The sequence below is a fragment of the Paenibacillus sp. BK720 genome, assembly GCF_011761545.1.
GTDB lineage: Bacteria > Bacillota > Bacilli > Paenibacillales > Paenibacillaceae > Pristimantibacillus.
Map to the genome: position 1 here is coordinate 1 of NZ_JAASRQ010000001.1, position 115,343 is coordinate 115,343.

General features: G+C 51.9%; 110 protein-coding genes (1 of these 110 running past the window's edge). 80 read left to right on the forward strand and 30 right to left on the reverse strand.

Annotated elements, in window-relative coordinates; translation table 11 throughout:
- Window positions 1-234: 234 nt before the first annotated feature.
- From FHT67_RS00005 to FHT67_RS00015, 3 genes are all read left to right on the forward strand, one after another.
- The gene (locus tag FHT67_RS00005) at window positions 235-741 is read left to right on the forward strand and encodes a hypothetical protein (RefSeq protein WP_167194559.1); all 507 of its coding nucleotides are present in this window, start codon (window positions 235-237) and stop codon (window positions 739-741) included.
- 123 nt (window positions 742-864) lie between these two features.
- Window positions 865-1,869 (forward strand): phosphotransferase, encoded by a 1,005-nt coding sequence (locus FHT67_RS00010; protein ID WP_167194562.1) that lies wholly within the window; start codon window positions 865-867, stop codon window positions 1,867-1,869.
- 134 nt (window positions 1,870-2,003) lie between these two features.
- Entirely contained in the window at window positions 2,004-2,690 is a 687-nt protein-coding gene (locus FHT67_RS00015; RefSeq protein ID WP_167194565.1) for a DUF6199 family natural product biosynthesis protein, read from the forward strand.
- Window positions 2,691-2,844: 154 nt separating this feature from the next.
- On the opposite strand, the gene FHT67_RS00020 is transcribed toward FHT67_RS00015, so the two are convergent.
- Window positions 2,845-3,696, reverse strand: coding sequence for an SDR family NAD(P)-dependent oxidoreductase (locus tag FHT67_RS00020; protein WP_167194580.1), 852 nt, complete (start codon window positions 3,694-3,696; stop codon window positions 2,845-2,847).
- A 174-nt stretch (window positions 3,697-3,870) separates the two neighbouring features.
- On the opposite strand from FHT67_RS00020, the gene FHT67_RS00025 reads away from it, so the two are divergent.
- Window positions 3,871-4,359, forward strand: coding sequence for a MerR family transcriptional regulator (locus FHT67_RS00025; RefSeq protein WP_167194583.1), 489 nt, complete (start codon window positions 3,871-3,873; stop codon window positions 4,357-4,359).
- 311 nt (window positions 4,360-4,670) lie between these two features.
- Here FHT67_RS00025 and FHT67_RS00030 read toward each other — a convergent pair whose 3' ends face one another.
- Window positions 4,671-5,105 carry a MarR family winged helix-turn-helix transcriptional regulator gene (locus FHT67_RS00030; protein ID WP_132303003.1) on the reverse strand — a complete coding sequence of 145 codons (435 nt, stop codon included), beginning with the start codon at window positions 5,103-5,105 and terminating at the stop codon, window positions 4,671-4,673.
- Between the two features lie 108 nt (window positions 5,106-5,213).
- On the opposite strand from FHT67_RS00030, the gene FHT67_RS00035 reads away from it, so the two are divergent.
- From FHT67_RS00035 to FHT67_RS00070, 8 genes are all read left to right on the forward strand, one after another.
- On the forward strand, window positions 5,214-6,143 hold the full coding sequence (locus tag FHT67_RS00035; protein WP_208403059.1) for an alpha/beta hydrolase family protein: 930 nt from the start codon (window positions 5,214-5,216) through the stop codon (window positions 6,141-6,143).
- A 53-nt stretch (window positions 6,144-6,196) separates the two neighbouring features.
- The gene (locus FHT67_RS00040) at window positions 6,197-7,159 is read left to right on the forward strand and encodes an alpha/beta hydrolase family protein (RefSeq protein WP_167194586.1); all 963 of its coding nucleotides are present in this window, start codon (window positions 6,197-6,199) and stop codon (window positions 7,157-7,159) included.
- A 205-nt stretch (window positions 7,160-7,364) separates the two neighbouring features.
- On the forward strand, window positions 7,365-7,712 hold the full coding sequence (locus FHT67_RS00045) for a VOC family protein (protein WP_167194587.1): 348 nt from the start codon (window positions 7,365-7,367) through the stop codon (window positions 7,710-7,712).
- A 304-nt stretch (window positions 7,713-8,016) separates the two neighbouring features.
- The gene (locus tag FHT67_RS00050; RefSeq protein ID WP_167194590.1) at window positions 8,017-8,940 is read left to right on the forward strand and encodes an ABC transporter permease; all 924 of its coding nucleotides are present in this window, start codon (window positions 8,017-8,019) and stop codon (window positions 8,938-8,940) included.
- A gap of 17 nt (window positions 8,941-8,957) precedes the next feature.
- Window positions 8,958-9,842, forward strand: a complete 885-nt coding sequence (locus FHT67_RS00055; RefSeq protein ID WP_132303008.1) for a carbohydrate ABC transporter permease — start codon at window positions 8,958-8,960, stop codon at window positions 9,840-9,842.
- A 56-nt stretch (window positions 9,843-9,898) separates the two neighbouring features.
- Window positions 9,899-11,473, forward strand: a complete 1,575-nt coding sequence (locus FHT67_RS00060; protein WP_132303009.1) for an extracellular solute-binding protein — start codon at window positions 9,899-9,901, stop codon at window positions 11,471-11,473.
- Between the two features lie 134 nt (window positions 11,474-11,607).
- Window positions 11,608-17,535: an S-layer homology domain-containing protein gene (locus tag FHT67_RS00065; protein WP_167194593.1), complete on the forward strand. Its 5,928-nt coding sequence runs from the start codon at window positions 11,608-11,610 to the stop codon at window positions 17,533-17,535.
- A gap of 160 nt (window positions 17,536-17,695) precedes the next feature.
- The gene (locus FHT67_RS00070; protein ID WP_167194596.1) at window positions 17,696-18,664 is read left to right on the forward strand and encodes a Gfo/Idh/MocA family protein; all 969 of its coding nucleotides are present in this window, start codon (window positions 17,696-17,698) and stop codon (window positions 18,662-18,664) included.
- 203 nt (window positions 18,665-18,867) lie between these two features.
- Here the strand turns inward: FHT67_RS00070 and FHT67_RS30455 are convergent, their stop codons facing one another.
- The gene (locus FHT67_RS30455; RefSeq protein WP_347880048.1) at window positions 18,868-19,047 is read right to left on the reverse strand and encodes a fibronectin type III-like domain-contianing protein; all 180 of its coding nucleotides are present in this window, start codon (window positions 19,045-19,047) and stop codon (window positions 18,868-18,870) included.
- A gap of 112 nt (window positions 19,048-19,159) precedes the next feature.
- Here FHT67_RS30455 and FHT67_RS00075 point away from each other — a divergent pair, with 112 nt between their 5' ends.
- Together FHT67_RS00075 and FHT67_RS00080 are read left to right on the forward strand one after the other, a co-directional pair.
- Entirely contained in the window at window positions 19,160-20,383 is a 1,224-nt protein-coding gene (locus FHT67_RS00075) for an enolase C-terminal domain-like protein (RefSeq protein ID WP_132303013.1), read from the forward strand.
- Window positions 20,384-20,411: 28 nt separating this feature from the next.
- Entirely contained in the window at window positions 20,412-21,257 is an 846-nt protein-coding gene (locus tag FHT67_RS00080) for an NAD-dependent epimerase/dehydratase family protein (RefSeq protein ID WP_132303014.1), read from the forward strand.
- Between the two features lie 276 nt (window positions 21,258-21,533).
- On the opposite strand, the gene FHT67_RS00085 is transcribed toward FHT67_RS00080, so the two are convergent.
- Window positions 21,534-22,682, reverse strand: coding sequence for a family 8 glycosyl hydrolase (locus FHT67_RS00085; protein WP_167194599.1), 1,149 nt, complete (start codon window positions 22,680-22,682; stop codon window positions 21,534-21,536).
- Window positions 22,683-23,085: 403 nt separating this feature from the next.
- Here FHT67_RS00085 and FHT67_RS00090 point away from each other — a divergent pair, with 403 nt between their 5' ends.
- From FHT67_RS00090 to FHT67_RS00135, 10 genes are all read left to right on the forward strand, one after another.
- A complete protein-coding gene (locus tag FHT67_RS00090) occupies window positions 23,086-24,114 on the forward strand; it encodes a LacI family DNA-binding transcriptional regulator (RefSeq protein ID WP_347880076.1) in 1,029 nt (342 codons plus the stop codon).
- A gap of 53 nt (window positions 24,115-24,167) precedes the next feature.
- Complete coding sequence (locus tag FHT67_RS00095; RefSeq protein ID WP_132303017.1) at window positions 24,168-25,622, forward strand: extracellular solute-binding protein; 1,455 nt, start codon at window positions 24,168-24,170, stop codon at window positions 25,620-25,622.
- A 112-nt stretch (window positions 25,623-25,734) separates the two neighbouring features.
- Window positions 25,735-26,610, forward strand: coding sequence for an ABC transporter permease subunit (locus FHT67_RS00100; protein WP_167194602.1), 876 nt, complete (start codon window positions 25,735-25,737; stop codon window positions 26,608-26,610).
- Window positions 26,611-26,615: 5 nt separating this feature from the next.
- Window positions 26,616-27,485: a carbohydrate ABC transporter permease gene (locus FHT67_RS00105; protein WP_132303019.1), complete on the forward strand. Its 870-nt coding sequence runs from the start codon at window positions 26,616-26,618 to the stop codon at window positions 27,483-27,485.
- An 11-nt stretch (window positions 27,486-27,496) separates the two neighbouring features.
- Window positions 27,497-28,987, forward strand: a complete 1,491-nt coding sequence (locus FHT67_RS00110; protein WP_132303020.1) for a CehA/McbA family metallohydrolase — start codon at window positions 27,497-27,499, stop codon at window positions 28,985-28,987.
- Between the two features lie 110 nt (window positions 28,988-29,097).
- Window positions 29,098-29,343, forward strand: a complete 246-nt coding sequence (locus FHT67_RS00115) for a DUF7667 family protein (protein WP_207918076.1) — start codon at window positions 29,098-29,100, stop codon at window positions 29,341-29,343.
- A 308-nt stretch (window positions 29,344-29,651) separates the two neighbouring features.
- Complete coding sequence (locus FHT67_RS00120; RefSeq protein WP_165930538.1) at window positions 29,652-30,383, forward strand: hypothetical protein; 732 nt, start codon at window positions 29,652-29,654, stop codon at window positions 30,381-30,383.
- Window positions 30,384-30,395: 12 nt separating this feature from the next.
- Window positions 30,396-32,084, forward strand: coding sequence for a vWA domain-containing protein (locus FHT67_RS00125; RefSeq protein WP_167194605.1), 1,689 nt, complete (start codon window positions 30,396-30,398; stop codon window positions 32,082-32,084).
- A gap of 21 nt (window positions 32,085-32,105) precedes the next feature.
- The gene (locus tag FHT67_RS00130; RefSeq protein WP_132303023.1) at window positions 32,106-33,245 is read left to right on the forward strand and encodes a toxic anion resistance protein; all 1,140 of its coding nucleotides are present in this window, start codon (window positions 32,106-32,108) and stop codon (window positions 33,243-33,245) included.
- A 47-nt stretch (window positions 33,246-33,292) separates the two neighbouring features.
- Window positions 33,293-33,631, forward strand: a complete 339-nt coding sequence (locus tag FHT67_RS00135; protein WP_132305151.1) for a DUF1801 domain-containing protein — start codon at window positions 33,293-33,295, stop codon at window positions 33,629-33,631.
- Window positions 33,632-33,736: 105 nt separating this feature from the next.
- On the opposite strand, the gene FHT67_RS00140 is transcribed toward FHT67_RS00135, so the two are convergent.
- From FHT67_RS00140 to FHT67_RS00155, 4 genes are read right to left on the reverse strand one after another with little or no spacing between them, the layout of a single operon-like run.
- Window positions 33,737-34,120, reverse strand: coding sequence for a hypothetical protein (locus tag FHT67_RS00140; protein WP_167194608.1), 384 nt, complete (start codon window positions 34,118-34,120; stop codon window positions 33,737-33,739).
- A gap of 3 nt (window positions 34,121-34,123) precedes the next feature.
- Window positions 34,124-35,545, reverse strand: coding sequence for a hypothetical protein (locus tag FHT67_RS00145; protein WP_167194611.1), 1,422 nt, complete (start codon window positions 35,543-35,545; stop codon window positions 34,124-34,126).
- A 3-nt stretch (window positions 35,546-35,548) separates the two neighbouring features.
- The gene (locus FHT67_RS00150) at window positions 35,549-35,941 is read right to left on the reverse strand and encodes a hypothetical protein (RefSeq protein ID WP_132303026.1); all 393 of its coding nucleotides are present in this window, start codon (window positions 35,939-35,941) and stop codon (window positions 35,549-35,551) included.
- 30 nt (window positions 35,942-35,971) lie between these two features.
- A complete protein-coding gene (locus FHT67_RS00155) occupies window positions 35,972-36,535 on the reverse strand; it encodes a hypothetical protein (RefSeq protein WP_167194614.1) in 564 nt (187 codons plus the stop codon).
- A gap of 323 nt (window positions 36,536-36,858) precedes the next feature.
- Between FHT67_RS00155 and FHT67_RS00160 the strand changes: the two genes are divergently transcribed.
- The 4 genes from FHT67_RS00160 to FHT67_RS00175 all read left to right on the forward strand — a co-directional run bounded on the left by FHT67_RS00160 (window position 36,859) and on the right by FHT67_RS00175 (window position 43,189).
- Window positions 36,859-39,972 carry an S-layer homology domain-containing protein gene (locus tag FHT67_RS00160; protein WP_208403061.1) on the forward strand — a complete coding sequence of 1,038 codons (3,114 nt, stop codon included), beginning with the start codon at window positions 36,859-36,861 and terminating at the stop codon, window positions 39,970-39,972.
- Window positions 39,973-40,181: 209 nt separating this feature from the next.
- Complete coding sequence (locus FHT67_RS00165; RefSeq protein WP_167194619.1) at window positions 40,182-41,333, forward strand: HupE/UreJ family protein; 1,152 nt, start codon at window positions 40,182-40,184, stop codon at window positions 41,331-41,333.
- 21 nt (window positions 41,334-41,354) lie between these two features.
- The gene (locus FHT67_RS00170; protein WP_167194622.1) at window positions 41,355-42,644 is read left to right on the forward strand and encodes a tetratricopeptide repeat protein; all 1,290 of its coding nucleotides are present in this window, start codon (window positions 41,355-41,357) and stop codon (window positions 42,642-42,644) included.
- A complete protein-coding gene (locus tag FHT67_RS00175) occupies window positions 42,641-43,189 on the forward strand; it encodes a HupE/UreJ family protein (RefSeq protein ID WP_132303031.1) in 549 nt (182 codons plus the stop codon). The genes FHT67_RS00170 and FHT67_RS00175 overlap by 4 nt, the downstream gene beginning before the upstream one ends.
- On the opposite strand, the gene hxlB is transcribed toward FHT67_RS00175, so the two are convergent.
- The 3 genes from hxlB to FHT67_RS00190 form a co-directional block, all read right to left on the reverse strand.
- Window positions 43,190-43,744 (reverse strand): 6-phospho-3-hexuloisomerase, encoded by a 555-nt coding sequence (gene hxlB, locus FHT67_RS00180; RefSeq protein ID WP_167194625.1) that lies wholly within the window; start codon window positions 43,742-43,744, stop codon window positions 43,190-43,192.
- Window positions 43,745-43,750: 6 nt separating this feature from the next.
- Entirely contained in the window at window positions 43,751-44,380 is a 630-nt protein-coding gene (gene hxlA, locus FHT67_RS00185) for a 3-hexulose-6-phosphate synthase (protein WP_132303033.1), read from the reverse strand.
- 212 nt (window positions 44,381-44,592) lie between these two features.
- A complete protein-coding gene (locus FHT67_RS00190; protein WP_167194628.1) occupies window positions 44,593-45,006 on the reverse strand; it encodes a winged helix-turn-helix transcriptional regulator in 414 nt (137 codons plus the stop codon).
- A 128-nt stretch (window positions 45,007-45,134) separates the two neighbouring features.
- Between FHT67_RS00190 and FHT67_RS00195 the strand changes: the two genes are divergently transcribed.
- Window positions 45,135-46,631 (forward strand): methyl-accepting chemotaxis protein, encoded by a 1,497-nt coding sequence (locus FHT67_RS00195; RefSeq protein ID WP_167194631.1) that lies wholly within the window; start codon window positions 45,135-45,137, stop codon window positions 46,629-46,631.
- A gap of 32 nt (window positions 46,632-46,663) precedes the next feature.
- On the opposite strand, the gene FHT67_RS00200 is transcribed toward FHT67_RS00195, so the two are convergent.
- The 5 genes from FHT67_RS00200 to FHT67_RS30460 are packed head-to-tail and all read right to left on the reverse strand — an operon-like array spanning window position 46,664 to window position 50,683.
- Window positions 46,664-46,885 carry a hypothetical protein gene (locus tag FHT67_RS00200; RefSeq protein ID WP_167194634.1) on the reverse strand — a complete coding sequence of 74 codons (222 nt, stop codon included), beginning with the start codon at window positions 46,883-46,885 and terminating at the stop codon, window positions 46,664-46,666.
- Between the two features lies 1 nt (window position 46,886).
- Window positions 46,887-48,059 carry a Ger(x)C family spore germination protein gene (locus FHT67_RS00205; RefSeq protein WP_132303037.1) on the reverse strand — a complete coding sequence of 391 codons (1,173 nt, stop codon included), beginning with the start codon at window positions 48,057-48,059 and terminating at the stop codon, window positions 46,887-46,889.
- On the reverse strand, window positions 48,056-49,147 hold the full coding sequence (locus FHT67_RS00210) for a GerAB/ArcD/ProY family transporter (protein ID WP_167194637.1): 1,092 nt from the start codon (window positions 49,145-49,147) through the stop codon (window positions 48,056-48,058). The genes FHT67_RS00205 and FHT67_RS00210 overlap by 4 nt, the downstream gene beginning before the upstream one ends.
- 19 nt (window positions 49,148-49,166) lie before the next feature.
- On the reverse strand, window positions 49,167-50,570 hold the full coding sequence (locus FHT67_RS00215; RefSeq protein ID WP_167196771.1) for a spore germination protein: 1,404 nt from the start codon (window positions 50,568-50,570) through the stop codon (window positions 49,167-49,169).
- Window positions 50,468-50,683, reverse strand: coding sequence for a hypothetical protein (locus FHT67_RS30460; RefSeq protein WP_208403062.1), 216 nt, complete (start codon window positions 50,681-50,683; stop codon window positions 50,468-50,470). The genes FHT67_RS00215 and FHT67_RS30460 overlap by 103 nt, the downstream gene beginning before the upstream one ends.
- A gap of 192 nt (window positions 50,684-50,875) precedes the next feature.
- Here FHT67_RS30460 and FHT67_RS00220 point away from each other — a divergent pair, with 192 nt between their 5' ends.
- Genes FHT67_RS00220 through FHT67_RS00230 form a run of 3 tightly spaced genes read left to right on the forward strand, consistent with a single transcriptional unit; the run spans window position 50,876 to window position 52,526 of the window.
- The gene (locus FHT67_RS00220) at window positions 50,876-51,151 is read left to right on the forward strand and encodes a DUF6199 family natural product biosynthesis protein (protein ID WP_208403063.1); all 276 of its coding nucleotides are present in this window, start codon (window positions 50,876-50,878) and stop codon (window positions 51,149-51,151) included.
- A 19-nt stretch (window positions 51,152-51,170) separates the two neighbouring features.
- Window positions 51,171-51,773: a hypothetical protein gene (locus FHT67_RS00225; RefSeq protein ID WP_167194640.1), complete on the forward strand. Its 603-nt coding sequence runs from the start codon at window positions 51,171-51,173 to the stop codon at window positions 51,771-51,773.
- Between the two features lie 45 nt (window positions 51,774-51,818).
- Window positions 51,819-52,526 (forward strand): hypothetical protein, encoded by a 708-nt coding sequence (locus tag FHT67_RS00230; RefSeq protein WP_132303041.1) that lies wholly within the window; start codon window positions 51,819-51,821, stop codon window positions 52,524-52,526.
- 42 nt (window positions 52,527-52,568) lie between these two features.
- Here the strand turns inward: FHT67_RS00230 and FHT67_RS00235 are convergent, their stop codons facing one another.
- Both FHT67_RS00235 and manA read right to left on the reverse strand, forming a co-directional pair.
- On the reverse strand, window positions 52,569-53,450 hold the full coding sequence (locus FHT67_RS00235) for an ROK family protein (RefSeq protein WP_167194643.1): 882 nt from the start codon (window positions 53,448-53,450) through the stop codon (window positions 52,569-52,571).
- Window positions 53,451-53,524: 74 nt separating this feature from the next.
- On the reverse strand, window positions 53,525-54,472 hold the full coding sequence (gene manA / locus FHT67_RS00240; protein WP_167194646.1) for a mannose-6-phosphate isomerase, class I: 948 nt from the start codon (window positions 54,470-54,472) through the stop codon (window positions 53,525-53,527).
- Between the two features lie 102 nt (window positions 54,473-54,574).
- On the opposite strand from manA, the gene FHT67_RS00245 reads away from it, so the two are divergent.
- Window positions 54,575-55,612, forward strand: a complete 1,038-nt coding sequence (locus tag FHT67_RS00245) for a substrate-binding domain-containing protein (RefSeq protein ID WP_167194649.1) — start codon at window positions 54,575-54,577, stop codon at window positions 55,610-55,612.
- A gap of 10 nt (window positions 55,613-55,622) precedes the next feature.
- Here the strand turns inward: FHT67_RS00245 and FHT67_RS00250 are convergent, their stop codons facing one another.
- Complete coding sequence (locus FHT67_RS00250; protein WP_167194652.1) at window positions 55,623-56,018, reverse strand: DUF2500 domain-containing protein; 396 nt, start codon at window positions 56,016-56,018, stop codon at window positions 55,623-55,625.
- A gap of 190 nt (window positions 56,019-56,208) precedes the next feature.
- Here FHT67_RS00250 and FHT67_RS00255 point away from each other — a divergent pair, with 190 nt between their 5' ends.
- From FHT67_RS00255 to FHT67_RS00265, 3 genes are all read left to right on the forward strand, one after another.
- Window positions 56,209-56,799, forward strand: a complete 591-nt coding sequence (locus tag FHT67_RS00255; RefSeq protein ID WP_167194655.1) for a TetR/AcrR family transcriptional regulator — start codon at window positions 56,209-56,211, stop codon at window positions 56,797-56,799.
- A 99-nt stretch (window positions 56,800-56,898) separates the two neighbouring features.
- Window positions 56,899-58,989, forward strand: coding sequence for a YhgE/Pip domain-containing protein (locus FHT67_RS00260; RefSeq protein ID WP_167194658.1), 2,091 nt, complete (start codon window positions 56,899-56,901; stop codon window positions 58,987-58,989).
- A 203-nt stretch (window positions 58,990-59,192) separates the two neighbouring features.
- Complete coding sequence (locus FHT67_RS00265) at window positions 59,193-61,037, forward strand: LTA synthase family protein (protein ID WP_167196774.1); 1,845 nt, start codon at window positions 59,193-59,195, stop codon at window positions 61,035-61,037.
- A gap of 263 nt (window positions 61,038-61,300) precedes the next feature.
- On the opposite strand, the gene FHT67_RS00270 is transcribed toward FHT67_RS00265, so the two are convergent.
- Both FHT67_RS00270 and FHT67_RS00275 read right to left on the reverse strand, forming a co-directional pair.
- Window positions 61,301-61,504, reverse strand: coding sequence for a DUF6199 family natural product biosynthesis protein (locus FHT67_RS00270; protein ID WP_132303048.1), 204 nt, complete (start codon window positions 61,502-61,504; stop codon window positions 61,301-61,303).
- A gap of 348 nt (window positions 61,505-61,852) precedes the next feature.
- Window positions 61,853-62,338: a hypothetical protein gene (locus FHT67_RS00275; RefSeq protein ID WP_167194661.1), complete on the reverse strand. Its 486-nt coding sequence runs from the start codon at window positions 62,336-62,338 to the stop codon at window positions 61,853-61,855.
- 198 nt (window positions 62,339-62,536) lie between these two features.
- Here FHT67_RS00275 and FHT67_RS00280 point away from each other — a divergent pair, with 198 nt between their 5' ends.
- Both FHT67_RS00280 and yunB read left to right on the forward strand, forming a co-directional pair.
- Entirely contained in the window at window positions 62,537-63,016 is a 480-nt protein-coding gene (locus FHT67_RS00280; RefSeq protein WP_167194663.1) for a nucleoside deaminase, read from the forward strand.
- 370 nt (window positions 63,017-63,386) lie between these two features.
- Entirely contained in the window at window positions 63,387-64,520 is a 1,134-nt protein-coding gene (gene yunB / locus FHT67_RS00285) for a sporulation protein YunB (protein WP_347880049.1), read from the forward strand.
- 56 nt (window positions 64,521-64,576) lie between these two features.
- On the opposite strand, the gene FHT67_RS00290 is transcribed toward yunB, so the two are convergent.
- Window positions 64,577-65,602, reverse strand: coding sequence for a M23 family metallopeptidase (locus FHT67_RS00290; RefSeq protein WP_481856041.1), 1,026 nt, complete (start codon window positions 65,600-65,602; stop codon window positions 64,577-64,579).
- 176 nt (window positions 65,603-65,778) lie between these two features.
- Between FHT67_RS00290 and lipA the strand changes: the two genes are divergently transcribed.
- Complete coding sequence (gene lipA, locus FHT67_RS00295; RefSeq protein ID WP_167194666.1) at window positions 65,779-66,681, forward strand: lipoyl synthase; 903 nt, start codon at window positions 65,779-65,781, stop codon at window positions 66,679-66,681.
- 35 nt (window positions 66,682-66,716) lie between these two features.
- Window positions 66,717-67,448, forward strand: coding sequence for a YutD family protein (locus FHT67_RS00300; protein ID WP_167194668.1), 732 nt, complete (start codon window positions 66,717-66,719; stop codon window positions 67,446-67,448).
- A 59-nt stretch (window positions 67,449-67,507) separates the two neighbouring features.
- Here FHT67_RS00300 and FHT67_RS00305 read toward each other — a convergent pair whose 3' ends face one another.
- Entirely contained in the window at window positions 67,508-68,296 is a 789-nt protein-coding gene (locus FHT67_RS00305; protein ID WP_132303054.1) for an NAD kinase, read from the reverse strand.
- 84 nt (window positions 68,297-68,380) lie between these two features.
- Complete coding sequence (gene ylbJ, locus FHT67_RS00310; RefSeq protein ID WP_167194670.1) at window positions 68,381-69,439, reverse strand: sporulation integral membrane protein YlbJ; 1,059 nt, start codon at window positions 69,437-69,439, stop codon at window positions 68,381-68,383.
- 410 nt (window positions 69,440-69,849) lie between these two features.
- Here ylbJ and FHT67_RS00315 point away from each other — a divergent pair, with 410 nt between their 5' ends.
- Window positions 69,850-70,233 (forward strand): globin domain-containing protein, encoded by a 384-nt coding sequence (locus tag FHT67_RS00315; RefSeq protein ID WP_167194673.1) that lies wholly within the window; start codon window positions 69,850-69,852, stop codon window positions 70,231-70,233.
- A 14-nt stretch (window positions 70,234-70,247) separates the two neighbouring features.
- A complete protein-coding gene (locus tag FHT67_RS00320; RefSeq protein ID WP_167194676.1) occupies window positions 70,248-70,973 on the forward strand; it encodes a DUF2225 domain-containing protein in 726 nt (241 codons plus the stop codon).
- Between the two features lie 15 nt (window positions 70,974-70,988).
- Here FHT67_RS00320 and FHT67_RS00325 read toward each other — a convergent pair whose 3' ends face one another.
- Window positions 70,989-71,231: a hypothetical protein gene (locus FHT67_RS00325; protein WP_132303057.1), complete on the reverse strand. Its 243-nt coding sequence runs from the start codon at window positions 71,229-71,231 to the stop codon at window positions 70,989-70,991.
- Window positions 71,228-71,419 (reverse strand): YycC family protein, encoded by a 192-nt coding sequence (locus tag FHT67_RS00330; RefSeq protein WP_015842834.1) that lies wholly within the window; start codon window positions 71,417-71,419, stop codon window positions 71,228-71,230. Before FHT67_RS00330 ends, FHT67_RS00325 begins: the two co-directional genes overlap by 4 nt.
- A gap of 153 nt (window positions 71,420-71,572) precedes the next feature.
- Here FHT67_RS00330 and FHT67_RS00335 point away from each other — a divergent pair, with 153 nt between their 5' ends.
- The 25 genes from FHT67_RS00335 (at window position 71,573) to FHT67_RS00455 (ending at window position 99,385) form a co-directional block, all read left to right on the forward strand.
- Window positions 71,573-73,357, forward strand: a complete 1,785-nt coding sequence (locus FHT67_RS00335) for a M3 family oligoendopeptidase (RefSeq protein WP_167194679.1) — start codon at window positions 71,573-71,575, stop codon at window positions 73,355-73,357.
- Window positions 73,358-74,620: 1,263 nt separating this feature from the next.
- Window positions 74,621-75,238 (forward strand): CBS domain-containing protein, encoded by a 618-nt coding sequence (locus FHT67_RS00340; RefSeq protein ID WP_167194682.1) that lies wholly within the window; start codon window positions 74,621-74,623, stop codon window positions 75,236-75,238.
- 6 nt (window positions 75,239-75,244) lie between these two features.
- The gene (locus FHT67_RS00345) at window positions 75,245-76,042 is read left to right on the forward strand and encodes a pyruvate, water dikinase regulatory protein (protein ID WP_132303061.1); all 798 of its coding nucleotides are present in this window, start codon (window positions 75,245-75,247) and stop codon (window positions 76,040-76,042) included.
- A gap of 91 nt (window positions 76,043-76,133) precedes the next feature.
- Complete coding sequence (gene glpX, locus FHT67_RS00350) at window positions 76,134-77,102, forward strand: class II fructose-bisphosphatase (protein ID WP_132303062.1); 969 nt, start codon at window positions 76,134-76,136, stop codon at window positions 77,100-77,102.
- Window positions 77,103-77,122: 20 nt separating this feature from the next.
- Window positions 77,123-77,530, forward strand: coding sequence for a nucleoside-diphosphate kinase (gene ndk / locus FHT67_RS00355; RefSeq protein WP_132303063.1), 408 nt, complete (start codon window positions 77,123-77,125; stop codon window positions 77,528-77,530).
- The gene (gene fsa / locus FHT67_RS00360; RefSeq protein WP_132303064.1) at window positions 77,527-78,177 is read left to right on the forward strand and encodes a fructose-6-phosphate aldolase; all 651 of its coding nucleotides are present in this window, start codon (window positions 77,527-77,529) and stop codon (window positions 78,175-78,177) included. The genes ndk and fsa overlap by 4 nt, the downstream gene beginning before the upstream one ends.
- 213 nt (window positions 78,178-78,390) lie before the next feature.
- A complete protein-coding gene (locus FHT67_RS00365; protein WP_167194685.1) occupies window positions 78,391-79,146 on the forward strand; it encodes a Wzz/FepE/Etk N-terminal domain-containing protein in 756 nt (251 codons plus the stop codon).
- 102 nt (window positions 79,147-79,248) lie between these two features.
- Window positions 79,249-80,136 carry a UTP--glucose-1-phosphate uridylyltransferase GalU gene (gene galU / locus FHT67_RS00370; RefSeq protein ID WP_167194688.1) on the forward strand — a complete coding sequence of 296 codons (888 nt, stop codon included), beginning with the start codon at window positions 79,249-79,251 and terminating at the stop codon, window positions 80,134-80,136.
- Window positions 80,137-80,142: 6 nt separating this feature from the next.
- Window positions 80,143-80,838 (forward strand): sugar transferase, encoded by a 696-nt coding sequence (locus FHT67_RS00375; protein ID WP_481856659.1) that lies wholly within the window; start codon window positions 80,143-80,145, stop codon window positions 80,836-80,838.
- A 29-nt stretch (window positions 80,839-80,867) separates the two neighbouring features.
- A complete protein-coding gene (locus tag FHT67_RS00380) occupies window positions 80,868-82,244 on the forward strand; it encodes a sugar phosphate nucleotidyltransferase (RefSeq protein ID WP_132303068.1) in 1,377 nt (458 codons plus the stop codon).
- A gap of 158 nt (window positions 82,245-82,402) precedes the next feature.
- Complete coding sequence (locus tag FHT67_RS00385) at window positions 82,403-84,613, forward strand: glycosyl hydrolase family 28-related protein (protein WP_167194693.1); 2,211 nt, start codon at window positions 82,403-82,405, stop codon at window positions 84,611-84,613.
- A 149-nt stretch (window positions 84,614-84,762) separates the two neighbouring features.
- On the forward strand, window positions 84,763-85,527 hold the full coding sequence (locus FHT67_RS00390; protein ID WP_132303070.1) for a YveK family protein: 765 nt from the start codon (window positions 84,763-84,765) through the stop codon (window positions 85,525-85,527).
- A complete protein-coding gene (locus FHT67_RS00395; RefSeq protein WP_132303071.1) occupies window positions 85,502-86,191 on the forward strand; it encodes a CpsD/CapB family tyrosine-protein kinase in 690 nt (229 codons plus the stop codon). Before FHT67_RS00390 ends, FHT67_RS00395 begins: the two co-directional genes overlap by 26 nt.
- Window positions 86,192-86,224: 33 nt before the next feature.
- Window positions 86,225-87,151: a glycosyltransferase family 2 protein gene (locus FHT67_RS00400; protein ID WP_167194698.1), complete on the forward strand. Its 927-nt coding sequence runs from the start codon at window positions 86,225-86,227 to the stop codon at window positions 87,149-87,151.
- The gene (locus tag FHT67_RS30465) at window positions 87,136-88,554 is read left to right on the forward strand and encodes an O-antigen ligase family protein (RefSeq protein WP_208403065.1); all 1,419 of its coding nucleotides are present in this window, start codon (window positions 87,136-87,138) and stop codon (window positions 88,552-88,554) included. The genes FHT67_RS00400 and FHT67_RS30465 overlap by 16 nt, the downstream gene beginning before the upstream one ends.
- Window positions 88,529-89,680 carry a glycosyltransferase family 4 protein gene (locus FHT67_RS00410; RefSeq protein ID WP_167194704.1) on the forward strand — a complete coding sequence of 384 codons (1,152 nt, stop codon included), beginning with the start codon at window positions 88,529-88,531 and terminating at the stop codon, window positions 89,678-89,680. Before FHT67_RS30465 ends, FHT67_RS00410 begins: the two co-directional genes overlap by 26 nt.
- A gap of 58 nt (window positions 89,681-89,738) precedes the next feature.
- Entirely contained in the window at window positions 89,739-91,043 is a 1,305-nt protein-coding gene (locus FHT67_RS00415; RefSeq protein WP_167194707.1) for an oligosaccharide flippase family protein, read from the forward strand.
- 28 nt (window positions 91,044-91,071) lie between these two features.
- A complete protein-coding gene (locus tag FHT67_RS00420) occupies window positions 91,072-92,262 on the forward strand; it encodes a glycosyltransferase family 4 protein (protein ID WP_132305159.1) in 1,191 nt (396 codons plus the stop codon).
- Entirely contained in the window at window positions 92,259-93,452 is a 1,194-nt protein-coding gene (locus FHT67_RS00425; protein ID WP_167194710.1) for a glycosyltransferase family 4 protein, read from the forward strand. Before FHT67_RS00420 ends, FHT67_RS00425 begins: the two co-directional genes overlap by 4 nt.
- Window positions 93,449-94,597 carry a glycosyltransferase gene (locus FHT67_RS00430; protein WP_167194713.1) on the forward strand — a complete coding sequence of 383 codons (1,149 nt, stop codon included), beginning with the start codon at window positions 93,449-93,451 and terminating at the stop codon, window positions 94,595-94,597. The genes FHT67_RS00425 and FHT67_RS00430 overlap by 4 nt, the downstream gene beginning before the upstream one ends.
- 103 nt (window positions 94,598-94,700) lie before the next feature.
- A complete protein-coding gene (locus FHT67_RS00435) occupies window positions 94,701-95,612 on the forward strand; it encodes a phosphoenolpyruvate carboxykinase (ATP) (protein WP_167194716.1) in 912 nt (303 codons plus the stop codon).
- The gene (locus tag FHT67_RS00440) at window positions 95,609-95,902 is read left to right on the forward strand and encodes a lasso peptide biosynthesis PqqD family chaperone (protein WP_132303079.1); all 294 of its coding nucleotides are present in this window, start codon (window positions 95,609-95,611) and stop codon (window positions 95,900-95,902) included. Before FHT67_RS00435 ends, FHT67_RS00440 begins: the two co-directional genes overlap by 4 nt.
- Before the next feature lie 7 nt (window positions 95,903-95,909).
- Window positions 95,910-96,353, forward strand: coding sequence for a lasso peptide biosynthesis B2 protein (locus tag FHT67_RS00445; protein WP_132303080.1), 444 nt, complete (start codon window positions 95,910-95,912; stop codon window positions 96,351-96,353).
- Between the two features lie 108 nt (window positions 96,354-96,461).
- Complete coding sequence (locus FHT67_RS00450) at window positions 96,462-97,586, forward strand: nucleotidyltransferase domain-containing protein (RefSeq protein ID WP_208403066.1); 1,125 nt, start codon at window positions 96,462-96,464, stop codon at window positions 97,584-97,586.
- On the forward strand, window positions 97,583-99,385 hold the full coding sequence (locus FHT67_RS00455) for an ATP-binding cassette domain-containing protein (RefSeq protein ID WP_167194722.1): 1,803 nt from the start codon (window positions 97,583-97,585) through the stop codon (window positions 99,383-99,385). Before FHT67_RS00450 ends, FHT67_RS00455 begins: the two co-directional genes overlap by 4 nt.
- 93 nt (window positions 99,386-99,478) lie before the next feature.
- Here FHT67_RS00455 and FHT67_RS00460 read toward each other — a convergent pair whose 3' ends face one another.
- The gene (locus FHT67_RS00460; protein WP_015842861.1) at window positions 99,479-99,592 is read right to left on the reverse strand and encodes a paeninodin family lasso peptide; all 114 of its coding nucleotides are present in this window, start codon (window positions 99,590-99,592) and stop codon (window positions 99,479-99,481) included.
- A 285-nt stretch (window positions 99,593-99,877) separates the two neighbouring features.
- Here FHT67_RS00460 and FHT67_RS00465 point away from each other — a divergent pair, with 285 nt between their 5' ends.
- The 10 genes from FHT67_RS00465 to FHT67_RS00510 are packed head-to-tail and all read left to right on the forward strand — an operon-like array spanning window position 99,878 to window position 110,064.
- Complete coding sequence (locus FHT67_RS00465; protein ID WP_167194725.1) at window positions 99,878-100,990, forward strand: P-loop NTPase family protein; 1,113 nt, start codon at window positions 99,878-99,880, stop codon at window positions 100,988-100,990.
- Window positions 100,968-102,221, forward strand: coding sequence for an ATPase, T2SS/T4P/T4SS family (locus FHT67_RS00470; RefSeq protein WP_167194728.1), 1,254 nt, complete (start codon window positions 100,968-100,970; stop codon window positions 102,219-102,221). The genes FHT67_RS00465 and FHT67_RS00470 overlap by 23 nt, the downstream gene beginning before the upstream one ends.
- Window positions 102,212-103,075: a type II secretion system F family protein gene (locus tag FHT67_RS00475; protein WP_167194731.1), complete on the forward strand. Its 864-nt coding sequence runs from the start codon at window positions 102,212-102,214 to the stop codon at window positions 103,073-103,075. The genes FHT67_RS00470 and FHT67_RS00475 overlap by 10 nt, the downstream gene beginning before the upstream one ends.
- A 10-nt stretch (window positions 103,076-103,085) precedes the next feature.
- Window positions 103,086-103,934, forward strand: coding sequence for a type II secretion system F family protein (locus tag FHT67_RS00480; RefSeq protein WP_167194734.1), 849 nt, complete (start codon window positions 103,086-103,088; stop codon window positions 103,932-103,934).
- Window positions 103,935-103,968: 34 nt separating this feature from the next.
- On the forward strand, window positions 103,969-104,160 hold the full coding sequence (locus FHT67_RS00485; protein WP_127490866.1) for a Flp1 family type IVb pilin: 192 nt from the start codon (window positions 103,969-103,971) through the stop codon (window positions 104,158-104,160).
- Window positions 104,129-104,854, forward strand: a complete 726-nt coding sequence (locus FHT67_RS00490; protein ID WP_132303087.1) for a TadE/TadG family type IV pilus assembly protein — start codon at window positions 104,129-104,131, stop codon at window positions 104,852-104,854. The genes FHT67_RS00485 and FHT67_RS00490 overlap by 32 nt, the downstream gene beginning before the upstream one ends.
- Complete coding sequence (locus FHT67_RS00495) at window positions 104,851-107,064, forward strand: hypothetical protein (RefSeq protein WP_167194737.1); 2,214 nt, start codon at window positions 104,851-104,853, stop codon at window positions 107,062-107,064. The genes FHT67_RS00490 and FHT67_RS00495 overlap by 4 nt, the downstream gene beginning before the upstream one ends.
- Window positions 107,030-108,001, forward strand: coding sequence for a TadE/TadG family type IV pilus assembly protein (locus tag FHT67_RS00500; RefSeq protein ID WP_167194740.1), 972 nt, complete (start codon window positions 107,030-107,032; stop codon window positions 107,999-108,001). The genes FHT67_RS00495 and FHT67_RS00500 overlap by 35 nt, the downstream gene beginning before the upstream one ends.
- A complete protein-coding gene (locus tag FHT67_RS00505) occupies window positions 107,998-108,513 on the forward strand; it encodes an A24 family peptidase (protein WP_167194744.1) in 516 nt (171 codons plus the stop codon). The genes FHT67_RS00500 and FHT67_RS00505 overlap by 4 nt, the downstream gene beginning before the upstream one ends.
- A 48-nt stretch (window positions 108,514-108,561) precedes the next feature.
- Entirely contained in the window at window positions 108,562-110,064 is a 1,503-nt protein-coding gene (locus FHT67_RS00510; protein ID WP_208403067.1) for a DUF6382 domain-containing protein, read from the forward strand.
- A gap of 29 nt (window positions 110,065-110,093) precedes the next feature.
- On the opposite strand, the gene FHT67_RS00515 is transcribed toward FHT67_RS00510, so the two are convergent.
- The 3 genes from FHT67_RS00515 to FHT67_RS00525 form a co-directional block, all read right to left on the reverse strand.
- Window positions 110,094-110,996 carry a TIGR01777 family oxidoreductase gene (locus FHT67_RS00515; protein ID WP_167194750.1) on the reverse strand — a complete coding sequence of 301 codons (903 nt, stop codon included), beginning with the start codon at window positions 110,994-110,996 and terminating at the stop codon, window positions 110,094-110,096.
- Between the two features lie 17 nt (window positions 110,997-111,013).
- A complete protein-coding gene (locus FHT67_RS00520) occupies window positions 111,014-111,520 on the reverse strand; it encodes a hypothetical protein (RefSeq protein WP_132303093.1) in 507 nt (168 codons plus the stop codon).
- A 172-nt stretch (window positions 111,521-111,692) separates the two neighbouring features.
- Window positions 111,693-112,130 carry a DUF2621 domain-containing protein gene (locus tag FHT67_RS00525; protein ID WP_132303094.1) on the reverse strand — a complete coding sequence of 146 codons (438 nt, stop codon included), beginning with the start codon at window positions 112,128-112,130 and terminating at the stop codon, window positions 111,693-111,695.
- A 100-nt stretch (window positions 112,131-112,230) separates the two neighbouring features.
- On the opposite strand from FHT67_RS00525, the gene FHT67_RS00530 reads away from it, so the two are divergent.
- From FHT67_RS00530 to tkt, 3 genes are all read left to right on the forward strand, one after another.
- On the forward strand, window positions 112,231-113,361 hold the full coding sequence (locus tag FHT67_RS00530; RefSeq protein WP_132303095.1) for a deoxyribonuclease IV: 1,131 nt from the start codon (window positions 112,231-112,233) through the stop codon (window positions 113,359-113,361).
- Window positions 113,362-113,408: 47 nt separating this feature from the next.
- On the forward strand, window positions 113,409-114,287 hold the full coding sequence (gene purU, locus FHT67_RS00535) for a formyltetrahydrofolate deformylase (protein WP_132303096.1): 879 nt from the start codon (window positions 113,409-113,411) through the stop codon (window positions 114,285-114,287).
- A gap of 156 nt (window positions 114,288-114,443) precedes the next feature.
- On the forward strand, window positions 114,444-115,343 hold the 5' portion of the coding sequence (tkt, locus tag FHT67_RS00540; RefSeq protein WP_167194753.1) for a transketolase. Its footprint extends 1,119 nt past the window's final position; 900 of the gene's 2,019 nt are visible here — the first part of the coding sequence; the start codon lies at window positions 114,444-114,446; its stop codon lies off the right edge, out of view.

The window sequence follows — 115,343 nt, forward strand, 5'->3', positions numbered from 1 at the left end:
TCTGTCCTCCATCCTAAAATTGATCTAATCTAAGGTGTTGAAATCCTGCGAATGAGTGAGTATATGTGAGATAAACCCTTAAAACCGAGGGACGGGGAACGATAGCTCAATCAATAAGGCTGCAGCACATCGGAGGACCAGCTGCAGCTTTTTCTTTAGGCTTAATCATTCTCGTTAGTGGAGATGTTGGATTCAGAGCTTAATATGTGATGATTATGTCGAGAGGGGTAAGGGATGAAGGTTAAAAACGTTATTTTTTTACTGACAATTCTTATTTTTTTAGGATTAATCGGTTATATCGTACTGAAAAATAACCAACTTGAAAATTACCATTCTAACATAACACGTAATATACAAAATGATTTAGTTCAGTTAGAAAGCGCAATTGATTATGAGATTAAAAATAAATGGAAAAACGAAAATACCGTATTAGAAAAAGTTGAGGACATCAAAGAAGATATCGATTTGCTCATGGACTATGGTAAACGTACTGGAGAATTAACAAATCAGCAAGAACAAAATCTCTCGACTTTACGTCGAATATTTTCAGATCTTCCTGATTACTCAGGTTTCCCAAATACAGTTCTAACGGAAACAGAAAAGAAGGAATTTGAAAAATTAATAACTAATCTAAGAGCTGCTGGTGTGGGAATGAATATTACTTATGAAATAAGTTGGAATTACCTTTCAAAAGCAATAAATACATTAGCTAGCAATTATTACGCTAACGGGGAACTATAGCTCAATACAGATTGCAGCAGCCGGCCATGAGCAGCTGCTTTTTCATTGCGGGAGGATAACGTAATTGCTGCGTAGAAATTGTTATGACGAAATGGAAGAAGATGGTGGGAGAGTGAGTGTAGAATGGACCCTCGTCAAATTGAGTCTCTATGTAATGAATTAGAGCTTGGTGATATAGTAATTGGTCCTACTGCGATATCAGGCGGTTTATTACATCGGATGTATGCAGTACAAACCACCTTGGGGAGATACGTAGTCAAAGCTTTAAACCCTGAAATTATGGCCAGACCAACAGCCATGCAAAACTTCATCAAATCAGAACTTATTGCTAATCGTGCTGCAAACTATGTACCTTCTCTTCCGGCTAAGACGTTTAATGGTGCTTCGATTCAGCAAGTGGGTGAGCAATTCTGTCTCGTATTTGAATGGCTGGATGGAAAAAGCCTTAAGCCCAGTGAAATAAATTCAGGTCATTGCAAAATAATGGGCAGCATTCTTTCTTCTCTACATACGGGGGATTTCTCTGACCTTGGGATAGTTAATCATTCCTCAGAAGATCGGGGACTAACTGACTGGAACTTCTATTTGAAAAAAGGGCAAGAGAGTAATGCCGAATGGACGAATTTATTATATGAAAACAGCCAAATGCTTAACGATTGGAATATCGAAGCTATAAATTCAGCTAAGCAAATTTCAACGGATATGGTCATCAGCCATGGAGACCTAGACCCTAAGAATGTTTTATGGAATGATAAACCTGCACTGATTGATTGGGAATGTGCAGGTTATAGAAACCCTAAACTTGACTTAATTGAAACGGCTATTTATTGGTCTGAAAATGAGTCGGGCGAGATCGACCAGGAAAAGTTCTTATCTTTCATAGAAGGCTATAAAGGAATAACACAAAACCATATCCATGCAAACTGGAGAATGATTTTGGTAAGTGGCTTTTTAGGTAAGTTGGACTGGTTAGAATATTGTCTAAAGCGGTCTTTATGGATTGATTGCACAGATCAAGATGAACAGAAAGCCGGGACCGAACAGGTTGCTGGGACAATACTAAATATTAAGCGTTATGCAGAGAAAATTAATGAAATTGAAGAATGGCTGAATGGACGATTACGCTAACGGAGAACGATAGTTCAATGCATCTTGGAACAGCTTGCGTTGGCCATTAAAAGAGTACCTGTATCGTCGTTGGTAAAAGGATAAAGCAGAAAGGATGAGCGTATATTTCTACCCGAGCGGCTTTATACCGAACAATGAAAACGCCTAGTTTTATATTCTTCTTCTCCGTGATCCTTGTGTCGGTCTTGACGGGCGTCTTGTCGAGGCCCTATTTCACGGACCGCGTCTTCTACCTGTACGAGGATACATACAAACTCGCCGGCGAGCAGGACCGTCTCGTCACCTATCATAGCAGTACGGCCGGTCCCGTCCAAATACGTACCGACGACGAGTTGCACCGCACTTTGATCATCGGCGAGCAGTCCTATGCGATTGCGGACAAAAGCGTTCCTTACTCTACCAAGTTTCGGGTAACCTATCCGAACGGCCATGTTTACAGAGTCGAGGATAATAACGGGATTCTCTTGAGCTACGATGACAAAGGCAATATCGTTATGGTTGTTCAAGTGTACGCCAACGGCGAGCGGATTAAGCAGGAAGGGGAAGAAGATTTTTCTCCGTCGGCACTCGTGATGGCGGCTTACCCTGATTACCATGTCAAACGAGGCATGCCAGGGTTTCTGTTTCTTGCCCTCGGCCTTTTGATTTTTGGCTGGTGCAACTTCCGGTACCAAGCCTTCCAGGATTTAATGTTCCGCATATCTCCGCAGCGGCTTATGTACGAGAACCCCGAGCCGAGCGACTTCTATTATTTCATGAGCAAAGTCGGCGGCATTGTCGTGATGATCGGTTCGATTTTCATCGCTTTCAAAGCGTATTAGGGCGCATGAAGACACTATCTTTGCGATTCGGTTAAAGTAAGAACAATAGCTTAAAAGCCAAGGAGCAGATCGCCGTTGCGGTAACTGCTCCTTATATCGTTAAGCAGAAGAATAGGTTAGCGCAGTACCCCCGTTCAAGTTCAAGGTCTGGGCTTCAAGACACGAGAAATTCGTATTCGTAAATGGCTTGAATTCTCTCCAAAACGTTATGCGCCTGGTCTTTAAACTTTAATCCCGTAACCCGCCCTTTCAGCAAAAACACGCCGCTCTCATGACGGTGTTCCCCGAGAGCCCCTTCGTACAGCTTATTGGCGCCAAGGGTAGGAGGCGAGAAAAATAGCTTCATTAATATTTCAACCAAAACGGGCAGTCCGGATTGTTTCCCTTTTCTTAACGTATTGTTGCTACCCGGGTCAACGCTACGGATCTTGATGTCGTCCTTGGCGAGCTGCGATGCGATGGCCTGAGTCCATAGCGAAAGAGCTAACTTTGAGGCCGCGTAGGGACCAAGCAGCTTGCGAAAGGTTTTGGGATGCTCCAGGACTTCGATCGAAAACTCTTTTGTAAATTTTAGGGCTGAAGAAGAGGTATTAATGACCGTTTTTAAACGACTGTTTGTTAGGAGTTCCTTTAATTCCATCAGAATAATATAAGGAACGATCGTCATCAACTCATAATGCTTCTCGCGTCCTTGTTTCGAATAGCTCAGCTCGGGAAAGGACCCTCCGGCGTTATTGAATAATATATCGATCCGCCGCTCCTTGCTTTTGATCTCTTCCAAAGTAACCTTCAAGCTGGTAAAGTCGGCAAGATCATCCGTTTTATAAATGCGAAGCGATCCGCTCTTGACCGCATTGTGGATGCTCATATCATCGGCAGGAAAGTCAGAACGGTTTACAGCAACCACATCCCAGTTCTCCGACAGTAATTTCCGCGTTAGTTCCAACCCGATTCCGGCGCTTGCGCCTGTAATCAATGCGATATGTTCACCTTGGTACTTGTTCATCGTGCATCTCCTTTTATATGGGGATATTTGTTTCGATAGCGCACAGTTTATAACTTGAAGTCGACTCCAAGTCAAGACGCGAAAACAAAGCTTTTATCCAAGGAGAAGGGATTTGACTTGGAGCCAGCATCAAGATGTATAATGTACAAAAATCAATCTTAGGGAGGGAACAGGATGAAGGAAGAGCAATGCTTTACGATAAAGCAAACAGCCGAGCAAACCGGAATTAATGAGGATACAATCCGTTATTACGAAAAGATCGCGCTGCTGCCTCGCGTAGAACGGAAGGATAACGGGCACCGCATCTACCGGCAAGAGGACATCAATACGATTCGGTTGATAGCTTGCCTGAAAAAAACGGGGATGCCGTTAGAGGAAATTCGGCCTTTTTTGGCGGTCTCAGCCGATACCGATCCCGCGGAATATCCGGAGCTTGTGGAGCTCCTAAGAAATCATCGTGAAAATATTGTCAGCCAGATCGCTTCCCTGCAGCAAGTTGTTGATTTTATCGACATGAAGTTGGAGGAAGGGAGATATAGAAGGGACTGCTCGGATGAATATCTAGAAGGCGTGCCAGAGCAACCAAAGCCTGTCTCACCCGGCGAGATGAGGTATTTTTCCGTATCGGCCAAAGCGGGCAAGTCACAGACCTCGGTAAGATAAGATCGTCATAACAAGGAGGAGCACCTACTTCCCGCATAAACTGATGTAGTCCGTTGAGCTAGACCGAGTAGCTTAGCTTAATAAACTACGAAGACGCGGATGCGGATATGGATAGGCTGCCGCGTTATGCTCACGATTGAGCTGACTGGGAACTAAAGTTAATGTTGCGGTACATAGCGGGGGGGCTTTTGCTTTTGGACAGCAAAAGCCCCTCCATCGTTTTGATAGAGGGGGCCGGATTAACTCACGTTCAATATCTGCATAAAAATGCATAGTCATGGCGTGGGTCCAGTATAAGATGCTGCAGACTCTTATTTTGTTCTTTCCGCCAGCCTCGTAATCGACTCCACGTCTTGATCGGTTAATTGATCCAGAAAATGTTTGCGTATAGCCATGGAGACGATGGGACGGGCATCGTTTAAGGCTGATTTGCCAATGGGAGTAATGATGACCTGAACACCGCGATCGGTGTCTAACGGCTTCCTCATCACCAGCCTGCGTTTCTCCATCCGCGTCAGATGATGAGACAATCGGCTCTTATCCCAATCCATGGATTCGGCCAGCTCCTGTTGGCGAAGGCTGCCGTCCCCCAGAAGGTCTAACCGGTCCAGTACTCCATAATCGCCCTCTGATAGTCCGGTGTGATCGGACATCTCTTTGATTACGCGACCGAAGATGCTGTGAAAGGAGCCTTTCCACTTATACCATAATTGAATTTCTTCTTCGCTCAGTTCGCTCTTATTCATGAATTCATAATAACACGGTTGACATGTCAACTACAAGGTGCTACCCTTATTAAAGGTTGACATGTCAACCAAACTAATGCTGAGAAGTCCAAGAAAGGAACATCTATTATGCAAACCAACGTAAGTACGTCAACTCCAGTTATCTCGTTTAAGCCGGTCATACTATCGGCCCCAGGCCGAGGCCAGGATTTGCAAGTGCGGGTATCAGCGCCAGCGACGGGAAGCCAGTTGCCTATTATTATTTTCTCGCAAGGCTTTGGTTGGTCGATGGATAGCTACGGTCCGTTAGTCGACCACTGGGCTGCTCACGGCTTCGTGGTTATTCAACCCACCCATCTCGACTCGAGGACGCTGAATCTACCCCCTGACGATCCCCGTACACCAATGATCTGGCGCTTCCGCGTCGAAGACCTGAAGCTCATCCTTGACCAACTTGATCGTATTGAAGCTTCCGTTCCAGTCCTCGGCGGACGTCTCGACCGAAGCCGTATTGCCGCAGCGGGACACTCCTGGGGAGGCCAAACGGTCAGCATGCTGCTCGGTGCACGAGTCCTCGATGCCCATGGCGAACCGGGAGAGGACATGTCCGACTCGCGGATCAAGGCGGGCTTATTGCTTTCAACGACTGGCCTTGGCGGAGAGGACTTGACTCCGTTCGCGGCAGAGCACTTCCCATTCATGAACCCGAGCTTTTCCGATATGAGGACGCCGACTCTTGTGGTCGCGGGGGACCATGACCAATCCCACCTGTCCACTCGGGGGCCGGACTGGTTCACAGATCCCTACTTCCTGAGCCCGGGCACCAAGAGCCTGCTCACTCTCTTCGGGGCAGAACATATGCTTGGCGGAATCTCCGGGTACAACGTCGCGGAAACGACGGACGAGAACCCCGAACGAGTTGCTTTTCTTCGGCAGCTCACGTTGTCGTACCTTAGAGATGCGCTCGACCTCGACAACTCCAGCTGGCTGGAAGCCCGCAAAGCTCTGGAAGAGAGTCCCCACCCGTTAGGTCGAATTGAATCCAAGCAAGAGTATTGATCTGAAAAAGGAGAGTGTTATTCATGCAGGCTAATCTAAAGGGAGAGCGTACCATGAGCAAGCCGTTTACTGAAGCTGCCGGTATTCCTGTTAACGATCCCACCCCGGTTATAACCTTCAGCCCCGTTGTGCTGTCGGTCCCCGGCCGGATTGTGGATTTGCACATCAAGATCTCCGCGCCTTCGACGGGCAACGACCTGCCCGTGATTCTTCTGTCGCACGGCCATGGGCCTTCGAACTTCGTGTCATCCCTACACGGCTACGGGCCTCTCGCCAACTTCTGGGCAGCCCACGGCTTCGTCGTTATCCAGCCCACTCACTTGGACTCGAAGGCGCTGGGCTTGCGTGAATCGGATAACCCAGAGGCACCGTTGTATTGGCGGTCCCGAGCCGAGGACATGCGCTGCATTCTCGATCACCTCGACCAGATCGAGGCTGCTGTTCCGGGGCTCGGTGGGCGCCTAGACCGGAGCCGAATCGCCGCAGTCGGGCATTCAATGGGCGGGCATACGGTAGGCATGTTGTGTGGTCAGGGGGTTACTGACCCGGTCGACGGGACGGAAGTGAATCTAGCCGACCCTCGGATCAAGGTGGGCGTACTGTTGGCTGCGCCAGGCAAAGGTGAGGATCTCGCCGCGTTCGCAACCGAGCACTACCCCGTCTTGAGGACAACTAGCTTCGCCACAATGACAACGCCAGCCCTCATCGTTGTGGGGGATAACGACTGGAGCCCCGCGTTCTCCGATCGCAAGGATTGGCGCTCTGATGCGTACTTCCTGAGCCCCGGCCCCAAATGCCTGCTGACGCTGTTCAGAGCTGAGCATGGGTTAGGCGGGGTGGCCGCGTACGACGCGAAGGAAACGACCGACGAAAACCCCGATCGTGTGGCTGCGCTGCGAGCGCTCATCTGGTGCTATCTCCGTACCATGCTTTACCCTGAAGACCCGGCTTGGCCCGCAGCGTTTGCCGCGTTGACGGATACGCCTAATCCGCTGGGTATTATCGAATGTAAATGAAGCTCTTAAAGAGCCGCGCGACAGTAGTACACAAAGAGCAAAAAACACAACTGCGCATTGGGCGGACTGGTCTTCCCCACACCGCCTTACGCTTGGTTGCTTCGTGATTTGTCGAGGAACAAGGACATTCCATTAGAAGCCGAGAATATGGTTGTTATTATTGGGATAACATCCAGGTTGATTATAAATAAAAGGAGGATTCTCTATGGATATAAAAGAAACAGGAATTATCCTATTCTGTGAAAATTATGAAGCGGCGTTGGAGTTTTACTCTGGGAAACTGGGTTTGCCCGTACGCAAAATGGGGGATGCATTATCTGTATTAGACTTCGGAGGCAGCTATCTCATGTTGGAGGACAGCGGTGTTGCTTCACTAAAGGAGAAAACAAGGGCAGAGAACCCGACAGTTATTCGTTTTAACGTCAATAATTTTGGAGAGGCTGTCGCAGAATTAGAGCGCCGTGGAGTCTTTGTTGATGTCAAGAAATTAGATTGGGGAACGATTGGAGTTGTCATTGACCCTGAAGGTAATCGGATTGAATTGAAGGACTAAATTTAAGTTGTCGTGAAGCAAATAGGATATCTGGTTAAAGAGCGGGTTATCGAAAAGATAGCCTGCTCTTTCTTTATGCGAAAAAAGAAAATTCGGGATGTAAGGTGAACGATCATCCCGCATTCGGCGCAGCCGAAGGGGATACCCTACTCACCTAAATTGGCTACTACCCTCCCCTCAGCGCAAAAAACGACCCCAGTTCAGCTTTGTTTAAATCCAAACTATAAAGGATAAGATCCACTCATGGTTTTCGATTTCCCTCAAATCTACAATTAAACTATCACAAGAGAGAAGGGAAAACGCTATGAAAAATGGAGTCATTCGGGAATTGTTTAAAAATCGCACCTTACTGCTTATGTTCCTCCCTGTAGCGATACTCCTATTTTTGTTCAACTACCTGCCGCTGGCCGGACTTGTAATCGCCTTCAAAGATTTCGACTTTACCAAAGGCATCTTCGGCAGCGACTGGATGAATCCGCTATTTGATAACTTTGATTACCTGTTCTCCTCGGACACCGCGTTCCGGGCCGTAAGAAATACGATTCTGCTGAATGCGCTGTTTATTACCGTTGGCCTCATTTTCGAGGTCGGGTTCGCGCTATTGCTAAACGAGGTCAGGAACAAATATTTCAAGCGGGTATCGCAGTCCCTGACGTTCCTGCCGTTCTTTATCTCCTGGATCGTCGTTGGCGTATTCGCCTATAACCTGCTCGATTTCGAGAGCGGCGCGGTGAACCACTTCCTGACAAGCATCGGCCTCCAGCCAATCGACTTCTATAGCGAAGCGGGCTTATGGCCAATCATTCTCACCATCGCAATCCGGTGGAAGGCAACGGGCTACGGCACGATCATCTACCTGGCGGCATTAACCTCCATCGATAACTCTTATTACGAAGCGGCTTCGATCGACGGAGCGACAAGATGGCAGCAAATCCGGTACATCAGCCTTCCGATGCTGCGTCCAACGATCATTATACTAACGCTGCTCGCCGTGGGGAGAATTATGAATGCGGACTTCGGCATGTTTTACGCGATGGTTGGCGACGCTTCCCTGCTGTTCCCGACGACAGACGTTATCGATACGTTCGTGTACCGCAGCTTGCGCAAATCCGGCGATATCGGCATGGCGTCCGCGGCAGGCTTCCTGCAGTCGATGATTGCATTTGTTCTGGTAATCGCGAGCAACTACGCCGCACGCAAAATCGATAAAGATTCGGCCATCTTCTAGAACGGAGGAAACACGATATGCACGCAAATAGATTTTCAATCTCGCAGTCTCTCATCATTATCCTTATATCTTTGTTCAGCCTGTCCTGCTTATTTCCGTTCATCATGGTTATATCGGGCTCGCTAAGCACAGAAAAAGACATTATGGATTACGGCTATACGGTGTGGCCGCATCACATTACGCTAGACTCCTACAAGATTTTGCTCCTCGGTTCCAACCGGATAATCGATGCGTACGGCATCAGCATTCTCGTGACCGTGGCCGGTACCATTTTATCGGTGTTCGTCACCAGCATGGGCGCCTACGTAATGGCGAGGCGGTCGTTCAAGTATCGCAATATATTATCCGTCTACGTCATCATTACGATGCTGTTCAACGGCGGACTGGTGCCTTGGTATATCATTTGCGTGCATTATCTGAATTTGAAAGACACGCTCTGGGCACTCATTTTACCGATGCTCGCCAACGCTTTTAATATGTTCCTGATCCGCAACTTCATGAATTCGATTCCGGAAGAGATTAACGAGTCGGCGAAAATGGACGGAGCGGGAGAATTCAAAATTTTCTACAAGCTGATCATGCCGCTGTCGCTGCCCGTACTCGCAACCGTTGGATTATTCGTTGCCCTGAGTTACTGGAACGATTGGTTCCTCGGCCTGATGTTCGTCGACAAGCAGGAGCTTCAGCCTCTGCAGCTGCTGCTTCGAACATTGGTATCCAACGTTGAGTTTCTGAAGAGCTCGAGCAACGCTTCGGCGATGCAGCGCATATCGGCGCAAATTCCTTCGGAATCGATCAAGATGGCGCTTACGGTCGTTACGATCGGGCCAATTGTTTTCCTGTATCCGTTTTTGCAGCGTTATTTCGTAAAGGGCCTCATGGTAGGCGCGGTAAAAGGATGACTATATCGGTTAACGCCGTGTAGTATATAAATCACAAGCATAAGGGAGAGGTCAGGATGAAGAAGAAGATCCGCATCATGTCGTTAGCTCTCGCTGCTACGATGTCGCTTAGCTTAATGCTTTCGGCATGCAGCAGCTCCGGTAACGGCAACGGCAACAACACGCCTAGCAACAGCGGCGGGAACGCAAACGCTCCTAAGGAGAGCCCGGCAACCGAAAGCACGGAGCCGGAAAAAGAAGTCACGCTTAAATTTTATTTTGGCGGCGATAAAAAAGCGGCTACCGACGAAGTATGGTCCAAAGTCAGCGAATACGTGAAATCCAAAGGCCTTAATGTTAAATTCGATATCAACTTTATTCCGTTTGGCGATTTTAAAGACAAAATGCTCGTCATGGCCGCTTCCGGCGACAAATGGGATATGAACTTTGACGGCGACTGGCTGTCCTACAAGCAAATGGCGGCTAAAGGCTCCTACATGACGCTGAACGATCTGCTGCCGGAATACGCGCCTAACCTCTATAAGAAGTACCAGGAGCAAGGCACGCTTGGCGCAGCTACCGTTAACGGAAATATCGTAGGCCTGCCATGGACAATGAAGATGAATGAACGTAAGTTCATCGCCTGGCGTTCCGATTTAACTGAGAAAGCGGGAATCGATGTTCCGGAAGGCTCGATCAAAACGATTGAAGATCTCGATAAATTGCTTCGCGATATGAAAAAGGCTTATCCAAACGAAAAAATTAACCGCACAACGCCGCTGTCCATGTATATGGTACGCGACGAGTGGGTGGACCTGAACTTCCATGGACTTGGCTTCTACCTGAATGATCCAACTGTAAAAGTTCAGCCGGTCGAGCAGCAGCCATTTTATCTGGAAGCATCCAAGCTGGTCAAAACCTGGTACGACGAAAACCTGATTAACCGCGATGCCATGATTGACAAAACGGATGGAGCAGCCGAGTGGAGAAACGGCAAGATGCTCGTGACGCTTACCTCCCATGAATGGGTTAACGCGAACCCAGGCTTCTCCGATCCGACATATAAACTGGAATCTTCCGTGCTTTATCCGGACAAAAAGTTCGTGAACCGTACCGCGCTGGCTAACGTCGTTGCGATTAACCGCAACTCCAAAAACGCCGACCGCGTGCTCCGCTTCCTCGACATGATCGAGACGGACAAAACGTTGTACGACCTTGTGCAATACGGGATCGAAGGCAAAACGTATGTCCTGAACGGCGACACGGCCGAATATCCGGAGGGCATGGATACAACGACCAGCAACTATATGGAGTGGGGCGGCCAATGGGCGTTCTGGAAGCCGCAATTCATGCGTCCAACGATGACGTACGGACCGGGCTTCTGGGAGAACGAAGCGAAGTTCGCAAGCGAGCCTAACAACGTCAACTCGCCGATCGACGGTCTGTTCCTTGCGGAAGACACGATGAAGAACGAAGTGGCGAAACGCGACGCGGCAAGCGACGAACTGAGCCGGCCAATCGAATTCGGCGTCGTGAAAGATGTAGACAAAGCCGTTAACGACTACATCGAAGCGCAAAAGAAAAACGGTCTGGATACGATCATTACGGAGACTCAAAAACAAATCGACGCGTTCCTTGCAAACAAGAAGTAATCCTGCAGCCAGCTAATATATCGCACAAACAAACAAGAGAAGCCAGCCTGATGACACCTAAGGGGCTTCTCTTTTTTCTCGGCTTTGTAAGCGGATACAGCTCTCAAATACATGTGCAAACTGGAGGTTTGATTGTGGTTACGAACCGAAATTGGATAAAAGCACGTGCCGGAATGGCGAAAATGCTTGTGATGCTGATGATTTTTTCTTCCGTTGGTTTTATGGGTTTGCCTAGTGCTTATGCCGCGGACGATGCTTCCGATACAGCGTCGGTTACGCTTGGGGAAACGCCGGTGGAAAGCGGGATCTCCGGCAGAGCCGGCGATAACGGGGATGGTCTTCTAACCGGTACGGAAGCAGGTACGCCTTATTGGCAGACGAATAAAGCAGAAGGCACCACTTACCTGTATATGAACGTCAGTGACGATTATCTGTTCGACAGCGCGGATTACGATGTAGACGTAACCCTCCGCTATTTCGACGAAGGAAACGGAAGCTTCCTGCTGCAATACGATGCGCAGTCGGCTGCATTTAAAGACAGCGCTAAGTTTACGTATACGGATACGAAGACGTGGAAGGACTACACCTTTACTCTGAGCGACGCCAAATTCGCCAACCGCACGAACGGCTCCGACTTCCGGATCGCCATTGAAGGCGGCGGGATTAACGGCGAACAGAATCCGGATTTGAAGCTGGCGAGCGTTACGGTCAAGAAAACGCTGAAGGAAACGGCTACGCCGGAAGCCAGCATTACGCTTGGCCAAACTCCGGCATCCCATGGCATTACGGCCCATCCCGGCGATGGCGCTCCCGAGAATCTTTTGACCGGAGAGATTGACGGCAAGACGTATTGGAAAACCAACCAGACGATCAGCCCGACCGACCATGGCGCCAATATTCTTTATTTCTACTTTGACGTCTCGGACAGCTTTTTGTTCAATAACGCGGATCAGGACGTATTTGTAACGGTCGAGTATTACGACAGCGGCAATGGCAGTATGAAGCTTCAGTATGATGCGCAGTCCGCAGCCTTTAAGGATGCGCCTGAATTTACTTATACAAACACCAATACGTGGAAAAAACATACGTTTAAGCTTGGCGACGCGAAGTTCGCAAACGGCACAAACGGCGGCGATTTCCGCCTTCACGTATCCGGGCCGGGGGCGATTGGAGCTAATCCGGATCTCTATATCGCTTCGGTTTCGGTAAGAACCCAGCCGCGGCAAATTGTCTCGACGGAGACCAAAGTGTACGACACGGTCTATCCGACGGATGACGTTGTAATCGCCGATATGAGCGTGAAGGACTTCGGCGCGGCCGGCGACGGCGTGAAGGATGACACCAAAGCGTTCCAGGACGCGCTTGCCGCGGCAGGCAACCGCGGGGGCGGCGTTGTTTTTGCGCCGGCGGGCACGTATAAGCTGACCAGTCATCTGATTGTTCCGACAGGGGTCACGCTGCGCGGCGATTGGATTAGTCCCGACGCGGCCGGCGGCGAAGTAAAAGGTACCATCCTTGCCGTTTATGCCGATAAAGGCATCGAGAACGGCCCAAGCTTCCTGCAGCTGGCGCCGGTGAGCGGCGTAACGAACCTGTCCGTCTGGTATCCGGAGCAGTCGCTTGGCGCGCCGGTTGCTTATCCGTGGACGTTCGAGCAGCTGTCCGGCGACAGCATGACGGTTAAGAACGTAACGCTCGTCAACGCTTACAACGGCATCAAGATTGGTCCTAGCTGGAACGAACTGCATTATGTGCGCAATTTGTACGGTACGGCGCTGAAGACGGGGATTTTCCTCGACTACACAACGGATATCGGAAGACTGGAGCATATTCGTCTCGCGTCCTCCTATTGGGCAGGCTCCGGGCTGGCAGGCTCGCCGCAGCCGACGGAGCTGAAAGCTTATACGACCGCTAACACCGAGGGGATCGTGATGGGCCGCTCGGACTGGGAGTATATGTCCGATATCGACCTTGCCGATTTCAAGACGGGCATGCGGGTTACGACAAGAACGGGCAGCCTGGAGACGGCTAACGCCCAGCTCTACAAAATCAATGTACATGACAGCAACGTGGCGCTGAAGGTGGAGGGCGTTAACGATTTTGGACTATTAATTTCGGACAGCAGCTTTAAAGCTAACGTGGGCATTGACCCTAAAGCGGTCTATGCGACCGAAGGCTTCCACTCCATCGTTCAATTCAATCAAGTGACGTTTGGCGGTACCCCGCATCATGCGGTTGTCAATGAAGGCAGCGGCGTATTGTCGTTTGAGAACAGCACATTCGAGAACTGGGATGACCAAGGCGGCGGTTATGCCATCGACGCGAAGGGCGGCTCGCTTATTCTAGGTCAGTCCACTTTCGCTAAAGCTGCCAAGCATGTGCTCTTGGAAGGCAGCGTAGCAACGGTTAATTCGGTTAATTCCGGACTAAACGGCAGTCTGGCGGTAACCGATAACAGCGATGCGGCAGAGGTTAACGTTCATCGGGATGCGAAATACGTGCTGGAGCAGCTTCCTTCTGTTGCGGCGCTCGATTTAGCGAACCGTCCAAAACCGGCTAACAACAGCCTGTTTGATATTACGGCCGCCCCTTACGAGGCGGACAGCACAGGCGAGACGGATGTATCGGCGAAAATTCAGCAAGCGCTGGACGATGCCGATGCGGCGGGAGGCGGTACCGTGTATTTGCCGGCCGGCATTTACCGCGTCAATAATCCGCTGACCGTTCCAAGCGGCGTTGAGCTGCGCGGCTCATGGGATGTTCCGCATCATACGATTGGCGGCGGCACGGCATTGTTCACGGCTTATGGCGAGAATAACCCTGACGGCGCTGCGTTTATCTCGCTTGAACAGGATGCGGGCCTCAGAGGCTTGTCCGTTTATTACGACCGGCAGAGCTGGACGAACGTGAAGCCTTACGCTTGGACCGTTCAAGGCAAAGGCAGCGGCGTTTACCTGATCGATACCACCCTTATCAACCCTTACAAGGGCGTTGACTTTGGCACTTATGATACGAGCGGCCATTATATTGATTACGTTGCGGGCTCTCCTCTGATGGAAGGCATTTTCCTCGGCGGCGGCGCTGACGGCGGCTTGATGCGTAACGTTCAGTTCAACCCGCATTATTACGGGCGCAACAATTTCCCTAACCATCCTTCCACGGATCCGGACTTTGATGCGGTATGGAGCTACCAGAAGGAGAATCTGGACGCGTTCCGGATTGGCGACGTGAAGAGCGAGACGATCTTTAATACGTTTGTATACGGTTCGAAATACGGGATTCACTTTGAAGAGCAGAACGGTGTTGGACCTGAGGCGGTTGTCATCGGCCACGGTACGGACGGTAGCAAGAAAGGCGCCGTGCTGGACGCCGCGGGAGAAGCGGGTCTTAAGCTGATCAACACCGAGCTTGTCTCGATGAGCACCTCCGACAAAGTCTACGTTGTCGTAGGCGAGGATTTTGACTCCAAAGCCGTCTTCTTCAACTCTTCCATGTGGGGGGACACGACGCGTTCCTTTGATATTTTCGGAGGTGACGTGCGCATTCAGCAAAGCAACTTTACGAGAGTGGGACAACGCGGCATTAACGCGGTTGGCGGCGACATCACGCTGTATGATTCCTACTTCCAGCAGCCTAACACCAATCATGTGTATGCCGGTCCGGACATTGAGAAGCTGATTATCGCGAATAACCTGTTTAAAGGCGGCCTGCAGCTGACCAATGAAGCGGGGACTAAGGTGACGGGTTCCAACCTGGTTCCGGTTGCGCTGGATCTGGTGAAAGGCGAGTTTGACGAGAGCAACCCGGCTAACGCGAATTTTGCCCTGAAGCTGACCAACATGACGGAATCCGATCCGCTTGCGGGTAAGATCGAAGTTATTGCGCCGGACAGCTACAAGGACAAATTTATCCCGGTTCGCTTCAAGGGGATCGCCCTTGGTGAGAGCGTGCTCGTTAAGCTTCCTTATCTGTCAGGGGATACGCTGAAGTACAAGGTAACGCTGGATAATGGTTACTCCTATGTGACGCAAGTGAAAACCGCGCAGTCGTTTGCGACGCGCAAGGACGATAACAGCCAGGTTCAGCCTGCGATTGATATTTCGAGCTCCACGAATTACTCAAGCCTAGGCGGCATTTGGGGCGGCAAGGACGACCTGAGCGCACAGGCAAGCGTACGCTACGATAACGATAATTTGTACGTAACGGTCCGCGCGACGGACAATACGCATTACCAGACTTGGACGAACGGCGATATTTGGCAGGGCGACAGCTTGCAGCTTGGGATCGATTTATCGAGAAAAGACGGGTCCTCCAGTCAAAACGTCAACGAGCTAGGTTTTGCGCTGACGAACAGCGGAACCGTCTCCAAGTGGAGATGGCGTGCGCCGGCCGGCGTAGCGGCTGGAGCTTTTAACGATGCGGATGCCGTTATTACGCGGGATGAACCGACTCATCAGACGGTCTATGACATTACCATTCCGCTCTCGGCCCTGCATGGCGCGGGTTACACCTTCTCGCAGGAGGATCCGCTTGGTCTTACGATTTTGCTCAATGAACATGACGGCGCCGGCCGTTCGGGCTTTATCGAGTATAATCAGGGGATCGGAACAAGCAAGGACGCCACGCAATTTGGCGATCTGTACCTGCTGGGCTCGGATTATGAAAGTCTGCTTGAGCAATCGGCCGAAGCCGCGGTAGCGGCGGCTGAACAGTCGAAGGATGTTACAAGCATGGATGCGGCAGCCAACTTTGTCAGCTTGCTCCCGCAAGGAACGGTAAAAGCCGGATTGTTGGCAAGACTGTCGGCGCTTGGCGGAACAACAAATCCGGGTAACGGTTCCGGATCCGGTGCAGGGCAAACGGATCAGCCAAAGGTGACGGTTGGCGCGAATGGAGCGGTTAAGGTAGAAGGAACTCCAGTCGTTGACGCCGGTTCAAAACATGCAAAGCTTTCGCTGACTGCCTCATTGCTGGATCAAGCGTTCTCCAAAGCATCGGCTGGCCAGGACGGCAAGAAAAAAGTGACCGTGGTGCTCTCAAGTGCAGCCGGTGCAAACGGCTACTCCTTGGAGCTTCCTTCAAGCTTTGTAAACCAGCAGTCGCCGGATAAGCAAATCGAGCTGGTAACCCCGACGGGGACCATTCTGCTCTCGAGCGATATGCTGAAGCCGGATGCGGGTAAGCTTGGTCAGACGGTAACGATCAGCATTGGCAGCGCGAATACCAGTGGGTGGAGCGAGCAGCTGAAGAAGAAGCTCGGCGACCGTCCGGTTGTCGATTTGTCGATCCATTCTGCTGGTCAAACGATAGACTGGCATAACAGCGGGTCGCCGGTGACGGTCTCCATTCCGTATACGCCTTCGGCTGCCGAGAAATCCGATGCCAAGAAGCTGACCGTCTGGTATATCGACGGAAGCGGCAAGCCGTTCCCCGTGCCTAGCGGACGGTATAAGGAAGCAGCCGGAAGCATCGTATTTACGACGAAGCATTTCAGCCAATACGCGGTTGCTTTCGTGCAAAAATCGTTCAGCGACCTGAACGGCTACGCATGGGCGAAGGAAGCGATCGAGGTGCTTGCGGCAAAAGGAATCATTAACGGCGTATCGGGTACGTCTTATGCTCCTGGCGCATCGATTAAGCGAGCCGATTTCGTAAAGCTGCTCGTCGATACGTTTGGCTTTGCAACGGATACTCCGGGAAGCTTTGCCGACGTGAGCTCGAATCGTTATTATGCCGATGCGGTAGGCACGGCCAAGGCTCTTGGCATTACGAACGGTGCCGGAGGCAGCCGGTTTAATCCGGAGACTCCGATCACGAGAGAGGAAGCGGCAACGTTTATCGAGCGTGCTCTCACGGTTGCTAAAGCTGGTCTTCCGGCCGGCTCCGAGGATGCGCTTGCCGGGTTTGCGGATGCCGGTGAGATTTCGGCCTATGCCAAGAGCAGCATAAGCGCGCTTGTAAAAGCGGGGCTCTTGCAGGGCAATGATGGACTGCTCATGCCTAAAAGCCAATTGACGCGGGCGGAAGCAGCCGCACTGTTCTACCGGATTTATAATCAATAAATCGAAGGGAGCCGGATTCCATGCAGGAATCCGGTTCTTTTTTGGCGTATTATTAGCGTACTAAACATGCCTTTGCACCAATAAGCTAGGACAAGTAATGCTTTAATCTTTAATGTAATGCAGACACTGGAATGGCTAATCATGTTGGGAGGCTATATGGATGAGCAACATTCGGATCGGGTTTATCGGAACGGGAGGCATAGCCGGCTGGCATGCCAGACAGCTGCTGGAGCTCCCGGAGGTTCAGATTACCGCGCTGTCGGATACCAGCGAGGGCAACCGCGTTGCTTTTGCTGAAAAGTTTGGCTTGCGGGATGCCCGGCAGTTCTCAGCTTACGAGGATATGCTGGAGCAAAGCGAGCTTGATGCGGTAGTGATATGTTCTCCGCACACGCTGCATTTCAGGCAAGCCTGCGATGCGCTGGACAGAGGACTGCATGTGCTAATCGAGAAGCCGATGACTTGCTCGTCGGCGGAAGCCGAGCAGCTTATTCAGAAGGCGGAAGAGTCGGGGAAAGTGATGCAGGTATCGTATCAGCGGCATTTTCAACCGGAATTCCTGTACATTCGGGATGCGATTGCAAGCGGGGAGATCGGCAGGCTGACCTCTGTAACCGCTTCACTCAGCCAAGAGTGGTATCAGCTTACGGAAGGCACATGGAGGCAGGTTCCTTCGCTCTCCGGCGGCGGATTCCTGATGGACTCCGGCAGCCATATTATCGACGTGCTGCTATGGACGACCGGAATGACGCCGGTGGAAGTAAAGTCCCAGCTTCAGAATCATGGAGCGCCCGTTGAGATCGACAGCTTCACTTCCATCCGCTTTGCGGAAGGAGCTCTTGCGGGCTTGAGCTTTACGGGCTACGCCCCGGGTTGGAACGAGACATTTGCGTTCTGCGGGGACAATGGCGGCATCTACTACGATAACGGTAAAATCACGCTTCGCCGCATAAACGAGGAGCCGATCGTACCGGAGCTTCCGGAACAAACCACGAACCAGGATAAAAGCTTCGTAGACGCCATTCTCGGCCTCCACGAAGTGCTTGTCCCTGGCGAGTTCGCCCTCAAGGTCGTGCGCCTGAGCGAAATGATCTACCAAGCCGCGGGCTACGACCCGCTGAAAAGATAGCAGAAAGGGTTGCCTCCGTCTTGGGGGCAACCCTTTGTTTTTGTGTTTGCGGGGCTGGCTCTCCTTGCATCCGTGCGCCGTAAGGCTGAAAACCGCCTAGCAGCGGTCCCCGGTCCGAGGGGGAAGCCAGCCGAGAGAAGTTAGGGGCTGTTAATTCCGTTTAGCAGCCCTAACCGGCTCACTCTCGTTCGCTTTGCTTCACCTCAAACTCTGCCGCAAGGGCGATGTTGCCGGAGCTTGGGCCGATCAGAGCACGGAAGGTGCCGGGCTCGACGATCCACTGCAGGTCGTCGGCCGAGGACGCGGAGATCGCGAGGGGTCAGCGTAAACCCGACGGTTGCGGTTTTTCCGGCTTGCAGGCGGATTCGCTTGAAATGCCGCATAGCTCAAGCGAAAGAAGCCAAGAATGCGACAGAAAGTTTAAAGATGCCTCATTTTGAGCACGCCTAAACAGGACTAGAATGGGAGGGAGCACGACAAGAGGAGGGTAATCGAATGGCAAAAATAACGGGAATCACAGGTATTCGCACCCGCAAAAACGGGACCTGGACCATTGTGAAGGTGACGACGGACCAGGATGGGCTGTACGGGCTTGGCTCCGCATCCGATGTCTATAATCCGGAAGCGGTCGTGCAAATTATCGAGCAATTGCTTGCCCCTCTATTAATCGGCAAGGATGCCGCCAATATAGAAGATTTGTGGCAGACGATGTATATGAGCGGCTACTGGAGAAACGGCGCTTTGCTGCATACCGCAATCGGCGGGATCGACATGGCGCTGTGGGATATAAAAGGAAAGGAAGCGGGGCTTCCCGTCTACCAGCTGCTTGGCGGGGCTTGCCGAGCCGCGGTTCCTTGTTACGGTCATGCCGGCGGCAAGGATATCGCCGAGCTGAAAGAGGATGTGCACCGGTTTATGGAAGAAGGCTACACCGTCATCCGGGTTCAGATGGGCGGCTACGGAGGCGGAGGGTTTATTGACCGGGATAAGGCGAATATTCCGCAGCAGGCATGGGGCAGCGGCCCGGTGTTTGACGAGCAGTCATACTTGCATGCGATCCCGCATATGTTCGAACAGCTGCGGAATGAATTTGGCATGGGCGTCCAATTCACCCATGACGTGCATGAGCATCTCACGCCGGTGAATGCGATTCAGCTAGCGAAGCGGGTAGAGCCTTACAGCTTGTTTTTCCTCGAGGATGCCATCGCGCCGGAGCAGATCGGCTGGTACCGCCACTTGCGGCAGCAATGCGCTACCCCTCAGGCCGTTGGCGAGCTGTTCGCGAATCCGCAGGAGTGGACGCAGCTGATCAAGGAGCAGCTGATCGACTTTATCCGCGTGCGCGTATCCAAGGCGGGAGGCATAAGCGCCTGCCGCAAAATCGCCGCTTTAGCCGAAGCTTTTGGCGTCCGTACGGCCTGGCAGGAAGGCGGGGAGAACGATCCCGTCAATCAGGCGGCGGCCGTTCACCTCGATATGGCGATCTGGAACTTCGGCATTCAGGAAGTGAATCATTTCAAGCCGGAAGAAAAGGATGCCTTCGAGGGGCATATCGAGCGAAAAGGCGGCTATTTGTATCCGTCGCAAAAGCCAGGTCTCGGCATTGAGCTCGACGAACTGAAGGCCCAGCAGCTGCTGGGAGAAGGCTGGAGCAAATCGGTCTATTTCAATCCTTATCAACTGGACCGCAAGGCGGACGGTACGCTGGTGCGGCCATAACTTTCAAACAATAGGAGTGTTTGATCATATGAAAACAATTGCAGTAACGGGAGGCAGCGGCAAGCTGGGCTCGGCGCTGATCAAGGAGCTTCAGCAAGAAGGCTTCAATGTCACATCGCTGGATACACAGCGCTCCAATGAGCTTAGGTGCCGGCAAATCAAGGTGGACCTGAACGATTTCGGACAAGTCGTCTCCGCGCTCCATGGGGCCGATGCGGTCATTCATCTGGCGGCGATTCCGGCTCCGCTTGGTTACCCGTATCCGTATATTTTCTCTAATAATGTAGTGTCTTGCTACAATATACTGGAAGCGGCTTCGCTGCTTAACATCCGCAAGGTTGTTGTTGGCTCCAGCGAATCCTCCTACGGCTTTGCCTGGGCACCTATACCGTTCTCGCCGGATTATCTTCCGGTGGACGAGGAGCATCCGCAGCAGCCGCAGGAATGCTACGGCTTATCGAAGATCGTAAACGAGCTGACGGCCGCGATGTTCGACCGCCGCAGCGGCATGCAGGTCGTCTCGCTCCGCTTCTCCATGATTACGAAGCCCGAGGATTACAAGCATCTTGCCATTAGCAGGCCGGAGGCGTTTAAAAATATTTTCTGGAGCTACATCGACATCCGGGATGCCGTCAGCGCCTGCATCGCTTCGCTGAAAGTCGAAGACAGAGGGGCAATCTGCCTCAACATTACAAGCAGCGATACGCTGAGCGACCGGCCTACCGCGGAGTTAATCGAGCGGTTTTATCCCGATGTAAAAGATCTCCGCGATCCGTTCCCGGACCGGACGGCTATCGTCAGCAACAAGGAAGCCGAGAGAGTGCTCGGCTGGAAGCCGCGGCATTCCTGGGCGGACGAAGGTGCTGACGGATAAATGAGCATTTCATGAACGGGTCAAGGATAGGCAGACGGAGCATTTTATTTGTGAAGGGATTCCAGCCTTACCTTGTTGATTCAAAGGAATCCCTGAGCAATGGCGGTCGGAAGAGCATTTAAATGCGTAGTTTGCTGTTTAGCCCAGATAAAAAGGGGTATCCCACTGTCATTTTCATGACTTATGGGGTACCCCTTTCGCGCTAAAAATATGCTGTTAGAGAACAGAAGGGCGTAACGGCGAGCGAATCTCGTTGCAGCCGGGTGCCCCTGATTTTTATTTATAAATCCGGTAATTGCCGCTAAGCGCCAGCAAGCTGAAGAAATAAAGGCAGTTATCGTAATAACGGCGCACGCCGGTGCGAAGCGGGGTGTTCCAGAACTGCTCAACAAAATGCGCGGCATCCGGGCCATCCGCAGCCAGTGAAGCCATGGCATTGGTCGCAAGCAATCCGATAGGATGAAGCGCCGGTTCATCGAAAGGTTGTCCGTCAATGGTATAACGTCTGTAATCGGCAACTTCAATGGGACGGAAAAACGCCTGTATCCGGTTCGACTGCTCTACCTGCCAAGGATCCTGCCGGAACCATGCCCAATCGAGTCCGATATTGGCTGCTACGCGGTAAGCATCGCTGTAGAAATGACGGAAGTCTCCATGACGCTGTACCTCGGCCGGCGTCCCGTCATAGTTCGCGTATTCGGGCGACAAACCCGTTTCGGGATGACAGGCCGTATGCAGGTAAGTCCGGCTTGCGGCCGCGGCTTCTCTCCAGAAGGGTCTGTCCTCTTCGTCGGCCCATAAGGCGAACAATTCGTAGAAATGAGGGAGATGGTAGGACGGATCGCTAAACGGCGACTCCGGCACAAACTTGATCAGCTTGTTTGAAGGCTCCCACATCGGACTGCCGCCATTGCCGTCTTCACCCTGATGGACGCAAGCCCGCAGAATCCGTTTAGCCTGCTCCGAGTAATTGTAAGGCTCCGGTCCATCACCCCAGCGGTTGGCGGCAAAGAACAGCGCCAAGGCAAAAAACTCCTCGCCGTCGGGGGCAGGCCCTTGCGACAATCGTGTCCCGTCCGTTTTGCAGTGCCAGGCGAAATAGTCTTTGTAGCGCCCCTCTGTATGCTGCATATAAGTGACCGAGAAGTTCCAAAGCCGGTCGAACGTTTCCTTATCATTCATCTGGACGGCCATCATCATGCCGTAGGACATGCCCTCGGAACGGGCATCCTCATTGCCGGTATCGAGAAAATAGCCCTTGTCTTCCCCCATCGGATAATAGATTCGGACATCGGGGTCTCCGTTTAGCAGATCCGACCACGCGGTTTCCAGCTTCTCTTGTATAGCTGCCTCGGTATAGCCCAGTTCCTTGAACACATTCCGGTATTCCCCGTTATAATAAGCTCCTTTTTCCAAAGCCGTCATTGTAGCAAAACCTCCGTTTCGTGGTGTATAAACCCATCTTAGCACAGCTGGAACTATACAAATTAAAGCGTTTTCAATAAAAAATATAGATTACTGCTGATGGAAGAAGAAAAATTTCTGTAAATATATGGATGGACGTCTGTTGAGTTGCGTGAAACGAGGGTGCAGCTTGCTTAGGTCTAACGATGGTGAAACAAGGTTTATTAAACCGGTTTAATGCTGCTTTCTTCCTAAATTCCTGAAGTTCAGCCTGAATTTCTGCGAATAGATGTGACTTTGTGACGAAATATCGGTTTTTACAATAACTAATTATCACTTTGAAATAGATTTTACAAAACCGGTTTAAGCTTAACGAGGTGTCCGGTATCTCGGAAGAAAGTGAGGATGAACGATTCTGGCAACCATTGATGACGTTGCGAAGGCATCAGGAGTTTCCAAAGGGACGGTTTCAAGCGTCTTTAGCAAGAAGCGTCCAATCAGTAAAGAGGTCACCGAGCGTGTTCTTGCTGTGGCTAAATTACTGAACTACAAACCCAATTATTGGGCGAGAAGTCTCGTGAACCGCTCCACGCGGATACTCGGATTAAATATCAGGGGCGAATCGCTTGAATTCGGTCAGTTTCACCATTCTTTGCTAAACGGCGTTCTGCGTATCTGTTACGAGAATGGCTACCGCCTGCTGGTTAATGCGCTGCCGCCCGCCTACCTCAGTCAAGTGGAGAATATATCTTCGGATCCGGTGGACGGCGAAATCCTACTGGACCCTATCGAATCGGACGTTAGGATTGAGGAACGGCTTCGAAGCGGCATGCCCATTGTCATCATCGGGCGTCCGCCCCAGCCATTCGAGGCGCAGGTAAGCTATGTCGATAACGACAATGTCGGCATGGCCGCACAGGTCACTAGCTATTTGATCGGGCTGGGGCATAAGGAAATTTTGTTTCTGAATGCACCGGCTTCGAGAACCGTATCGGAGGATCGCAGCGCGGGATACAAGGATGCGTTCAAGCATGCCGGCCTGGCGTTCAAGCCTGGGCTGATCCTGCACAAGCCTCTTAAAGGAGAGTCCGCGCATGCTTTCGGCTACGAGGCTGCCATTGCCATGTTGACGGATTCGCCGGAAATTACGGCGGTCATCGCCGATACGGACATGATGGCGCTTGGCGTATATAAGGCCGCGGAGCAGCTCGGGCTGCGCATTCCGGAGCAGTTGTCGGTATTTGCCTTCAGTGACGATACCGTACTCTCGCCGGAACTCTCTCCGCCTCTTACTGGTGTTCGGCTCCATGCCGACCAGCTTGGCATTGAAGCGCTGCGACTCCTGCTCGAGCAGCTGAACGCAGAACAGAAGAACCCCAAAAGGGTGCTTGTTCCGACGGAACTCACGATTCGAGGCTCCTGCGCTGCGCCCGGAGCTCGCGAAAATGCTTAATCACTCGGATTCGGAAGACCATCTCGCTCGTCCATTTAGGAGGTAATCTACCCATGAAAAAAGTAATGTTAACCCTATCGACGGTTGCCGCTCTCGGAACGCTGCTGTTGTCCGGCTGCGGTTCGGAGAACGGAACGAACAACGCCGCCAATACAGAGGCCGCGAATGCACAAACCGGTAATGGCGCGAACGCCCAGGCCAATGCGCCGGCAGCGGACATGAAGCTGCGCATCCTCGACGGTAACGTCGGCGGCAAAACACCGGAGGAGACCGCGAAGTTCGCAGCGGAAATCACTCGACTGACAGGCATGGACACTACCATCGAGAAGCCGGCGAGCGATTACGATCAGAAGGTGCTGACGGCACTCGGCTCCGGCGAGAAATACGATCTCATCGAGCTCAGCGACCTCGGCAAGCTGGCTACCTTCGTAGACCAAGGCGTCGTCACGGACCTGACGGATTTCGTCACCGGATCCAAAGTTCTCTCCGATCCGACGGTCGTTCCTACTAGTGAATGGGAGCAGCTAAAGGACAAGGATGGCAGGATTGTCGCGGTGTTCAACAAATTCCAAGGCGGTACGATGCCGATCGTGCGCAAGGATTGGCTGGACAAGCTTGGGCTGAAGGAGCCAAAGACGCTGGATGATTATTACAACGTGCTCAAAGCGTTTAAAGAAAAGGATCCTGACGGCAATGGCAAAAATGATACGTACGGCCTTAGCACGGCTGACATTTACGATATACAACCCTTCATGAGCGCCGCCGGCGTTAAGGCGCATTACGTCATGAAGGACGGCAAGCGTACGATCCCGTACGCGACGGAAGCTGCCATTCCGATTTACGAATGGTTCGCCAAGCTTGTGAAGGAAGGCATTATGGATCCTAACTTCGTAACGAACGACACGGGCAAAATGCGCAATCTGTTCCTCACCGACCGCGTCGGCATGGTCACCTATTGGGATGCTTGGGTCGGCATGTTCAACAACACGCGCAAACAAGAGGATCCGAATACAACGTTTAACGCGGAAGGGCTAGCGAGCATCCCCGGTGCGGACGGCACCGTCCTGATGCGGCGCGGAGATCCGGATTTCTGGATTATTCCGGCTAATGCCGAGCATCCGGAGGCCGCGAAGAAGTTCCTGGAGTTCTGGCACACGGAGCCTGGCATTATGCTCGGAAGCCTAGGCATCGAGAACGAGGATTACACCAAGGATGGCAATGCCTATAAGCTGACGCCGACCGGCACCGAGCATAACATGGATCACGGGGTGCCGTTCTGGTACAACCAAAACGTGAAATATCCGTTCGGCAAGCTGCCGGGGGTGCAAGAAGCGCAAGATCTCGTGAACAAGGACGCGACGCTTGAATTGTCGCTTCCGGGCTGGCCCGACGCGGAAAAGATCGTTAAGAACTACGCGCTCAAAGCGATGAGCGGTCAAATGGACGCTGCGGAAGCCGTAAAGAAGATGCACGATGAACTGCTTGGGAAGAAACTCATCGACGAGTAAAGCCGATCCTTATGCATGGAATACAAGCAGGCAGGGGAGCATGGATCCCCTGCTTGCCTGCTTTTCATCCCGATAATGGTTTCCTTTACCAGACAAGGACGTGAATAAAAGGATGAGATTATTAAAGAAATACAGCGCTCTCTATGTCATGATGGTGCCGGTAATCGCCTATTTTCTTGTATTTGCCTATTATCCGCTCGTGAAAGGGCTTCAGACCAGCTTTCAGGATTATAAGCTGATGGGCTACAGACCTTACGTTGGTTTCGAGAACTACTCCGCGGTGCTGCATGACTCGTTGTTCTGGGAAGCGGTCGTCAACACGCTCGTTATTGGAGGAGGCATTCTCTGCTTCAGCTTCGCCGCGCCCCTCGTGATCGCTCTTTCGCTCAACGAAGTGCTCAGGACCTGGTTCAAGAAGGCAGCGCAAATGATTCTGTACGTGCCGCATCTGCTTTCGTGGGTCGTGGTCGGAGGGATCTGGATTTTCATGCTTTCGCCAGACAGCGGAATCATTAATATGATTCTTGTCCATGTATTCCACATGAAGCCGATTAATTTCATGGCGGACTCCGGATGGGCGCGTTGGATCTTGATCCTCCTTGCCACATGGAAGGAGATGGGCTACACCTGCATCCTGTTTCTGGCGGGGATCGTGTCGATCAATCCTTCGCTCTACGAAGCGGCGCGCATGGACGGCGCGACGCGCTGGAAGCAATTAATCTACGTTACGATTCCGCAGCTCAGCAATACGATGAAAGTCGTCTTCCTTCTGAATACGCTTGGCATCCTGCGGATCTTTGACGAAGTATTCATTCTGCGCAACCCTACGATCGCCGCGAAAGTGGACGTGCTGATGATGTACACGTTCCAGAAGGGCATTCTCGAAATCCAGCTTGGACCCGCGGCTGCTGCCAGCTTCTTCGTTCTGCTATTAACGCTCGCGATGACACTCGTCGTACGGCGAATCACGCGATTTGATGAGGTGTAATGACTATGTCCGATCGATTCGAACGGCTCGGGTGGAAGAATAAAGTGTTCGACATTCTAAACGTCTTGTTCCTATTCGCGCTGATGCTGACCATGATTATCCCGTTTATTAACGTACTGGCTTTGTCCTTCTCATCGGGCATTGCTTCCATGAAGCCGGAAATCGTGCTGTGGCCGCAGCCGTTCAGCGCGGAGGGCTACGCCATCGTATGGAAAAGCCTTGATATCTGGCGTCCTCTCATGAACAGCATCATCGTGACCCTGACCGGCACCGTGCTGCACGTGCTGCTGTCCAGCTTGGCCGGCTATGTGTTCATCTATCCGCGTCTTCCGGGCAGGAAAGCGATGCTGACGTTCATTCTGATTACGATGATGCTGCCCCAGGAAGCGATTATGATACCGCTCTATGTAGTGAACAAAGACCTGCATCTGATTAACACGCTGAGCTCGCTAGTGCTGTCGGGTCTCGTGTCCGGCTTCTCGATTCTGCTCATGCGGAGCTTCTTCCTGAACGTCCCTTACGAGATGTCGGAATCGGCCAAGATCGACGGCGCAGGCGAGTTCCGCATCTTTCTGACGATGTACATGCGCCTTGCGGCTGCGGGCCTCGCGACCGTGACGCTGTTCGAGTTCGTCGGACGGTGGAATATGTTTACCGCGCCGGTTATGTTCATTAACGATTCCATGAAGTACACGCTTCAGGTCGCGCTGAAGGCGATGATCATCGATACGAGCAGCAACTCCGGCACCTATATGGTTACGACAAACGTGCGGATGGCGGGTATCGTCATCAGCATCCTTCCGCTGCTCGCGGTGTATCCGTTCGTGCAGAAGTATTTCATGAAGGGTATCCTGCTCGGCGCAAGCAAAGAATAGGAGGAAGTAGGATGGAGATGAATAAACAGCGGCTCGTGCTGTACAGATGGATCGACAAAGCCGAGCAGCGTTCTTATTTGGAGGTTCCGTTCGCAGTGGAAGGAGCAGTGGAGCGTATGGATATCGCCTACCGCTACGAACGCGGAGAAGACGGCGGAGCGGTCGTCGATATCGGCCTGCGTTCGCCGAACCGCATCGTCGGCTGGAGCGGAGGAGCCCGCGAAGCGTTCTTCGTTGGCACGGAGAAGGCGACCCCGGGCTATCTGGCGGAGCCGATCGTCGAGGGCGGGTGGGCGGTGCTGCTCGGTGCTTACAAAGTTCCCGAAGGCGGCGTTGAGGTGATCATTGAAGTGGAGCTGACAAGACCCCACGGCCGCTGGATGAAAGGAGACCTCCATATGCACAGCGTGCATAGCGACGGGAGCTACACGATTGGGCAGGCGAAGGAATCTTGCAAGGCCGCCGGTCTGGAATTCATGGCGCTGACGGATCACAATACGTCCTCGCAGAATCATGAGGCGCGTGTTCCGGACGAAGAGCTGCTTCTCGTTCCCGGCGTAGAGCTGACGAGCTATTTTGGGCATGCGAACGTCCTGGGTGTGACGGACGCGCTGAAGGATTTTCGCGTAACGACACCGGAGCAGGCGGAAGAGGTACTCCGCGAAGCGCGTGAGCGGGGAGGCTTCGTTTCGCTTAATCATCCGTTCTGCCCATCTTGTCCATGGGAGCTTGGTTTTGACCTCCCGTATGATGCAATCGAGGTGTGGAATGGCCCGTGGCGGGGGCTGAACGAGCGCGCGCTTGCATGGTGGCAAGGACAGCTTGCCCAGGGTCGCCGCGTAATCGCCCTCGGAGGCAGCGACACCCATCGGCAGGAACGATTCGTGAAACACGGTCGTCCGACGGCATCTGTCTGGGCAGAAACCGATACGGTGAGCGGCTTGCTAGCGGGCATCCGTCAGGGCCGCGTCGTGTTGCAGTTCGACCCTGATGAAACCTGTCTGGATCTTACCGCCGGCGAGTACGGCATCGGAGAGATCATCCCGTGGAAGGATATTGATGGGAAGGACTCTCTTCCACTGGCCATTCATGTCTGCGGCGCCAAGGGTGACCGCTTGGCTTTATGGTCTGACCGTGGCATTGAAGCGGTATGGGACATAATAAACGATTTGCCGGCTTCCGTCGAAGATGCAAGGGAATGCGAATCCGGCGCGGCGGAAGTCGTCGGCTGGAACGCAGGGAGGGAAATGGCCGCAATTCTCGAATTCGATGCACCTGACAATGCGGCTTATGCTCCTTGGGAGCCGAATGCGGCTGTATTAGCAGGCGGCGCCGTGCCTGCAGTCGAAGCGGCGAACGGTCAGGTTCGTCTGGAATTCCAAGGCTCGACCGACCGGTTGTTTTACCGGCTGGAGGCACGACGTCACGTAGAGGGGCTGAAGCAGTCGGCAGTGACCTGTCTGACGAATCCGATATACATGGAACAAGCCAAGGGGTGCTAGCGGGCCTAAGCGTCCCTTGCGGCATTTATGTTACCAAGGCAAGGCTTTGAAGCTCTCTTTTTTGGTCATACTGACAATAAAGGTAAGGGACGATAGAGGAGGGGCAAAGTATGACCATTCTGCCGATACATGAGCGGCTTGCTGAGCTGTGGATCATTCGAGGGAGCAGGGATCTGACCAAGGAAGAACAAGCGGACTTCGAGCACTGCCTGTCGGTCAATGCTAAGCATATTAGACAAATCGCCCATTTGCATAATTTATCACTAGCCGCGTCCATGGCCGGAGATGCCGCATGGCAGCAAGAGATTAGCTTAAGACGGGAGAAGCTGATCGGCCAGCCGCCTCGTTCTTCGTAATGATCGCGTGGACGACAAAATATCCTTACAACGGAAGTCGCATAATCTGCGGCTTTTTATTTTTGCCAGAAGCCGTGATAGCAGGTCCTATTCTTCAGCGTATTTCTAAGGATCGTCTCGAAAAAGGAAACGTCAGCCGCCGCACGCCCGTATTGCCCCATAACGGATATTCATTAATTTGTAAACGTTAAGCGAACTTTCTAGATTTTATACTCCTATCCATAAATTTTTCGCCCCAGGATTTAACATTGTTGTACAATGATAAGGAGTCGAGAAAAATTTTCCTGCAGGGGAGTGTTCGATTAGGCGTGACTAAATACATAAAGCTGCTTGGTTTGACACTTGGTGTCATAGCGTTGAATATCGTCGTTTTCTCCCGCGGTTTTATTGGGATAGAGATTGGCCGCAATGCGCTTTCTTCGGCAATTGGCGTGACTTTTCTCGTCGCAAGCGCCATTACACTCACTTATGGGTGTTACCGATTCCTATTTAAAGCCCCGGCAGTTCTGCCGGTGAAGGAGATAAAGACGCATGACGATTATGTCGAGGCATTATCTCGCTTCCGGCGCATTAAAGTTTTAGAAGAGGATATCGGTTTGGCTTTGCGCCAATTGGAACGCCTGCAGAAGAAAAGGAGCACGCTGCTCGAGGTGTTGAAGCAGCGTTTCGATCCCGCCGAACTAAGCTATAAGAAGTTTGCTTCCGTCATCCACGAAGTGGAGAAGCTCTTCTACTTGAATGTCAGGAGCATCCTCAATCGGCTGCTTACGTTCGACGCGTCGGAGTTCGAAAGCGTTTCGGGCCGGAAACCGTCGCCATTGCCGCCGGAGCTATTGCAAGCCAGAAAAAACGTGTATGGCGAATACCTTTCCTTCACCAAGCAGTCGCTCGGCACAAACGAGGAAATCTTGTTGAAGCTGGATCAGCTCATGCTGGAGATCTCCCGTTTGGATAGTTTGGAGCCGGGCGACATCGACAGCATGCCTTGCATGCGGGAAATCGACACGTTGATCAAACAAACCCAATACTACAAGAATTAAGAGGTGGCCTGGATGCAAAAAAAGAGTTCGTTTTTATGGATATCCGCTGTTCTTCTGGTTGTCGTTTTCGGGCTTGTATATGCCGGGGTAACCTTGACCTCCAATCTCGGCAAATCGAAAGCGGAGGTGACGGCTGAGAATGCGGGGGATCGGCTGAACAAGCTGTACAAAGCGATATCTCCCGCTGCCGAAACGCCAGTGAAGGGCCAAATCGACCTGGATCCCGTCGATGTCGCTTCGTCCTTGCCGGACATCAGCAAGTTTCCCGTCACGGTGAACAATGCGAACGACAATTTCGTCGAAATTTTCTCGTCCACGGAAAAGTCGGGAACGGGCGTCGACGGATGGCTGACGGACGTCGCGACCGAATTTAACAAGGCGAATATAACCGTGAACGGAAAGCCCGTGTCGGTCAAAATTCGCAATATCGCATCGGGCACGGCCACGGACTATATCAAATCCGGCAAGTACGTCCCGGATGCATTCACTCCTTCCAATGAACTATGGGGCGAAATGGTTAAGGCAAGCGGGGTTAACACGCAGCTCGTGACCAAACGTTTAGTCGGCAATGTTCCCGGAATCGTCATCGCCAAAGCGAAGTACGATGCCATGATCGACAAGTACGGCTCCGTCAATATTCAATCCGTCACGGAAGCTATCTCCAATAACGAGCTCTCCATGGGGTATACCGATCCCTTCGCAAGCTCCACGGGCTTGAATTTTTTAGTAACAGCACTTCATACCTTCGATAGTACTGATTTGTTGAGCGATAAAGCGGTGCAAGAGTTCGAAAAGTTCCAGTCCAATGTGCCGTTTATCGCCTCCACGACCATTCAGATGCGTGATGCGGCCAAGTCAGGCGCCCTGGACGGATTCGTGCTTGAATACCAGACGTACGTCAATGCCGCGGAGCTGAAGAACGGTTACGTATTTACGCCGTTTGGCTTCAGACACGATAGTCCGCTCTACGCGTTGGGCGATCTGCCGCAGGAGAAGCTGGATATTCTCAAGAAGTTTGCCGAGTTCGTTACGCAAGACAAGTACATGAAGACCGCGCAGGAAAAAGGATTTAACGGACTTGAAACCTACAAGACGGAGCTTGCCCCCGTGGATGGCGACCTGCTTATATCGGCGCAAAAAGTATGGAAAGAGAAGAAGAACGGCAGCAAGCCGATCACTGCGGTTTTCGTCACCGACGTTTCCGGCAGTATGGACGGCGAGCCGCTCAATCGTTTGAAGGAGTCGCTTTTAAAGGGACAGAAATACCTGGGCAGGGACAACAGCATCGGTCTCGTCTCGTATTCGGACGGCGTCACCATCAAGCTGCCGATCGCCAAGTACGACACGAATCAGCAATCCTTATTCGTCGGAGCGGTCAATAGTCTGCAGTCCGGTGGCGGGACGGCTACCTTCGACGGCATCGTCGTAGCGCTGAAGCTGCTCGAGGATCAATTGGCGGTCGACCCCAACACCAAACCCGTCATCTTCGTCCTAAGCGACGGCGAGACGAACCAGGGCTATACGCTGAAGGATATTAAGGGATTAATCGAGACGTATAAGATTCCGATCTACACGATTGGCTACAACGCTAATATTCAAGCGCTTCAGAATATTTCCAGCATCAACGAAGCAGCCAGCATTAACGCGGATACGGACGATGTTGTCTACAAGATCGGCAATCTATTCAATGTGCAAATGTAACTCATTCGAGGAGGGATTTCAATGGCATTTTCGATGAACGTATCCAGTCCGGAGGAGCTGAAGGCGGAGATCGAGCCTACCATACGGCCATTACCGGAGGAAGAGGCAAAGCTGAAGGAAGAAGCGGATTCGAACGTCGAGATGATTATGGCGATGGATGTCGAGTCCCTGGAACAGCGCAAAGAGATTCTTCGATCAATCGACGCCTACGGTCTGAACACCATGCAACGCTCTTCCGACAAAAACACCCTGCTGCAGGTATCGGTTGGCAATCTTGCGAAATCGGGCGATGAGGGCGGCCCGGTTGCGAAGGGACTGGCCGAATTGCATACGCAGCTGAAGGATCTGGATCCAAGCATGATCGACTTCGCCAAGAAGGGATTTCTCGGAAAACTATTTAATCCGCTGCGTGCGTACTTCCTCAAGTTTGAGAAGGCCGATGCTGTGATTGCCGATATTGTGGTGTCGCTGGATAAAGGCGGTGCCATGCTCAGAAACGACAACACGACGCTGGAGCTCGAACAGCATGAAATCCGAAAGCTAACCAAAACGCTCAAGAAGGAAATTCAGCTTGGGATGCTTATGGACGAATCCATCGAAGCCCAAATCGAAGCAGCCAAAAGCCGCGGCGAAGACTCGGAGAGGATTCGGTTCATAACGGAGGAAATCCTGTTCCCGATGCGCCAGCGCGTCATGGATTTGCAGCAAATGCTGGTCGTTAACCAGCAGGGAATCTTGGCGTACGAGGTCGTCATCCGCAATAACAAGGAGCTCATTCGCGGCGTAGACCGGGCGAAGACGGTCACGATCTCTGCCTTGAAAATAGCCGTTACGGTGGCGAGCGCCTTGTATAATCAAGGCATCGTTCTCAAGAAAATCGAGCTGTTGAATCAAACCACGACGAACCTTATCGCCGGCACTTCCCGGATGCTTAAGGACCAAGGAGTCGCCATTCAACAGCAAGCCATTGAAGCCACGGTCTCGGTCGATACGTTGAAGCAAGCGTTTGCGGACGTGCTGTCCGCGTTTGATTCGATCAGCTCGTACAAACAGCAGGCGCTTCCGAAAATGAGGGAAACCATCAACCAGTTCAGGGCATTGGCCGACGATGGCGAGAAGCATATTTTGCGGCTTGAGAAGGGGAATGCATTGGGGCTGTAAGCAAAAGAATTGGATTCCATGAAAAAGTGAAAGGAGCGGCAAAAATGATGAATCAGGAAGTTTCCGCATTTATCGAGAATCTTAGTCAACCATGGCAAATCGAGTTCAGCAACCAATTACGCCAGATGGTACATCGGGTTATTCCGGAAGCCGAGGAACGTATTCAATACAAGAAGCCTCATTTCTTGAAAAATGGACATTATGCGGCAGTGATATCGCCTTCAAAAGATGCCATTGCGTTTATGATCATGAATGCTTCCGGCCTTGCATTTCCAATAGGATTCGAAGGACCGGACGAAAGGAAGTGGCTAAAAATCCGTAAAGAGGATACACCCGATTACGGTCTCCTGGCCAGCCTTCTGGAACAAGCCTCCAGAACATTGTAGCCCAATTTCAGATTTTACGTGAGGGTTGAACGAAAATAAAAGCTGTTGAGGGTTCTCAACAGCTTTTTTGCGTTATTCCGTTATTAGGTTGCAATTTTTCCGAACTTACCAACTAAGATGCCTTTTAGCGCCTAACGTGTCGGTCACATCAATCGTCAGATTGCGGATGCTCCACCGCCCGCGCTTGTAACTATGACCCTGATCGTCAAGAAAGCTTGCTAGCGGGACGCTTGATTTGCCGGCAGTCATCATCGGCGCGACATAAGTGAATTTGTGATCAATCGTGATTTTTGCATTAAACCATACGAATCCGGTTTCGTTTTGCACAATCAGATGGTTGTTCGTAAAGGTAATGTCGGCAATCGGAATCGAGCTTTTTGGAGCTTGGACACATCCTGTCAGCATCAAGACAAGTAAAACGATTACCATGCATGACGTAATGCCGCTCCTTGCTCGTTTTCTAATGCTGGTCTGCAGGTTTGTCCGCATGATCTAACGTTCCTCCCCCTTGGTTTCGACAGACAGGTCGAGGTCAAACAACAAATTGGGCGCCCCGGGATGGCCGCGGTGTACCTCTACGGCAATGACATTAGTCCCCTTTACAAGCTTGTTCAAATGGGCTTTTAGATCAATTCTGCGATAGAAAGTAAATTCATTCGCAATTGCGAGAGAGGAATCGGTTAGAACCCCGGTCAGAATGGCGTCCCGAGAGACTTCCTGGCCGTTGAGATAAACAACGTATCCGTCCTCATAGGCGATATGCAAAAATAACCCCGACAATGTCTTCGGATCATTTTTCAAATCAAACGACTTGCGGAAATAATAGGTAGGAGTCAAGCCGGCCACCAGACCGGTTTGAATATAAGACTGCCGCTCTTTGTTATTCGTGTAGCCCAAAGGAGCCCTGCCGGTCTTCCATCCGGAATCGTCGTATTCCGGACTGCGCCAATCGTATGCCGGCAAGGGAACCGGGTCCGTGTGGGAGGTCTCAATAATCGGACCTTCTCCCACCAAGTCCACTCCTTCCGGTAAAGCGGATTTGATTGAATCGTCACCCGCATGATAGTGCCACAAGGATTGAATGCCCACGAGGGAGATGTCCTGTTTCTCCTGTAAGGTCGAAAGATCCCACGAAGCCAGATTGTCGGCATTCAATTCAAGCTGATCCAGGACCTGTCCCTGTTCTTTCTCCGCTTTCACGGTCAGCGCGTTACCGTGCGCCTCCAGAACGGTAACGACAGGCGTATCCTTCAGCTTGGTCAAGTCCCATACTTTCCAGTTCTCGTATTCGGAAGATTGATATTGGGAAGGCGCTTGAGTGACGGCTAAATCAAGCACGTAGACGGAATTGCGGATGAATACCGCGCTTATTCCTGCTTCCCTGAACGTTTTCCAGACCTCGGGAAGCTTCGGATCTTCGCTCAGCCAGGCAAAAGCGAACGTTTGCTTGTTGCCATTGATCGTCTTGCGGATCCATTCCAATTGTCCGTCTCCCGCATCTTGTAAACGATCGGCATTGAGGAAGAAGAGTCTTGCGGTTCCTTGCGTAATCGAGTAGACCGATTTCCCATAACCCGAGAGCGTCTCTTTAGGCACATGCGGATAAGCCTGGCTAAAGCTCTGTTCCGTTGCGGAACCGTCATAGATCGGGTAAAGCTGAAACGACTGTGCTTCCGGATGCTTCTGCAGCAATTGATTCGACGCGGCAAAAAACGAAATGTCCCGGAATTGCTTGATCCACTCCCCGAAATCCCCTTCCTGCTGGCTGAAATACCCAAACCGGAACGAGGTTGGGGAAGCTGCGTTTGACTTGAAACCTTCCATTGGCACTTTTGTCCAAGAGAATGATCCCAACAGAATACCAATCAGCACAAGCAGCGATAATGACAGCTTAAATTTGTATAAGAAAGCCATAGTTTAACCCTCTCCCCCCGGCAATGTATTCGGCAGGGTGGGCCACCACAGGATCGTATGGTAAACGGTCGGCCAGAGAATAATCAGATTGGCAATAAAAGCAATCAGAAATCCGATTGTCCAAGGCTTTAGATTGACCTCTTTCCGTCCGAGCGTCCAATGCAGTATTGTCCATGTGCAGAGCCAGACGACGAGTCCCGCCGTTTCCTTGCCGGTGTAAGGGCCAATGGCCCACCAAGAAGGGATCCAGGAACCCATCTTGAGCAAAATGGGATTAGCCTGCAGCGGATTGTAATAGCTCCATAAGTGGCTGAGAGTTGTCGCTGCGATGCCAAGCCATACCGAAAGCAGAATGGCGGCGACCTCGCCCGTTTTTCGTTGCTTTGATTCTTTCACTTTTTCTCTCTCCTATCGACTGCGTTGAAATCACACCATTTTCAGTTTCGTCATGCCGATTCCGCACGCAAATCCGATTAATAAACAAATCCAGAATAAAGTGACCAGTAAAGCGATGATTCCGCTAAGCGCCGAGCCCGCCGTAAGCGTATGCCGGAACCGGCGCAATAAAAAGGCAGCCGCGATTCCTAAAGGGAGCGGGTATAGCGAGACGAATTCTTTATATTCCATCACGATTAGATGTACCTCGGGGCTATGGTACATTAACCACTGCTGGGGACCGTCCGGTCCCCGGTAAGGAATGTAGAGCCAGTTGCCTAGCGCGATTGTTACCAGAACCAATAGGCTCGTGAGCCAAAGCACCCATTCCAGATTGACCGCGGCTCCCTTCTTGCCCCGCAGCATGGGGTAGGTCAGGTGAAGGGCTTGACAGCTCATGATCACGGTGACGGTCGCTCCTAATCCGTGCAGGACGGCCTCCAGCTTATGGTTGCTGAGTCCGATGATATTAAACAAAGGTATCGATAAAAAAAGCAGTGCGGCTACGCTTGCTTGCGTAACCGCCAAATCTTTTGCACTGAACATGGATTTCATCGTCCGTTCATCTCTTTCATATTAGGGATGTCGATAATTGTAGAAAAGTAGTGTCAGAGGAATGTTAATGCTAGTTTACGAAATTGTAAAAGCGTGTGATTGAGAGGAAAATCCGATGGTTAAAAATGGTTTACTTTAAAATTAATATTATCTTAAATTTTATATCAATACTTTACTAGTATAATAATTTTGGCAGTTGGCTAACGGGAATATCTGTGATTTCCGCAATCCTTTTCGTGGTACGCAGGGAACGTCAGCATAATAGCAGTGGTGTGTCCGATATCAGCAAGGTAAGGAGGAAGATGATAGGTTTTGACTGGAATATGGAAAAGACCGAACAGGATTCTATCGTTCCGACTGCTAATGACAAAGAAGGGGATGACAAAGTGAAGGTGAAGTTAAAAGCCAAGTGGAAAGGTTTAACCTTGGCTCTATTCGTATGTACGGTTCTGTTTACGATCGGTGCTTACAACGTGTCGGCTGACAGCACGATTATCAAGGGGCCTTATTTATTGTTCGAGGGACAAAACAGCTCGATGAGCGTCATGTGGCAGACGAGCGATAACCAGCCGAATACGATCAAGTGGGGGACGGATACCTCTTATTCATTAGGAGAACAGTCCGTGGAAACGTACGGTAGCGATAACCAGCACAAGTTCACGATCACCGGGCTGCAGCCCGGTACCAAGTATTATTACGAGGTAGACGGTCAAGCAGGTTCGTTCGTTGCCGCTCCCGCGGATGACGCTACTTCCGTGAAGTTCCTCTCTTACGGGGACAGCCGTACACAACCGGCTTATCAGGATAAGGTAGCCGACCTGGCTCGGAAGGCGTATGCCGAAGACCCAGCCTATCAATCGATTCTCTTGAATAGCGGGGATATTGCTTCTAGCGACTCCGAAAGCAACTGGACCGCTCAATATTTCGTGCCTGAATCAACCTATCCGCAGATGCACGCACTTCAAACCGAAGTGCCAATGATGGGGGCAAGGGGCAATCATGAGGGCGTTGGTTCCGTTTATGAGAAGTACTACCCGTATCCGTACGTGGATGACTTCTACTGGTCCTTCGATTACGGTCCGGTCCATGTTTCGGTAATCGATGAATATGCGGACTTTAAGGAAGGCTCGGCGCAGTATAACTGGCTGATCAACGATCTTGCCACGACGGACAAGCCGTGGAAAATCGTAATGGGCCATCAGCCTGCCTGGGGTGCCGGTACGCACGAGAACAATACCGATGTCCAAAAATACATTCACCCTATCCTGAAGAAGTTCGGGGTGCCGTTGTATCTTAACGGACACAATCATAACTATGCCCGCGCCGAAGTTGACGGGATCGAATACCTGACTTCCGGCGGCGGCGGCGCTCCATCGTACGATGTAGACCCAAGCTGGCCGAATATCGTCAAGGCTGACAAGTCGTACTTCTTGACCTTGTTCGATGTTGAAGGGGATACCATGAAAGTAACCTCCAAGCGGATTGACGGCACGGAGATCGAGACCATCACGGTTCACAACACGCCGCAGGAAGCTCTGGATATCGCCAAGGCAACTCTTGCTGCGGATAAAGATACGCTGCAAACGGACGTTCCTGAAAGCAGCGTTAAGCTTGATTTGACGGCTGTTGACAGTAAGGATGCCGCTGTGGATCTGTCGAATGCCAATATGAGCTACAAAACGGATAAACCGGATTTGGTTTCCATTGCTTCGGACGGAACAGTGACCGTCAAGAAGAAGCCCGTGTTTAATGAATCGGTTCAGGTTTGGGCTGAGATCTATAACGCAGGCGAGATTGTGAAATCCAATACATTAACGATCAATGTCAAAAATCCGGATGGGCTGGCCGAAGTTACGTTAGCATCGGATCACGATACGTTGACCGGCGATGCGAATTCTTCCGCTAAGCTAAGCTTATCGGCGAAGGACAATTTGGGAGCGGCCATGGATCTTTCTTCGGCCGAGGTCAAATACACTTCCAGCGCCGATGATATCGTAGCGATCTCTGCTGACGGCGTCGTAACAGTGAAAAATAAACCTCTTCGCGCTACGTCCGTATCGATTGAGGCGGAAGTTACTGTCGAGGGCAAAACGGCTACTAGTAACAAAGTATCTATTGTTATAGGCGCATTGCCGAGTGGAGATTCCCACCTGCTTATAGCGCCAATCAAAACTCCATATGACGATATGGAAGAAAAAGCGGACGGATCTTTGGATATGGATAGTTCCGACTTGGAAATTGTACAGGAAGAAAGCGTGCAGCAGATCGGACTTCGGTTTGCGGGTCTGGGTCTTCCTAAAGGGGCAAAGATTGTTGACGCCTATGTTCAGTTTTCCGTTGATGAGCCGGACAAAAACCTTAATCCGTTTGACGTGAGCATTTATGCGGAGGCAGTTGCCAATTCGCTTCCGGATAAACCGGGCAATATTTCGTCACGTGTGAAGTCGGAAAATTTTGTAAGCTGGAAGGATATACCGGAATGGACGGTAGAACATGAATCCGGTCCAAATCAACAAACTCCTAACCTGGCGTCCTTGGTTCAGCAAATCGTAAATATGGACGACTGGAAAGAAGGAAATGCCATCACATTCCTTCTCACCGGTAAAGGTACAAGAACAGCTGAGTCTTTTGAAGGCGCAGGGGAAAATGCAGATCAAGTTGCACATCTCTATGTTGTTTATACAACAGATGATACGACAACTCCAGGCGACGGCGGCACACCAGGAGGCGGAACTCCAGGCGGCGGCACACCAGGAGGCGGAACTCCGGGTAACGGCACACCAGGAGGCGGCACACCGGGCGGCGGCACACCGGGCAACGGCACTCCAGCGAATCCGGGTAACGGCGGCGGAACGCCGGTCATTCCGGCTAATCCGTTCAAAGACGTCGACTCGCATTATGAGTGGGCAAAAGATGCCATTGCCGTGCTTGCCGACAAGGGCATTATTAACGGCACGACGTCCACAACTTTCGAGCCTGGCAAGCAAATTACGCGAGCCGATTTCATGGTAATGCTCGTTCGCATGCTGGACCTGAAGGCTGACGTAACGTCCAACTTCAGCGACGTGAAATCGAGCGACTATTATTATAATGCGCTTGGCGTCGTTAAGGCGCTTGGCATTGCCAACGGAATGGGCGACAACGAGTTCAATCCGCGCGCGTTCATCACGCGTCAGGACATGATGGTTCTGATGAGCCGTGCGATGGAAGTGACCGGCAAGCTTGCCTTGAGCGGCGATCCGGCAGAGCTGAATAGCTTTAAGGATAAATCGAAGATTTCGTCTTACGCGGTTGATGCGGCTGCCGACATGGTTAAAGCAGGCATCGTGCAAGGCAGCGCTTCAGCGCTGAATCCAACCGGTCAAGCTACACGTGCGGAAACGGCACAAATGATCTATCGTCTCTATCTGCTGCTGCAGCAGAACGGCAGCCTCTAAGCGGGCTGTAGTAAGTGAAAGCAGCAACATAACTAAAGGAAATGGCGGCGTCAGGGTTTCTATCCTTTCGCCGCCATTGCCTATTAGGAATTCGTTATCTCTTTTACAAGACTTTAATATGAAATTAACGTTCGGTACACATCTATATCATAGGATTAATAGGTACAAGTGGACGTACCCTAACATAAAGAAGAAATGAGTGCATCGTGATGTTTACAAGAGGATTCAGAAAACTAGCGGCTTTGATCCTGGGAATCGCCTTATTGCTTGCCGGAGTTACACCCGTTTTTGCACACGATATGTACCTCGGAGCATCGAAATGGGCTTTTGGCAAGGATCGAATATTGTCCACGATAGAGCTCGACCCCGCAGTTTTCCAACAATTGAAGGGGATTAAGGAGCTTGGATATGACCTTGAGAATCTGAACGATGACCAGCTTCGCGTTATAACAAACGACATTCTTCAACCGTATATCGACGAGAAGCTAGCTGTTTCCATCAATGACCGGGAATATCCGATAAAGGTAGACCATTTAAAGAGAGAAGGGACATTCTGGGTCATTTGGCTGAGAATCAATGACGTTGATTTTGATTGGACAGAAAACAAAGTAAAAATTAACTATCATCTATTATATGAAGAGACTAAAGGCCAGCACGTGAATATCGGCTATATCTATTTTACCGATGCGGATGACGATTCGGTTCAGGGAGTCTTCGATAAGACTCAGCCGGACTTGCAGTATATATTCGATTCCAACCATACCACATGGGAATTTTCCGACAAATCCGCCGCCTTTTTATCTGAAATCTCTACCTATTTCGTACTTGGAATCAAGCATATTTTAACCGGGTATGATCATATCGCCTTCTTGCTGGCTCTTATTGTGATTGGTCTAACGGCTAAAGAGGCTCTGAAAATTATTACGGCGTTTACGGTGGCGCACAGTATTACGTTGCTGCTGGCGGCCTTAGATATTATCAATCTCAACTCCAGGTTTGTCGAAAGTGTTATTGCCTTATCCATCTGTTATATCGCGATGGAAAACCTGTTCATCAAGCAGATCAATTATCGGTGGCTGGTTACCTTTATGTTCGGGCTGGTGCACGGCTTTGGCTTTGCCAGCGTTCTTCAGGAATATGTCGCGGACAAATCGAATCTTGTTCAATCCGTCGTTTCGTTTAACGTCGGCGTAGAGTTTGGACAGCTGATGATTCTGCTAATTACGCTTCCTCTTCTCTATGTGTTAAAGAAAAAGTTCTCTCTTCGAACCATTACCGTTGCAGCTTCCTCCGTCATTTTTATTGTTGGATTCCTTTGGTTCGTCGATCGGATATTCAACTTGCAACTTGTACCATTCTAAGAATAGGAAGAAGAGAACCTCATGAAGAAGCTACTTGCATCACTTCTGATGATTATTATGGCCTTCGTTACATTTTCCGGTGTCGGTATGGCTCAAGGCAGCTCCGAAGATGTCGTGCGGGACTACAGTAATAAATCGAACCAATATTTTGCGGCGAAGGATTATTTGCAGGCGGCGATAACGCTGGAAGAGCTGCTGGCAAAGGAACCTGACCTCAACAATGAAATGGTGTACAAGCAGTTAACTCATATTTACGACGATTACTTGTTTGATTTTGAGAAGGCGCTGCATGTTTACGAGCAGTATCTGAGCCATTTCCCGAGCGGGATTTTCTCTAGTGAATTTCAGGACAGAATAACGTATCTCAAGGAAAGACGATCCGAATGGCCGATCATGCAGCGCTTTAGAAGCATTCAGTTGGAAGACGATCATCGGTCTACGCAGGATAAATTGGAGGAAGTGGAGGCGATTCTATCGCAGCATGAGGATGCGGAGCTTGCACCCGACATGCATATCTACCTCGCGAACAAGTATTTCGAAGCCGCCAACTACCAGGAAGCAAGAGAGCATGTGGAACAATACATGGACTACTTCGGCAAGGCCAGCTCCAGCCTATCAAGTGAGGATCAGGCTTCAGCCCTGCAGTTGTATGCCGACATTCTCGTAAAGCAGCATCGTTACAGCAAGGCGATCTGGGCGGTTGATCAGGCAATTGCGCTTAATGACTCAGGTGAAGATTTTAATTATACGTTGAAAAAAAGCGGCATTATTAAACAGCGGAACATGCTGTATGCGTTTGTGGCTGCTCTTCTGTATGCTTTCGTTGTAGTAATATCGTTAATTTCGCTTCGATTTTGGCGGCATGTTCATTTGCACAGCCATGCAAGGCAGCTAGTCAGGCCGCTGCAGCTGCTTGCCGTCGTTACGCTTGGTCCTATGTTCACCTTGATTATTAAGCGGGAACCGCAAACGAACATTCAGTTTTTCTGCTGGCTGTTCGGCTTATCTGTTGTTTTCCTGATCGTAACAAAGCTGTTTGCCCCATACTTCGTAAAATCAGGCCGAGTAGCTTATATTGCCATGAGTGGGTTAAATATGGCGGCCGCGTCGTTTATGGCTTATTATTTCACGATTTACAGTGGAAGGCAGACCCGTATTAACGCGTTAATCGAAGTATATGCAGATCCGCTGACAAGGCTGTTCCTATGGTTGATGTGGGGCTCGGTTATTGCGGTTCTAATCATTAATGCCAGCTCTAGTTATGTTTTCTCCAAAAAAACTAATGGCTCATCAGGAGGGTCCATCAGATGATTTCGGCGTTCTTTTCGTTTTTGAGACTAGGCATGGAGCATATATTGACCGGCTATGATCATTTGTTATTTATCTTTTCGTTGTTAATTGCAAGGCAAACGATTAAACAATATGCGGCGGTTATTACGGCGTTTACCGTCGCACACTGCTTAACCTTGACTTTAACGGTGCTTGACATCATTAACGTACCGGCCATGATTGTCGAACCGGCGATTGCCCTTAGTATTTGCTATGTCGCGATTGAGAATATTTTCAAAAAGAATGTGAGAAATCGCTGGATGATTACTTTTGTTTTCGGGTTAATTCACGGAATGGGGTTTGCCGATTTATTAAAAGGGATGCATCTGGCGAAAAATGATTTAGCTTTTAATATATTTAGTTTCAATTTAGGAATAGAAATCGCTCAGCTGGGAATTCTGGCAGTCTTGTTGCCGCTTCTCCTCTTGATTCAGAAATGGAAATATTCTGTGAGAGTAGTCCATTTTTGTTCAGCGGTAGCTTTTTTATTAGGCGGCTTGTGGTTAACCGAAAGAATACTTTTCTAATTATTCCAGATTCGCGTGATTGCCGTACATGGCTGCGCCCTGCAGCTCCTGCAGCTCCATCAGGTTCAGCACGATGGTATCGAGCAGAAGCAACAGGCTTTGCTCGAACAGGGTTCCCATCGGCTGGCTGGAGCCTTCTCCCGCCGTGCTGTCTTTTGTTACCGCGGGGATTATGGCCTTGGTTGTGGCCAAGCTGCCTAAGGTTGATTCCGGAACAATGGTGACCACGCCTACGGCCGCGCCAATGCTTAGGGCTTTGGCGGTCATGCTTGTCAGCGTTTTGGTCTCGCCGGAGCCCGAGCCGATGAGCAGCAGATCCCCTTCCGCAATGCCCGGCGTAACGGTCTCGCCTACGACGAAAACGCGAAATCCCATATGCATCAAGCGCATGGCAAATGCCCGCATCATCAGCCCGGAGCGTCCGGCTCCGGCTACAAATATGTTATTCGCTTCCGTTATCCGCTTCGTTAACGCCTCGATCTCGCTTGGCTTAACGGCCTCAAGCGTACGCTCCAGCTCTTGAAGAATGGAGAATGCTGCACTTAGCGTACTCATCGTCCGTTATCCCTTGATCAGCTGCTGCATTTGAGCGGCAACGGCTTGCTTGTCCTCTGCGCCGGTAATACCGCCGCCAACGATAACCAGATCCGGCTGGGCGCTGATGACTGCAGGCAGGGTTTGAAGCTTGATCCCGCCCGCGATCGCGGTTTTAGCCTGCTTCACGACGCGTTTAATCGTAGCCAGATCCTCGAACGAATTTTTTCCGTCTGCCTGATGGTCGTAACCGGAATGAACGCAAATGTAATCCACGCCAAGATTATCGATTTCCGCTGCGCGTCCCGCAATGTCTTTTACGTTGATCATATCGACCATAATCTTTTTGCTTTGCTTGCGGGCTTCATCAACCGCTCCTTTGATCGTGGAATCGTCGGATACGCCAAGAACGGTGATGATGTCGGCGCCTGCTTCGGAAGCCTTCATCACTTCGTAACCGCCGGCATCCATAATTTTCAGATCGGCCAGCACTTTGAGCGACGGGAATTCGTCCTTGATTTCTTTGACGGCGCGGAGTCCTTCGTTAATGACAACGGGAGTTCCTATCTCAACGATATCGATATAAGGGGCAACCTCTTTTACGACTTCCTTTGCCTCCGGGATGTTAACCAAATCAAGTGCCAATTGCAGTTCCATAACATGAATCTCTCCTTTATTTTAGGTTTTGAAAGCGATGAGTTCATATTAGGGGGATACCGAATTTATTGGAAGTACGCACTTTCAAGTAAGTCCGTATCCTGCAGGAAACTACGAAATCAAAAAAAAGCAGACTCCATGCGGAGTCTGCCGGGTTTTACAACCAATGTTTCGATAACCTTTGAGAAAACCGAACTTCATGGAAATGCGGTTTAAATCTCCGCTGCTTGAAGGGGAATCGGCTCCGAATCGGAGATTCTGCCGAGTACCTCTTCCCCGTAATGCTTGCCCCAGCTGTACATCAGCTTCAGAATCGGCACCAGGCTTTCTCCATGCGGAGTCAGCTTGTATTCGACCTTCGGCGGAACAACCGGATAGACGGTCCGTTCGACAAGCTGATCCTCCTCCAGCTCGCGGAGCTGGTTCGTCAGAATCTTTTGCGTGATATGGGGAATGAGCTTTTGCAGCTCGCTGAACCGTTTCGTGCCGTCAATGCCCAGATGCCAGAGGATGATCAGCTTCCATTTGCCTCCGATTAACGCAAGGGTCAATTCTTTTTCGCAATTGATTTGATCAATCTCAATTCGGGAACGAATATCTTTCGCCAACGTTAAGCACCTCCGCATAGCTACTAGTGTCACAATAGATTACAAGATTATCGGGAACATGTCTATTAAAGATGATGTCGAATAATATCGGTTTATGGTATGATCGAAATTATTGCCTATATTATGGTAAAAAAGGTGGAGAACAAATGGATTATAGGGAGACCCTGCACCGAAGAAACAAGCTGCTGGTGAATATTATTTGGGTCATGCTGCTACTCGGCGTAGCCGTTGATTTTCTGACCGGAGCCGGGATGGACTCGATTATCGTCCTCGCTATCGTAGGCACGCTTACCTGCGGCGCAACCACGATTCTGGCCTATAAAGGCTGGTTGACGAACTATATCATGTATTTCATTTCAACGATTGTTACCGTGTTAACCTTGCTGTTATTGTTAACCGGACCGATTATTACGACTTATTTTCTTGTCTATGTCAATCTTGCGATCATGACGCTTTACGGCAATTCCAGGGCGATCGGCTACTCCGGGTTAATGGGTGTCCTGCTCACGGTTTATTGTTATGCAAGTCCCGACAAAACCGAGATTTTCGGCAATAACGCTCCTACAACGATGTTTATGTACTTCTTTATGGTAGCGGTTCCGCTATACGTATCGACCAAATTCAGCGAGCGGCTGCAGCGCAATATTATTGAGCAAGGCGAGCAGGCGATGCTGGAAAACAAACGGTCGCTCGAGCTTGTGAGACAAGTCTCCTCCTCGGCGGGTCAGCTGAATTCGTTCAGCGCGAACCTGAAAGCCAATATGACAACGGCCGGTACGATTTCCAAGGAAGTGACCTCGGCCTTCTCGGAAATGACGTCAAGCATGGAAGCTCAAACGTCCAGCATGAATGACATCAGCGAAGCGATCCGCCATATCGAAGCTTCCGTGACCTCGCTTGCGGATCGTTCCGCCGAAATGAAGGAGCTGTCGGCAAGCTCAGCACTCTTAACCAAAGCCGGAAGCGAAGGAACCTCCGATCTCGAGCACGAGATGAAGCGGGTTAACGAGACGATCGATTCCTCGGTGCAGCTCATGAATGAGCTTGGCGAGCAAAATGCGAGCATCAGCGAGATTGTCGCAACCATTAAGCATATTTCGACGCAGACGAACTTGCTGGCATTGAACGCGGCAATTGAAGCCGCGCGCGCGGGCGAGCATGGCAAAGGCTTTGCCGTTGTCTCTCACGAGATCCGCAAGCTGGCGGAGACATCGCAGCAATCAACGGAGCAGATTGAGCGCATTTTGGAGAGCATCCGCACGAAGACCGTTATGGCGGCAGAGCAGGTGCTGGAAGGACAGCAATCCGTCGCCCTCAGTACGGCGGCAGCCAGCAAGGTAGCCGATGTGATGCGAGCTTTGGCGTCTGACGCCGATAAGCTCGAGAGTCATTCGGGAGAGGCCGACAATTCGGCGGAGGAGCTGCAGGAGCAATATACGAGGATTACCGGCCAGATTGTATCGATTGCCGGCTCCACGGAGCAGAATATGGCGGCAGTCCAGGAGATGTCGGCCAGCATGACGACGCAGGACAGCCGCATTATTGAGATTGTGGAGAGCTTCCTGCAGCTGGACAAGCTGACCTCCGATCTGAACGAGATGACCGAACGAAAGAATGCGGGGATAGCCATTAAAAGCCAATGAAGCCCGCTTCATTGGCTTTTTCGCTGCGCACCTTACGGCTGAATAAGCCCTTTGAGCGGCTTGAACAGGAATTCATCCAATGTAGGAGTGCCGGGCGTATCGGGAACATCGAGAAACAGGAAGATCCAGATGACACCCAGGAGGATGAAGAACGCCGCTTTTTCCTTGACGCCCCATTTTTTTAACTTCGGCCATTCCAGCCATATGATCAGGGAAGTGCTCAAGGTGATAAATACAATAAACTGCAGCCTCATTTTATTGCACCTCTTCGTATGGCATTCCGCCGGGGGTAGTAATTAAACCCGGTTTTTTAATATCCGTTTTAATATCGTAGGTGACTCTGATTTTAGCGAATTGCTCGTCCCAATTCTCCTTTACCCGCTCCCACTCTTTTGGATATTTCTTGTGGTAAACAGTGGAGAAGCGAAGGGCGTCCGCCTTCAATTGTTGTAAATAGAGGACGGAAGCCTCAATCCGATGATGAATATCCTCGCGGAATGCGAGGTTCATTTTCTCCAGCTCCTCCGGCTTCATCGGATTCATCTTTGTACTGTTCTGGACAATGCTTCCCTCGGATTGAACTTTAACGTTCATCGACCAGTTATCCCCGTCGATATGGGGGACTAGTCTTACTTTTGTTTTTACAGGCTTTAAGGAAACCTGCTCCTCTCCGACTTCAAATGTAATGCTGTAATCCTTAACAACGTTATTGATCAGCAGGACTCCCCGCAGGAGCTTTTCTGTAATCTCGCCGGATTGCTTGCCCTTCTTCAGGATAGCGGCACCTTTCATGTAAGGGATTGTTTGAATGGGTTTGTCAGCAAGCTTGGATGGCGGCAGAATGTAGACCATGGGAAGGGTATTGACCCCGGCATCTTCTTTCAGCTCGATACTCATTTGTTCCAAGGTGACATGAAGCCCATCTTGCAGATTGGATATTTCCCGTAAAGCTTCCGACGAAGCGCGTTCGATGGGGGGAATCAGCTCAAGCGCTTCCGCCGCTTTCCCTTTGCTGATCATCATATAGGCGCGTTCCCGGGGCTGAGGATGCCGGACGAGAAAATCAAACTCCTCGCGGATACCGTTTCTCGCCAGCTCCTCGCTGAAAATAAATATTTTGCATTGTCCCCAAAACAACCTTCTTGGTATTTTGCGTTGAAGCTTGGAAAGGGCATCCGCTATATTGATTCCTTCTGCAGAACGTGTAGTTGCACGCGGACCACTCCCGCCGCTTCCGGCGGTTTGCTGTCCGCCACCCTGATTCTGAGGAATGATAACCTGCACCGTAGCCAGAATTCTATTTTTACTTCCCTTGTCAAAGGATGCTGCCGAAATCAGCGAGAGATCATTCAGTTCGGTACGGTCCCAGCATCCGGTTAAAAATAACATGGAAGTACTTATCATCATTGCGATTATCAACTTTATCATGTGATCAGCTTGCTCCATTGTTTTCTGCACAGGGCTATAATCAGCAGCAGGATAGGGATGACAAGCATGAAGGTCGACAAGTGAAACAATCCGGTCGAGTGGAGAAATCCGGAAAGCTTGAAGAAGCTTGGGAAATCCCAGAAGCAGTGAATCACAATCAGCATTCCGATTGGAAAAACAAATGGCTTGTAGTCCTTCAAGTTAAAGCAGGAGGTGAAGGACAAGACGGCAGCGTAATAAACAGCCGCGATTTTTATGAAGTTGCCAACGACCCACATAGCCAGCAGCAAAGCCTCCAGATTCTCGAAAAAATCAGCACGGGAAATATACCGGAAAGCCGTTAATACCGGATATACCTTATCCGCCGTATCGGAACCAAGCACGAACAATGAAACGAGACAAACATAGGTTAAGCTGGCAGAGACGGCCAAGAGGGAGAGGATGCTGTATTTGACCGTTTTGTTCTTATCAATAACGCTGGGAAGGAAGAAGGCGATAATCAAAAATTCGGAATACCACGAGATCGGTGCCAGCGAGCCCTGTATAACCGGAATCATTCCATGGCTCATAAACGGCAGGATGTTGCTGATCTCGAAATCCGGTATTAATAACAGCAAGAAAAATAACGGCAAAATAAAGAGCGGGGTTAACAATAACGTACTTCTGACCACCAGTTCAACACCGCCGCGTACGGCAAATGCAGCTAACAGAACCATTAAGATAACCAGGCAGAACATAGGCGTCTTGAATAAGAAATTGCCTGTCACAAATTCGGCGTATTCTCTGCAGACAATGCCGCCGGTAAATACGAAGAACTGACAATAGATAAGTCCAAGAATTTTTCCAGGCACTTTACCGATAATCCGTTCACTGTATTGAATCAGATTTTTATCCGGGTACAGACGATGCAGCTTAATCGAAATGGCAAGCACGATTCCCCCTGCCGCTATAGCCACAATAGGTGCCAGCCAGAAGTCGTTCATGGCGTAATGGGCAGAGATGCCGGGGATCGTAATAAAGCCGGTTGCCAATATAACGGAGTACATCAAAAGCGACACTTGAAAAGAAGTAATTTTTCCATGGTCCATTTCAGATCACCATACCCTTTCATTCGTCGTTTGTTCCCTGCGCCGAATTTGGCATTAGGCCCTGCGCCTGCCGGTATTTGTTGGTAACTTGGTTCAGCTCGGGCCTTTCGTCCATCATCCAGATTGGCGACCGGATAAGAATATCCTTGAGCTCGCTTTTCACCACTCCGGATAAATAAGGTACATTGAAGGATTTCAAACTGCACAAGTGGAGCACAAGGGCGATAAAGCCCGACATAATGCCGAGAAGGCCAAGCGAGCCTGCCAGCAGGATAAAAGGAAACCGAAGCAGCCGTATGGGCAGTCCGGTTATGTAACGCGGAATCATAAAGGATGAAATGCCCGTAATCGCAACAATGATAACCATTGGAGCCGATACCAGACCGGCTTGAACGGCTGCCTGCCCAATAACGAGCGCCCCCACGATACTGACGGCCGCACCGATTTGCTTCGGCAGTCTTACCCCGGCTTCGCGCAGGGCTTCGAACGTAACTTCCATCAGCAGCGCTTCCACGAGCGCGGGAAATGGCACGGCTTCGCGTGAGGTTGCCATACTGATCAACAACGAGCCAGGAACCATCTCCTGATGGAAAGTGAGCAAGGCAACATAAATAGATGGCAGCAGAAGGGAGATTGCGGCGAAAAAATAACGCAGCCATCTGATGGCCGTGCTGAACAGAAACCGCTGGTAATAATCCTCCGCCGACTGCATGAGCGAGAAGAAGGTAATAGGTACGATTAAGGCAAAAGGCGTTCCCTCGGTCAGTATCGCAACCCGGCCTTCAAGCAGGTTGCCGCACACGACGTCAGGTCTCTCGGTGCTTAAGATTTGCGGGAAGGGCGAGAGCGGGCTGTCTTCAATCAATTCTTCGATATAGCCGCTTTCGAGAATGCCGTCGATCTGAATGCGCCCGAGCCGCTCCTTGACTTCTCTCAGCAGCTCGGGTGCTGCCAAGCCTTCAATGTAGGTAATGATAATGCTTGTTTGCGTATATTCTCCGATGCAAATGGAGTCCATTTTGAGCAGGGGGCTTTTAATAACCCGGCGAATAAGGGCTCTATTGACCTGCAAGGTCTCCGTAAAGCCTTCCCGTGGCCCCCTAATGACAGATTCCGCGGTAGGCTCCTCAACGGCCCGGGCTTGCCAGTTGCTCAGGCCAATCGCAATGCCTTGGGGTTCGTCATTAAGGAATAGAAGAGGCTCCCCAATTGACAAATGTTTAATCGCCTCTTCGAAAGTCGCTACAAGCTTTGAGGAAGCGGAAGTGATCAGATGCTCGGCTACGTAGCCGATTGAAACGGTCTCGCCATTAAATCCCATCAGCGGTTCAATGACGGTCTGCTCGATTCTTGAAACATTGGCCAGTCCGTCGAAATAATAAATAACAGCCTGATTGCCGCCCCCGACGGGGAAGGAACGAATATTGAAATCGGAGCAGCCTGAATAAACCCCTTCATCTCCAGGTTAGGGTATAGCGGATGAGGCCTGTCCGGCTGGCTTTGATTTTTATGGATATTCGCTGTTTTTGAATTCATCAATCGCAAGAGTCTAGATTTTCTCATAAATTTACTTTTTGCAGAATGAGTATGTCCTATTCGCGCCATTTTCGACTTTTTATTGCCTATGAGCAAGCAGATGCTATAAAAATTAATATAAACAACAAAATATAGGTATTTTCAATTCTCGCAGAGTCCATTATATTGAGAATTATTCAGGCCTTCCCCGTCATGTCAAAGATCGGAGAAGGCCTTGTTGTGCCTGGCAAACGAACAAACGGAGATGATAACGTGGTAGTTTTCATTTCGCTAATTTTCATTATTGCAGGAGTTATGGGATGGCTATTCCCGTCTTTAAGCTGGCATATGAAACATGGCTGGGCCATGGACGGTAATTCGGGTCCAAGCGATAACTATATCTTCTTCAGCAGATTTGGAGCCGTAATTGTACTAGGCTGGGGGATTTATATGCTAATTACCGGAGATTTGGGCAAGCTCAGTTCATAGAAGAGGCGAGGGGATTAGGATGAGAAGAGTACCGATGGAGAGGCCAACGGATCACTACGATGCCCGTTTATTCAAGATCGACGAGCAGCTCTGCGCTTTGCTTGAGGAACGAAGAGAGGTGTCGAATCAGAATCCGGGTTTTCCGCCCTTTAAAAGCATTGAGAGCTGGGCGGACCGTTACCGTCTGTACCCGGATTTGTTGAAGTCTCTATTTAGCCTGCTTTTGAATGAAGAGGTTTATCTGCCGCTGGTCGAGCCAGCGGGCTTCCGCAAGCATCTGCCCGTTCTCCGTTGCGCGGAGAGCGGAGGCAAGGTCTATACCTTGTCCGGTATAAGACAATACGAGAACGCAAGCGTCGTAAATCTGAGCATACACGGGGACTACCGGGAACGCGAAAACGAGGCCATGCGGGCGCATACGTATATCGAGCTGGAGCTGGGCGAAGGTTACCGCTGTTACGTGGACCAAGGAACAAGCTCCGGGGGGAATTCTGCCTACGGCTTTGTTGTTGCTCCCGCTCTTCCGGACGATCTAGCCGGCGTTAGCTTTGTATTCAGCGAATACGAAAGACCGTTAAAAAGGAAGCCGACGGGCATGGAGATTGTTTTCCGCATGGAATAATAGACAATGGCCTTACTGGGGAAGTTAACCAGGGAGGTTAGGAATATGAAATGGATCATATCCTTGGTTATGGCTATGCTGCTCCTGGTCCCTGCCCATGGGGCGGTAGCTATGCCAAAGCAAGAAGCCGTTGATCAGATGATTAACGCGCTATTGAGACATAAATACGATCTGGCTCAGAGCTATCTTGCCAATGGCGCCAGAATGCCGGAAATAAGAGAAGACAGCCCGATCCTTCAAGTGGAAGGACTTCCATCGACGAAGATAGGCCATCGCATCCTGATTGGTTATTTCCGGGACGAAGCGTTTAATAGCAGCCGCATGGCATTCATTTGGGACCTAACGATAAAACAAGATCGAATTATCCGGCTTGATGCTCTATACGACGGGGCCAATCCGCTTGTCAATGAAAACAAAGTCGTAAGAGATTACAGGAATCGGTTCGACCGTCATGTGATGGTTCCCGGGCAGTTTCCTTTTGAAGTACACAAGGTGCGGGGCGAGATTAAGGGTCAGAGGATTGCATTGCAATACGTAGATGATGCGAATGACCGTTTTCTTCTTATTCAGGCTGAACCGGTTCAGCCCGGAATGCCGATCATGGACGGGCCCAAGCCATTGAAAGCAAAGGGAAGTCTTGAATCCCGGTTCCAAAAAGACGGGATGCAGTACATGGTGACTCTTGGGCATAAGAGATGGCTGAGTCATGTTAAGGCAGAGGGCTTAGGCGATGTTATTGCATCCATGAAATGAAAGAAGGCCTTACCGGACGAATTCCGGTAAGGCCTTCTTCTATTATTGCCGGCGCTCGAGCGCGTCGATTCCAAGCGCGATCGATCCGCAGAGACCGGCGTTATCGCCAAGCCCAGGCGGCACGATGTAAGAATCGATGCCTTCACGAAGCGCTTCGTGCGAAGCGTAACCGTTCAGGTTCTTCTGTACTTCCGCGCGGATCAGCGGGAACAGCTGCTCCTGATGCATAACGCCGCCGCCAAGGATAACCTTCTTCGGGGACAGCAGCAGAATCGCGCTGGAAATGGCTTGGCCCAGATAGAAAGCTTCCATCTGCCATGCCGGATGGTCCTTCGTCAGCTCGTCAGCCTTCACGCCCCAGCGTTGTCCGATAGCGGGACCGGCCGCCATGCCCTCCAGGCAGTCGCCATGGTAAGGGCAGAAGCCGGCAAACGTATCCTCCGGATGTCTGCGGGTAAGAACATGTCCGCCTTCCGGATGCAGCAGGCCATGAACAAGCTTGCCTTCCGTGTAGACGCCAACGCCAATACCGGTACCTACCGTATAATAAAGCGCGCTGTTAAGCCCTTTCGCCGCGCCCCATTTAGCTTCGCCAAACGCCGCAGCGTTTACGTCCGTATCCCAGCCGTAAGGAACCGGAAGCTCGCGCTTCATCGTGCCAAGGAAATCATACCCGGACCAGCCCGGCTTAGGTGTCGTTGTCACAAAGCCGTACGTCGGGCTGGAAGGATCGATATCAATAGGGCCGAAAGTGCCGATTCCGATCGCCTCAACCTGCTTGTCGCGGAAGTAGTTCAGGACCTCGCGCAGCGTGGAATCCGGATGCTCGGTCGGCAAGCTGATCCGTTCTTCGATTTCACCGCGTTCGTTGCCGATCCCGCATACAAACTTTGTTCCGCCTGCTTCAATTGCTCCAATACGCAAGTTCGTTGCCTCCTTAAAAGAACGGCCTGGTTCTGGCCGTTACGTGGTAAATCTTGCTCTGTAAGCTGCCGTTTTTATTCGTGCGAGATAATAAGCTCAAGCTGGCCGCGAAGCGTAAAGCTTCCGAAGCCCAGCGGTATAATGAAATGATCGCCTTTTTTCAGCGGATAGCTGCCCGTGGAATTCTCCAGCTCGCCAGCTCCGTCAAGGACGCTGCAAATCGTGAATTTAGCCGGCTCCGGGAATGCCGTTTCGCCGCTCACGTTCCATTTTTGAACCGTAAAGAAGCTGTTGGATACAAAGGTTGTCATCTCGGTACCGCCTGCGGTTTCCGTGGTAAAGGTTGTTTCGGCATCAACATGAGGCACCGTAGTGACTTCAATGCCCTTATCCAGATGCAGCTCGCGTTTTGCGCCTTTATCATCCGTCCGGTCGTAGTCATAGATCCGGTAAGTAGTGTCCGAGCTTTGCTGCGTTTCCAGTACTTGAATGCCTTTGCCAAGCGCATGGAGAGTGCCGCTGGGGACATAGAAGAAATCGCCCGGCTTCACCGTTACCTTCGTCAGAAGCTGATTCCACTCGCCTGCGTCGACCATTTGCTTGAACTGCTCTTTCGTAGCCGCGGAATGGCCGTAAATAATTTCAGCTCCCGGCTCGCAGCCAAGAATGTACCAGCACTCGGTTTTGCCCAGCTCGCCATTCTCGTTCACCTGCGCATAAGCGTCATCCGGATGCACCTGCACGGACAGATCGTCCGAGGCATCGAGAATTTTGGTCAGGAGCGGGAATTTAACCGCATTGGAGCCGAACAGCTGCGGCTGCTGATCCCATAGCTCGCCAAGCTTAAGCCCTTTGTAAGGTCCGTTCTGAACAACGCTTTGACCGTTTGGATGAGCGGAGACCGCCCAGCATTCCCCGGTGCGGTCAGACGGAATATCGTAATGAAATTGCTCTCTTAATTGCTTGCCGCCCCAAATTCGCTCTTGAAATACAGGTTCCAGGAAAATCGGTTGATTCGCCAATCTTGATCCCTCCAAGTCATCGATTACAGCTTTACTAAACTTGACAAAATAAATATCTGTAAAGTAAATTGATTATAACATAGGAACAGAGGAAGTTGAAGAATGCCGCGACCAAAAAAAATATCCATGCAAACGATCGCCGATAAGCTGGGCATATCCCGCAATGCGGTTTCATTGGCGCTTTCCAATAAGAAAGGAATCGGTGAAGAGCTGAGACAGCTGGTCGTCCAAACCGCGCAAGAGGTTGGATATCCGTTGAACGACGGTCAATCCTCCGTAAGCGCTCCTGTTCTCGTGCTCGTGCCGGAGAGAATTTTGAGCCATGAGGATAACGAGCATTTTTTGTTTTATCACGACTTGATCTGGGGACTGGACAGCCGGCTGCAGGAGGAAGGCTACAGCGCGGTTCTCGTGCGAATCAGCATAGCCCAGGAAGAGGAGCGTATCCTCCCCGAGCTGGTTCAGCATATCGACTATCAGGGGATTATCGCGTTTGGCATATTGGAGAAGGATTACATCTTAAAGGTACAGCAGACCCTTACAAAGCCGATGCTGCTGTTTGATTCGTATTACAGGGATATTGAGGCGTCCGCCGTTACGTCGGCTAATATTGAGGGGGCATGCTATGCGGTCCATTCTTTAATTGAAGCGGGTCACAAGCGGATCGGCTGCATTGCGCCGGTGAACCTGACGACCAGTCACGAGGAGCGTTGGTTTGGTTATACGAAGGCCATGCTGCAAAATAACCTGCAGCCCGACTTCTCCTTGAGCCTGCTCGAGTCGGAAGGCTTCGACCGGACGCAAGAGGAATTGTCGGCTTATTGCGACCGGTTCGGGGAGGGAGACTACCCGACGGCAGTTTTTTGCGGGAATGACCGGATTGCTCTCTTGCTCATGAAGGAGCTGGACAAACGGGGCGTGCCCGTACCCGGCCGCGTATCGGTTATCGGGTTTGACGGTCTTGCCATGTCCGCGGAGGCCGATCCTCCATTAACGACGATGGCGGTCAACAAAAAAGCGCTATGCACCGCAGCTGTAGAGGTGCTGGGTCAAATGCTCCGGCAGCCCGAAAGTCCCGTTGTCCGCTGCAGCGCCGCGCCCGTTCTGCGTATGGGAGGCTCCGTCAGAAGTCTGGCTTGAGCCTCTTTTTTTACATGTTTGCTCTGCTGTTGCGTTCGAAAGCGACAATCCACTCGCCTTGCGTTGCCGCGTAACCGGTATCGCCTTCCACAACAAGACCGTACAGGTTTTTTACATCCAGGAACTCCTGGCGCTCACCGTTAACGAATTCCAACGTGATGTAATAATAAGTGTGGGACGAATGGCTGACATGGCCGTCATGGTTATGGGAGCTCTGTCTCACGTCCATTCGTTTGGATACAACTTTCGCGTAAATCGACTCTTTGGGGGAAGTAGCATTTTGCACATACTTAGCGCCGCGGTAAACGACGGTTCCGATAACGATAAGGAATCCGATTGCGATAACGATGGGAATAATAGTGATCATGAGATCAAATCCCGCCGGTGATCCAAAGCCGTTGTTCATTTCTTGTTCCTCCGATGCTTCCACGATATGGATATGAAGTACGTTGATTGTACGCGTGGAAGAGAAGAAAAGTTGCACTTGAACTTGGGATATCGAATATGTTATAAATGATTTATGACTAAATGACCGAAATTGAATTATGGTCATTTCGGAAAGTTCATGATCGTAGAAGGAGAGGAGAAATTGGCTCATGTCCATTGACCGCAAAGCGTTAATATTGAAGGCAGCGACGCAGTCGTTTGCGCAATTCGGCTATAAAGCGACCACAATGGATTTGGTGTCCAAGATCGCAAGCGTGGGCAAAGGCACGATCTATACCTTTTTCAAGACGAAGGAAGAGTTGTTCGAGGCGATCCTGAACAAGGCAGAGATCGAGTTGAAGGAAGCTATGAACTGCGGATTTGATATGGAAGGCAGTGAGCGTTCATTCATTCATAGTGTGTTCAGCCTGCTTGATTCTATCCTTGAATTCCGTTCGGATCATGAGCTGTTCGTCAAGCTGGCGCAAGAGGTTCGGGATATCGGCACCGTGCAGGCGCTGGAGGGGATCCGGCGGATGGAACTGTTTGGTCTTGAGTTTCTGAAGCAGAAGCTGGACCTTGCGATTGAGAAAGGCGAAGTGAGGGAATGCGATACGACAATCACCTCCTATATGATCTTCCGCCTGTATCTGGGGCTTGCAACGGAATGGAACAAGTCGCATAGCGAGCCGCTCACCAAGGAGCAGATTAAGGAGAACATCGCATTGCTTATTACCAAAGGCATCATGAAGGAATCCTGATCTTAGAAAATTCCAGCCTGTTAAGGGCTGTTTTTTTGGTCTAAAATGACCAAAATACGGATTTAGTCATTTATTCAACCGAAAGAAGGATGTGTGACCATGAAGCCGATTCAAGTTTTCCTCAAGGACATGAAAACGCTGGCGACCAAAAGAATGCTGCTGCTTTCTTTTATAGGCGTCGCCCTGCTTCCCATGCTGTACAGCAGCATACTGATTGACGGCTCGATGGACCCTTACGGCCAGACGAGCAAGCTCCCCGTCGCCGTGGTTAACCTTGATAAAGGAGCGACTTACGAAGGGAAGACGATGAATGTCGGGGAAGACTTCGTTGACGAATTGAAGAAAAGCGATAATTTCAAATGGGATTTCGTAAGCGAAGAGCAGGCGAAGGATGGCATGGAGCATAACGATTATTACATGACCATTACCGTGCCTAGCAACTTCTCGGAAAATGCTGCGACCTTAACGCAGGAAAATCCGGTTCAGGCGGAGCTGATTTTCGAACCGAACAGTCAATATAACTTTGTAGCTGGTCAGATTGGCAACAGTGCCATGAAGGAATTGCGTTCGAAGCTTAACACGCAAATTACCGAAGCGTATACCCGCAGCATGTTCGAGCAGGTCGGAACCATCTCCGACGGACTGGGCAAAGCGGGAGAAGGCGCAACCGAATTGAAGGACGGGGCCGGCAGGCTGGAGGACGGCATCACAACGCTGAAGGATAACCTCAATAAGCTGGCCAGCGGCACCTCCGAGCTGAGCGGCGGCGTATCCAAGCTGTACGATGGCGCAGCAACCTTAAGTCAAGGCACCAGCCAATTGGCCTCCGGGGCATCAAGCTTGGCTGACGGTCTGGGGCAATTGTCCGCGGCCGGGCAGCAGCTCGTAGACGGAGCTTCGCAGTCCAAGGCTGGCGCAGCCCAATTGGCAGAAGGATTAAAGGCTTCCAAAGACGGCGCGGCTGAACTGAAGCAAGGACTAACCGCTTCTTCCGCGGCAAGCGGTCAGGTAGCCGACGGTGCGGACCAGGTTGCAAAAGGACTCGAGCAGCTGATGGCGGGATCGCCGGAGCTGCAGGATAACGAGGCGCTTAAGCAGCTGCTTGCGGCAAGCAAGAAGGTCGCAGCAGGCAGCGCACAGCTGAAGGAAGGGCAAGAGCAGCTTCTGGCTGGCAGCAGCAAGCTGGCGCAAGGCCAGGAGCAATTATATGCAGGCGCCAATTCGCTTAGCCAAGGCCAGGAAACACTGGCTTCCGGCCTTAAGACCTTTGGCGGGAAGCTGAAGGAAGCGGGAACCGGCGCTGAGCAGCTGGCTGCGGGAGCAAAAGCCGCAAACAGCGGCGCCGCCCAGCTAAAGGATGGACTCGGCAAGCTGTCAGGCGGTGTAGAAGGCATTGCCGACGGCTCGAAGCAGCTGGACCAAGGCGCAGGACAACTGAAGGACGGCTCGGCGCAGCTCGTGAACGGCTCGGGCGAGCTGGCAACGAAGCTGAATGATGCCGCTGCGGAGACCGGCAGCATCAAGGATGGCGACAATATCGTAAACATGTTTGCGGAGCCGGTTGTCGTAAAAGAAAATACGGACCATAAGCTCGACCGTTATGGACTTGGCATTGCCCCTTACTTCTTATCGCTGGCGTTGTTTATGGGCGCGCTTGTTTATACGACGGTATTCTCGGTGCGCGATTCGTACACTTTGGGCGCAACGCCGATGGGCCGTTTCATGAGCCGCACCTTGACGTATGTGACGATAAGCCTTATGCAGTCTTTGATTGCCGATGCCGTACTCCTGTACGGATTGAATATTGACGTAACAAGCGTACCGCTCTTTGTATTCTTTACCATTCTTACAAGTCTGGCGTATACGTTTATTATTCAAGCGCTTGTTACTTGGCTGGATAATCCGGGCCGCTTCCTGGTTGTTCTGCTGATGATCTTCCAGCTGACATCAAGCGCGGGCACCTTCCCGCTTGAGCTGCTGCCGGATTGGATGCAGAAGCTGAACCCTTGGCTGCCGATGACTCATGCGATTACCGGCTTCAAGACGATTATCGCAAGCGGCGATTATGCCCTGATGCGCGAGCAGATGCTTGTCCTTGGCGCTTTTGCCGTCGCGTTCCTGGCCCTTACCTTCCTGTACTTCAAACGTCAGTCGAAGAACCCTGCCGAGAACGTCACGACAGCTGCGTAAGCTTGGAGGCTGGATAGCCATCTATTAATTGACATGGAACATGCATCCACGTCCCCTTTTCTCTTACTAGTAAATCGGTTACTATAAATAGAATAAGCAGATGAACAAAGCGGCCGTCATTTGACGGCTTCTTTTCTTTTTTTTCGTATGGGAGAGTGAGTACATTGTTTTCGTTCCACAAAGACGATTACCGGCGTTCGCCGATGATCGCAATATGGCTTCTGCTGCTTGTGAAATCCGTCCTGTTCCGGTTATTCCTGTTCGGAGAGCTGAAATGGAATGGCCTTCTGGCCGATGCGGCGGCTTGGCTTGGGCTGCTCCTTATCGTGGAGCTCGTTACCGCAGCAAGATGGAGAGGGATTGCTTACTGGGCGGTAAATTTGATCGTGTCCGTCCTGCTTTTCGCTTCAACCGTTTACTTCGGCTATTACGGCTCCGTGCCGACGTATACGGCTCTCAAGGCATTAGATCAAGTCAGTCAAATTCAGGACAGCGTAGAATCTCTTATTAAGAGCATCTATTATCTTTATTTTGCGGACCTTGCGATTCTCGCAATCTTGTATATCGTTCGTTTGGTCAGAGGAACCCGGGTTTCGGGGAGAAAAAGAATCGGCCAGCTCCGGCTCGTCCTTGGGGGACTTCTGGTCTGTATCGTCGTATCGGGAAGCCTGGTTTATGCCGGGAACGATATTCCGAATGAACTGGAGCAAGCCGAAGGGCTGGGCTTTATCGGATATCAGGCGGCTGCAGCCTGGAATAACCAGAGCGAGAAGGCGATGGCGAGCAGCGGCGATATTGAACAGACCAAAGCGGACATTAACGAACTGATGTCTTCCTACTCTTATCAGGATCAACCGGGCCAGCCGGCTGTTCAGTTCGGAACCGCTCAGGGGAAAAATGTGATTGTGGTCCAGATGGAGGCTTTTCAGAACTTTCCGCTTCATCTGTCCGTCGGCGGAGTAGAGCTGACGCCCGTGCTGAACAAGCTGGCTGACGAGAGCTATTATTTCCCTCATATTTATCAGCAGATCGGACAGGGCAACACCTCGGATGCGGAGTTTATGTCGAACACCTCGATTTACCCGACGGGGGAGATCGCCATGTCGACGGGTTACGGCAACCGCGAGCTGCCAAGCATGCCGCGCATGCTGGAGAGCAAAGGGTATGAGGCCAGCACGTTTCACGTCAACGATGTGACGTTCTGGGACCGGAACAAGCTGTATCCGGCGCTGGGCTTCAACCATTACTATGATAAGCCGTTCTACACCAATGATCACTTTAACGCGTTTGGCGCATCGGATGAGGAGCTGTACAAGGTTGCGGTAGACAAGCTGCAGGCGCTGCACGAGCAGAAGAAGCCGTTTTACGCGCAGATGGTGACCGTCTCCAGCCACTTCCCGTTCGAGGTGCCGAAGGACCGGACGGATTTGACCCTTCCGGCCTCCATGGAAGGAACGCAGCTCGGCAACTATTTGCAGGCCGTTCATTACACGGACTATGCGCTTGGCACGCTCATTGACCGCCTGAAGGCGAACGGCATGTGGGACGATACGGTGCTTGTTGCGTATGGGGACCACTTCGGCCTGCAGCCGGAGAAAGCCAGCGCGGCGGAGATCAGCCAGCAGCTGGGCATTCATTACGATGACCGGCTCAGCCGGTTCAATATTCCGCTCATAATCCATGTTCCGGGCCAGAGCGGCGGCCATGTCGTGGAGCAGCCGGGCGGGCAGCTTGATATTATGCCGACCCTCGCGAACCTGCTGGGCGTAAAGCCTGCGGACGAAGGGGTGGTGCCGTTCGGGCATGACCTGCTGAACATTAACCATAACGTATTTGGCATGCGGTATTATCTGCCGACAGGATCCTTCTTCAACAACGATATCCTGTTCGTTCCGGGCAAAGGCTTTGACGACGGCACGGCCTACTCGCTCAAAACGATGGAGCCCGTCCGGGACTTCTCGAAGTACAAGAGCGATTACGACTACATCATGAAGCTGATGGGTCTGTCGGACCAGTATGTCCGCCAGCTGCCTAAGAGGACGCCATAAATTGCAGGGAGAACTGTTGTAGCTCCGTCATGACGCAAATGGGTCTCCTTACGGCCGCTATTGCTTTCACTTTGCTTTGAACTATGTTCTGGATGATGCAAAGTGAAAGCAAAGGCGAGCACTTCAAAGCTTTCTGAAAGAAAGCTGCTTCGTAAGCTTAAGCTTTCCTCCAGGAGATCCATTTCCTCCATTCCGTCCTGCAATTTTATTTTTATATAAACCGCAAAGGGCAGCCATTTATTTGGCTGCCCTTTGGTTTTTAGTTAGAGAAAAGGGAAAAATCCAGAGAACAGAAAAATGCCGATTGCGATACCAATGATGCCCGAGACTCTACCCATAACGAGCGCGGCATCGCTTGGCTCGGCATTCTTGAACCGCCAGCCGTATTGCATGTACCAGCCCGCCCTCGGATACAACAGATTGAGAATCCCCAAAACAATAAAGATCACGCCAACAAGCTGGAACATAGAAGCTCCTCCATTTCGTAACGGAACGGTAACTATCAGTAGTTGATTTAATCATAATGCAGTACGGATGTGATTGGAATAAATAGCCAGAACTATTTCTTTAGCTACCGCAGGAATCCGTACGGCGGTCTGCGGCACGGAAAACCGTCTTATTTGATCAATAGCCACTGGGAGTGGATAATTGAGCTGACACAATAAAAAGAGCAGCCCAGATGTCATGGGGCTGCTCTTTTCCGTTTACTCCAACCGTCGGAGTAGGAGGAGTAAAGGAAATGCATCTTCCAGCGACTGGAAGGAAATCCATTTCCGGAATGACGGGCGTAATCCGACCTTTCCGTCATACCTCGCTTAATTCTGCTCGCGGCGGAACCCTTCTTCTTTCATGTATTCCTCGACCTCGCCGTACGCTTCAAAGGCCATCTCTAGATTTAGTCCGGAATAAACGTACCACATATCATCTTCCCATTTTACGGTCAGGCTTTGATTTTCTCCGTTTGTCCATAGCTGGTCCTTCTTCTTGCGGTTGCGCGACGGCTTCGGAGCCGGTTCTTCCTCGCGTAAGGAGAGCGAATCGATCGATTGGCGGAGCAGCGTACGAAGCTGAAGCTCGTTGTAGTCGCGGATGTTGATCATCCCTTTATCGTCCTGGCTGAAATTGCGCAGCAGCCCGGCGTACACGAAGCCGTTGCCGTTCGGGTGCAGGTGGTACACCACATTTTTACGGTCATATAAGCTGTTCTCGAACTGGAAATTCACGCGTCCCAGCGATACATTCGTCCGCGTCAGCTCCGGGAACGATTCAATAATAGCCAGCTTTTCGTCAAAAGTTAACATAACATCCTCCATCATCTATCCAAAATGTGCTCCGGCTATTATAGCACAAGCGTCTGCCGTATACGAAGCGGCTTTCGACTGTGCGCAGCAACTAAAGAGGCAGGCCCGGATTAGTCAACGCCACAAAGTTGCCCCGGGCTCGTTTACTCCTCGCGGCGCTCTGACTATGATAAGGGGAAACGAAGGGAGCGAGAGAGCATGAAGCAGGATCATACGTATTATTTAAAATATTGCATAGAGGTGTCCCGCAGGTCGAGGGAGAACGGCAATACGCCGTTTGGCGCGATTCTTGTGAACGAGGAGGGCGAAATTGTCCTGGAGCAGGAGAACGTCGAGATTACGGAAAGACGGTGCACCGGCCATGCCGAAACCGCGTTGATGGAGAAAGCCTCCCGTCAATACGAGCATCATGATCTATGGAGCTACACCCTTTACACGACCTTTGAGCCATGCGCGATGTGCTCGGGATCTATCTATTGGGGCAATGTGGGAAAAGTGGTCTACGCCGCAACGGAGGAAGCGCTGCTGAAGCTGACGGGCGACCATGAGCAGAACCCGACGTTTAATTTGCCTTGCCGGGATATTTTCGCCAAAGGCCAGAAGCCGATCGAGGTAGTTGGACCTTTCCCCGAGCTTGAAGAAGAGGTTGTGGCCGTACACAAAGGCTATTGGGAATAAGGTTGAGCATAAGCTGCCGGCATGGTGCTCCTAACGGGAGGTCGTCTTTTTTGTCCTTGCCCTGCATAAGCATGTAGAGGTACGGGCTTACGTAGTAAGAATTTCCACCACTGGCCCTGAGTGAGACCGGTGGGGTGGCAATTCTTTGGTCGATGCTTACGTAGTAAGAATTTCCACCACTGGCTCTGAGTAAGGCCGGTGGGGTGGCAATTCTTTGGTCGATGCTTACGTAGTAAGAATTTCCACCACTGGCCCTGAGTGAGGCCGGTGGGGTGGCAATTCTTTGGTCGATGCTTACGTAGTAAGAATTTCCACCACTGGCCCTGAGTGAGGCCGGTGGGGTGGCAATTCTTTTTAGGAGGCGATGGAAGTGACGAAATGGGGACGAAGGGGCTGGATGCTTCGGTCACTTGGCCTGAGCCGGCAGCAATTATGGTCTAACCGCCCTTTCGCGAGGGTTAAGCGGGTCAGCTGGGGAAGCAAAGTTTCTGCTTCGGGCAGCGCGCCAAAGCCATGGGGAACAAGCAAATGGCGGTCGGCGCGAAAGCCAAAGCCGGCAGGTAATTGGGGCGGGATGTGGCAGCCCCGCAAACGCCCGGTCAGACCGCCCGGAAGAGGCATCAAAACGATGAGCATCAGCTCGGTGGGAAGCGGGGGCGGAGGAACGCGTCTGAAATCCGGTAAGCGGCGCACCAAGCTATGGATTATCGTCACCGTACTCATTCTTCTTATTGGAACTCTTCAATCCCTTGTTTACATTGAAAAGCATCTGCGCCCCCCTCTGATGAAGGTTGCTCAGCTGCGAATCAAGCAGGTTGCTACGCAAGCGATTAACAAGGCTACGACGAATGAGGTTGTCAGCAATGCCGATTTCGAGAAGCTGATCGATTGGAAAATGAACAGCGACGGCAAAGTATCCGGCTTTATGCTGAACTATGCCGAGCATACGAAGATCCGGTCGGAGACGATTAAGACGGTGCAGGCAACGCTTGACGAGCTGAAGGAAATTCCCGAGCATATTCCGGTCGGCAACGCGCTTGGCAGCGCGCTGATCTCGACGTACGGTCCAAGAATTCCGGTCAAGTTCGAGCCGGTGGGTGCCGTGAAGGTGGATCTGAACACGCGCCAGACGAATGCCGGCATCAATATGATTCTGATCGAAGTGTACATTCATATCGTATCCGAGGTCGCCATTATCGTGCCGTTCGAGACCGACCCGCAAATCGTGGAGACGGAAATACCGATCTCGTATCTGCTCGTGGTTGGCGACGTGCCTATGTATTACTACGACAATGAAGGCAAGCCGGTTGGCGAATCCGCGCCTGACGCTCCGAATATATCGCTGCCGATGTCGAAAGGCCAAGGTGTTACCCAGCCGTCCGACGGAAGCATGCTGAAGGAGCAGCTGGATTCGATCGAATCCCCGCTTCCTTCAAACGGAGACAGCAATACGGCCAACAACGCAGGCAATGCCAATGCAGCCAATGCGGGAGACGGCGGATAAAAAACAAAGGGGCATCCCAAAAGGTCCAAGCGAATCGGCCTTTGGGATTGCCCCTTTTATCGGTTTGCAGCTTTTAACCGGTTCCGTTCATCCTGTTCCCACCGTCTCAAGAGCGGATAAGGATCAAATGCCCATTCAATAAGACCGCGGTCTCGATAGACCCCGTAATGCAGATGCGGCGGAAATTTGCCTTGCGTTCCGGGCTTGCCGTAACCGGAGCTGCCGACCCAGCCGATCGTTTGGCCCGGTTTTACGATCGTGCCGATGCCAACGGTCTTATCGAAGCCGGACAAATGGGCGTAGTAGTGATAGTAGTTGTTCAAGTCCCGGATACCGATCCGCCAGCCTCCGTAAGGATTCCAGCCCTTTATCTCCACGACGCCGTAGCAGGTGCTGCGGACAGGAATGCCGTGATTGGCGAAAATATCGGTTCCTTCGTGCGTCCGCCGTCCTCCCCAGCCGCGGGCATTGCCCCAGGTGCTGCGGTACGAATAATTGGTTCCGACCGGGACGGGGAACGCATGCTCATACAAGTCCAGACGTCCGAAGGTAGCGTAAATATTGGAAAACTGCTGAATACGCTGCACCGCCCTGCTATTATGGTAGTACTCCCACAAGCCAATGGAGAAGTCGTCCTCCGTAGAACCGCCATACTGAAGCAGCCGGTTCGCAACGGAATACAGCAGGTCGAGATCGCTCGTGCGGTCGGCAAAGCCGTCCCCGTCCCCGTCGCGGCCAACGCCGTTGAACCATTGTATGGAAACCGGTACGTTATCGGCCGGGTCCGGGTTCAGCGGGCCGGCCCATTGCTCCTCGTCGATATAGATGCCAACGATTTTACCCAATTGGGGACGGGCTTTCGGACGGGCTTTGGACAAGGTTCGCTCGTATTGGTCAACGGCGGCGATCCGGTACCAAGGAATGCCGGTAACCGTGCTTAACCTGTCGTAAAGCTGTTGTCTGGTGGTTAAGGAGTCAGCCTCTCCTTGCGAAGATTGTGCCTGGGCAGGCTTTTCTTCACTGGCAATAGAGTTCGGATTTTGATTCGGATTCGCGTAGGCTGATTGCCCGGATATGAGCATGGAAGCGACAACGGCAGCCAAAGCAATAGAAAAAGTCTGTTTCAATCGTTCCACCCTTTCGAAAGCTCAAAGCAATATTCGTTATGTTTTGCAAATCATTGGATTTTATCCGAACTATGCTATAATAAACGATGAGATTCGACTGTCCAATTGAAAGTGAAAGCAGGGAATTCCATATGAAATCAAGCAAAGAAAAATTGAAAAAGCCGGACTGGCTTAAAATAAAGCTTACAACCGAGGGCAACTACACCGAAATCAAAGACATGATGCGCACCAAAACGCTGCATACGGTCTGCGAGGAAGCGCGTTGCCCGAATATTTACGAGTGCTGGGCCAACCGTACGGCAACCTTTATGATTTTGGGCGATATTTGCACCCGCGCCTGCCGCTTCTGCGCGGTAAAGACAGGCCTTCCTACGGAGCTTGACCTGCAGGAGCCGCAGCGCGTGGCTGAAGCTGCCGAGCAAATGGGTCTCCGCCACTGCGTAGTGACATCCGTTGCCCGCGACGATTTGGCCGATGGCGGCGCCTCGATTTTTGCCGGTACCATCAAGGCTATTCGCGAGCGGATGCCGTTCACCCGCGTAGAAGTGCTGATTCCGGATTTTATGGGCAATGAAGATTCGCTGAAAATCGTTATGGATGCGAAGCCGGACATTCTGAACCATAACATCGAGACGGTTGAGCGGATGTCGAACCGCGTACGCGCGAAAGCGAAATACAGAAGATCGCTGGAACTTTTGAGACGCGCCAAGGAAATGAATCCGAAGATTCCAACGAAATCAAGCATTATGCTTGGCGTTGGCGAGACCTACGAAGAGGTATTGCAGGCGATGGATGATCTTCGTGCCGTAGACTGCAACATTTTGACGCTGGGTCAATACTTGCAGCCTACTCCTAATCACATGCCGATTGAACGCTACGTGCACCCCGATGAATTCAAAAGCTTGAAGGAAGAAGGCTACAAACGCGGATTCCGTCATGTCGAGTCGGGACCGCTCGTACGGAGCTCCTATCATGCGCATGAGCAGACCGATTCGGCTGCCGAAGCAGAGGAACGCGAGCTCAGCAACGCATAGCTTCTATTGGGGAATTCGAAAGAGGGGAAACGGAATTGATCCAAATTGGCGGCAAAATATATGAACTTATTCATGAAAATCGCAACGGCTGGAACGCGGATGCGTTCAAGGATCGCTACAGCGAGGTTTTGGAACGCTACGATTTTATTATCGGCGACTGGGGCTATAGCCAGCTGCGCCTGAAGGGCTTTTTCCGCGATAATCATATGAAAGCAACGAAGGACAGCGCGTATTCCGGAATGTCCGACTATATTAACGAATATTGCAATTTCGGCTGCGCTTATTTTGTTTTGGAGAAAACCGGTACGGCTGCAAAATCTCCGGATGAAGAAGCGGGAGACGAGCAGGAGGCTCCTTCGAAACAGGATGCCAATGGGCAGGAGAAAACGGATGCGGAGGATGAGCACGAGGTTGGCGCTTCCTCGCTTGCCGATGCCGTACTGGCGGGTGCCGCTGCAGCCGCGAGAGAAAGCGCGGCCGGGGGCAGAGGCGGCGGACGCAACGCCGAGGATTCTCAGCAGCAACAGCAGCCGTCCCGGCAGCATGGCCAGCCGCATCATCAGCAGCGCGGCGGGAAAGATCAGCATCGGAGAAGCTATCGCCCTAACGGCAAGAAGCCGATCAGACCGGCAGCGAATAAGGATGTTGCCGCAGCATCCGAGCAAGCAACCGTTCACTCCCATTCCGGCCCTAAGCGGGAGCGGGGAGAACGCGGAGAGCGGGACAGGAATAAGGAGAACAGCAAAGAGCAAGGAAACCGCCCTTAAACATAACGAAAGGGCTGTCCGCAGGTCATCGAGACCAACGGACAGCCCTTTTTGTATACTCACATATCGACAAACGCATCGCGGACGCGGTTCCAGAACGGGAACGGACGGTACCGCGCAAAGCTGACTTTGCGGGTAGAAACGCTGCAGCGGATAGATCGGATATCGGTCCGTTGAAGGCTCAGATGGTCGATCGTAAGCAGCAGGCGTTGTTCCTTTTTCGATATAATATCGCAGTGATGATGCTGCGGCAGCAGGAACGACGACCCAAGCGTACGGTACACCCGGTTGTTGATCGACGCGATCTCCGCAATCTGCAGCGATTCAATGGACGGGTGGACGATAGCGCCGCCGACACTTTTGTTGTAAGCCGTGCTTCCTGACGGAGTAGAGATGACGATCCCGTCGCCCCGGAACATTTCGAACGACTCGTCGTTAACGCTGAGCTGCACGACGAGGGTAGCGTCAACGCCCTTTAACGTAAATTCGTTTAGCGCCAGGTAGTAATAATTTTGCTCATCGGTTTCCACCGCGATTTCCGCAAGCGGATAACGGACGAGATGGGGCGTTTCTTCCGCCATCAAGGTGACAAGCGTCTCTAATTCATCGGCTTTCCAGTCGGCGTAAAAGCCCAGATGGCCCGTATGAATGCCAACAAAGGATACATCGGTTACCCGGTCGGTATATTTGTGGAAAGCCTGGAGCAGCGTTCCGTCTCCGCCAATGGACACAATGATGTCCGGCGTTTCGTCATGACGCGTAAGCCCGCGTTCTGCCGCCAGCTGATGGAATCGCTCCGCTAATGATTTCGATAATTGATCGCCACGATCGATGACTGCATATTTCAAGAAATTTAAACCCCTTCCGGCCAATTCAAAGATACTAATGATGATATAGGAATATGGCTTCAAATTCAACGCCGATACAAAAGTTTAAGGTGCGAGCCATCCCCACAGCAGATAGACGAGGGCAGCGGAGATAAAAGCATGAGCCAGACGGGCAAGCATAAGGGGCATATACCGCAGATCGGTGCGGCTTAGCAGGCTAACCACCTGCGCATGCACGGACAGCCCTCCCCAAGACAGAATCCAAGCAGCAATAGCGGTCTGGTGCAGCAATCCTGTTCCTGCTTCCCCCGCAGCCCGCGCGCCAAGCGTAACCTCGAATAAGCCAAATACGATGGCGTCGGCAAGCTTCGCCGGAAGACCAACGGCGCCGAACAATAAGCGCAGCCCCTCGGCCAATGCCTCAACGACGCCGGCATGAGTGAGAAGCTCCATCACAACGGAGAAAAAAACGACAAGTCCGCCTACAACCATCATCAGGCGAAGCGCGGATTGAATGCTGTCCTGCAGCAGCTTGCCAAGGCTTCGCCCATCCATAAGCCGCGCTTCATGCATCGCTTTCGTTGCTTCCACCAGGCGCGAGGCGCGGCGCGAGGGCATCCGCCTTACGGATTCGGTAACCGGCTCATGGCGGTCATGAAACCGCATGAGAAGCCCGATAATAAAGGCGCCGCCGTAGTGGGCGGCTGCGAGCAGCGGTGCTAGAGCGGCGTTATGGAAAAAGCCGACCGATACGGCGCCGATCAGGAAGATCGGATCCGAGGTAGTTGTGAAAGCGACAAGCCGCTCGCCTTCCGCGCGTTTGACAAGGCCCTGCTCCCACAGCTGGGCGGTAAGCCTTGCTCCAACCGGATAGCCCGATACATATCCCATCGTAACGACAAAGCTTCCGATGCCCGGAAGGCGGAATAAGGGCCTCATCAGCGGATCCAGCAGCTTTCCGAAGAAGTGGACAATCCCGAAGCCGAGCAATAGCTCGGAAATGACGAAGAAAGGGAAGAGAGCCGGGAACAAAACCTGCCACCATATCGACAATCCCCGCAGCGCCGACTCCAGCGTTTGGGAGGGGAACACCGCCATCAGCAGGACGATGAGCAGGGCGATGAGGCCGGTTATCGAGGCCGGCCGGGTGAGCGTTCGGAGCATGGATGCGTCCTCCTTTGGACATTTGGACATGCGAAAAAACATAATGTACAACCCCTACATGATGTTTATGAAGAAAGGTGGACATCCATCACTAAAGGCGTCTGTTTTGTGAGGGAAAATATTTTTCATAATTCTAAGAAAACGCTTGCAAAAGGGGCTGGACGGTCCGTTTTTTTATGTTACAATGAAGGTACCTTTGAAGGCTTGGAGTGATGATAATGAGTATAATCGCTGGCATTCTGGTCTGTGCGTTCGTGTATGTCATCCGAGAATCACTGACGGCACCGGGAGAAGAGGACTACGAAGGTTAATCGTTGCAGCTAATCAATAATAATCCCGCATTGGCGACGATGCGGGGTTTTTTTTGTGTTATAATACTAAATACCTACATGATGGAGATGAAATTGACGATGAATAGGAATATAAGCCTTTATGAAGCAATTGGTGGAGCTGAGACTTTAAGACGAATCGTTGAGTCTTTTTACCCTAAAGTGCAGGCGCATGAGTTGATCGGTCCATTATTTCCTGAGAACATCATCCCCGTTATGGAAAAGCAGATTATGTTTTTGACGCAGTTTTTTGGAGGACCTGCGCTGTTTTCGAACGAATACGGCCATCCGATGATGCGGGCGCGGCATATGCCTTTTCCGATCACGCCGAAGCATGCGGAAGCCTGGCTTGATTGCATGAAGCGGGCCCTGCAGGAGGCTTCCGGCCTTGATGAAGAGCTGCAAGCGTATATTATCGAGAGATTGTCAGGTCCGGCCTACCATTTTGTGAACACACCCGAATAGGAGATGGATTTGGTATGGAGCCGCTCTATCAGTCAAAGATGAATTGCATTTGCTGTGAGACCATCTTTATGACATCAAGAGTTCGCCCAAGCTTTAAAAAAGCGGTGGCTATCGATTCTGATTTTTGCGGTTATTACCGGGCGGAAGCAAATCCGGATTTTTATGTCGTCCGGGTCTGTCCGACTTGCGGATTTGCAACAACGGAGAATGGTACGCAAAGACTTACCGAGCGGCAGCGCAAAGATTATTTGGAGCAGATCGGCTCGCGCTGGACTCCGTATGATTATGGCGGCGAACGCGATGCGGCGCAGGCGATGAAGGTGTACAAGCTCGCTTTATTGTCGGCGCAGGCGGTTGAGGAAAAGCCTAGAGTAATAGCGGGTATTTTGCATCATATCGCATGGCTGTACCGTTACGAGGGAAACCGGCAGGAGGAGCTGCGCTTTATGCGCTTCGCTCTTCAGGCATATATCAAGGTCTACGAGGAAGAAGGCTCGCAATTAAACAATGCGAAGCTGATGTACATTATCGGGGAACTCAACCGGCGAACGGGCGAGCTGTCGGAAGCGGTCAAATGGTTCTCGCGCATTGTCAGCGACAAGCGCATTATGGATGAGGCCATGATCCGGCGGAGCCGCGAGCAATGGCAGCTTATCCGGGAACAGCTGGAGCAGGGACATCCGGTATCGCCGACCGCTGCGACGGGAGAGACTGAGACTCCCGTGCAGACGACGGCATAAAGGGCTTGTCCTGCATTAATGGCTCAGCTTGCGGAGACTTTGATCCGTCAAAATATAGTCTTGGTCCATATCGAGGACCGTAACTTTGTTGTGGCAGCACGGGAAAACAAGCAGTTTTTTCTTGCCATGCTGAATGTCCTCGATCTCCCGAACGCGAAGCGGGATGAGAACGTTCTCGCTGCGGCAGAAGGGGCAGCTGGGAACGTAAACGTCCTTCATCACAATGTCGTAGGGCCAAGTCCTCTCGAACGGAATCATGAGGACGACTCCTCCGTGCCCGGAGCGGATTCAGACGGCTTGCCGGCCTCTGCTTCCGCTTTTGCCAGTTCGGTGAGCTTCTGCAGTAATATATGTTTAGGCATATGCATTAAATGCTCGAGCGGCACGCCAAGCTGCTTGGACAACTTGATTGCGGTTTCGGGTGAAATTTGCAAGGGTTGTGACATGGTGTTATTCCTCCAATCTGGATATAATTAAGTTATACACCGCTGAAGCAAGATTGCGCAAATTTATTTGTCGATCTTTTTGTGGCGGTGTTTTTCTGTTGAAGGCTTTACATACCAGATGCCAATACAAACGCGAAGGAGAGGAACGGTTGAATGACGACAAGCAATTATCCAATGAAATGGGATTTGGAGACGTTTTATGAAGGAGGCTCGGGTTCGGCCGCTTTCGCCAGTGAATTGGCCGGCATCGAGAAGGATGTAGCCGAGCTGGACCGGCTGCTGTCTGACAACTCCCTGGAGATCAAGAATAAGATTGAGGACGCGACGGCTATTCTGCAGTCCGTGCTGATCCGTCTGCGTCAATCGGAATCGTTCGTCGAATGCCTGCAGGCGCAAAATATGAAAGACACCGCGGCGAGCGGCCTGAGCGACCGCGTAAAAACGATCAGCGCCAAGCTGCTTGGCGCGTTAACGCGTTACGATAACGAGCTTCGCCAGATTGGCGATGAGGAATGGACCGGTATCGTCAGCGACGGCTCGCTTGGCGAGGTCGCGTTCAGCTTGACCGAACGCCGGGAGCTGGCTAAGGAAAAGCTTGCGCCGGAGCTTGAAGCGCTGGCCGGCGACCTCGCGGTTGACGGCTATCACGGCTGGGGCGCCTTGTACGACTTGATCGTATCCCGCGCGAAATTTACGGATATCGGCGAGAACGGGGAGGAGAAGGTGCTCTCCGCTGGACAAATGTTCAACCGATTGTCGGATGGCGACCGTTCGGTTCGTATCCGTGCTTTTGCCGAGTGGGAGCGCGAGTGGGGGGATGCCGCGGAGCTGTGCGCGGACGCGCTGAACCGCCTCGCTGGCTTCAGGCTGAAGCTGTACGGCAAACGCGGCTGGGACTCGGTGCTGAAGGAGCCGCTGCAAATTAACCGGATGTCCGAAGCTACCTTTAACGCGATGTGGTCGGCAATCAATGAAGGCAAGCCGAAGCTTGTCCGTTACCTGGAACGGAAAGCGAAGCTGCTGGGGCTTGAGAAGCTGGACTGGCATGATGTCAGCGCGCCGCTTGGCTCCTCGGCACGCACAATCGGTTTCGACGAAGGCGCGAGGTTTATCGTGGAGCAGTTCCGCAAGTTCAGCCCGGATATGGCGGATTTCTCGGAAATGGCTTTCCGTGACGCCTGGATTGAAGCGGAAGACCGGGCGGGCAAACGCCCTGGAGGCTTCTGCACTTCCTTCCCTAAGAGCCGTCAGACACGGATTTTCATGACCTACTCGGGAACTGCGGATAACGTTTCGACGCTGGCCCATGAGCTTGGACACGCGTACCATCAATATGTCATGGATGATCTGCCGGCGCTGTCGCAGGAGTACGCGATGAACGTAGCGGAGACGGCTTCGACTTTTGCCGAGCTGATCGTATCGGATTCGGCGATGAAGACGGCCGTTGACCGCGAAGAAAAGCTAGGCCTCCTGGAGGACAAAATCCAGAACGCCGTAGCGTTCTTTATGAACATTCATGCGCGGGTATTGTTCGAGACGCGGTTCTATGAGGAGCGCAAGCAAGGTATTGTACCGGTTGAGAAGCTGAACAGCCTGATGGAGGAAGCGCAGCGCGAAGCGTTCAGCGGGGCGCTAGGCGAGCTGCATCCGCATTTCTGGGCCTCCAAGCTCCACTTCTATATTACAAGCGTACCGTTTTACAACTTCCCGTACACGTTTGGCTACCTGTTCAGTGCTGGGATCTATGCGCGCGCCCTGCAGGAAGGACCGGCGTTCGCGGAACGTTACGTGCAGCTTCTGCGCGACACAGGCCGCATGACGGTAGAGGAGCTGGCGAAGAAGCATTTGGGCGTCAACCTCGAGGAAGCGGATTTCTGGCGAGATGCGGTTGAGCTAACGACGAAAGACATTGACCTGTTCCTGGAGTTGACGGAATAGGTTATCGGGGAAAGCGTATCATCCATGGGATGATGCGCTTTTTTTGTATCTCACAGCAGTTATTTCTGTTAGCGGATGATTCGCTCATCCAAGTTTTCGCGGTTGGCCACAAAGGTATGAAAACGTAGAGTTCCAGCCCCTCCGGGTAGTAATATGTTCTCCTTTACCATTTTCCGCAGAAGACGCCGGGCAGTATCGATATGAATGGACAAGAGGCAGCTTACATCGCTAGATCGGATTGGTTTTTCTGAACGAAGAGCAAGCTGCAAGAATTCCCGTTGTATGATACTTTTCGAAGAATGCTCACTGTGATACTGATTCAACCAAGTACCCATAAACTGCTGTACAATCTGTTCACACATGCGGGGTCTCTCAATAACATCTTCGCAGGAAAAACGTAGAACCCGTCAGCCGTCAATCATTAGGTGATTTTGGCGTATCCTATCGTCCGAGAATTGACTGCGGCTGGACTGGGAATGATGAGGGCCATAACCGTCAATCTCGAAATTAAGTTTCAACGGATATTTGAGATATGCAAAATCCAGGTATCTGTTTCCTTCACGGAAGTCTGCTACCTCATATTCGGGATACAGATGCTCTAAGGAACGGAAAGCCGGGTACCATGCATTTGGCAGAAACAGAGTCTCCGCATGAGCATGCTCTTGAACAAGTCTTTCTTTTTTTCCTTTACGTTTTTGAGGTGCATGTTGAACCATTTTTGATGGACGGATTGAAATGACACGTTACCTTGGCTCCGTTCTAAAAATAAAAAAACACGCCGCGGTTCCAAACGTTAACGTTTGGAAAGCGGCGTGTTCTTCACGGCCGAAATCCGATTTGTGTAGATAATACCATTTTGTTGGTAGTGCATCAAGGGAGAGTTATTTCGTGAGGAATTAGTAGTCGATTAGCAGGCAAAAGGCTTGCTGCAGGCGGTCGGGCGAGATGTGGAAGGATGTATGTAGTCGATTACCAGGCATAAAGCCAGCTGCACACGGTCGGGCAGACGATGGATGGGAGCGAGTAGTTGATTAGACATCGGGAGCAGACGAGTAAGTACTAGTAACAAAGCGCGGCCCCCCGCCCCACTGACCATTCACACAGCATAAATAGAGCGCAATTTGAGGGTAATCAAACATATATTGTGTATTAAATATATATGTGCTATATTATATCTGATTAATGATGGTTATATAGGTAAATGTGCGTATTAAAAAGAGGAGAGGGTGAACCGTTATCCAGCTATCGAATCGCCAGCTAGAATTGCTAGAGCTAGTTAAAAAGCATGCGCCGATCACGGGGGAGCAGCTTGCGGAGTATATGGGCGTCAGCCGCCCCACGCTGCGCTCGGACCTGTCGCTTCTCGTGATGCTGAACCTGCTTGACGCGAAACCGAAGGTTGGCTATTTTCTCGGCGAAACCTACCGGTCTACCGATGACACGGCAGCGCGCCAGCGCTTTGACAATATCAAGGTTCACGAGATTCAAGGCGTTCCGGTCAATATTCCGGAGACGTTATCCGTCCAGGATGCGGTTATTACCTTGTTTACGGAGAACGCCAACACGCTGCTCATCGTGAACGAGAACAAGAATCTCGCGGGGATTGTTACACCCAAGGATTTGCTCAAGATCACGCTCGGAAACCCGGGTGCCGGCGCTATACCGGTCAGTATGGTCATGACGCGTTATCCGAATATCGTCACGCTTGTTCCTGATGAATCCGTTTCGGATGCGATTCGAAAGATGATGCTCCATCAAGTAGACTGCCTGCCGGTTATCATTCCCGGCGAGGGCGGACCGGAAATTAGCGGATGGGTATCGAAATCGAACATTATCCGGCTAATGTCGGATATTGCGACAGCTGCGGAACTGGGGGATTAGGAGCATATGTCAGAGCAAATTATCTATGTTTGTTCGGATGCGGTAGGGGAGACCGCGGAGGCCGTCGCCAAAGCGACCTTGCGGCAGTTCGCGTCCGATCACGTCAAAATTAAACGGTTCGGCCATATCAAAACCGAAGAGGAAGTTATCCAGATCGTCGCGGAGGCTGCCCGGACGGGCGGATTTATCAGCTATACGCTGGTTCAGCCGGAACTGCGTGAGTTAATGAAGGAAGAGTCGTTCCGGTGGGGAGTACGGGCGGTAGACGTGATGGGGCCGATGATGCAGGCTTTCGTCGACACCTTCGGCAGCTCGCCAAAGCGCAAGCCGGGACTTCTCCATTCCATCGACGACGATTATTACCGCAGGATGGAAGCGATCGAATTCGCCGTTAAATACGACGACGGCAAGGATGCGCGCGGCCTAATGCAAGCTCAAGTGGTGCTCATCGGCGTGTCGCGGACGTCCAAGACGCCGCTGAGCATCTTCCTATCCCATAAAGGAATCAAAACGGCGAATCTGCCGCTAATGCCGGAGGTCAGACCGCCGGCAGAGCTTACGCCGGCACCGGGCCGGCTGATTGTGGGACTTACGATGAAGCCCGAGCAGTTGCTGCATATCCGCACTGAGCGCCTCAAGACGCTAGGGCTTCCGGAGTCCGCGCAATACGCTTCCATGGAGCGCATTATGGAGGAGCTCGCTTACGCTTCCAGCGTGATGGAGGCATTCCGATGCCCGGTTATCGACGTTACGAATCGAGCGATTGAAGAGACTGCGGGACTTATTATTGAACATTTATCTTGAATTTCGGATAGCACAAAATCTTTTCGCAAAAAAACGCCGCCAACGTATTTATCGCATAAAAATGGCAATACGTATGAGAGGATGCCCAAAAATGTTAGAACGCGAATTGTCTTTAGAGCTGGTTCGAGTCACGGAGCTTGCGGCGCTTGCTGCTTCCCCTTGGATGGGCCGGGGAGACAAGAACGGCGCCGACGGTGCAGCAACCGAAGCGATGCGAAGCATGTTTGATACGGTATCGATCCGTGGTACGGTTGTTATAGGAGAAGGCGAAATGGATGAAGCGCCGATGCTCTACATCGGCGAGCAGGTCGGCAGCATGCTGGGACCCGAGGTGGATGTTGCGGTTGATCCGCTTGAAGGGACGGAGATCGTAGCGCGGGGACTCAATAACGCAATGGCCGTATTGGCCGTAGCCGGCAAAGGCCAGCTCCTTCACGCGCCCGACATGTATATGGAGAAGCTTGCGGTTGGACCGGCGCTTGCCGGAAAGCTGTCGCTGAAGGACCCGATCCGCATTACGCTGGAGAAGGCCGCGCTTGCGCTGGATAAGCCAATCACGGATCTGACCGTGATGATTCTGGACCGTGAGCGCCATGCGGAAATGACCCGCGACTTGAGGGAAGCGGGCGTCCGGATCAAGTTTTTATCGGACGGGGACGTCGCGGGAGCGCTTGCGCCGTCTTTTCCGGAAGCGGGCATCGATCTTTACGTCGGCTCGGGCGGTGCGCCGGAAGGCGTGCTTGCGGCGGCCGCTCTCAAAAGCCTGGGCGGGGAAATTCAAGGCAGGCTGATTCCCGAAAGCGAGGAGCAGTACGATCGCTGCGTCTCCATGGGATTGACGGACCCTCGCAAAATATTAACGATCAACGATATGGTTGGAACGGGGGACGTTATTTTCGCGGCAACGGGCGTAACGCCCGGCGAGTTTCTCGGTGGAGTACGCTATATGCCGGATCAGCGCGCGGAGACGCATTCCATGGTGATGCGGGCGCAGACGCGCACCGTGCGGTATGTAAAGTCGCTTCATTATTTACCGAACAAACCTCTATTGCGCAAATAAACTTGAAAGAAGGAATGGAAATGGAACGAACCTTTGTCATGGTGAAGCCCGATGGCGTGAAGCGTGGATTAATCGGCAGCATAATAGCAAGATTCGAGCACAAAGGCTTTAAGCTCATACAGGCGAAATTGATCGAGATCGATACGCCTCTGGCGGAGCGCCATTACAGCGAGCACGCGGAGAAGCCTTTCTTTGGCGAACTCGTCGAGTTCATTACTTCAGGTCCTTCTTTCGCCATGGTCTGGGAAGGCCCCGGTGCCGTTAAAAACGCGCGTACTTTAATCGGCCGCACGAATCCCACGGATGCGGATGCCGGTACGATTCGCGGCGATTATGCATTAAGCGTGGAGAGCAATATTGTTCACGGCTCCGATTCCGTCGAGAGCGCGGAACGCGAAATCGAAATGTTTTTTGGCGGACAGCTATGAAGTTTTTCCTGGATACGGCTAACGTAGAGGAAATTAAAAGAATTGCAAGGCTTGGCCTCGTTGACGGGGTAACGACGAACCCGTCCCTCATTGCGAAGGCAGGCCGTGATTTCAAGGAGGTCATCCAGGAAATTGCAGGCTTCGTCCATGGTCCGATCAGTGCGGAAGTAATCGGAACGACGTCCGAAGAGATGCTGATGGAGGCTTTCGATATCGCGGATTGGGCGCCAAATATCGTCATTAAGCTCCCTATGACCGAGGACGGTCTGTACGCAACGCGAGCCTTGTCGGAAAAAGGCATTAAGACCAATGTGACGCTGATCTTTACGGCCGCGCAAGGCCTGATGGCTGCCAAAGCAGGAGCAACCTACGTCAGTCCTTTTGTCGGGCGCCTGGATGATATTGGTACGGATGGCATGGGACTTATTAGGGATCTTCGGACGATCCTTCACAACTACGGGATGCATGCGGAGATCATCGCGGCAAGCATCCGCCATATCGGGCATGTCGAGCAGGCTGCGCTGGCCGGAGCCCATATTGCGACGATCCCCGGCACTCTCCTGCCGTCTCTATGGAAGCATCCGCTTACGGATGCCGGCATCGCGAAATTCCTAAGCGATTGGGACGGCAGGAAGCCGAACGCATAGACTAGAAACGCACCAAAACCCCTATTCAAACGGGTAACCGTTTGCATGGGGGTTTTCTTTGTGCCGAAAGGTTTCACTGCAACGATATGTCGCAAAATTATGAAAATCGATGAAAAAACTATTGACATGATACGATTTGTATCTTAAAGTAAGGTATACAAATGTTGATACGAATTGTATCTAAAGTCCTACAAGGCTGCAGGAGGGAAGCGAGTGGAACTTAAGCAGTATGCGCAGATCCTATTGAAGAAATGGTGGCTGATTGCCGCCATCGTTATGGTTGCCGTCGTGGCAACAGGCGTTAAAAGCTACTTTTTCACAACCCCGATCTATCAAGCCAAGGCTACTCTTATCGTCAATCAATCTCCCCAGCAAGCCGGCGTGGAAGCATTGAATCTTGGTCTGCTGCAATCCAATGTCATGCTTATTAATTCCTATAAAAAAATTGTAGAATCGGCCTACATCATGGAAAAGGTCGTCGAGAAAAATCCGAATCTTGCCATTACCGCTGATCAATTGTCGAAGAAGGTAAAGGTGGAATCGGCCGATGAATCGCAGGTGATGGACATCATCTATACCGGTGCCTCGTACAAACAGGCTGCGCAAATCGTAAACACGGTATCGGAAATATTCAAGGATCAAATCCCTCATATCATGCAGGTCGACAATGTGACCATTCTCGATAAAGCGGATGACAAGGATATTCCTAGCCCGATCAATAACAGTCCGATTCTCAATATGCTGATCAGCTTTATCGTCTCTTGCATGCTGGCGGTCGGCATCATCTTCCTGCTCGATTATCTTGACGATACGATCAAGAACGAAGCGGAGATGCTGCAAACTCTGGATCTGCCGGTTCTTGCCCTGATCAACAAGATCAACAAGCAGGACATGGGGCTTAAGAACAAACCGAACGTCAAGATGAAGAAAGAGCTTAACGAACCTACATACGCGACGCTGAACCAATAAGGAATAATCGAAATAACGGATTCGGTTTGGCAGCCCTAGACCATAAGTCAGGGCTTGTATTTTATAGAGAAACGATATCGGATAGGTGAGGGTGAGAGTGTAATGAATAAGGTGAAAAAGGCTATTATTCCTGCTGCCGGACTCGGAACCCGGTTCCTTCCGGCAACGAAAGCGATGCCGAAAGAAATGCTGCCCATCGTCGATAAACCTACGATCCAGTACATTGTGGAAGAAGCGATTGCATCCGGCATTGAAGACATCATTATCGTAACGGGCAAAGGAAAAAGAGCGATCGAGGACCATTTCGACCATGCCTTCGAGCTGGAGCATAATTTGTTCAGCAAAGGCAAGTTCGATCTGCTGGACGAGGTTCGGCGTTCCTCTAACGTGGATATTCATTATATCCGCCAAAAAGAGGCGCGCGGGCTTGGCCACGCGGTATGGTGCGCACGCAATTTTATCGGGGATGAACCGTTTGCCGTGCTGCTTGGGGATGATATTGTGCAGTCCCAAGTGCCTTGCGTGAAGCAGCTGATCGAGCAGTACGAACGGACGGAGCGCTCCGTCATCGGGGTTCAGACCGTCCAGGAGGACCAGACGCACCGGTATGGCATTGTGGACCCGATCGAAAGCTTTGACCGGCTGTATCAGGTAAAGCGTTTTGTCGAGAAGCCGGCCAAGGGACAGGCGCCTTCCAATCTTGCGATTATGGGGCGGTATATTCTGACCCCTGAAATATTCGACTGCCTGAAAGACCAGGAGGAGGGCGCCGGGGGAGAGATCCAGCTGACCGACGCGATCCAGAAGTTGAATGAATCGCAAGGCGTTTACGCGTATGATTTCGAGGGAACCCGCTATGACGTGGGCGAGAAGCTAGGCTTTATTACAACCACGATCGATTTCGCGCTCAGAAATGAAGAACTCCGTATTCCCCTGCTCGCTGCCATGGAAGAAATCATGCTGCGGGAGCAGTCCAATAAGATTAATTAGAGGTGAATGTTGATGGCTCCGACTCCTCAGCAAAAGGATCTCGAAGCAGTTTTTGATGCAGCGACCATATATACCGCCTACGAGCGTCGGCCTCTTCGTATCTATATCATGGTCAAGCGTGGCTTTGACCTCATTGCCGCCAGCCTGGGTTTAATTCTGCTTTCCCCGTTATTCCTCCTTGTTGCCGTATTCATTAAGCTAGAAAGTCCAAAAGGCTCGGTGTTCTTCTATCAAACACGGGTTGGCCGGAATGAGCAGACATTCAGAATGTTCAAATTCCGTTCCATGGTAGCTAATGCCGAGGAGATGCTGGAAACCCTGCTGAGCAAGAACGAGATTGAAGGCGCCATGTTCAAGATGAAGGAAGATCCCCGCATTACAAAGGTAGGCAAATTCATCCGGAAAACAAGCATTGACGAGCTTCCTCAGCTGTGGAACGTCATCCGCGGGGACATGTCGCTGGTAGGTCCGCGTCCAGCCCTGCCGCGCGAAGTAAACGAGTATACAAGCTATGATAAGCTCCGCCTCAAGGTATTGCCCGGCTGTACGGGTTTATGGCAGGTGAGCGGGCGCAACGAGCTCAGCTTTAAGGAAATGGTCGAGCTTGACCTGAAATATATTGAGGAGCGGGGATTCCTGCTTGATCTGAAGCTGATGCTGCTTACGGTAAGGGTCATGTTCGGCTCCAAGAACGCTTACTAGAGACATCGGCGAAACGGAGGGGGTTCGGAATGAAGCTTGTCCTGTTATCGGGCGGATCCGGAAAAAGGCTCTGGCCGCTTTCCAATGATGCGCGCTCCAAGCAGTTCCTGAAGGTGCTCGAGGATGAACGGCATCAGCTCGTGTCGATGGTGCAGCGGGTATGGGGTCAAATTACGGAGCGGGGTCTAGGGGAAAGCAGCTATATAGCTACCGGCAAATCCCAGATGGAAATGATGCACAATCAGATCGGACGCCATGTGCCGCTTATTATCGAGCCGGAACGAAGGGATACCTTTGCGGCGATTGCTTTAACGGCAGCATACCTCTACTCCGAGCAAGAAGTCGGACTAGACGAAGTGATTGCAATTCTGCCGGTTGATCCCTATGTAGAGGGCCGTTTCTTTGACGAGGTCAAGCAGCTGGAGGCTGTTCTGAATGAATCCGGGGCTAACCTCGCCTTGATCGGCGTCAAACCAACCTATCCTTCCTCGAAATACGGTTATATCGTGCCCTCTGCCTCTGACAGGCAGAGGGAGGCCGGTTACCGCCAGGTGAACCGGTTCGAAGAAAAGCCGGATGAAGAACGTGCGGCGCGCCTAATCGAGGAGTACGATGCGCTCTGGAATTGCGGCGTATTTGCTTTTAAGCTTGGCTTCCTGATCGGACTGCTGGAGCAAAGGGGGCTGCCTCTTCATTATAAGGAGCTGGTGCGGCAGTATCATACCCTGCCAAAGGTCAGCTTTGACTATGAGGTGGTTGAGCGGACAGAACGGATCGTCGTTACTCCGTATGAAGGGTACTGGAAGGATCTTGGCACCTGGAATACGTTAACGGAAGAGATGGGGAACAAGCTGATCGGCAAAGGGATGATTAGCGAGGATAGCGTAAACACTCATCTGATTAATGAAATCGATATACCGGTCTCCATTCTTGGCTTGTCCAACGTGGTGGTGGCGGTCAGCCCGGACGGCATTCTCGTGGCGGACAAAAGCGCCAGCCCAAGAGTGAAGGACTTCATTAATTATAATCAGGGGCCGATGTTCGAGGAGCGAAGCTGGGGCTGGGCAAGAATTTTGGATGACCAGCGCTATGACGACGGCCGCCTGGTGGTCACGAAACGGGTAGGGATCCTGCAGGGGCGCAACATCAGCTACCAGCTGCATATAAACCGGGAAGAAGTATGGACCATCGTGAAGGGCGAAGGCGAATTCATTCAGAACGGCAATTACATGCGGGTGAAGGCGGGTAACGTGCTTCATATTCCGATGAAGACGCTGCATAGCATCCGCGCCGTATCCGAGCTCGAGATTATCATTGTGCAATCCGGCAACGGAGATGAGGACAGCCGGATTGTCGAGCTGTACAATACCTGGGAAGAAGTCGAAGAGCATTGTACGAATATGTAAGAAGCACGCAGGCCAGCGGGCTAAGCGCATTCTACTCCTTTAGGAGGAGAATGCGCTTTTCTATTAGATAAATCTAATCTATCGGGAAGGGCTGATTGCGGTTGCAGCTGCTAGATTGGCTGCATATATGGAAGGAGGAGAAGAAAGGAGGAGGATGTATGGCGACAGGCAAAACTAGCAACATGGGCATGAACAGCTGGGGAACTTCCGAAACGGTCAAACCATCCGAATTAAACGCAAACTTTGCTGCACTCGACAACGAGCTTGGTGCGAGAGGATTAGACATTCGTTGGAAGGGGGCTGATGCCAGCGGCGCTGCCGGCAGCTACAACGCTCTCCTCGCGGCAGTCAACGACACGGCAGCAACAGGGATCTTTGTCCCGCCCGGCGTATATCTGATAGAAAAGAGCATTGCGATACCTGCGAACAAACGGCTGGAGTTCGCCCGCGGCGCCCGGCTGAAGCCGGCAAAAGGAATTACGATAACTGTAAACGGAACCATTGCGGCAAGTCTTTACGATTGGATCTTCGATATTTCCGCCGGAGGAGTCATCGCGGGTACGCCAAAGGTAGGCGATATTTATCCGACATGGTTTGGTGCGGCGGGCGACGGGGTTACGGACGACACCGCGGCCTTTCAAGCCGCAATGGCACTCTGCAACAAGAAGTTCCGGATCTTTATCCCGGTGGGCAAATACCGGATTCGGCAGACGATTACGAATAATTCCCGCGGGATGTACGGAGCGGCGACCTTTTTGGACGACGGCCAATCCGGCTCGCTTCTGCTCTGGGATCCGATTGATACGAAGACCGACCTGCTTCCGTGTATTCGTATCGAGAACGCGGGAATCGACGCGAATTTCGAAGACTTCGGCATCTATGGCCAGGTGGCGTACAATACCGCAAATCTCGCGACGTGGGTAAACAAAAGCTTGTACGACCAAAGCCAATATACGATGTTTGCCGCAGGAACGGCAGCGATCGAGGTTGCGGGCGGAGCAAGACCGATTTTCCGCTGCGTGGCAACCCGTCAGGTAAAGGTAGGTCTGCTGCTCAACAGCACGGACGGCCATGTGACATCCTATGACTGCTCCTGGAATGGACTTATCGGCATGTATTGCATGCGCAACAGCGAGGATTATTTCATTCAGGGCGGCATGGTGTCCGGCGCGTTTTGCGGTTTGATGATTGGCGTCAAGGAGCATGCGGGGCATTATGGCGGCATGGCGGTTACGCTGCAGCGCGTTCACATGGGTTATTCGCCGTATGGCATTTATCAGGTGATCGATGCCGCTTCCGTACCTGATGTCGTTAACGGAATTTACGGCACTTTAGAATCGGTCCGGTTCGAATATGTCGGCGAAGCGGCGATAAAGCTGCTGCCAGCCTCTTTGTCGGCGGGACTATCGATCTCAGGCTTCGGAATGTCCTGGTCAACCCTCAATTCGTCGGCTACGGAGTTTGCTCTGCCGGATGCTTTGAAAGCGCGCAATACGAAGCAAAGCTTTGCCGTTTATTTCGGTACCGTCGCCAACTGCGATTTCAAGGATATCGAAGGAACGGTAATGCTGTCGGGTGCGCCCGGGCAACTGGGTACGGCGTATATCGAATATTTGGGCGACGATGTCATTCTGTCGGGCCTGCAGCCGGACTATTGCGTTATTGCGGAAAGGTATATCGATACGTCGCTTCAATATTCGACTCCGCTGCTTGTCGGGCAATCGATCCGCGCCAAGGCCAACAATCCGCTTGGCCATGGCAACCTCATTCAGAATCCGGAGCTGCTGAAGAGCTGGACGGCAACGGGTGCCGCGTTATCCATGGTGACTAACCTGGCCACGCTTCCCGTCCCTTTTTCCGCCGAAATGAAAACCTACGTGGATAAAAGCATGACGGCGGTCCTGAAAATAAGTCCAAACGGCAACAGTCCGTATGTCGCGATTCCGTTTAACCCGGTCCCGCTCCCCGTTGATACGAATCGTTACATTGCCTTCGAATACTTTATCCTCTCCCCGCAAGCGCGCTGCCGAAGCCGGTTGGAATTCGGCAGCTCGATGACGCTGTATGATTTCACCTTCGACGTGACGGTGAACCAATGGACGAAGATCACCTGCAATGAGCAATATGCGCCTAACGCCAACGCCTACTCGGCATCGTTCTTCGACCTTTCTCCTAGCGCGCCGACTTATATCGCTGCCGTAATGGTTTCTTACGATTACAACGCAGCCTATTCTCCTTACGGTCATGCTTATTCAAAGGCCGCCATTGAGAGCGGAGACGCCTTTATTCTGACTGACAAAACGACGGGGGCAAGAGGCCGTATCGAGCTTGTAAACGGAAAACTGCAAGTGACGATGCTGCCTGGATAAGCGTCTGAATGATCTTGGAAATGACGAAGCCAGCTATTCCGCATAAGCCGGGATAACTGGCTTTTCATGTAGAATAAGCTTGACATGCTACTAATTGTATCATAAAGTTATATACATAATGTATCAAGAAGCCTTGGCGGAGGTGCAAAGTGGAGATTAAACAATACATGAGAATTGTGCTGAAAAAGTGGTGGCTTATCCTTATACTCGTTCTGCTTGCCAGTGTGATTTCGGGGGTAAAAAGCTCCTTTTATACGACGCCGATCTATGAAGCCACGGCTAAATTGATCGTCAATCAATCCTCGGGCACGTATCAGCAAGGATATCCCGACGTTGGGCTGCTTCAGAGCAACCTGATGCTGATGGACTCCTACAAAGAGATTATCAGCTCCGCTGCCATACTCGATAAAGTAGTGGAGAAAAACCCTAACCTCACAGACTCCTCATACGAGATGTCCAAAATTCTTCAAGTTTACTCTTACGAGAACTCCCAGGTGCTTAACCTGACTTATCAGGCCACTTCTTATGAAAGCGCGGCGGAGACCGTAAACGCGATCTCGCTGGTGTTCAAGGAAGAAATCCCGAAAATTATGAATGTAGACAACATCACGATTCTAAACGAAGCGAAAGTAAATGATATCCGGCCTCATAATCCGGTTAATATCAACCTTGTAACCAGTATTCTCGTAGCTTTTGTGCTGTCGCTGCTTGCTTCCGTGGCGCTGGTCCTTATTCTTCATTTCTTGGACGACACCTTGAAGAACGAAGAGGAATTGAAAGAGGTGCTCGGCATTCCGCTTCTTGCGGCAATGGGCAAGATGAAGAAGGAAGATATGCGCGGACGGCGCGGAGAGCAAGTTTTAATTCGCAAGGAAGCGGGTGGTGACAATGTCTATGCGTCGATCAACCAGTGACAGCCGGTTAGTTGTCCTGCTAAATCCAAGCTCGCCGGTAGCGGAAGCTTACCGGACGCTTAGAACCAATATTCAATACTCCTCGGTAGATGCGCCGATCCAACTGTTGATGGCCGCCTCGGCCCAATCGGGTGAAGGCAAGTCCACCGTGATTTCGAATCTGGCGGTTGCTTACGCTTTGGAAGGAAAGCGGGTGCTGCTCATTGACACCGACCTTCGCAAGCCAACGATCCACCGAATCTTTGCGCAGACGAACAGGCAGGGCCTTACCAATCTGCTGACCGCGGAAAGCTCCCTGCAAGAAGTTATCAAGGATGGCGGAATCGATAATCTCGATATCATCACGTCCGGACCTACGCCTCCCAATCCGGCGGAGCTGCTGGGATCCCACCGGATGAAGCTCATTCTTGAAGAGCTCAAGGAGCGATACGATCTGATTCTGTTTGATACCCCGCCCGTCCTGCCCGTAACGGACAGTCTCATTATGAGCTCTTATTGCGACGGCGTGCTGCTGGTTATTCATGCCGGAAAAGTGAAGAAGGCTTATGTCCGCAAGGCAAAGGAAAAGCTGGATTTTGTACAGTCCCGCATTATTGGAGCGGTATTTAACCAGATGAAACGGCAAGACATCGCTTTCGTGAAATATTACGGAACCTCGAAGTAACAAATTTTCGCAGGAAGGATAAGTGAATGGCCCATGAGGATCAGTGTCGTCATCCCGTCCTATAAGCGCGTAAGCAGCTTGAAGAATGGCCTGGAAGGACTGTTCAATCAGCAGAGGCTGCCGGATGAAATCATTGTTGTCGCGAGAGATTCGGATCAGGAAACGATTGATTTCCTATCCCGACATCCTTCGGAGCTGCTGAGGCAGGCCATTGTGCGTAAGCCGGGAGCGGTAGCGGCTTTGAACGAGGGCTTCGGGCAAGCGACCGGCGACATCATAGTCATGACGGACGACGATACGGTTGCTTATCCGGACTGGCTGGAACGAATCGAAAAGCATTACAGCATGGATCCCCGGCTTGGGGCTCTTGGGGGAAAGGACTGGGTCTATCATTCCGGCAAGCTGGAATACGGCCGCTCCGAGGATGTCGGAAAGCTGTATTGGTTTGGGAGAATGTCCGGCAACCATCATATTGGAATCGGAAAGGCCAGAGAGGTCGATATTTTGAAAGGGGCCAATATGAGCTTCCGCAAGGAGGCGATTCGTTCGATCGCATTTGACGACCGGCTCAAAGGCAGCGGCGCCCAGGTTCATTTGGAGATCGGCATATGCCTGCGCGTGAAACAGGGAGGCTGGCGCGTCCTTTACGATCCAAGCGTATGCGTCAACCATTATCCGGCGGAACGATTCGATGAGGACAAGCGGAACACCTTTAACGAAACCGCATGCATCAATATGGCACATAATGAAACCTACATCATCCTGAAGCATTCCGGCGCATTCCGAAGAGCCGTCTATCTTCTATACAGCATGCTCGTCGGCAGCAGCCCTTCTCCCGGGTTGTTACAAATGATTCGAATGGTTCCGCGCGAAGGCATTTCCGCCTTTCGGAAGTTGCGCACGACATACACGGGCAGATGGGATGGTTGGAAAACGTGGAAAATGTGGTCAAACTCTTAGATAGCACCCGGGTCATCCTGCTCAAGGGCATCAGCATAATCGCCGTATTGCTTATGGTGCTGATCATTGGTTACTTAGCCGCCATGCACGATTATTTCGCGGGACTGTGGCAGCTTTCGATCGTTATGGCCCTCACGTTGATCGGATGGTTCCTCCAACAGGTAAAACCCGTCCTATATCTGCCCTATCTGCTTGCGGTATGGGCGATCTATCCCGAACTGAGGCGTCTGCTCGATTGGAGCTTTGGAGCTTACAGTGAGACACCGATTTTATCTACTGCCCCCTTGTTTGTAAGCCTCGTTATGCTGATCCCGATTGTCAATAACTTCAGGAAGCTGTCGAAAACGGTACTCCGGATCGAAATGATCGCCCTCTCCGTTCTTCTTTACGGATTTTTGATCGGCATCATTCAATACGGCGGAATCGCAGCCAGCTTCGACCTAATCAACTATGCCACTCCGCTCCTCATTATTGCTTACGTTAATGTCAGCCCGTTCCAAAGCCACACCAGGGACTGGCTGCTTAAAGGCTTTGCTTATATAGCCGTTCTCGTGGCCGTGTACGGCATCTATCAATATTTTCTTATTCCGCCCTGGGATAAGTTCTGGATGATACATTCGGAGATGCTGTCGATCGGAAAGCCGGAGCCGCTAAAGGTAAGGGTGTTTTCGACGCTTAACTCTCCGGGCCCTGCGGGCGTGTTTTTCGGATTTGCCCTAGCGGTTATGACCATGAACAAAAAATGGCGGGCATTAGGCCTAATCGGTATGGTTATCGTCGCTTTCGGATTTCTGCTCACGCTTGTTCGAAGCAGCTGGATCGCGCTTGCGGCGATGATTCTGGTCTATTTCCTGCAAGCCAAGTCCGCCCATAAATTCAAGCTGATCACAATTCTCGTCGTGCTGTTCCTATGCTATCAATTTATACTTCCGGGATTGCCAGGGGCGGAGACGATTACGAATCGGTTCGATACCTTTGGCAATCTGAATGAGGATGTCTCCTATAACGACCGTCTTGCATTCTCGACATTCATTCTGGATTCGATATCGGTTAACCCGATGGGCAACGGCCTGGGCAGCACGGGCCTTAGCGCGAAGCTGAACGAAAATGCGATGCAGGTGTTTGATAACGGCTTTCTCAACATCTTTTATACCTTCGGTTTGCCGGGAGGGCTGGCATTTCTCGGTTTCCTGATCTATCTCACCGTTCTGGCTCTAAAAAGAGAGAAGCAGTCCAGCCAATATTACCATCTCGCCTTTGCTTCGATGGCAGGCGCCGCAGTATTGCTTATGAGCAACAATTTCCTGCCGGGCAGCGGCGGGGCGTGCTTATGGTTTCTCGTATCTATGATTTTCTTGAGGGGGGAGAAGGAGAATCATGAAAATCTGCTTCGTCACCCATAAGGTGAGAAAAGGCGATGGACAAGGCCGGGTCAATTACGAGGTTATACTCGAAGCTCTGAGACAGGGACACGAAGTAATGATCATCGCTTCCGAGCTGTCGGAGGACCTCGCGCGGCATCCTCGGGTGGAATGGAGAAGGGTGTCCGCAGGCCGGGTGCCAACCGAGCTGCTTCGCAACCAGCTGTTCGCCATCCGTACGACCTTCGAGCTGTTAGCAAGAAAGAGGCAGCTCGATCTCATCGTCGTGAATGGCTTTGTAACTTACGCGAGATCGGATATCAATTGCATTCATTTCGTTCACAGCGCATGGCTGGCGTCGCGTTATCATCCTTTCCGGGAACGCAAAAGCCTATCCTCCTTGTATCAATGGGTTTATACAGGCTTGAACCGCTATCTGGAGCAGCATGCGATGAAGCGGACCTCCGTTGTTGTTGCCGTGTCGGAGCGGATCAGGCAGGAGCTGATCCGGGATGCGGGTATTGGCGGGGAGCGGATTGCGGTTATATGGAACGGCGTTGACCTGCAGGAATTTTATCCGGAGCGGGCAACGCGCGCAGAGCTTCAGCTTGAAGACGATAAGCTTTATGCCCTGTTTGCCGGAGACATCAAGTCATCGCGCAAAAACCTGGATACCGTCTTGAAAGCTCTTAGCAATATTCAGGATGTTCACCTGCTGGTTGTTGGCGGTACTGAGGGAAGCCCGTATCCGAAAATGGCTGCCGAACTCGGAATAGGGAGCAGGGTGCGGTTCTTGGGCTACAGGACCAATATGGCCGATTGGATGTCGGTTTCGGATATGTTTGTTTATCCTTCCCGTTACGAGCCCTTTGCGCTTGTCCTGCTGGAAGCGTTGGCGGCGGGCACTCCGGTTATAGCAAGCCGGATATGCGGGGCAGCCGATCTGTTTGCCGATGAATTCGCCGTTGGAATCGATGACCCGGATGATACGGAAGCCTTGACGGAAGCGATTCGGAACCTGGCGGCAGACCGGGAGCGATTGAGGCGGATGGGCACCGATGCAAGGAATGCGGCTCTCCAGCATTCCTGGTCGGGGATGGCTGCGCTTTACGTAAGTTTGATGGAGCAAGCAGCCGTCCGCAAGTCCGTGCCTCTCGTAGAATCGTGAAAGGAATCCGCACATGGCCCTATTAAATGTACTTAAACGGAAAGATAGCTTCGGCTATATGGCGCAAATTTTTGCCTCCAATGTGTTTATTCTCGTGCTAAATATGCTGACGGGTATTATAGTTGCCAGATACCTGGGACCGGAAGGACGCGGAGAGCAGGCTGCCATGATCATGTGGCCGCAGCTGTTGTCTTACATTGTGACGCTTGGACTCCCTTCCTCGATCGTGTACTACATGAAGCAAAAAGGCAGCAAGCAGGGCTCCTTGTACGTCGCTTCCTTGTGGATGTGCTTCACGCTCGGCATCTTCTCGATGATAGGCGGACTATTTTTTCTTCCCGAATGGATGAAGGGTTATTCCCCGGGAAAAGTTGAGTTTGCCTGCTGGGCGTTAATTCTGATTCCGTTCAGCCTTCTTGGCGTGATTAACAATGCCGCTCTGCAGGCGAGAGAGGAATACCGTCTGTACAATAGGATCCGTTATCTGCCTAATATCATTACGCTTGTCCTGCTCGGTGTAATGGTTGTCTCCGGACACGTCAATTCCTTTTATTCTTCGGCTGCTTATCTAGCTCCTACGCTGCCGATAACGCTGTGGACCATGATCAGGCTGCTCCGCATTTATTCGATTAAGCAGAAGGATATTATCGGCTCTTCCAAACAGCTTGTTCAATACGGTATCCGCTCTTACGGTACGGACCTGGCAGGCACGTTATCGTTTTATATCGACCAGGTGCTTGTCGTAGGCCTGCTGTCCCCGGCTAGTCTGGGGATTTACCTGGTAGCGCTCAGTCTCGCGAAAATGCTGGACGTTATCCAATCCTCGGTCGTATCCGTCTTGTTCCCGCAGGCGTCGGGACTCGAGCGGGAGGAAGCGATCCGGCTGACGCTTAAAGTGTACCGAATCAGTACGGTGATTACGCTGGTTTTCGTTGCCTCGGTTATTCTTCTTGCCCCTTATGCCTTGCTCATCCTGTATGGCCGCTCCTACGAGGGGGCAATTCCGGTGTTTCGGGTGCTTGTCCTGAGCACGGCCGTCGCAAGCGCGACATGGACGCTTGCACAGGGCTATATGGCAACGGATAAGCCTGGAAGGGCGACGCTTCTGAAGGTATTGTCCCTATTTATGAACGCTTTGTTTATTAATATCTTTACTCCTCATTTAGGCATTATCGGAGCAGCGTACTCCTTGCTGCTATCCGCATTCGTCAACTTCCTGCTTATCTTGTTCCTGTATTCCTACGAGATGAAGCTGAAGTGGTCCTCTTTCTTCTATGACAAGGAAGACTGGATATGGATGAAGGAGATGCTGAGGAACAGGGGCAGAAGACCGAAGGAAAGCAGCGAGGCGATTAGCGGATAAATAAGGATGACAGAAAAGAGTGATACCAATGAAAGTGCTGACGACCGGATTAGGATGGAACGAACTGCAGCCCGGAGGGCTAAACCGTTATTTCGTTGATTATAACCGGGCTCTCCGGGAGCACGGTCATGCGGAGCTTGGACTGGTAGTCGCGGATCCGGGCATGAAGCTGGAGACGAGCCTGAACGTGGCCAACACGGTTGATTACGGGCAAGGAAGTCTTCTGGCCCGGATCCGATCCGTGCGCAAGTTTACGCTAGAGGCGCTGGAGTCCTTCCGTCCCGATGTGTTTAATCCTCATTTCGCCCTTTACGCATCGATGATATCCCGGCAGGCGCTGCCGGAGCATATTCCGATCGTAACTCATTTTCACGGACCGTGGGCGATGGAATCCAAGATCGAGGAAGGCGGACGCTCCCCCTTGTTCCGGGAAGCCCGCTATTTGTTGAAGAAGCAGGTCGAGCAGGTCACTTACCGGCGTTCGGACAGCTTTATCGTGCTCAGCGAATATTTCCGCGATATCTTAACGGACCATTACGGCGTAGACCGCCGGAAAATACATATTATCCCCGGCGCCGTGGAGCATGATCGGTTCAAGCCGCATTCGGACCGGGACGGGCTGAGGACTAGGCTTGGAATCCGGACGGATCAGAGACTTTTATTCTGTGCGCGCAGAATCGTAAAGCGTATGGGAATAGACCGTCTGATCGAGGCAATGAGAATGGTCGCAGACCATTATCCGGAAGCGCTGCTGTTTATCGCGGGAGACGGTCCGATGCGAAGCGAATACGAGAGACGGATCGATATTCTTGGTTTGTCCGGCCAAGTGAAAATGCTTGGCAGAGTATCCAACGAAGAGCTTGTCGAGTGGTACCAGGCCGCGGATTACAGCATTGTCCCAACGATTACGCTTGAAGGCTTTGGGCTTGTCACGATCGAATCATTGGCATGCGGAACGCCGGTATTCGGAACGCCTTACGGCGGAACCAAAGAGATACTAAGCCGGTTCACCCCGGAACTTCTCTTCGAGGAAGGAACATCGGAAGCCATCGGCCGCAAGCTGATCGACGCGTTGGGAGGAAAGATCGCATTGCCGACGCGGGAAGCGTGCCGGGAGCATGTGCTTGGGCGTTATACCTGGGGCAGCGTAACCTCAGCGGTGACGGATGTGTTCAAGGAGGCGCAGGAGAAACGGAGAAGGGAGGCCGTACATAGATGAGAATCGCCTATTATAACCATACCAGCTCCGTCAGCGGGGCGGAGATTAATCTGCTTGTGACTGCTGCGCATTACAAACGGGCAGAGGTAACGATTATGGCTCCGGAAGGGGATTTGCTCGAGCGTGCGCGCGAGGCGGGGCTTCTCGTTGTTGCTTTGCCGAGCTATAACGCCAGATTATCCCGCAACCCGTTAAGGCTCGCAGCCGGGATTCTCGGCATGATTAGGGCCGGGAAGCAATTATCGGACGCGGTCATGGCGGGCGGGGCGGAGGTTATCCATGCCAATTCGCTTCGTGCAGGCATGATGGCTTCCCTTTTCTACTGGCGTCACCGTATTCCGGTTGTCTGGCATCTCCACGATAATCCTCCGAAAGGACTTGTCGGCAAGTTAATCCGGATGTACGCCGCGAAAGCAGCTCAAGCGTTTATCGCGATTTCCGAGCCTGTCATGAAGGGATTCGGAAGCTCTTCCGGGACCGTTCATCTGATTCATAACGGAGCCGTACTCAGCCCTTTCTCCGAGCTGGAGAAAAAGCGTTACCGGATTGACCTCCGGCGGCAACTGGATACGCCCGCAGGCGGCAGGGTTATGGTTATAATCGGACAAATTGCGCCGTGGAAGCGGCAGGAGGACGCGATTCGGGCATTGCATTCCTTAATCCAGCAGGGAGAGGAGAATTATTTATGGATAGTCGGCGAGCCGAAGTTCCGCGAGGAAAACCTTCATTATCTTAAGGAGCTGCAGCGTCTGGCCGACGAATTGAACGTTACCCGTCATATCCGTTTTACCGGCTTCCGAAATGACGTGGATCAGCTCTGCTGCGCCGCGGACCTTCTGCTCCTATGCTCCGAGAATGAACCGTTTGGGAGGGTCATTATTGAAGCCATGGCGCAAGGAACGCCGGTCATTGCGACGAGCGGCGGCGGAGTCGGGGAAATCATCGAGCATGGAAAGAGCGGCTTATTGTACGAGACCGGCAATATCCCTCAGCTAGTGGATCATATCCGGTCGTTGCAAAGCAATGACAGGCTGCGCAAGCAGATTAGCGTAAACTGCGTTGAACGGGTCGGCGGATATTTTTCCATTGAGCAGGCGGCTGCCAAGACAGAGCACGTATACGCGCAGCTGGTAAGGGAGAGTGCGGGGAGAAATAATAGGCTTGAGCAAACCAAGGGGGTGGCAAAATGAATTACCGGATTGCCATTGTACACGACTATTTGAATCAAATGGGCGGGGCGGAGCGGGTTGTTGGCGTCATGCACAAGCTGTTTCCGGACGCTCCGATTTATACGACAATCGTAGATCGCGAGAAGCTGCTTCCCGAGCTGCGCGCGGCGGACATCCGCGCAACCTGGATGCAGCGCATCCCGAATATTTTACGGGACTACAAGCTGTACTTCTGGCTGTATCCGTTTGCGGTCAGGTCTATCGATCTCAAGGGATACGATATCATAGTGAGCTCCAGCAGCGCTTATGCGAAAGGCATACGGAAGCCGGGCAACGCCGTACATTTATGCTACTGCCACTCCCCTATGCGGTTTGCCTGGAACTTTGACGGGTATATCGAGAACGTTAATGTATCGAAGACGCGCCGAACGATTGCCAAGTGGCTTACTTATCCGCTCCGGCTGTGGGATAAAGCGAATTCGAAGGAGGTGGATCGGCTGATCGCCAATTCAAGCGTGGTAAAAGGACGAATTTCGAAGTTCTACGGTCTTGATTCCACCGTCATCTATCCTCCGGTAGAGATCGACCGATTCTCCGTTAGCGAGGACGGGCCTGACGATTATTTCCTTATTGTATCCAGGCTTGTCTCGTACAAAAAGATCGATATCGCCGTTGAAGCCTGTACGCGTCTTGGACTCAAACTTCTTATTGTCGGAGACGGGGATGACCGGAAGCGGCTCGAGGGACTAGCGGGACCAAACGTGCAGCTTCTTGGAAGACGGAGCGACGAAGAAGTAACCAGCTATATGCGGCATTGCCGGGCTTTGTTGTTTCCGGGGCTGGAGGATTTCGGAATTACCCCTCTGGAAGCGAATGCATGCGGAAGGCCGGTGATCGCTTTCCAGGCCGGCGGCGCGCTTGATACGATCAAGGCCGGCGTAAACGGCATGTTTTTTAAGGAACAAACGACGGAATCATTGATGGGAGCCTTGCGTGAGTTTGAGACTAGAGAGTGGGATCCCGGTATAATCCGGAAGCATGCGGAGTCCTTTAACGAGCGTTACTTTATTGAACGGCTGTTATCCAGCCTGCAAAGCGCCATTGACCCTTTGGGCAGCAGTCTTAAGCATTACGGCGTGGAAGCCGGCGCGCACGCAAGTTCTTAGCCTCCCCTATTTTGCTACATTTTGTTGATTTGTCAGGTCTATATTGATACAATTAGTATCAAATAGAGAGCAGGTGAGATCCAATATGGAGCATAACATACGAATGTATACAGCCTACGGTTTACGGCTCGCAAGCGAAATCGAACTGCCGGAGCTGCTTGCGGGAGCACATGACGGATCCGAGCCCGATGCTTGGATTGCCTATGCCGACCTAAGCGAATATGTTGCGAAATGGGAACCCGATAGACGCAATTGGGCCGATGGCGAGCAGGTTCTGATCTACGTGCCCGGCGTAGCCTATTACCGCGTGTTGGATAACCTCATTCAGGTGATGCCTCTGCAAGACGCGGATCCGAGACAATTCCGACTTTATATCGTTGGGGCATGCTGCAGCGTGCTGCTCGTCCGCAGGGGAATTGTGCCGATGCATGCCGGAGGCGTCGTGATCGACGGCAAGGCTTACGCCATTCTTGGCGACTGCGGGGCGGGAAAGTCTACGCTGGGAGCCGCTTTTATGGAAGCGGGCTACAAGCTGCTAAGCGACGACATTGTTGCGATAGAGATGAACGGGAAGACAAACGAACTGACGGCTTATCCCGGATATCCGCAGCAGAAGCTTTGGCGTCAAAGCCTGGAATATTTCCGGCGGGATGCCTCGGACTACCGATCCATCCTGCAAGATTACGATAAATTTGCAGTCCCCGTTACGGACTTGTTCCACAAGGAGCCGGTACCGTTGGCCGGCATATTCGAACTGGAGAAAGCGGATGTCCCGCAGGTTCGAATTCAACCGTTAACGCCGTTGCAGCGGGTGCAGCTGTTCCGCTATCATTCCTTTCTTGACCGCGTGTTAAAGGAAATGAAGCTGGAGCAATGGCTGTTTACCTTCGGAACCAAGGTGGCGCTGGCCATTCCGTTCTATCAACTAAAAAGACCGTCTGCCGGCTATACGGCACCGGAGCTGGTCAATCAAATTCTGCATACCGTGAGAGAAAGGGAGATGATTTCATTATGAGTTCATCCAGTGTGCTGATTCATGAACGCATCGTTCAGGCGGAAGGTTTTCTTGTAAGCGATATGGGCGGCGAAAAAGTGATGATGAGTATTCAAAGCGGCAAATATTTCAATCTCGGACGTTCGGGCGGAGAGATATGGGAGCTGCTTGCAGCACCTACAACGCTGGATGAAATCGTAAACCGGCTTTGCCGGGAATACGAGATTGAGAGAGAGGCCTGCATGAATCAAGTAGCTTCTTTCCTGAAGCAGCTGGCGGAGCAGGGCCTTATTGTCAACGCGGGGGCGTAACAACCTTATGGGACGGCTGCGAAAATTTATGGCTGCCGACAGAGCGTTTAAGCTGCTGCTGCTGGAGGCCTATGTGAATCTCGGAAGGGCCCGCATTATGAAGGCGATTCCTTTTGCAAGAACGGCTCCGAGGCTTGGCGTTGCGATGAAAGAAACCTCCTATTCGGATTCGGGGGAAGAGACGGAGCTCATCCAGAACATTGCCCGGGCCGTACGGATTATGAGCCGCTATACCTTGTGGGAGAGCAAATGTCTCGTCATGGCGATTGCCTGCATGAACATGCTGGAGAAGCGCCGGATCGAGAGCACGTTGTATCTAGGAACAATGAAAAACAATGAAGGAACCATGAGCGCTCATGCCTGGCTTCGGACGGGGCCGCATGTCGTGACCGGTGCGGAAATTATGGATCGTTACACCGTCGTTGGCATTTTTGGCAAAATGCTGGGGTGATAAATAGGCAAAGGGAGAATCGAGATGAGCCAACCTAGGGTTCTAGATATTAGCTCTTTTTCTAACGAACTGCGTTTCTTGCTGCGATTGCTGCGCAGTGACAATAAATTGGAAGCAGAAGAGGCTGCACAGCTCGCCCATGAACTGGATTGGCCGTTGTTCCTCCGGTTTGCCGTTTATCACGAGACCTATCCGGTTCTTTATCCTTTGCTTGTTCAACTGAATGCCAATCGGCAGTGGACGCCGGATTTAGTCATGAGCAGACTGCGGTCCCTTTATACGCGAAATACGATAATGATGCTGCAGCTTCGCGGGGAGATGGAACGCGTTAACGGACTGCTGGAAGAACGGGGGGTAAGGTCTTTATTTCTGAAAGGTCCCGTTCTTGCGGCCATGCTGTACGGCGATGTCTCCGGTCGTACCTCCGGCGATCTTGACATTCTGGTCGCCAAGCAGGATTGGGACGCCAGCGTGCAGCAGCTGCTGTCAGCCGGTTACGTGCTTGCGGAGCAGTATGACGAGGAAGAGGTATTAAACAATACAGAGCGAAAAACGCATCATGTTTCCTACATCCACCGGGAGAAAAATATCGAAGTGGAGCTGCATTGGAGCCTCAATCCCGATACCGTGACTGAGCCATCCTTCGAAGAGCTGTGGTCACGCCGGCAGGCGAGCTCCCTGCACAGATCGGTATTTACGCTGGGCAATGAAGACTTGCTGGTGTATCTGATTTTGCATGGAACGCGGCATGGGTGGTCATCCCTGAAATGGCTGCTTGATATCGACCGGATGATGGTCCAATTCCTGAATTGGAACAGAACGAACATGTTGTTCGACGAGAGCGGAAACCGAGTGCTCGGCGGAGAGGCGTTCTTGCTGGCTACGCAGCTTCTTGGAACCCTGCTTCCGGAGGAGGCTCATGCACTGACTTTCGAGCCAAAGGCAATGAGGCTTGCCCGAATGGTGCTACCTTTCATCCGGGAGGAGTTGATCTTGTATCCCAAACCCGAGCGCAAGGACATTGCGGTGCTGTTCAACCGTTATTTGCTGGCAACGATGAATCCGCGGCAAAGGCTGCTTTATCTGACCAACAAGCTGTATCCAAGCTCGAAGGATAGAAGCGTCCTGCCTTTGCCCCGGTCGCTGCACTTTTTGTACTTTCCCCTTCGTCCGTTCCTATGGTTCTGGCGGCAAGTGAAGCGGCAGGCGCCTAAAGAGGAGGCCTCCTCGTGAAAGAGATACTCCTTTTGGTTCAAAAGCTTCGCTCCTCCTCCGGCAGCAAGCTGTATCTCCATCTGGTGCTCATGCTGCTTGTCAGCTGCCTTGAGGGAATCGGCATCTTCCTAATCATTCCGCTGCTCAGCCTGATTGGCGCGTTTGATATGGATGTTGGCGCGATTCCCTTTATTTCGGCCGCGATGGATAAGCTGCAGCAGTCTCGCATTCCGCTTAATTTGCCAATCATTCTTCTGCTGTACGTAGCGCTTGTCGGAGGGCAGGCGCTGCTTCAGCGGAATCAAACCATTTTAGGCATACAAATCGAACAGCGTTATATTAAAAAGTTAAGAATCGAGACGCACGAATCTTTATTGAAAGCCAAGTGGGAATTTTTCATGAAACGCCGGAATTCCGACTTCAATCAGGTTCTGTCCACGGAGCTTAACCGGGTAAGCAGCGGCATTAACATGCTGCTGTCGTTAGTCTCGGCTGCTGCCTTCACCCTGATCCAGGTTGGCTTTGCCATGTGGCTGTCCCCTACGCTTACTTCGATTATTATTGCAAGCGGGTTGCTGCTGTCACTTATTTCCCGGAAGTTTGTGCGGAAATCCGCCAAGCTTGGGAAGGAATCCACCGCGCTGTTTCGCAGCTATTTTGCCGGTCTGAGCGATCATTTCAACGGGATCAAGGATTTGAAGAGCAACCTGCTTGAGTTTTCGCATATCCGAAAGTTTACGGAGCTGTGCGGAAAGATTGAAGCGAACTACGTAAGAGCCTACCGGGTGTATGCCAATTCCCAGTTTCTATACCGGGCTTCCTCCGTTGTTCTGATAGCCTTATTTGCTTATGCTTCGATCAAGCTTATGAAGGTCGCTCCGGAGCAGCTTCTGCTGGTTGTCCTGATTTTTACCCGTTTGTGGCCGAGGTTTATTACGATCCAGTCTTCGCTGGAGCGGATGATGTCGCAGCTTCCCGCCATGCAGGTGCTAACCGATCTGCAGAAGGAGAGCCGGGAAGCACGGGAGTCGATCCTGCTGAAGGAAGACGGGCTGACCGAGTCCCTACGGATAAAAGACGGCATTACTTGCGACAATGTAAGCTATCGCTACGATAAGTCGTCTCCGCGTCTTGCCTTGCGCAAAATTAACGTTTCGATACCGGTCAATCAAATGACTGCGATCGTCGGGAAATCCGGAGCGGGCAAAAGCACTTTCGTGGATATGCTCATGGGATTAATCGAGCCGGAAGAGGGAGAAGTGCTCGTGGACGGCAAGCCGCTAACCGAAGAAAGGCTATTGGCATACCGGCAATCGATCGGATACGTCGCGCAGGAGCCTTTCCTGTTCCATGGCACATTGCGCGAAAATCTGCAGCTTGTTGTTCCGGATGCCACCGAAGAGCAGATGTGGGAGTCGCTCCGATTCTCGTCTTCCGATGAGTTCGTCCGGAGGCTTCCGGACGGGCTTGATACGATTATCGGGGATCGCGGAGTTCGGTTATCCGGCGGAGAAAGGCAGCGGATCGTGCTGGCAAGGGCGGTCTTAAGGAAGCCTTCCGTCTTGGTTCTGGACGAGGCGACCAGCGCGCTCGACAGCGAAAACGAGGTTCGGATCAAGGAAGCGCTGGATAGGCTGAGGGGGAAGATGACCATTATTGTTATTGCGCACCGGCTGTCTACCATCCGGCATGCCGATAAGGTCATCGTGCTGGATAACGGTGAAATCGTGCAGCAAGGCGGTTATATGCAGCTGTCACAGGAGACGAGAGGAACCTTCAGAAAGCTGTTAAGCTATCAGACCGGAGCCAACGCATAGGCGTTGGCTTTTTTTTGCAGGGGAGCGTCGAACGCAAAAAACCCGTTTCCATCTCGCCGGAAACGGGCTTCTCGTTATAGGAGGTGAAGAGAATTATTGTCTGTGGCTGCCGTGGAATGTTGTAACAGAGTTAACCTCTACATCACCATCGAAAGTCATTTTAACGTCAAGCACTTCCAAAGTGGGCGCTTCCCACACTTTTTTCATACTGTCACCTCCTCTCGCATGTTGAAGTATCTCCTTATGTATGCGAGATACATTACGTTTCCGATTATAGCATAAATGATACGATTTGTATCTATATAGACGAAATTGTTTGTCTTCTTTTTTAAATAATTTTAGTTGACGGGCATTTGGGCGGGGTGGTAATATTTATGCAATAAATGGAATCGGTTCAAGTACGGAAGCACCGTAGAAGGACGCAGGTAAACTGCGCCTTTTACGGTGCTTTTTTGCGTTGGCCGGAAGAGAAGAGAGGCGGGTAGCAGGCAAGTGAGAAATCAATTCGTGATTGCAGTCAAGGAGCAGGATTATGTAAGAAGACTGGCCGATTACGTACGCGACAGTCCGTTTAGCGGGCTGTGGCAGCTGACCGCTTTCACTCATGAGGAGGCGTTTGTGCAGTTTTTGAAATCGGGCTATCCCGTTCATGGAATCGCCGCACAGCCTTGCATGCTGGAGGCTGCTGCCGGGATATTGCCCGAAGGAGTTCCGGTTGCCGCGCTGGTTGCGGCGCCGGGCCAGTTCCCGCATTACGACGAGCTGCTTCAATATCAGGCGCTGCCGGGTTTGCTGCAGAGGATGGCATCCTTAATGGCCCCAGCTTCCCAGGGAATTTCCGGAGAACAGGCCGTTCAAGTCATAGCGATATATTCGGCATCCGGAGGCGTGGGGAAAACAACGTTGGCGCGGCAGCTTGTTCATACGGCAGCCGGCAGCGGCCAGCGCGTATTTTATCTTAACCTGGAGCGCTGGAATGCGGTGGATACGTGGCTGGAGGCAGGCGCGGCTCAAGGAGACGAGGGGCTGTCCCAGCTGCTGTACATTCTCCAATCGCATCCGGGCAAGGCCGGAGAGTGGCTTGGGCGGCACAGCAAGCGACATGCGTTGTTACGGGCGGATTATATACTGCCGTGCTCGAATCAGGAAGACCGGATGACGCTTCAATCCTCGGATGCGGATGCCATTGTAAGGGCGATTGCGGCAACCGGTCAATATGATCTCCTTGTTATTGATCTGGACGAAGGACTGAATGAGCTGCATTTGGCCGTAATGGAGCTAAGTCATCACGTTATTTGGCTGGTAACGGAGGATCAGGCTGTTCAGCGCAAGAGCCAGCTGGCATACCAGTACGGCATGCAGCGTTTCGGGGAGCGGTTCCGTTTGCTGGAGCCCCGGCTGCAGCTGGTCGTAAACCGCAGCGACGGCCGGCTTTATGCCAATCGGAGCATCTTCAAGCCGGCTGGCGCTTTCCTTCCGGATACGGCCGAAAAGGGCAAGGGAACATCCGCTGTTCTTGCATCGCCTTCGTATATGGCAGCCGTGGAGAGGCTGTATCGACAGCTGGTCAAGGAGGAAGGAGGTGCGCCAATTGCTGACGGATGAGGCGGTCCTAGAATTGAAAAACCGGATTAAGGACCGGCTTGATTATTCCGGTTCGGTGACGGACGAGCAGTTAACGGCGATTGTGGAGCAGACGGTATTTTCCTGGAGCAGCAGCCATCCTCTAACCGCTTCGGAGTTGGCGTTGCTTGTTCGGCGTCTGTTTCATTCGTTCCGGGGACTTGATATTTTGCAACCGCTAATGGATGACCCGACGGTGACGGAAGTCATGATAAACCACCATTCAGAGATCTTTATCGAACGAAGCGGAAGGCTTAGTCTGCTGCCCGTGGCATTCGAAAGCAAAGAGAGGCTTGAGGATCTGATTCAGTCCATTGTCGCAAGCGTGAACCGGGTTGTAAACGAATCTTCTCCAATCGTTGACGCCCGCCTCAAGGATGGCTCGCGCGTTCATATCGTACTGCCGCCCGTAGCGTTAAGGGGACCGGCGATGACGATCCGTAAATTTCCGGAAAAGCCGCTGACGATGGACGAGCTGGTGGCGAAGGGGGCGTTAACCGGGGAAGCGGCCGTTTTTTTACAGCTGCTGACAAAGGCGCAATACAACATCTTTATCAGCGGCGGAACCGGCACGGGGAAAACCACTTTTCTCAATGCCCTGTCCCAATACATTCCCAGGGATGAGCGTATTGTCACGATCGAAGATTCCGCCGAACTGCAAATCCGAGGCGTCCCCAACCTTGTTTCCCTTGAGACGCGGAATGCCAATACCGAGGGAAAAGGTGAAATTGCGATCCGGGATCTAATCCGGGCGTCGCTTCGGATGCGTCCGAACCGCATTATTGTTGGCGAGGTTCGCGGCGGAGAGGCTTTGGATATGCTGGCGGCTATGAACACGGGCCATGCGGGGAGCATGTCCACGGGGCATAGCAACGGTCCGAAGGACATGATGTCCCGGCTGGAAACGATGGTAATGAGCGCGGCCGAGATGCCGGTTCAAGTCATTCGCAAGCAGATCGCTTCCGCATTGGACATTGTCATCCATCTTTCGCGTTTTAGGGATCGATCCCGCCGGGTCACGGAAATTTGCGAGGTTGTCGGGATGGAGAATGGGGAGATTGAGGTCCGGCCGCTTTACCAATTTGAAGAGGAAGGCGAGGAAGACGGGAAAGTGATCGGCACGCTTAAACGTACGGCTTATCGGCTCCGGCATCGCGAAAAGCTGAGGATGGCCGGGATTAAGCTTGGGGAGGAGGATGCGATATGCCCGTGATTCGAGCAGCACCTCTCGCAGCAAAAGCCCGGACGGTCCTTGAATGGTGCGGATGGGACTCTTCCTTTCGGGCGGGCACGCGGCGCAGCAAGCAAGTCACCGTCGTTAAGCCTCTTCAGGATTATGACCAGTACCAGCTGTCTTATAAGCAGTTTATGGGATCGGCGGTTGCCGGCTTCGTCATTCTATTTGCTGCCGTCTATCTCATCTACCATTCCGTTATAGTGTCTATTTTGTTTGCCGTAGGGGGCCTTGCTGCGCCAAGACTGTACAGGTCGTCCTTGCTTTTCCGGCGGAAGGAAAGATTGCAGCTTCAGTTCAAAGAAGCCCTGTATTCCCTGGCATCCTCGCTGGCGGCAGGCCGGTCGGTGGAAAATGCTTTTCTGGCAACCATCGATGACCTCAAGCTGCTGTACCCGGATCCGAATACGGAGCTGCTGCTCGAATTCCAGATTATCAAGCATCGCCTGGATAATGCGGAACCGCTTGAGCAGGCGCTGCGCAGCTTGGCAAAGCGTGCCCATCTGGACGATATTACGCAGTTCGCAGATGTGTTTGCCGTATGCAAGCGGTCCGGCGGGGATCTGGTCGAAGTGATGAAAAGAACCTCGCAGACCATCGGAGAGAAGCTGGAGGTCAAACAGGAAATTTCCGTTCTGCTTGCGCAAAAGCGTTTCGAAGCCCGGATTATGATGGCAGTTCCGTTCGCCTTCCTCGGTTTTCTGAGCGCTTTTGCACCCGATTACATGAAGCCCTTGTACGGGGGAGGCGGATATGTCCTGCTGACCGTCGGTCTTGCCGTATTGTCCTTTTGTTTCTGGCTGATTCACCGAATTATGCAAATACGCGTGTAGGAGGCGTGCGATGGTTTTTCTTGTCCTGCTCCTGGTCCTGTTCTGGTCATTGCTTATCGGAAGGGACGGACTGGCTCAGCTTCTGAAGAAGGGACAACCGGATTGGAAGGGATTATTGCTTGTCAGGCCCTTTGATCGGCTGCTGGAACGCGGCAGGGTTTACGAGCATCTGCAGCTTCCGCTCAGCAGCTACCATTCGAAGCAGATTATCCTGAAGGGCACGGACTGGCAGCTGAATCAGACGAAGAGGCATGTGGCGGAAACGACGGGTTTCGGCTATGCCGTATTGTCAGGCTGCGCCCTACTGGCTGTGCTGGCGAAGGAGCCGATGCTTATCGGAATGGGCGTGCTGCTAGGGTTGCTGCTTCCGGTCAGGCCATTTATGGAAGCGGGCCGGCTGGTTGAACGGAGAAAACAGTCCATTGTGTCCGAGCTTCCGGAAGCGCTTAGCAAGCTGATGCTGCTCGTTGGCGCGGGGGAACCGGTGCTGCAGGCGTTCTCCCGCTGCCTGGAGGGAAAAGACCCGGCGGTGCAGCCTTTATATAAAGAGTGGGAAAGAGTGGTTATCGCCTTGAGGAACGGCGAGTCCTTCAGTACCGCGCTTGAGCGCTTTAACCGGAGCTGCGCGGTGCAGGAGGTATCCGTTTTTACGACGGTAATGCTGCTTAATTACCGCAGGGGCGGCGACCAATTCGTCCTTGCTTTACGGGAAATATCTTATTCCTTATGGGAAAAACGCAAGGCGGTTGCCCGTTCCCGCGGGGAAGAGGCCTCCTCCAAGCTTGTTTTTCCGCTCGTTGGAATATTGCTTGTGTTAATGGTTTTCGTTGCGGCACCTGCGATGCTGCTCATGTCTTGATTTTGCCAATCCATGATTAGAGGGGATGTTTACTATGTTAAAAAAGTTGGGTAAAGCCGTTCGTTCATTCTGGAGGTCGGAAAGCGGTCTAGGCACGCTGGAAGTGATTCTGATTATAGCGGTCGTTATTATAATTGCTCTATTATTTAAAGATTGGATTATCCAGTTGATCGAGAAACTGATGGGTAAAGCCGATGATGAAGCGGACAAAATTTTCTCGAACTGACCGTAAACGATGGCTGCCCCAATGGCTTCGCCAGGCGGAAGGGAGCTTTACGCTGGAATCCTCGCTGGTGTTCCCGGTCATCTTTCTGCTTATCCTAATGTTTCTATTATTCAGCATGTATATCTATCAGAAAGCAGTGCTCTATTATTCCGCCTCCGAGACGGCGGAACGGGCTTCGTTCAGCTGGGACAACAGTCACCGTAACGCCCGCAACGGGATGCTGACAACCGGTCAATATGACGGCTTGTACTGGCGGGTCAGCGGAGATTACACGCTGGGCTCTTTATTTGGAATAACCGCTGACCAGACGGATGTAGCCTTGGAACTCCCGGGGTCGGGAAACACGGACAAGCTGGAGCTTGCAGGCACGAAGCTGCATCAAGCATCGGCTTGGCTGACAGGCGATGCCGGGCTGCCGTTTCAGGGAAACATCGCTTACGCGAACAGCCTGCTAAAGCGGGAGGTAGCGGTAAAGCTGATGCAGCCGGTGTCGATTGCCCCGCTTGAGCTTACGCTGGGGCTGTCCGAGCCCAAAACGGTTGCGGCCGCAACTATCGTCGATCCGGTTCAGTTTATCCGGGATGTCGATATGGTCCGGTACTATACCGCCAAATTTAGCAACGGAACGTCGAAGCAGCAGGCCGGAAAAGCGCTGACGGCATACAGCTCCGGCGGGAAAGCAGGCAAGCCGTGAAGAAGCCAGCAGCGTCTTACGGCTCGATTACGATATTTTCGGCGGTTGTATTGTCGGGGCTACTCTTGTTCTCCGCCGTGCTGATCGATTACGCAAGAATGGCGGTATTGCACAAGGTCACCGAGGATGCAGCAAGATCCGGCGTCCGCTCCGCTCTCTCCGCTTACGATAACCGGCTGTACGAACGGTATGGGCTGTTTGGACGGGGAGGGACGGACGGCAATGACATTTTTGAACAGACCGTGCAGGCGAATCTGGGACAATCCGCAGGGCAGAAGGGGACCTTCAAGCTAGTTCAAGCGGAGCTCCAATCGGCGCATGTCGATAACGCGGAAGTTCTGGGAAAGCACGAAGTGTTTGCCCGGCAGGTACTGGAAGAAATGAAGTATAAAGCTCCGGTGGATTTCACCCTTGAGCTCGCATCCAAGTTTGCCCCGCTTTCCGGAGCGATGAAGGAAGCGACTGTCACGGTAAATATGCTGGAGGAGCTGCGGAAGCTGTATGACAAGCGGGAGGCAAAGCTCGCTGCAGCCCTGCAGCTGCAGCGTCAGGCCGCGGAAACCGTTGGCGGCATTGCTGGTCTTATACCGACCAAAGCGCTGGAGCTTGCAACGGGCGCCGTGAATGCCGCAAGGCTTGCCGGTGACTACGCCCAGTACGCGAATTGGGTCATGACCGACCAGCAGCATGCTCAGCAAGGCAAAAAAACGAACTATTCGGATCAAATCAAGGATTACGAGGAAAAAGCAAGAGGCTGGACTGACGAGATGTCCCGGGAGCTTGCTGTGGCCAAAAAGCAGCATGACAAGCTTCAGCAGGAAGCGGTCAAAGCAATCAATGAGGCAAAGCAGGTTAACGCGGACATGCAGCGTATCAAACAGGAGGCGGCAAACGCACCTTCCAACAGCGGTTACGACCGCGTAACGGGAAACAAAGCGGCAGGTGTCGGCGCCGACGGTCCGGTTATGGACACAGCGCCGGAAAACGATATGCAGGAGATCCGGAAGATGGCGGATGAGCTTATTTTGCCGGACGGCTGGTTTACCGAATATAGCGGGGAAATTGCGAATCAGGCTTCCGTATTTGCTTCGCTTCAAATGGAAGCGGGAGGCTTTATGAACAATTTGACAGCCGGCCTTGCCTCTCCCAATCTTTCCAACGAGCAGATCAAGGAGGGGGCCGTGAATCTCCGGATTGCATACGAGCAGTATGAAGCTGCCTACGTTCGCAAAGGCTCAAGCCTCGACGTGCGCGAGGAGAAGCTGACCGATAAAGAACTGAAAAAACAACGCCGGGCGCAGGAGGCAAAGGCAGGGGAGCTATGGTCCGAGGCCCGCCGCCTGCTGCACGGGATGACGTCGGTTCCTCAAAGCGAGGAGCATCTTCAGGTCATTCAGGATATCGAGAAACGGTATAAAGACAATCTTCTGTTCAACCAGGAGGCTGCCGGGGCGGAAGCGGAAGGTCTTGCCTTCGCGGAAGATGCCCATGAAGAAGCGGAAGCTGCGACTTCTGTCATGAGCGGGGTGTTTGGCGGCATTGCCGATATGCTGGAGCAAGCCAGGGACTCCGTTTATTTATCGGAGTATACGGTGTCGCATTATGCTTCCTTTGCGCCGCAAAATCTGCGGGCATTGCTTGCGAGCGGGGACGCTAACGAGCTTGCCCATGCCGTTGCCTTCAGCAATCAGGAAGCCGAGTATGTCATTTACGGGTTTCATAGTCCAACGGCGAACTTGGCCGCTGCTTACGGCGAATTGATAGGCGTAAGGATGGCGGTCCGGACGATGGAAGGCTTGTCGGCCTGCAGGGCTGCTGCCCATCCCCTTCTTGTCTTGTCATGCTCCGTTGTGTACGGGCTGGAAAAAACAATGGAGGATTTGGCAGCCTTTACCGAACGCGGATCGGCTCCGTTATCCAAATATATAAACGTCGAGGTTGCCTATACGGATTACCTGCGGTTATTCATGCTGGTCCACGGAGGTGCCAACCGCCCTGCCGCGTTAGCCCGGATGATTGCCGTTATCGAGCATAATGGCGGTGTTGCCTTATCCAAGATTCCAACCGCTCTGACGGGAGAAGTAAAGGCCTCTGCCAAGCTGTGGTTTTTACCGGGTGTGATGGATATCGTCCAGCATTTTGGATCCTTGCAAGGAAAGGTTGTTGGCGGCAAGTATGAAACCGTTCAAACGATTGGCTGGTCTTATTAGGCGGCGGGAAAAAGCCCGGAGCGGCGAAGACGGCAGCATGGTGCTTGAGGCTGCGCTTGTCATGCCCTTGTTTCTGATGATCCTGATGCTGTTCATTGTGATGATCCGCTTATGCGCCGTGCAAATGGCCCTTCAATCGGCGGCATCCCAGACGGTCAGGCAGATGGCGACGCATATTCGTCCAGCCGATCTTACCTTTCAAAAAGCTTCCTCTTCGATTCCCGATTTGGGCTCGATCGGCCTGCCGCTGCCGGATTGGGGAGGAGCTATAGCAAAGGAGGCCGCCGGTTGGCTGCCTGCACCGGCAGATGCGCTTGCTTCGGCAGTCCTTGAAGGAAACTGGCAGCCGGCGGCGGATGCGGCGGCGACCGAGCTGGGGAGGAGCGCTGTTGAGCCGCTGCTCCGGCAATTTGCGGATGAAGCGGTGCTGGAAAAGGAGCGTTTGAGACTATCGCGCTTGTCCCTGCCGGATCTGAAGGAAAAGCAGAAGCCTTATTTGACGATTGAAGCGCAGTACGAGTTTCCCTTATCCTTGCCGTTCTTGGATAGAAAAATCGTTTTGCGCGAGCAGGCATCCGAACGGGTATGGGTCAGCGATGCGGCGCCTGCGAAGGAAGATGCCCCCTCGGCCGACATAACGCCTATTCAGATCGTCTCCATTCAACCGGTTCCGCTGCGGCCCGGAAATAAAGCAACCGTTATAGCTCTCACCTCGCCGGGTGCGTCAGCCTCGCTTACGGTTAACTATAAAAGCGGAACAAGCACGGCAAAGCATCTTGGCAGCGCAACCGCGGATGCAAACGGTTATGTGCAGTGGACATGGCTGGTATCCGGCAATACGACCCCGGGAACCTGGGAGCTAACCGCGACTTCGGCGTCAGGCGAAACGGTGTCCATGCACTTTAATGTCACGAAGAAGGAGGACTTGCCATCATGACGGTACAGCTCTCGGCTGCAGCCCTGCTGCTGCTTGCCGCTTTATATACCGATTTGAAATCAATGACGATTCCTAATCGGCTTACGGTTCCTTTTCTGGCAGGAGGATGTTTATACGCCTTAGTCGACGGAGGAGGGAGCGGGCTATTGCTCGCCATCTACGGTGCGGCGGCAGGCTTCACTCCGCTGCTGATTCTTCATCTGGCCAAAGGAATTGGCGCGGGGGATGTGAAGCTGTTTGCCGCGCTGGGAGCTTGGCTTGGCACATTGGCCGTTCTCCAGCTTATGATGTACGCCATCTTGTATGCAGGATTGGTAGGGCTTGTCCTTCTGGTTTTTCATAGACCCTTTGCCAGAAGAATGACAGAAGGGATGTTTGCGTTCGCCTTCCTTCATTTCGGTGGACGTGGGGGTGCTTCGTCGTGGCTGGACTGGGCGAAAAACGGACGGACCTTTCCGTTTATGCTGGCGGTAGCGCCCGGAGCTCTGACTTTATGGATGATATCGGGTTAATCGAAAGGGTGAATTTATATGAAGCAGCCGTTCAGAATAGATTTTTCCATGAACCGCGGACATGAGATGATTATTGACCGGAAGGATGGCATTCTGCGGGAGGAATTGGATGAGCTTGAGCTGCAGATGCTGCAGTCGGGCAAAATTCCGCGCCTCTTGCCGGTAGAATGGATGGAAATCGACGGGAGCGTCACCTTCCGCTATGCCTTGGCGGGGAGGAAAATGCTGCTGCACCGCCTGCAGGTCCAGCCGCTCTCGATGGAGCAATTTTATACGTTGCTGCTTGGCATTGTTGAAGCATTCGAAGAATGCAAGCATTATATGCTTCGTCCCGAAGGCTGTCTGCTGGATGATCAATATTTGTTTGTGGGCGAGCAATTGAATGAGGTTGCCGTTGCTTATTTGCCTTTAAAAGAAGGGTTGCGCGACAACGCGTCAGGCGCAGGAGACCTGCTCTCGCTTGTAGTCCGGTGGACCGCGTACATACAGGACATTGACGGAGCGGGGCTCCAGCGAATCTTGCAGACGCTAAACGGAAGCAAATGGCCGTTATCCGAGCTCAGATCCGTTCTTCTTGGATTAATCGGAGAAGCATTTATTCAAGCCGGTCCAAAGCAGGCTCCGCAGCGTATCCCCATCCCTTTTCCGGCTGCTGCGTTGGCAAGGGAAGCGGATATTGCCCAGCCAAGGGTAAGCTACGAAGCTAAGCCGCAAGCGGCTGGTTTAAAGTCTGCACCGACACCTCAAGATATTCCGCTTGTAGAGCTGGAGGAGCAGGATTCCGCTGCGGAGGGGAGCAAAAAATTATGGGTAACGGCAGCCGTTGTGGCCGTAGCCGTTGCTTGCGTATGGAAATATATCTACTTATCCTCGCATTCCCGAAGCAGCTTGTATATCTGCCTGGGCCTGACCTTGATGGGCATAGCGGCTCTTTATATGGTTTGGTCCCGCAGGCTTCCTGCCGGACTGCTTGCCAAGGAAACGGACGGGGAGGGGGAAGAGGAATTTATACCGGAATCCCAGCCGCTTGGCATGTGGCCGCGATACGAGGAAATAGAGCAGAGGGAGCTGATTGAGCCTGCTTCCGCCTATGCCCTTGCCGTAAAACCGGCAATGGGGCTGGGGCTGGAAACGGAGCCCAATCCTCATGGAGGGAATACCGCTGATCTCCGGAGTCAATCGCTCCCGGGAGAAGCGACGGTATTGCTTGCGGATAGGGGCATGGAACCGGGAGGCGCGAAGGCGCCGGCTTTATACCGGGAATGGGCTGGCGGAGGCTCGTGGATCGAGTGGCGGGATCAGAAATTTACGATAGGCCGATTAGGCGAGCAGGTCAGCTACGAGGAAGAAGCGCATGGCATCTCCAGGCTCCATCTGGAGCTGGAGCGGGATGGCGGTGCTTGCAATGCGAAGGATTTGGGTTCCAGGAACGGGAGTACACTGAACGGAGAGACGATGATACCGTATAAGTCTTATCCGTTTAGCGCAGGGGATGTCATTCAGTTGGCCGGCAGCAACGGCCCCAAATACGAACTAAAGACGAGAGGTTGACCTCTCGTCTTTAGTAATTCTGCGGTTATTTACGCTTCGCTTAATTGCTTCATTGCGCTATCGATGGTCGGGTAGTTGAATGCAAAGCCGTTTTCCAAGGCTTTGCGGGGCAAGGCGCGCTGTCCCTCGAGAAGCAGCGAGGACATTTCTCCGAGCACGGCTTTGAGCAGAAATGCGGGGGTCGGCAGCCAGTGCGGCCTTCCGAACGCTGTCCCTAGCGCGCGGCCGAATTGGTCATTGGTAACCGGCTCCGGAGCCGACGCGTTTACCGGTCCCTGAATTTCGCGGTGATCCATGCAGAACAAGATCAGCCGGACCAAATCCTCCAGATGAATCCACGACAGCCATTGCGAGCCGCTTCCCAGCCGGCCTCCTGCAAATAAACGGTGAGGCAGACTCATCAGCGGGAACGCGCCGCCTGTCCGGTTAAGCACGACGCCTACCCGCAGCTTAACCAGCCTTTTTACGGGAATGGAATCGGCAGCTTTCTCCCAATGCTCCACAACACCGGATAAAAAGTCGGTTGCTTTTAGCGGGCTGTCCTCCGCAAACGTAGCCGTTAATGAGTTGCCATACGCAGAAATGCCGGAGGCGTTAATAACGGCCTCCGGCTTTATGTTCAGTTCGGTCACAAGCTTGGCAATACGCGCTGCGGCATCGATGCGGGAATGAAGAACACGCTGCTTGGAGGCTTCGTTCCAACGCTGGTTAATGCTTTCGCCGGCCAGATTCACGATAATGTCCGTGCCCTCCAGCAGAGGATGCGATGCGGCAAGCTCATCCCATGTCATATGATGGAGCTTCGCATGCTGAGGTGAAGCAGAAGGCTTTCCTTTCCTGGAAACGACCGTAACCTCATCGCCCCGCTCAAGCAGTGCCTTCACCAGCGCCCGGCCAACAAAACCGGTTCCTCCCGTTACCGCAACGCGCATTGTTCATCCGTCCTTCATTAGGATTTGACTTCAAGCTTTTTCAATAAATATTGGGTGACATCTCCGCTGACCTTTTCGGTATATTCGAATTGTACCTTTGTGTCCGGCGGAATGCTGTTGATCTTGTCCGTTAATTCGTCGGTAAATTGCAGCACCATCGGTCCATCGGGCAAATCGATTTCAACCGAGGTAGTATCGGCTTGTCCGACAAAGGTGCCTTCGTTTGTCTTAACGGCGCTGTCATCAGGCACTGTGCTTGCATCCGTATCCGGCGACGCGGTTCCCGGATCCATCACTCCGTTGTTTTGTCCTTCGGACTGGCTATTTCCCGTATTATCGTCAGTTGTATTATTGCTTGTGTTCTCCGGCGAGGCGTTGGCCGGTTGTTCAACCGACGAGCCTTGTTCATTGCCGTTCGAATTGGCTTTGTCCGAGCCGCAGGCCGTTGCGGTCATCATTACCGCGAGCAATACGGCGCTTGCCGCGATTAAGCTGCTTTTCTTTTTCGTTTTCATAGTTGTCATAGAAGCACCTCCTGAAAGCATTGGCTGAATCAACATACAAACAGCCGTGAACGAGCTGTTTATATGTTTTATAACGAAATAATCCGTTTAAGGTTCCAATAGATTTGTAAACACTATTCATAAGGATTAAACAATAGGCTGCCCCTAGTCGAAGCAGCCCGTCGCTCTTTGTTTATTTATTGAGCAAATGCCGGTAGGGATCGTAGTCGATTCCCTTGCGTTCCAGGAAAGAAACAAGGCTTCGATAGTCACGCTTAGGCGTTGCGCGTATGTATCCTTCGATGCAGTGGTCCCGCGTTACTTCCGAAGCTCCGTTATCAATGGCGACCTGACCGATTTTAGCGGCAATCGAGTGCTTGGCGATGTCCCGGAACGCGGACGGAACGGGAGACACCAGCTCGTCCAGAAAACTTTTCGATTCGTCGGTCCACATGCTGCGGCTCCGTTCGACCCAGTAGTTTTGCCAGTCCAGCTTAGACTTGCCGTCGCGCTGAGGCAGCACCTTCAAAAACTTGCGGAACATGAAGAAACCGCCGATGGCCATAGCGCCGACCATTACGACCGCCCAGAAGATAATGAAAAACATAAACCAATCGGGAGCTGATTTCATACTGTACCTTCACCTCAGGAAGAATTATACCGTATTCCTAGATTTATTTCGACATTCCTTGTAAAATAAGGGTTGATCAACCGAAAGGGGCGTTTTAAAGATGTTGAAAATCGGTTCCCATGTATCATTTTCGGACAAGGGGCTGCTTACCGCGGCCAAAGAAGCCGTATCCTACGGTTCCAGCTCGTTTATGATTTATACCGGCGCACCGCAGAATACACGGAGAAAGCCAATCGAAACTTTATATATTGAAGAAGGCAAACAAATGATGGAGCAGGCCGGCATCAACGAGATTGTCGTGCACGCGCCCTACATCATTAACCTGGGTTCCTACAAGGACGACACCTTTGAGCTTGCCGTCCGCTTCCTTCAGGAGGAAATCCGCCGCACCGATTATATCGGAGTGCGCAATATCGTTCTGCATCCCGGCGCCTATACGGACAAGGATGCCGAGTTCGGCATCGCGCGTATTGCGGAAGGCCTGAACGAAGTGCTCGAAGGCACGAAGGAAACAAACGTTAACATTGCCCTCGAGACGATGGCCGGCAAAGGAACGGAGATCGGCCGAAGCTTCGAGGAGCTTGCGCAAATAATCGATAAGGTACAGCATAACGACCGTTTGACGGTATGCATGGATACCTGCCACATGCACGATGCGGGCTACGATCTTATCAACGATCTGGACGGCGTGCTGCAGAAGTTCGATCAGACCGTCGGTCTTGACCGCGTTGCGGTCGTCCATGTCAACGACAGCAAAAACCCGGTAGGCGCGGGCAAAGACCGCCATGCTCCCGTTGGTGCAGGCTGGCTTGGACATGAGGCCATTCATCGAATCGTTCATCATGAAGCGCTGGCTGGCCGTCCTTTTATTTTGGAAACGCCATGGATCGGGAAGGATGACAAGAAGCAGTTCCCGATGTACGAAGCGGAAATCGCGCTGCTCCGCGGCGATGCGATGGATCGCTTTGGCGAGTCGTTCTTCGACCATGTCGAACGTCTGCATCACTTCTACGGCAAGCAGGAAATCGACCCTCGCCAGTTCGTATTATCCACCTGGGACGTTCTGAAGAACGATGCCAAGGCGAAAAAAGCGGATCCTCGCGAGCCAATGGAGCGCCTGTTCGATCTCCTGGCCGAAAGCGACGCGCTTCCGGGCGATCTAACCGAAGAGCAAATCAACCAGCGGATTACGGCATGGTTTGCCGGCAAGCAACTGCTTAAAACGGTATAATCATGCTTTAAGATAACCATTGTAAAAGGAAGGAAGTTTTAACGTTTATGTCTTCATCTACTACTGAGTCGCGCAGCGGACGCGCGCGCATGCTGATCTCGTGCCCGGACAGACCGGGGATCGTGGCGGCGGTATCGCATTTCTTGTACGAGCATGGTGCGAACATCGTACAATCGGACCAATACACGATGGATCCGGAAGGCGGCATGTTTTTTATCCGCTTTGAATTTGATTTGAACGATATGGACAAGGAGCTTCCGGTTCTCGTTGAAGATTTCGCCCGCGTGGCGGACCGCTTCGATATGAAATGGCATACGTTCCGCGCGAGCCGCAAGAAGCGTCTTGCGATCTTTGTCTCCAAGGAAGACCATTGCCTGATGGAGCTTCTGTGGCAGTGGAAAGCAGGCGACCTTGACGCGGATATTGCGATGGTCGTGAGCAACCACCCGGACATGAAGGATATGGTCGAATCGTTCGGCATTCCGTACCACCATATTCCGGTAACGGCGGAAACCAAAGCCGAAGCGGAGCGCAAACAGATGGAGATCGTTGCGGACAAGGCCGATCTCATCGTTCTTGCCCGTTACATGCAGATCATCTCGCCGAAATTCATCGAGCAGTTCCCGAACCGCATTATCAATATCCACCATTCCTTCCTTCCTGCGTTCGTTGGCGGCAAGCCTTATGCGCAAGCTTATAATCGCGGTGTTAAAATCATCGGCGCAACGGCACATTATGTAACGGAGGAACTCGACGGCGGTCCGATTATCGAACAAGACGTTCAGCGCGTCAGCCATCGCGACAATGTAGAGGAATTGAAACGAATCGGCCGTACAATCGAGCGCGTCGTTCTCGCGCGTGCCGTGAAATGGCATACCGAAGACCGCATTATTGTACATCAGAACAAAACGGTCGTTTTCAATTAATCCAATAAATGCTCTAGTCTTTCTCCATTTTAAGGATGGCAAACGGGTTTTCGGAATGGTACAATATTCAAAGCCTTTGCGCTACAACTCGCGCTATATCCAGAAATATAGAGAGAGACAGAGCAATTTCAAACAGGAATTAGGAGGAAGTAAGAAATGACAGTTACACAAAAATCGATTGAACAGCTGTCGATCGACACCATCCGTACGCTGGCAATCGACTCCATCGAGAAAGCAAAATCCGGACATCCAGGCATGCCTATGGGCGCAGCTCCAATGGGCTACCAGCTGTTCGCGAAAAACATGACGCATAATCCGTCGAACCCGACTTGGATTAACCGCGACCGTTTCGTTCTGTCCGCAGGACACGGTTCGATGTTGCTCTATAGCCTGCTTCACCTGAGCGGTTACGATCTTCCTCTCGAAGAGCTTCAAAACTTCCGTCAATGGGGCTCCCTGACTCCGGGTCACCCTGAATTCGGCCATACGGCCGGCGTTGACGCAACAACCGGTCCGCTTGGACAAGGCGTTGCGATGGCTGTAGGCATGGCCATGGCAGAAGCTCATCTGGCGGCTACTTACAACAAAGAAGGCTTTGATATTGTTAACCACTTCACATACTCCATTTGCGGCGACGGCGACCTGATGGAGGGCATCTCCCATGAAGCGGCTTCCTTCGCAGGCCACCTGAAGCTTGGCAAATTGGTTGTTCTGTATGATTCGAACGATATCTCCCTTGACGGCGCACTTGACCTGTCGTATTCCGAAAGCGTTCAAAAACGTTTCGAAGGCTACGGCTGGCAAGTTCTTCGCGTGGAGGACGGCAACGACCTGAACGCATTGTCCAAGGCAATCGCCGAAGCGCAAGCGGAAACTGGCAAACCGACCTTGATCGAAGTTAAAACCGTTATCGGTTACGGCAGCCCGAACAAAGGCGGCAAAGGCGGACACGCAGGTCCTCACGGTTCCCCGCTGGGCGCTGACGAGACTAAGTTGACGAAGCAATTCTACGGCTGGAACGAAGACGATCAGTTCCATGTACCTGACGAAGTTCGC

Bases quoted from the DNA above. Each gene is read 5' to 3' on its own strand.
- FHT67_RS00430 (WP_167194713.1), top strand. From the start codon at position 93,449: ATGAATTACCGGATTGCCATTGTACACGACTATTTGAATCAAATGGGC.
- hxlA (WP_132303033.1), bottom strand. From the start codon at position 44,380: ATGGAACTGCAATTGGCACTTGATTTGGTTAACATCCCGGAGGCAAAG.
- FHT67_RS00395 (WP_132303071.1), top strand. From the start codon at position 85,502: ATGTCTATGCGTCGATCAACCAGTGACAGCCGGTTAGTTGTCCTGCTA.
- FHT67_RS00265 (WP_167196774.1), top strand. From the start codon at position 59,193: ATGATCGCAATATGGCTTCTGCTGCTTGTGAAATCCGTCCTGTTCCGG.
- FHT67_RS00015 (WP_167194565.1), top strand. From the start codon at position 2,004: ATGAAAACGCCTAGTTTTATATTCTTCTTCTCCGTGATCCTTGTGTCG.
- FHT67_RS00480 (WP_167194734.1), top strand. From the start codon at position 103,086: ATGGTTTTTCTTGTCCTGCTCCTGGTCCTGTTCTGGTCATTGCTTATC.
- FHT67_RS00280 (WP_167194663.1), top strand. From the start codon at position 62,537: ATGAAGCAGGATCATACGTATTATTTAAAATATTGCATAGAGGTGTCC.
- FHT67_RS00520 (WP_132303093.1), bottom strand. From the start codon at position 111,520: ATGACAACTATGAAAACGAAAAAGAAAAGCAGCTTAATCGCGGCAAGC.
- FHT67_RS00375 (WP_481856659.1), top strand. From the start codon at position 80,143: ATGTTGATGGCTCCGACTCCTCAGCAAAAGGATCTCGAAGCAGTTTTT.
- hxlB (WP_167194625.1), bottom strand. From the start codon at position 43,744: ATGAGTACGCTAAGTGCAGCATTCTCCATTCTTCAAGAGCTGGAGCGT.
- FHT67_RS00250 (WP_167194652.1), bottom strand. From the start codon at position 56,018: ATGAACAACGGCTTTGGATCACCGGCGGGATTTGATCTCATGATCACT.
- FHT67_RS00420 (WP_132305159.1), top strand. From the start codon at position 91,072: ATGAAAGTGCTGACGACCGGATTAGGATGGAACGAACTGCAGCCCGGA.
- FHT67_RS00200 (WP_167194634.1), bottom strand. From the start codon at position 46,885: ATGAGGCTGCAGTTTATTGTATTTATCACCTTGAGCACTTCCCTGATC.
- FHT67_RS00155 (WP_167194614.1), bottom strand. From the start codon at position 36,535: ATGAAATCCATGTTCAGTGCAAAAGATTTGGCGGTTACGCAAGCAAGC.
- FHT67_RS00530 (WP_132303095.1), top strand. From the start codon at position 112,231: ATGTTGAAAATCGGTTCCCATGTATCATTTTCGGACAAGGGGCTGCTT.
- FHT67_RS00070 (WP_167194596.1), top strand. From the start codon at position 17,696: ATGAGCAACATTCGGATCGGGTTTATCGGAACGGGAGGCATAGCCGGC.
- FHT67_RS00230 (WP_132303041.1), top strand. From the start codon at position 51,819: ATGAAATGGATCATATCCTTGGTTATGGCTATGCTGCTCCTGGTCCCT.
- ylbJ (WP_167194670.1), bottom strand. From the start codon at position 69,439: ATGCTCCGAACGCTCACCCGGCCGGCCTCGATAACCGGCCTCATCGCC.
- FHT67_RS00080 (WP_132303014.1), top strand. From the start codon at position 20,412: ATGAAAACAATTGCAGTAACGGGAGGCAGCGGCAAGCTGGGCTCGGCG.
- FHT67_RS00115 (WP_207918076.1), top strand. From the start codon at position 29,098: ATGACCATTCTGCCGATACATGAGCGGCTTGCTGAGCTGTGGATCATT.
- FHT67_RS00245 (WP_167194649.1), top strand. From the start codon at position 54,575: ATGCCGCGACCAAAAAAAATATCCATGCAAACGATCGCCGATAAGCTG.
- FHT67_RS00380 (WP_132303068.1), top strand. From the start codon at position 80,868: ATGAAGCTTGTCCTGTTATCGGGCGGATCCGGAAAAAGGCTCTGGCCG.
- FHT67_RS00505 (WP_167194744.1), top strand. From the start codon at position 107,998: ATGACGGTACAGCTCTCGGCTGCAGCCCTGCTGCTGCTTGCCGCTTTA.
- FHT67_RS00290 (WP_481856041.1), bottom strand. From the start codon at position 65,602: ATGCTCATATCCGGGCAATCAGCCTACGCGAATCCGAATCAAAATCCG.
- FHT67_RS00145 (WP_167194611.1), bottom strand. From the start codon at position 35,545: ATGGCTTTCTTATACAAATTTAAGCTGTCATTATCGCTGCTTGTGCTG.
- fsa (WP_132303064.1), top strand. From the start codon at position 77,527: ATGAAGTTTTTCCTGGATACGGCTAACGTAGAGGAAATTAAAAGAATT.
- FHT67_RS00005 (WP_167194559.1), top strand. From the start codon at position 235: ATGAAGGTTAAAAACGTTATTTTTTTACTGACAATTCTTATTTTTTTA.
- FHT67_RS00440 (WP_132303079.1), top strand. From the start codon at position 95,609: ATGAGTTCATCCAGTGTGCTGATTCATGAACGCATCGTTCAGGCGGAA.
- FHT67_RS00025 (WP_167194583.1), top strand. From the start codon at position 3,871: ATGAAGGAAGAGCAATGCTTTACGATAAAGCAAACAGCCGAGCAAACC.
- FHT67_RS00385 (WP_167194693.1), top strand. From the start codon at position 82,403: ATGGCGACAGGCAAAACTAGCAACATGGGCATGAACAGCTGGGGAACT.
- FHT67_RS00085 (WP_167194599.1), bottom strand. From the start codon at position 22,682: ATGACGGCTTTGGAAAAAGGAGCTTATTATAACGGGGAATACCGGAAT.
- FHT67_RS00330 (WP_015842834.1), bottom strand. From the start codon at position 71,419: ATGTCACAACCCTTGCAAATTTCACCCGAAACCGCAATCAAGTTGTCC.
- lipA (WP_167194666.1), top strand. From the start codon at position 65,779: ATGAAATCAAGCAAAGAAAAATTGAAAAAGCCGGACTGGCTTAAAATA.
- FHT67_RS00035 (WP_208403059.1), top strand. From the start codon at position 5,214: ATGCAAACCAACGTAAGTACGTCAACTCCAGTTATCTCGTTTAAGCCG.
- FHT67_RS00170 (WP_167194622.1), top strand. From the start codon at position 41,355: ATGAAGAAGCTACTTGCATCACTTCTGATGATTATTATGGCCTTCGTT.
- FHT67_RS00050 (WP_167194590.1), top strand. From the start codon at position 8,017: ATGAAAAATGGAGTCATTCGGGAATTGTTTAAAAATCGCACCTTACTG.
- FHT67_RS00135 (WP_132305151.1), top strand. From the start codon at position 33,293: ATGAATCAGGAAGTTTCCGCATTTATCGAGAATCTTAGTCAACCATGG.
- FHT67_RS00445 (WP_132303080.1), top strand. From the start codon at position 95,910: ATGGGACGGCTGCGAAAATTTATGGCTGCCGACAGAGCGTTTAAGCTG.
- FHT67_RS00125 (WP_167194605.1), top strand. From the start codon at position 30,396: ATGCAAAAAAAGAGTTCGTTTTTATGGATATCCGCTGTTCTTCTGGTT.
- FHT67_RS00220 (WP_208403063.1), top strand. From the start codon at position 50,876: ATGTCAAAGATCGGAGAAGGCCTTGTTGTGCCTGGCAAACGAACAAAC.
- FHT67_RS00435 (WP_167194716.1), top strand. From the start codon at position 94,701: ATGTATACAGCCTACGGTTTACGGCTCGCAAGCGAAATCGAACTGCCG.
- FHT67_RS00425 (WP_167194710.1), top strand. From the start codon at position 92,259: ATGAGAATCGCCTATTATAACCATACCAGCTCCGTCAGCGGGGCGGAG.
- FHT67_RS00210 (WP_167194637.1), bottom strand. From the start codon at position 49,147: ATGGACCATGGAAAAATTACTTCTTTTCAAGTGTCGCTTTTGATGTAC.
- galU (WP_167194688.1), top strand. From the start codon at position 79,249: ATGAATAAGGTGAAAAAGGCTATTATTCCTGCTGCCGGACTCGGAACC.
- FHT67_RS00010 (WP_167194562.1), top strand. From the start codon at position 865: ATGGACCCTCGTCAAATTGAGTCTCTATGTAATGAATTAGAGCTTGGT.
- FHT67_RS00060 (WP_132303009.1), top strand. From the start codon at position 9,899: ATGAAGAAGAAGATCCGCATCATGTCGTTAGCTCTCGCTGCTACGATG.
- ndk (WP_132303063.1), top strand. From the start codon at position 77,123: ATGGAACGAACCTTTGTCATGGTGAAGCCCGATGGCGTGAAGCGTGGA.
- FHT67_RS00490 (WP_132303087.1), top strand. From the start codon at position 104,129: ATGATGAAGCGGACAAAATTTTCTCGAACTGACCGTAAACGATGGCTG.
- purU (WP_132303096.1), top strand. From the start codon at position 113,409: ATGTCTTCATCTACTACTGAGTCGCGCAGCGGACGCGCGCGCATGCTG.
- FHT67_RS00130 (WP_132303023.1), top strand. From the start codon at position 32,106: ATGGCATTTTCGATGAACGTATCCAGTCCGGAGGAGCTGAAGGCGGAG.
- FHT67_RS00175 (WP_132303031.1), top strand. From the start codon at position 42,641: ATGATTTCGGCGTTCTTTTCGTTTTTGAGACTAGGCATGGAGCATATA.
- FHT67_RS30455 (WP_347880048.1), bottom strand. From the start codon at position 19,047: ATGCGGCATTTCAAGCGAATCCGCCTGCAAGCCGGAAAAACCGCAACC.
- FHT67_RS00045 (WP_167194587.1), top strand. From the start codon at position 7,365: ATGGATATAAAAGAAACAGGAATTATCCTATTCTGTGAAAATTATGAA.
- FHT67_RS00415 (WP_167194707.1), top strand. From the start codon at position 89,739: ATGGCGCAAATTTTTGCCTCCAATGTGTTTATTCTCGTGCTAAATATG.
- FHT67_RS00105 (WP_132303019.1), top strand. From the start codon at position 26,616: ATGTCCGATCGATTCGAACGGCTCGGGTGGAAGAATAAAGTGTTCGAC.
- FHT67_RS00410 (WP_167194704.1), top strand. From the start codon at position 88,529: ATGAAAATCTGCTTCGTCACCCATAAGGTGAGAAAAGGCGATGGACAA.
- FHT67_RS00485 (WP_127490866.1), top strand. From the start codon at position 103,969: ATGTTAAAAAAGTTGGGTAAAGCCGTTCGTTCATTCTGGAGGTCGGAA.
- FHT67_RS00510 (WP_208403067.1), top strand. From the start codon at position 108,562: ATGAACCGCGGACATGAGATGATTATTGACCGGAAGGATGGCATTCTG.
- FHT67_RS00225 (WP_167194640.1), top strand. From the start codon at position 51,171: ATGAGAAGAGTACCGATGGAGAGGCCAACGGATCACTACGATGCCCGT.
- FHT67_RS00075 (WP_132303013.1), top strand. From the start codon at position 19,160: ATGGCAAAAATAACGGGAATCACAGGTATTCGCACCCGCAAAAACGGG.
- FHT67_RS00030 (WP_132303003.1), bottom strand. From the start codon at position 5,105: ATGAATAAGAGCGAACTGAGCGAAGAAGAAATTCAATTATGGTATAAG.
- FHT67_RS00460 (WP_015842861.1), bottom strand. From the start codon at position 99,592: ATGAAAAAAGTGTGGGAAGCGCCCACTTTGGAAGTGCTTGACGTTAAA.
- FHT67_RS00475 (WP_167194731.1), top strand. From the start codon at position 102,212: ATGCCCGTGATTCGAGCAGCACCTCTCGCAGCAAAAGCCCGGACGGTC.
- FHT67_RS00205 (WP_132303037.1), bottom strand. From the start codon at position 48,059: ATGATAAAGTTGATAATCGCAATGATGATAAGTACTTCCATGTTATTT.
- FHT67_RS00020 (WP_167194580.1), bottom strand. From the start codon at position 3,696: ATGAACAAGTACCAAGGTGAACATATCGCATTGATTACAGGCGCAAGC.
- FHT67_RS00160 (WP_208403061.1), top strand. From the start codon at position 36,859: ATGGAAAAGACCGAACAGGATTCTATCGTTCCGACTGCTAATGACAAA.
- FHT67_RS00315 (WP_167194673.1), top strand. From the start codon at position 69,850: ATGAATAGGAATATAAGCCTTTATGAAGCAATTGGTGGAGCTGAGACT.
- FHT67_RS00260 (WP_167194658.1), top strand. From the start codon at position 56,899: ATGAAGCCGATTCAAGTTTTCCTCAAGGACATGAAAACGCTGGCGACC.
- FHT67_RS00320 (WP_167194676.1), top strand. From the start codon at position 70,248: ATGGAGCCGCTCTATCAGTCAAAGATGAATTGCATTTGCTGTGAGACC.
- FHT67_RS00165 (WP_167194619.1), top strand. From the start codon at position 40,182: ATGTTTACAAGAGGATTCAGAAAACTAGCGGCTTTGATCCTGGGAATC.
- FHT67_RS00055 (WP_132303008.1), top strand. From the start codon at position 8,958: ATGCACGCAAATAGATTTTCAATCTCGCAGTCTCTCATCATTATCCTT.
- FHT67_RS00515 (WP_167194750.1), bottom strand. From the start codon at position 110,996: ATGCGCGTTGCGGTAACGGGAGGAACCGGTTTTGTTGGCCGGGCGCTG.
- FHT67_RS30460 (WP_208403062.1), bottom strand. From the start codon at position 50,683: ATGAATTCAAAAACAGCGAATATCCATAAAAATCAAAGCCAGCCGGAC.
- FHT67_RS00140 (WP_167194608.1), bottom strand. From the start codon at position 34,120: ATGCGGACAAACCTGCAGACCAGCATTAGAAAACGAGCAAGGAGCGGC.
- glpX (WP_132303062.1), top strand. From the start codon at position 76,134: ATGTTAGAACGCGAATTGTCTTTAGAGCTGGTTCGAGTCACGGAGCTT.
- FHT67_RS00500 (WP_167194740.1), top strand. From the start codon at position 107,030: ATGAAACCGTTCAAACGATTGGCTGGTCTTATTAGGCGGCGGGAAAAA.
- FHT67_RS00335 (WP_167194679.1), top strand. From the start codon at position 71,573: ATGACGACAAGCAATTATCCAATGAAATGGGATTTGGAGACGTTTTAT.
- FHT67_RS00325 (WP_132303057.1), bottom strand. From the start codon at position 71,231: ATGATTCCGTTCGAGAGGACTTGGCCCTACGACATTGTGATGAAGGAC.
- FHT67_RS00345 (WP_132303061.1), top strand. From the start codon at position 75,245: ATGTCAGAGCAAATTATCTATGTTTGTTCGGATGCGGTAGGGGAGACC.
- FHT67_RS00275 (WP_167194661.1), bottom strand. From the start codon at position 62,338: ATGTTAACTTTTGACGAAAAGCTGGCTATTATTGAATCGTTCCCGGAG.
- FHT67_RS00190 (WP_167194628.1), bottom strand. From the start codon at position 45,006: ATGCGGAGGTGCTTAACGTTGGCGAAAGATATTCGTTCCCGAATTGAG.
- FHT67_RS00400 (WP_167194698.1), top strand. From the start codon at position 86,225: ATGAGGATCAGTGTCGTCATCCCGTCCTATAAGCGCGTAAGCAGCTTG.
- FHT67_RS00525 (WP_132303094.1), bottom strand. From the start codon at position 112,130: ATGAAATCAGCTCCCGATTGGTTTATGTTTTTCATTATCTTCTGGGCG.
- FHT67_RS00255 (WP_167194655.1), top strand. From the start codon at position 56,209: ATGTCCATTGACCGCAAAGCGTTAATATTGAAGGCAGCGACGCAGTCG.
- FHT67_RS00100 (WP_167194602.1), top strand. From the start codon at position 25,735: ATGAGATTATTAAAGAAATACAGCGCTCTCTATGTCATGATGGTGCCG.
- FHT67_RS00040 (WP_167194586.1), top strand. From the start codon at position 6,197: ATGAGCAAGCCGTTTACTGAAGCTGCCGGTATTCCTGTTAACGATCCC.
- FHT67_RS00270 (WP_132303048.1), bottom strand. From the start codon at position 61,504: ATGTTCCAGCTTGTTGGCGTGATCTTTATTGTTTTGGGGATTCTCAAT.
- FHT67_RS00095 (WP_132303017.1), top strand. From the start codon at position 24,168: ATGAAAAAAGTAATGTTAACCCTATCGACGGTTGCCGCTCTCGGAACG.
- FHT67_RS00110 (WP_132303020.1), top strand. From the start codon at position 27,497: ATGGAGATGAATAAACAGCGGCTCGTGCTGTACAGATGGATCGACAAA.
- FHT67_RS00195 (WP_167194631.1), top strand. From the start codon at position 45,135: ATGGATTATAGGGAGACCCTGCACCGAAGAAACAAGCTGCTGGTGAAT.